Source organism: Duganella sp. Dugasp56 (assembly GCF_047304105.1).
Taxonomy (GTDB): Bacteria; Pseudomonadota; Gammaproteobacteria; order Burkholderiales; family Burkholderiaceae_D; genus Rugamonas; species Rugamonas hordei.
On sequence record NZ_JBGLYQ010000018.1, the window covers coordinates 1 to 115,343 of the forward strand.

Annotated in this window: 77 protein-coding genes, 2 tRNA genes and 2 pseudogenes (1 of these 81 running past the window's edge); 29 read left to right on the forward strand and 52 right to left on the reverse strand. The window is 65.6% G+C overall.

Going from position 1 to position 115,343, the window contains the following annotated elements; translation table 11 throughout:
* Positions 1-5,804, reverse strand: a 5,804-nt coding sequence (locus ACCD07_RS14175; protein ID WP_413447702.1) for a heme utilization protein, incomplete at its 3' end; no start/stop codon positions are given.
* A 443-nt stretch (positions 5,805-6,247) separates the two neighbouring features.
* A complete protein-coding gene (locus tag ACCD07_RS14180; RefSeq protein WP_413447703.1) occupies positions 6,248-15,445 on the reverse strand; it encodes a heme utilization protein in 9,198 nt (3,065 codons plus the stop codon).
* Positions 15,446-16,077: 632 nt separating this feature from the next.
* On the opposite strand from ACCD07_RS14180, the gene ACCD07_RS14185 reads away from it, so the two are divergent.
* Together ACCD07_RS14185 and ACCD07_RS14190 are read left to right on the forward strand one after the other, a co-directional pair.
* Entirely contained in the window at positions 16,078-16,797 is a 720-nt protein-coding gene (locus tag ACCD07_RS14185; RefSeq protein WP_176653457.1) for a class I SAM-dependent methyltransferase, read from the forward strand.
* Positions 16,797-17,747: a retroviral-like aspartic protease family protein gene (locus ACCD07_RS14190; RefSeq protein WP_413447704.1), complete on the forward strand. Its 951-nt coding sequence runs from the start codon at positions 16,797-16,799 to the stop codon at positions 17,745-17,747. Before ACCD07_RS14185 ends, ACCD07_RS14190 begins: the two co-directional genes overlap by 1 nt.
* Here the strand turns inward: ACCD07_RS14190 and ACCD07_RS14195 are convergent.
* Together ACCD07_RS14195 and ACCD07_RS14200 are read right to left on the reverse strand one after the other, a co-directional pair.
* A complete protein-coding gene (locus ACCD07_RS14195; RefSeq protein ID WP_353401443.1) occupies positions 17,720-18,115 on the reverse strand; it encodes a hypothetical protein in 396 nt (131 codons plus the stop codon). The genes ACCD07_RS14190 and ACCD07_RS14195 overlap by 28 nt on opposite strands.
* Positions 18,116-18,129: 14 nt before the next feature.
* A complete protein-coding gene (locus ACCD07_RS14200) occupies positions 18,130-19,104 on the reverse strand; it encodes a GlxA family transcriptional regulator (protein WP_413447705.1) in 975 nt (324 codons plus the stop codon).
* 80 nt (positions 19,105-19,184) lie between these two features.
* On the opposite strand from ACCD07_RS14200, the gene ACCD07_RS14205 reads away from it, so the two are divergent.
* On the forward strand, positions 19,185-19,787 hold the full coding sequence (locus ACCD07_RS14205; RefSeq protein WP_413447706.1) for a DJ-1/PfpI family protein: 603 nt from the start codon (positions 19,185-19,187) through the stop codon (positions 19,785-19,787).
* Positions 19,784-20,095, forward strand: coding sequence for a cupin (locus tag ACCD07_RS14210; RefSeq protein ID WP_413447707.1), 312 nt, complete (start codon positions 19,784-19,786; stop codon positions 20,093-20,095). The genes ACCD07_RS14205 and ACCD07_RS14210 overlap by 4 nt, the downstream gene beginning before the upstream one ends.
* Before the next feature lie 204 nt (positions 20,096-20,299).
* On the opposite strand, the gene ACCD07_RS14215 is transcribed toward ACCD07_RS14210, so the two are convergent.
* Entirely contained in the window at positions 20,300-21,583 is a 1,284-nt protein-coding gene (locus tag ACCD07_RS14215; protein WP_413447708.1) for a cytochrome-c peroxidase, read from the reverse strand.
* A 138-nt stretch (positions 21,584-21,721) separates the two neighbouring features.
* Here ACCD07_RS14215 and acpA point away from each other — a divergent pair, with 138 nt between their 5' ends.
* Positions 21,722-23,848 (forward strand): acid phosphatase, encoded by a 2,127-nt coding sequence (gene acpA, locus ACCD07_RS14220; RefSeq protein WP_413447709.1) that lies wholly within the window; start codon positions 21,722-21,724, stop codon positions 23,846-23,848.
* Positions 23,849-23,898: 50 nt separating this feature from the next.
* On the opposite strand, the gene ACCD07_RS14225 is transcribed toward acpA, so the two are convergent.
* Positions 23,899-25,299, reverse strand: a complete 1,401-nt coding sequence (locus ACCD07_RS14225; RefSeq protein ID WP_413447710.1) for a sensor histidine kinase — start codon at positions 25,297-25,299, stop codon at positions 23,899-23,901.
* Positions 25,292-25,936 (reverse strand): response regulator, encoded by a 645-nt coding sequence (locus tag ACCD07_RS14230; protein ID WP_413447711.1) that lies wholly within the window; start codon positions 25,934-25,936, stop codon positions 25,292-25,294. Before ACCD07_RS14230 ends, ACCD07_RS14225 begins: the two co-directional genes overlap by 8 nt.
* Positions 25,937-26,157: 221 nt before the next feature.
* On the opposite strand from ACCD07_RS14230, the gene ACCD07_RS14235 reads away from it, so the two are divergent.
* The 4 genes from ACCD07_RS14235 to ACCD07_RS14250 all read left to right on the forward strand — a co-directional run bounded on the left by ACCD07_RS14235 (position 26,158) and on the right by ACCD07_RS14250 (position 34,015).
* A complete protein-coding gene (locus ACCD07_RS14235; protein WP_413447712.1) occupies positions 26,158-29,007 on the forward strand; it encodes a TonB-dependent receptor in 2,850 nt (949 codons plus the stop codon).
* 72 nt (positions 29,008-29,079) lie between these two features.
* Positions 29,080-30,441, forward strand: coding sequence for an alpha-amylase family glycosyl hydrolase (locus tag ACCD07_RS14240; RefSeq protein WP_413447713.1), 1,362 nt, complete (start codon positions 29,080-29,082; stop codon positions 30,439-30,441).
* Complete coding sequence (locus tag ACCD07_RS14245; protein WP_413447714.1) at positions 30,442-31,944, forward strand: tryptophan halogenase family protein; 1,503 nt, start codon at positions 30,442-30,444, stop codon at positions 31,942-31,944.
* 13 nt (positions 31,945-31,957) lie between these two features.
* Positions 31,958-34,015, forward strand: coding sequence for a glycoside hydrolase family 97 protein (locus ACCD07_RS14250; protein ID WP_413447715.1), 2,058 nt, complete (start codon positions 31,958-31,960; stop codon positions 34,013-34,015).
* On the opposite strand, the gene ACCD07_RS14255 is transcribed toward ACCD07_RS14250, so the two are convergent.
* The 7 genes from ACCD07_RS14255 to ACCD07_RS14285 all read right to left on the reverse strand — a co-directional run bounded on the left by ACCD07_RS14255 (position 33,966) and on the right by ACCD07_RS14285 (position 43,653).
* Positions 33,966-37,112: an efflux RND transporter permease subunit gene (locus ACCD07_RS14255; RefSeq protein ID WP_413447716.1), complete on the reverse strand. Its 3,147-nt coding sequence runs from the start codon at positions 37,110-37,112 to the stop codon at positions 33,966-33,968. The two genes, ACCD07_RS14250 and ACCD07_RS14255, sit on opposite strands and share 50 nt — an antisense overlap.
* A 14-nt stretch (positions 37,113-37,126) precedes the next feature.
* Positions 37,127-38,290 carry an efflux RND transporter periplasmic adaptor subunit gene (locus ACCD07_RS14260; RefSeq protein ID WP_413447717.1) on the reverse strand — a complete coding sequence of 388 codons (1,164 nt, stop codon included), beginning with the start codon at positions 38,288-38,290 and terminating at the stop codon, positions 37,127-37,129.
* A complete protein-coding gene (locus tag ACCD07_RS14265; protein WP_413447718.1) occupies positions 38,283-39,503 on the reverse strand; it encodes a TolC family protein in 1,221 nt (406 codons plus the stop codon). The genes ACCD07_RS14260 and ACCD07_RS14265 overlap by 8 nt, the downstream gene beginning before the upstream one ends.
* Positions 39,504-39,575: 72 nt before the next feature.
* Positions 39,576-39,908, reverse strand: coding sequence for a hypothetical protein (locus ACCD07_RS14270; RefSeq protein WP_413447719.1), 333 nt, complete (start codon positions 39,906-39,908; stop codon positions 39,576-39,578).
* Between the two features lie 57 nt (positions 39,909-39,965).
* Positions 39,966-42,131 (reverse strand): molybdopterin cofactor-binding domain-containing protein, encoded by a 2,166-nt coding sequence (locus ACCD07_RS14275; RefSeq protein WP_413447720.1) that lies wholly within the window; start codon positions 42,129-42,131, stop codon positions 39,966-39,968.
* Between the two features lie 2 nt (positions 42,132-42,133).
* Positions 42,134-42,604, reverse strand: coding sequence for a (2Fe-2S)-binding protein (locus tag ACCD07_RS14280; protein ID WP_353401472.1), 471 nt, complete (start codon positions 42,602-42,604; stop codon positions 42,134-42,136).
* 137 nt (positions 42,605-42,741) lie between these two features.
* Positions 42,742-43,653 (reverse strand): MBL fold metallo-hydrolase, encoded by a 912-nt coding sequence (locus ACCD07_RS14285; RefSeq protein ID WP_413447721.1) that lies wholly within the window; start codon positions 43,651-43,653, stop codon positions 42,742-42,744.
* 84 nt (positions 43,654-43,737) lie between these two features.
* On the opposite strand from ACCD07_RS14285, the gene ACCD07_RS14290 reads away from it, so the two are divergent.
* Entirely contained in the window at positions 43,738-44,259 is a 522-nt protein-coding gene (locus ACCD07_RS14290; protein ID WP_413447722.1) for a DsbC family protein, read from the forward strand.
* Between the two features lie 22 nt (positions 44,260-44,281).
* On the opposite strand, the gene ACCD07_RS14295 is transcribed toward ACCD07_RS14290, so the two are convergent.
* From ACCD07_RS14295 to ACCD07_RS14325, 7 genes and pseudogenes are all read right to left on the reverse strand, one after another.
* Positions 44,282-45,025 (reverse strand): substrate-binding periplasmic protein, encoded by a 744-nt coding sequence (locus ACCD07_RS14295; protein WP_413447723.1) that lies wholly within the window; start codon positions 45,023-45,025, stop codon positions 44,282-44,284.
* Positions 45,026-45,208: 183 nt separating this feature from the next.
* Positions 45,209-47,053, reverse strand: a complete 1,845-nt coding sequence (locus tag ACCD07_RS14300) for a family 2A encapsulin nanocompartment cargo protein cysteine desulfurase (RefSeq protein ID WP_413447762.1) — start codon at positions 47,051-47,053, stop codon at positions 45,209-45,211.
* Positions 47,054-47,160: 107 nt separating this feature from the next.
* Entirely contained in the window at positions 47,161-48,093 is a 933-nt protein-coding gene (locus ACCD07_RS14305) for a family 2A encapsulin nanocompartment shell protein (protein ID WP_413447763.1), read from the reverse strand.
* Positions 48,094-48,157: 64 nt separating this feature from the next.
* Positions 48,158-48,432: pseudogene (locus ACCD07_RS14310) on the reverse strand (helix-turn-helix domain-containing protein).
* Positions 48,429-49,352, reverse strand: a complete 924-nt coding sequence (gene epsC / locus ACCD07_RS14315; protein WP_413447724.1) for a serine O-acetyltransferase EpsC — start codon at positions 49,350-49,352, stop codon at positions 48,429-48,431. The pseudogene ACCD07_RS14310 and the gene epsC overlap by 4 nt, the downstream one beginning before the upstream one ends.
* 2 nt (positions 49,353-49,354) lie before the next feature.
* Positions 49,355-49,822, reverse strand: coding sequence for a rhodanese-like domain-containing protein (locus ACCD07_RS14320; RefSeq protein WP_413447764.1), 468 nt, complete (start codon positions 49,820-49,822; stop codon positions 49,355-49,357).
* Positions 49,823-50,758: 936 nt separating this feature from the next.
* Positions 50,759-51,250: pseudogene (locus tag ACCD07_RS14325) on the reverse strand (T6SS phospholipase effector Tle1-like catalytic domain-containing protein); the annotation flags it as partial.
* Positions 51,251-51,339: 89 nt separating this feature from the next.
* On the opposite strand from ACCD07_RS14325, the gene ACCD07_RS14330 reads away from it, so the two are divergent.
* On the forward strand, positions 51,340-51,924 hold the full coding sequence (locus ACCD07_RS14330) for a hypothetical protein (protein WP_413447725.1): 585 nt from the start codon (positions 51,340-51,342) through the stop codon (positions 51,922-51,924).
* A gap of 20 nt (positions 51,925-51,944) precedes the next feature.
* Here ACCD07_RS14330 and ACCD07_RS14335 read toward each other — a convergent pair whose 3' ends face one another.
* Complete coding sequence (locus ACCD07_RS14335) at positions 51,945-52,748, reverse strand: hypothetical protein (protein ID WP_413447726.1); 804 nt, start codon at positions 52,746-52,748, stop codon at positions 51,945-51,947.
* An 82-nt stretch (positions 52,749-52,830) separates the two neighbouring features.
* Here ACCD07_RS14335 and ACCD07_RS14340 point away from each other — a divergent pair, with 82 nt between their 5' ends.
* The gene (locus ACCD07_RS14340; protein ID WP_176653434.1) at positions 52,831-53,379 is read left to right on the forward strand and encodes a lipocalin family protein; all 549 of its coding nucleotides are present in this window, start codon (positions 52,831-52,833) and stop codon (positions 53,377-53,379) included.
* Here ACCD07_RS14340 and ACCD07_RS14345 read toward each other — a convergent pair.
* Together ACCD07_RS14345 and ACCD07_RS14350 are read right to left on the reverse strand one after the other, a co-directional pair.
* On the reverse strand, positions 53,376-54,263 hold the full coding sequence (locus tag ACCD07_RS14345) for a LysR substrate-binding domain-containing protein (RefSeq protein WP_413447727.1): 888 nt from the start codon (positions 54,261-54,263) through the stop codon (positions 53,376-53,378). The genes ACCD07_RS14340 and ACCD07_RS14345 overlap by 4 nt on opposite strands.
* 64 nt (positions 54,264-54,327) lie before the next feature.
* Positions 54,328-55,347, reverse strand: a complete 1,020-nt coding sequence (locus tag ACCD07_RS14350) for a YeiH family protein (RefSeq protein ID WP_353401486.1) — start codon at positions 55,345-55,347, stop codon at positions 54,328-54,330.
* A 168-nt stretch (positions 55,348-55,515) separates the two neighbouring features.
* Here ACCD07_RS14350 and ACCD07_RS14355 point away from each other — a divergent pair, with 168 nt between their 5' ends.
* The gene (locus ACCD07_RS14355) at positions 55,516-56,355 is read left to right on the forward strand and encodes an arylamine N-acetyltransferase family protein (protein WP_413447728.1); all 840 of its coding nucleotides are present in this window, start codon (positions 55,516-55,518) and stop codon (positions 56,353-56,355) included.
* 37 nt (positions 56,356-56,392) lie between these two features.
* Here the strand turns inward: ACCD07_RS14355 and galA are convergent, their stop codons facing one another.
* Together galA and ssb are read right to left on the reverse strand one after the other, a co-directional pair.
* Positions 56,393-59,281, reverse strand: a complete 2,889-nt coding sequence (gene galA / locus ACCD07_RS14360; RefSeq protein WP_413447729.1) for a beta-galactosidase GalA — start codon at positions 59,279-59,281, stop codon at positions 56,393-56,395.
* 105 nt (positions 59,282-59,386) lie between these two features.
* Complete coding sequence (ssb, locus tag ACCD07_RS14365) at positions 59,387-59,887, reverse strand: single-stranded DNA-binding protein (RefSeq protein WP_176653429.1); 501 nt, start codon at positions 59,885-59,887, stop codon at positions 59,387-59,389.
* Between the two features lie 262 nt (positions 59,888-60,149).
* Here ssb and uvrA point away from each other — a divergent pair, with 262 nt between their 5' ends.
* Together uvrA and ACCD07_RS14375 are read left to right on the forward strand one after the other, a co-directional pair.
* A complete protein-coding gene (uvrA, locus tag ACCD07_RS14370) occupies positions 60,150-62,996 on the forward strand; it encodes an excinuclease ABC subunit UvrA (protein WP_413447730.1) in 2,847 nt (948 codons plus the stop codon).
* Between the two features lie 8 nt (positions 62,997-63,004).
* Positions 63,005-63,910: an AraC family transcriptional regulator gene (locus ACCD07_RS14375; protein WP_413447731.1), complete on the forward strand. Its 906-nt coding sequence runs from the start codon at positions 63,005-63,007 to the stop codon at positions 63,908-63,910.
* 3 nt (positions 63,911-63,913) lie between these two features.
* Here ACCD07_RS14375 and ACCD07_RS14380 read toward each other — a convergent pair whose 3' ends face one another.
* Complete coding sequence (locus ACCD07_RS14380) at positions 63,914-65,722, reverse strand: DUF885 domain-containing protein (protein WP_413447732.1); 1,809 nt, start codon at positions 65,720-65,722, stop codon at positions 63,914-63,916.
* 214 nt (positions 65,723-65,936) lie between these two features.
* Here ACCD07_RS14380 and ACCD07_RS14385 point away from each other — a divergent pair, with 214 nt between their 5' ends.
* On the forward strand, positions 65,937-67,370 hold the full coding sequence (locus ACCD07_RS14385; RefSeq protein ID WP_413447733.1) for an aldehyde dehydrogenase family protein: 1,434 nt from the start codon (positions 65,937-65,939) through the stop codon (positions 67,368-67,370).
* Here the strand turns inward: ACCD07_RS14385 and ACCD07_RS14390 are convergent.
* From ACCD07_RS14390 to ACCD07_RS14405, 4 genes are all read right to left on the reverse strand, one after another.
* On the reverse strand, positions 67,339-68,889 hold the full coding sequence (locus tag ACCD07_RS14390; protein ID WP_413447734.1) for a carboxylesterase/lipase family protein: 1,551 nt from the start codon (positions 68,887-68,889) through the stop codon (positions 67,339-67,341). The genes ACCD07_RS14385 and ACCD07_RS14390 overlap by 32 nt on opposite strands.
* Positions 68,890-68,973: 84 nt before the next feature.
* Positions 68,974-69,597, reverse strand: a complete 624-nt coding sequence (locus ACCD07_RS14395) for an HAD hydrolase-like protein (RefSeq protein ID WP_413447735.1) — start codon at positions 69,595-69,597, stop codon at positions 68,974-68,976.
* A gap of 193 nt (positions 69,598-69,790) precedes the next feature.
* Complete coding sequence (locus ACCD07_RS14400; protein WP_176653423.1) at positions 69,791-70,408, reverse strand: TetR/AcrR family transcriptional regulator; 618 nt, start codon at positions 70,406-70,408, stop codon at positions 69,791-69,793.
* 71 nt (positions 70,409-70,479) lie between these two features.
* Positions 70,480-72,345, reverse strand: a complete 1,866-nt coding sequence (locus ACCD07_RS14405; RefSeq protein WP_176653422.1) for a phosphoenolpyruvate carboxykinase (GTP) — start codon at positions 72,343-72,345, stop codon at positions 70,480-70,482.
* Between the two features lie 287 nt (positions 72,346-72,632).
* Between ACCD07_RS14405 and ACCD07_RS14410 the strand changes: the two genes are divergently transcribed.
* Entirely contained in the window at positions 72,633-73,628 is a 996-nt protein-coding gene (locus ACCD07_RS14410) for a D-2-hydroxyacid dehydrogenase family protein (protein ID WP_176653421.1), read from the forward strand.
* On the opposite strand, the gene ACCD07_RS14415 is transcribed toward ACCD07_RS14410, so the two are convergent.
* Positions 73,625-74,392, reverse strand: a complete 768-nt coding sequence (locus tag ACCD07_RS14415; RefSeq protein WP_176653420.1) for an L-asparaginase — start codon at positions 74,390-74,392, stop codon at positions 73,625-73,627. The two genes, ACCD07_RS14410 and ACCD07_RS14415, sit on opposite strands and share 4 nt — an antisense overlap.
* 129 nt (positions 74,393-74,521) lie before the next feature.
* Here ACCD07_RS14415 and ACCD07_RS14420 point away from each other — a divergent pair, with 129 nt between their 5' ends.
* The gene (locus ACCD07_RS14420; protein WP_176653419.1) at positions 74,522-75,007 is read left to right on the forward strand and encodes an asparaginase domain-containing protein; all 486 of its coding nucleotides are present in this window, start codon (positions 74,522-74,524) and stop codon (positions 75,005-75,007) included.
* An 18-nt stretch (positions 75,008-75,025) separates the two neighbouring features.
* Here the strand turns inward: ACCD07_RS14420 and ACCD07_RS14425 are convergent, their stop codons facing one another.
* The 4 genes from ACCD07_RS14425 to dinB all read right to left on the reverse strand — a co-directional run bounded on the left by ACCD07_RS14425 (position 75,026) and on the right by dinB (position 88,424).
* Positions 75,026-78,244 carry a hypothetical protein gene (locus tag ACCD07_RS14425; protein ID WP_413447736.1) on the reverse strand — a complete coding sequence of 1,073 codons (3,219 nt, stop codon included), beginning with the start codon at positions 78,242-78,244 and terminating at the stop codon, positions 75,026-75,028.
* Between the two features lie 118 nt (positions 78,245-78,362).
* Complete coding sequence (locus ACCD07_RS14430) at positions 78,363-86,120, reverse strand: hypothetical protein (RefSeq protein WP_413447737.1); 7,758 nt, start codon at positions 86,118-86,120, stop codon at positions 78,363-78,365.
* A 172-nt stretch (positions 86,121-86,292) separates the two neighbouring features.
* Positions 86,293-87,189, reverse strand: a complete 897-nt coding sequence (locus tag ACCD07_RS14435; protein ID WP_176653416.1) for a recombination-associated protein RdgC — start codon at positions 87,187-87,189, stop codon at positions 86,293-86,295.
* An 83-nt stretch (positions 87,190-87,272) separates the two neighbouring features.
* Entirely contained in the window at positions 87,273-88,424 is a 1,152-nt protein-coding gene (dinB, locus tag ACCD07_RS14440; protein WP_176653415.1) for a DNA polymerase IV, read from the reverse strand.
* Between the two features lie 115 nt (positions 88,425-88,539).
* Here dinB and ACCD07_RS14445 point away from each other — a divergent pair, with 115 nt between their 5' ends.
* On the forward strand, positions 88,540-89,364 hold the full coding sequence (locus ACCD07_RS14445; protein WP_413447738.1) for a substrate-binding periplasmic protein: 825 nt from the start codon (positions 88,540-88,542) through the stop codon (positions 89,362-89,364).
* On the opposite strand, the gene ACCD07_RS14450 is transcribed toward ACCD07_RS14445, so the two are convergent.
* Positions 89,361-90,671, reverse strand: coding sequence for an MFS transporter (locus ACCD07_RS14450; protein ID WP_413447739.1), 1,311 nt, complete (start codon positions 90,669-90,671; stop codon positions 89,361-89,363). The genes ACCD07_RS14445 and ACCD07_RS14450 overlap by 4 nt on opposite strands.
* A 141-nt stretch (positions 90,672-90,812) precedes the next feature.
* Here ACCD07_RS14450 and ACCD07_RS14455 point away from each other — a divergent pair.
* A tRNA-Val gene (locus ACCD07_RS14455) sits at positions 90,813-90,888 on the forward strand.
* Between the two features lie 22 nt (positions 90,889-90,910).
* Positions 90,911-90,987, forward strand: a tRNA-Asp gene (locus ACCD07_RS14460).
* Positions 90,988-91,037: 50 nt separating this feature from the next.
* Here the strand turns inward: ACCD07_RS14460 and ACCD07_RS14465 are convergent.
* Positions 91,038-92,087 carry a Fic family protein gene (locus ACCD07_RS14465; RefSeq protein WP_413447740.1) on the reverse strand — a complete coding sequence of 350 codons (1,050 nt, stop codon included), beginning with the start codon at positions 92,085-92,087 and terminating at the stop codon, positions 91,038-91,040.
* Between the two features lie 69 nt (positions 92,088-92,156).
* Here ACCD07_RS14465 and ACCD07_RS14470 point away from each other — a divergent pair, with 69 nt between their 5' ends.
* The 4 genes from ACCD07_RS14470 to ACCD07_RS14485 all read left to right on the forward strand — a co-directional run bounded on the left by ACCD07_RS14470 (position 92,157) and on the right by ACCD07_RS14485 (position 95,557).
* Positions 92,157-93,278, forward strand: coding sequence for a hypothetical protein (locus tag ACCD07_RS14470; RefSeq protein WP_413447741.1), 1,122 nt, complete (start codon positions 92,157-92,159; stop codon positions 93,276-93,278).
* Positions 93,269-93,886: an ATP-binding cassette domain-containing protein gene (locus ACCD07_RS14475; protein ID WP_413447742.1), complete on the forward strand. Its 618-nt coding sequence runs from the start codon at positions 93,269-93,271 to the stop codon at positions 93,884-93,886. Before ACCD07_RS14470 ends, ACCD07_RS14475 begins: the two co-directional genes overlap by 10 nt.
* A gap of 61 nt (positions 93,887-93,947) precedes the next feature.
* Entirely contained in the window at positions 93,948-94,430 is a 483-nt protein-coding gene (locus tag ACCD07_RS14480) for a cyclic nucleotide-binding domain-containing protein (protein ID WP_176653410.1), read from the forward strand.
* Entirely contained in the window at positions 94,427-95,557 is a 1,131-nt protein-coding gene (locus ACCD07_RS14485; protein WP_176653409.1) for an AI-2E family transporter, read from the forward strand. The genes ACCD07_RS14480 and ACCD07_RS14485 overlap by 4 nt, the downstream gene beginning before the upstream one ends.
* 41 nt (positions 95,558-95,598) lie before the next feature.
* Here the strand turns inward: ACCD07_RS14485 and ahpF are convergent, their stop codons facing one another.
* The 5 genes from ahpF to ACCD07_RS14510 all read right to left on the reverse strand — a co-directional run bounded on the left by ahpF (position 95,599) and on the right by ACCD07_RS14510 (position 104,840).
* Positions 95,599-97,197, reverse strand: a complete 1,599-nt coding sequence (gene ahpF / locus ACCD07_RS14490; protein ID WP_353401567.1) for an alkyl hydroperoxide reductase subunit F — start codon at positions 97,195-97,197, stop codon at positions 95,599-95,601.
* Positions 97,198-97,296: 99 nt separating this feature from the next.
* The gene (gene ahpC, locus ACCD07_RS14495) at positions 97,297-97,860 is read right to left on the reverse strand and encodes an alkyl hydroperoxide reductase subunit C (RefSeq protein WP_176653407.1); all 564 of its coding nucleotides are present in this window, start codon (positions 97,858-97,860) and stop codon (positions 97,297-97,299) included.
* Positions 97,861-98,022: 162 nt separating this feature from the next.
* Positions 98,023-100,836 carry an EAL domain-containing protein gene (locus ACCD07_RS14500; protein ID WP_413447743.1) on the reverse strand — a complete coding sequence of 938 codons (2,814 nt, stop codon included), beginning with the start codon at positions 100,834-100,836 and terminating at the stop codon, positions 98,023-98,025.
* 136 nt (positions 100,837-100,972) lie between these two features.
* The gene (locus tag ACCD07_RS14505; RefSeq protein ID WP_176653406.1) at positions 100,973-102,382 is read right to left on the reverse strand and encodes an Ig-like domain-containing protein; all 1,410 of its coding nucleotides are present in this window, start codon (positions 102,380-102,382) and stop codon (positions 100,973-100,975) included.
* Between the two features lie 187 nt (positions 102,383-102,569).
* A complete protein-coding gene (locus ACCD07_RS14510; protein ID WP_218087869.1) occupies positions 102,570-104,840 on the reverse strand; it encodes a YgiQ family radical SAM protein in 2,271 nt (756 codons plus the stop codon).
* A gap of 233 nt (positions 104,841-105,073) precedes the next feature.
* On the opposite strand from ACCD07_RS14510, the gene ACCD07_RS14515 reads away from it, so the two are divergent.
* Positions 105,074-105,583, forward strand: coding sequence for a DUF1269 domain-containing protein (locus ACCD07_RS14515; RefSeq protein ID WP_353401570.1), 510 nt, complete (start codon positions 105,074-105,076; stop codon positions 105,581-105,583).
* A gap of 45 nt (positions 105,584-105,628) precedes the next feature.
* Here the strand turns inward: ACCD07_RS14515 and ACCD07_RS14520 are convergent, their stop codons facing one another.
* The 4 genes from ACCD07_RS14520 to ACCD07_RS14535 form a co-directional block, all read right to left on the reverse strand.
* Positions 105,629-105,907, reverse strand: coding sequence for a DUF4404 family protein (locus ACCD07_RS14520; protein WP_176653404.1), 279 nt, complete (start codon positions 105,905-105,907; stop codon positions 105,629-105,631).
* A 9-nt stretch (positions 105,908-105,916) separates the two neighbouring features.
* Positions 105,917-106,126, reverse strand: coding sequence for a VF530 family DNA-binding protein (locus ACCD07_RS14525; RefSeq protein WP_176653403.1), 210 nt, complete (start codon positions 106,124-106,126; stop codon positions 105,917-105,919).
* A gap of 86 nt (positions 106,127-106,212) precedes the next feature.
* Positions 106,213-108,342 carry a M3 family metallopeptidase gene (locus ACCD07_RS14530; RefSeq protein ID WP_413447744.1) on the reverse strand — a complete coding sequence of 710 codons (2,130 nt, stop codon included), beginning with the start codon at positions 108,340-108,342 and terminating at the stop codon, positions 106,213-106,215.
* Between the two features lie 3 nt (positions 108,343-108,345).
* The gene (locus ACCD07_RS14535; protein WP_413447745.1) at positions 108,346-110,475 is read right to left on the reverse strand and encodes a M3 family metallopeptidase; all 2,130 of its coding nucleotides are present in this window, start codon (positions 110,473-110,475) and stop codon (positions 108,346-108,348) included.
* Positions 110,476-110,691: 216 nt separating this feature from the next.
* Between ACCD07_RS14535 and ACCD07_RS14540 the strand changes: the two genes are divergently transcribed.
* Positions 110,692-111,057 carry an MmcQ/YjbR family DNA-binding protein gene (locus tag ACCD07_RS14540; protein WP_353401576.1) on the forward strand — a complete coding sequence of 122 codons (366 nt, stop codon included), beginning with the start codon at positions 110,692-110,694 and terminating at the stop codon, positions 111,055-111,057.
* A 71-nt stretch (positions 111,058-111,128) separates the two neighbouring features.
* The gene (locus tag ACCD07_RS14545; RefSeq protein ID WP_176653400.1) at positions 111,129-111,440 is read left to right on the forward strand and encodes a hypothetical protein; all 312 of its coding nucleotides are present in this window, start codon (positions 111,129-111,131) and stop codon (positions 111,438-111,440) included.
* Positions 111,441-111,569: 129 nt separating this feature from the next.
* Here ACCD07_RS14545 and ACCD07_RS14550 read toward each other — a convergent pair whose 3' ends face one another.
* The 5 genes from ACCD07_RS14550 to ACCD07_RS14570 form a co-directional block, all read right to left on the reverse strand.
* Positions 111,570-112,127, reverse strand: coding sequence for a TMEM175 family protein (locus tag ACCD07_RS14550; protein ID WP_176653399.1), 558 nt, complete (start codon positions 112,125-112,127; stop codon positions 111,570-111,572).
* 308 nt (positions 112,128-112,435) lie between these two features.
* Positions 112,436-112,672, reverse strand: a complete 237-nt coding sequence (locus ACCD07_RS14555; RefSeq protein WP_413447746.1) for a type II toxin-antitoxin system Phd/YefM family antitoxin — start codon at positions 112,670-112,672, stop codon at positions 112,436-112,438.
* A gap of 93 nt (positions 112,673-112,765) precedes the next feature.
* The gene (locus ACCD07_RS14560; protein WP_176653397.1) at positions 112,766-113,212 is read right to left on the reverse strand and encodes an SRPBCC family protein; all 447 of its coding nucleotides are present in this window, start codon (positions 113,210-113,212) and stop codon (positions 112,766-112,768) included.
* Between the two features lie 96 nt (positions 113,213-113,308).
* A complete protein-coding gene (locus ACCD07_RS14565; protein ID WP_413447747.1) occupies positions 113,309-113,578 on the reverse strand; it encodes a hypothetical protein in 270 nt (89 codons plus the stop codon).
* 132 nt (positions 113,579-113,710) lie between these two features.
* Positions 113,711-113,947 carry a type II toxin-antitoxin system Phd/YefM family antitoxin gene (locus ACCD07_RS14570; RefSeq protein WP_176653395.1) on the reverse strand — a complete coding sequence of 79 codons (237 nt, stop codon included), beginning with the start codon at positions 113,945-113,947 and terminating at the stop codon, positions 113,711-113,713.
* Positions 113,948-114,098: 151 nt separating this feature from the next.
* On the opposite strand from ACCD07_RS14570, the gene ACCD07_RS14575 reads away from it, so the two are divergent.
* Positions 114,099-115,343, forward strand: the 5' portion of a protein-coding gene (locus tag ACCD07_RS14575) for a TonB family protein (protein ID WP_413447748.1). 390 nt of this gene lie beyond the right edge of the window; 1,245 of the gene's 1,635 nt are visible here — the first part of the coding sequence; the start codon lies at positions 114,099-114,101; its stop codon lies off the right edge, out of view.

Consider the following 115,343-nt stretch of genomic DNA (forward strand, 5'->3'; position numbering starts at 1 on the left):
CCCGAGGCCAGGTTGGCGGTGGTCATCGAGGCCACTTGCGCGGTGCTCAGCGCAACGATCTGGTCGGTGGTCAGCGCTGCGGTCTGCGCGGTGCTCAGCGCGGCGATGGCCGAGGTCTTCAACGCGCCGAGGTCGGCCGTTTCAATCGCGGCGATCGCGCCGGTGCTCAGGGCGGCCACCTGGCCGCTGGTCAGGCCGCCGATCTGGCTGCTGCTCAGGGCGACGATCTGGTCGGTGGTCAGGGCCTTGGCCTGGTTGGTGCTCAGGCCGGCGATCACGGACGATTTCAGCGCGCCGATGTCGGCCGTTTCAATCGCGGCGATATCGTTGGTGCTGAAGGCGCTCAGTTGTGCCGAGCTCAGGGCGCCGAACTGGTTCGACGTCAGCGCGACAACCTGGTCGGTGGTCAGGGCCGCGACGTTGGCGGTGGTGATGGCCGCCACTTGCGCGGTGGTCAGGTTCGACAGCTGGTCGGTGGTCAGGGCCGCCAGTTGCGCGGTTTTCAGCGAGGCGATGATCGAGGTTTTCAGACCCACGATGTCACCGGTCTCGATGGCGGCGATGTCCTGGGTCGACAGCGCACCGAATTGCGCGGTGCTCAGCGCGCCCAGCTGGTTCGAGCTCAGCGCCACGATCTGGTCGGTCGACAGACCCGAGGCCAGGTTGGCGGTGGTCATCGAGGCCACTTGCGCGGTGCTCAGCGCAACGATCTGGTCGGTGGTCAGCGCGGCGGTCTGCGCGGTGCTCAGCGCGGCGATGGCCGAGGTCTTCAACGCGCCGAGGTCGGCCGTTTCAATCGCGGCGATGGCGTCGGTGCCCAGGGCGGCCACCTGGCCGCTGGTCAGGCCGCCGATCTGGCTGCTGCTCAGGGCGACGATCTGGTCGGTGGTCAGCGCCTTGACCTGGCTGGTGCTCAGGCCGGCGATCACCGCCGATTTCAGCGCGCCGATGTCGGCCGTTTCAATCGCGGCGATATCGTTGGTGCTGAAGGCGCTCAGTTGTGCCGAGCTCAGGGCGCCGAACTGGTTCGACGACAACGCGACGACCTGGTCGGTGGTCAGGGCCGCGATGTTGGCGGTCGTGATCGAGGCGATCTGGCTGGTGGTCAGGTTCGACAGTTGATCGGTGGTCAGCGCCGCCAGTTGCGCGGTTTTCAGCGAGGCGATGATCGCGGTTTTCAGGCCCACGATGTCGGCCGTCTCGATGGCGGCGATGTCCTGGGTCGACAGCGCACCGAACTGCGCGGTGCTCAGCGCGCCCAGCTGGTTCGAGCTCAGCGCCACGATCTGGTCGGTCGACAGACCCGAGGCCAGGTTGGCGGTGGTCATCGAGGCCACTTGCGCGGTGCTCAGCGCGACGATCTGGTCGGTGGTCAGCGCGGCGGTCTGCGCGGTGCTCAGCGCGGCGATGGCCGAGGTCTTCAACGCGCCGAGGTCGGCCGTTTCAATCGCGGCGATGGCGGCGGTGCTCAGGGCGGCCACCTGGCCGCTGGTCAGGCCGCCGATCTGGCTGCTGCTCAGGGCGACGATCTGGTCGGTGGTCAGCGCCTTGACCTGGCTGGTGCTCAGGCCGGCGATCACCGCCGATTTCAGCGCGCCGATGTCGGCCGTTTCAATCGCGGCGATGTCGTTGGTGCTGAAGGCGCTCAGTTGTGCCGAGCTCAGGGCGCCGAACTGGTTCGACGACAGCGCGACGACCTGATCGGTGCTCAGTGCCGCGATGTTGGCGGTGGTGATGGCCGCCACTTGCGCGGTGGTCAGGTTCGACAGCTGGTCGGTGGTCAGGGCCGCCAGTTGCGCGGTCTTCAGCGAGGCGATGATCGCGGTTTTCAGGCCCACGATGTCGCCGGTTTCGATGGCGGCGATGTCCTGGGTCGACAGCGCACCGAATTGCGCGGTGCTCAGCGCGCCCAGCTGATTCGAGCTCAGCGCAACGATCTGGTCGGTCGACAGACCCGAGGCCAGGTTGGCGGTGGTCATCGATGCCACCTGCGCGGTGCTCAGCGCGACGATCTGGTCGGTGGTCAGCGCGGCGGTCTGCGCGGTGCTCAGCGCGGCGATGGCGGCCGTTTTGAGCGCGCCGACGTCGGCCGTTTCAATCGCGGCGATGGCGGCGGTGCTCAAGCCGGCAACTTGCGAGCTCGACAGCGCACTGATCTGGCTGCTGCTCAGGGCGACGATCTGGTCGGTGGTCAGGGCCTTGGTCTGGTTGCTGGTCAGGCCGGCGATGACGGCCGATTTCAGCGCGCCGATGTCGGCCGTTTCAATCGCGGCGATGTCGTTGGTGCTGAAGGCGCTCAGCTGCGCCGAGCTCAGGGCGCCGATCTGGTTGGACGTCAGGGCGACAACCTGGTCGGTGGTCAGCACGGCGATGTTGGCCGAGGTGATCGAGGCGATCTGGCTGGTGGTCAGGTTCGACAGCTGGTCGGTGGTCAGCGCCGCCAGTTGCGCGGTTTTCAGCGAGGCGATGATCGCGGTTTTCAGGCCCACGATGTCGGCCGTCTCGATGGCGGCGATGTCCTGGGTCGACAGCGCACCGAATTGCGCGGTGCTCAGCGCGCCCAGCTGGTTCGAGCTCAGCGCCACGATCTGGTCGGTCGACAGGCCCGAGGCCAGGTTGGCGGTGGTCATCGAGGCCACTTGCGCGGTGCTCAGCGCAACGATCTGGTCGGTGGTCAGCGCTGCGGTCTGCGCGGTGCTCATCGCGGCGACGGCGGCCGTTTTCAGTGCGCCAACGTCGGCCGTTTCAATCGCGGCGATGGCGGCGGTGCTCAGGCCGGCGACTTGGGCGCTGCTCAAGGCGCCGATCTGGGCGCTGCTCAGCGCCACCACCTGGTCGGTAGTCAGGGCATTGGTCTGGCTGGTGGTCAGGCCGGCGATGACGGCCGATTTCAGCGCGCCGATGTCGGCCGTTTCAATCGCGGCGATATCGTTGGTGCTGAAGGCGCTCAGCTGCGCCGAGCTCAGGGCGCCGAACTGGTTGGACGTCAGCGCGACAACCTGGTCGGTGCTCAGCGCCGCGATGTTGGCGGTGGTGATGGCGGCGATCTGGCTGGTGGTCAGGTTCGACAGCTGGTCGGTGGTCAGCGAGGCCAGCTGCGCGGTTTTCAGCGAGGCGATGATCGCGGTTTTCAGGCCGACGATGTTGGCGGTCGAGATGGCGGCCACGTCGCCGGTCGACAGCGCGTTGAATTGCGCGGTGCTCAGCGCGCCCAGCTGGTTCGAGCTCAGCGCCACCATCTGGTCGGTGGTCAGGCCGGCAGCCAGATCAGCGGTGGTGAAAGCCGAGACCTGCGCGGTGCTCAGCGCAACGATCTGGTCGGTGGTCAGCGCGGCGGTCTGCGCGGTGCTCAGCGCGGCGATGGCCGAGGTTTTCAGCGCGCCGACGTCGGCCGTTTCAATCGCGGCGATGGCGGCGGTGCTCAGGCCGGCAACTTGCGAGCTCGACAGCGCGCTGATCTGGCTGCTGCTCAGGGCGACGATCTGGTCGGTGGTCAGGGCCTTGGTCTGGTTGCTGGTCAGGCCGGCGATGACGGCCGATTTCAGCGCGCCGATGTCGGCCGTTTCAATCGCGGCGATGTCGTTGGTGCTGAAGGCGCTCAGTTGCGCCGAGCTCAGGGCGCCGATCTGGTTGGACGTCAGGGCGACAACCTGGTCGGTGGTCAGCACGGCGATGTTGGCCGAGGTGATCGAGGCGATCTGGCTGGTGGTCAGGTTCGACAGCTGGTCGGTGGTCAGGGCCGCCAGTTGCGCGGTTTTCAGCGAGGCGATGATCGCGGTTTTCAGGCCCACGATGTCGCCGGTTTCGATGGCGGCGATGTCCTGGGTCGACAGCGCACCGAATTGCGCGGTGCTCAGCGCGCCCAGCTGGTTCGAGCTCAGCGCCACGATCTGGTCGGTCGACAGACCCGAGGCCAGGTTGGCGGTGGTCATCGAGGCCACTTGTGCGGTGCTCAGCGCGACGATCTGGTCGGTGGTCAGCGCGGCGGTCTGCGCGGTGCTCAGCGCGGCGATGGCCGAGGTCTTCAACGCGCCGAGGTCGGCCGTTTCAATCGCGGCGATGGCGTCGGTGCCCAGCGCGGCGACCTGGCCGCTGGTCAGTGCGCCGACCTGGCTGCTGCTCAGGGCGACGATCTGGTCGGTGGTCAGGGCCTTGGTCTGGCTGCTGGTCAGCGCGGTGATGACGCCGGTTTTCAGTGCGGCCAGGTCGGCCGTTTCAATGGCGGCGATGTCGTTGGTGCTGAAGGCGCTCACCTGGGCCGAGCTCAGGGCGCCGAACTGGTTGGATGTCAGCGCGACAACCTGGTCGGTGCTCAGCGCCGCGATGTTGGCGGTGGTGATGGCGGCGACCTGGTTGGTGGTCAGGTTCGACAGTTGATCGGTGGTCAGCGCCGCCAGCTGCGCGGTCTTCAGCGAGGCGATGATCGCGGTTTTCAGGCCGACGATGTTGGCGGTGGAGATGGCGGCCACGTCGCCGGTCGTCAGTGCGCCGAATTGCGCGGTGCTCAGCACGCCCAGCTGGTTCGAGGTCAGGGCCACCATCTGGTCGGTGGTCAGGGCGGCAACGTTGGCGGTGGTGATGGCCGCCACTTGCGCGGTACCCAGTGCGCCGATCTGGTCGGTGGTCAGCGCGGCGGTCTGCGCGGTGCTCAGCGCGGCGATGGCGGCGCTCTTCAGCGAACCGATGTCGGCCGTTTCAATCGCGGCGATGGAGGCGGTACCCAGCGCGGCCACCTGGCCGGTGCTCAGCGCGCCGACCTGGCCGGCGCTCAGCGCCACTATCTGGTCGGTGGTCAGGGCCTTGGCCTGGGCGGTCGACAGGCCGGCGATGACGGCGGTCTTCAGCGCGGCCAGATCGGCCGTTTCAATCGCGGCGATGGCGTTGGTCGACAGCGCGCCGATTTGCTGCGACGTCAGCGCGGCAGCCTGGTTGGACGTCAGCGCGACGACCTGGTCGGTGCTCAGCGCGGTCATGCTGGCGGTGGTCAGCGCGGAAATCTGGGTGGTGGTCAGGTTCGACAGCTGGTCGGTGGTCAGGGCTGCCAGCTGCGACGACTTGATCGATGCGATCAGGCTGGTTTTCAGGGCGACCAGGTCGGCCGTTTCAATCGCGGCCACGGCACTGGTGCCCAGCGCGCCGAACTGGGCGGTGCTCAGCGTGCCCAGCTGGTTGGAATTCATGGCGACGATCTGGTCGGTGGTCAGGCCGGATGCCAGGTTGGCGGTGCTCAGCGACGCGACTTGCGCGGTCGACAGGCTGGCTACCTGGTCGGTGGTCAGCGCGGCCATCTGGCTGGTGCTGAGGCTGGCGATGACGACGGTTTTCAGCGCCAGCACATCGGCCGTTTCCATGGCCACGATGTCGTTGGTGCTCAAGCCTGCGACCTGGGCGCTGCTCAGCGCGTTGGCCTGGCTGGTGGTCAGCGCGACGACCTGGTCGGTGGTCAGCGCGGCCAGCTGGCCGGTCGACAGGCCGGCGATCGAACCCGATTTCAGTGCGGCGAAGTCGGCCGTTTCGAGGGCGGCAATGTAGGCGGTCGCCATGGCGTTGACCTGAGCCGAGCTCAGCACACCTACCTGATTGGAACTCAGCGCGACGATCTGGTCGGTCGTCAAGCCGTTCGACATTTGCTTGGTGGTCAGTGCGGCGATCTGGGTGGTGGTCAGCGCCACCGCCTGATCGGTCGTCAATGCCCGAGTCTGGTCTGAATTGAGCGCTACGATATCGCTGGTAGTGAGGGCAGCAATGGTTTGGGTCGACAGAGCTGCGATCTGGTCGGTACTCATGCTTGTTACGAGGCTCATTTCCATTCTCCTTGGGGCACTGCACAGTTCTATACAGACAGATGATGGAGCCGACAGGTCTCGCCCGCGGCTCCATCTGAATTGGGTGCTACTGGAATTTCTTTGCGTTTTACATGCGCGTGATCACGAAATCGCGCACTTTAGTTCTTAACGTCAATATCGAAGGCAACTTTAGGATACGCCAGCCATGATTTTGCCTCCGGTTAACATTTTAATAGCGAGGGAACAGCGCATAGTTTCATTCAATCACGGCCCAAAAACCGGCGGGCCACCGCCCTGAACGTACAAAGCGACCCTTTTTTGCGCTGCATTAAGCTTTTTTGTTTACTCAGTGCAATGCAAAAACCGGGCCATGATTTCTCAAAAACAACTTTTTTGGGACAAACGGCAGGGCCTGAGCCCTGCCGCGTGGCACTACATCCGGCTTGCGCCGGGGTACTACTTTACTTGCCGGGCGCCGCCAGGAAGCCGTGGCCGCCCTGCGACTGCAACGCTTTCAGACGCAGCGCGCTGTCGGTGGCCGCCTGGCTCTCGGCGCCGAGAACCGGCTTGCCGTTGGCGTCGAACTGCTTGAGCGCGTCGGCCAGCTGGGCCACGCTGCCGCCCACGCCGTTGCCCTGGACATCCAGCTTCGGCGCCGCGGCCGCCGGCGTGCTGCAGCCGGCGAAGGCCGACATCGCCTGCGCCAGGTTGCTGACGCTGCCGCTCAGGTTGCTGGCCGGCGTGGTGGCGAACCACACGTCGGCCGCCGCATGGGTGGCGCCGTCAGCCGTCTCGAAGGTCGAGGTCAGACCCAGGATGTTGCCGTTGTTGACTGCCCCGCCCACCTTGACGTCCAGGTTGAGCTTGGTGATGCCCAGGTCGGCCAGCGACTTCAGCTCGTCGGCCTGGCTGACGCCATCGGTGTTGCCGTCGACCCAGACACGCAGGTCGGCGAAGGCGCTGTCCTTGGCGTCGATGGTGCCGTCGCCGTTGGTGTCGAGTTCCGCCATCGCTTGGTAGCCGGTGGCCGCTTTCTGGCCGTTGGCCAGCGTGGTGCCGGAGCCGAACAGTTCGCTACCGTCGTTGATCACGCCGTCATGGTTGCGGTCCAGGGCCAGCAGGCCGTCGCCGCCGGCGGTCCAGCCGGTGTTGACTTTGTTGCCGTTGGCCAGCAGGTCGAACTGCACGCCCTTGCCCAGCGCCGTGGTTTGCACGCCGTCGCCGTTCAAGTCCAGCGCGACCGGGGTCAGGAACGACAGCGCCTGGGTCTGCGTGGTGGTCAGCGCATGGACCTGGTCGGTGGTCATCGCATGCAGTTGCGCCGAGGTCATCGCGTGCACCTGGTTGGTGGTGAGCGAGGCGATTTCAGCGGTGCGCAGCGTGACGAACTGTCTGGTGCTCAGCGCGGCGATCGCGGCGGTGCTCAGCGCGACCAGGTCGGCGGTGTCGAGGGCGGCCAGCGCCGCGGTCGACAGGCCGGCAGCCTGGGCGGTGGTCAGCGCGGCGACCTGGGTCGAGGTCAGCGCCACGCCCTGGCTGGAATTCAGCGCGCCCAGCTGGTTGGCGGTCAGCGCGCCGATTTCCTGGGTGGTGAAGGCAGCCAGCGCGGCGGTGGCCAGCGCGGCGAGATTGTTGGTCGACAGCGCGGCAACCTGGCTCACGCTCAGCGATGCGGCCTGGGCGGTGGTCAAGGCGGAGATCTGTGCAGTGCTCAGACCGCTGGCGAAGGCCGAGGTGGCCAGCGCGGCGACCTGGCCGGTCGACAGCGCTGCAACCTGTGCCGTGGCCAGACCGGCCAGCTGCGCAGTGCGCAGCGCGGCGACGTCGATCGTGCTCAGGCCCACCAGGTCGGCCGTCTCGATCGCGCCGATGCTGTTGGAGCTCAGGGCCACCACTTGTGCGGTGCCCAGCGAAGACAGTTGCGCCGAGGTCAGCGCGACGATCTGGCTGGTGGTCAGCGCGGCGATGCCGGCGGTGCTCAGCGCGGCCAGCGAGGCGGTGGCCAGCGTGTTGACCTGGGTGGTGGTCAGCGCGGCGACCTGCGCGGAACTCAAGACGGCGATGGCGGCCGTCTTGATGGCCGACAGATCGGCCGTTTCCAGCGCGGCTATCGAGTTGCTCGACAGTGCGGACACTTGCGCGGTGCTCAGCGCGGCCGCTTCGGCGGTGCTCAGTGCAACGATCTGGCTGGTCGTCAGCGCCTTGACCTGATTGGCGCTCAGCGCGGCAACCGCGTTGGTCGACAGTGCGGCAAGGTCGGCGGTTTCCAGCGCGGCGATGGCGTTGGTGCTCAGCGCGGCAACCTGCGCGGTGCCCAAGGTGCTCGCTTGCGCGGTGGTCAGCGCAACGATCTGGTTGGTGCTCAGACCGGAGACAGCGGCGGTGCTCAGCGCGGCGACCTGGTTGGTCGACAGCGCGGCGACTTGCGCCGTGGCCAGGCCCACCAGTTGCGCACTGCGCAGCGCGGCGACGTTGGCGGTGGTCAGGCCGACGATGTCGGCGGTTTCAATCGCGCCGATGGCGTTGCTCGACAGCGCGGCAACCTGCGCCGAGCTCATGCTGCTCAGTTGAGCCGAGGTCAGTGCGACGACCTGGTCGGTGGTCAGCGCGGCGACGCCGGCGGTGCTCAGCGCGGCCAGCGAAGCGGTGGCCAGGTTGTTGACCTGCGTGGTGGTCAGCGCGGCGACCTGGGCGGAGCTCAGGGCGGCGATGGCGGCCGTCTTGATGGCCGACAGATCGGCCGTTTCCAACGCGGCAACCGAGGCGGTGCTCAGCGCGGCAACTTGCGCGGTGCTCAGCGCGGCAGCTTCGGCCGTGGTCAGTGCGACGACCTGGCTGGTCGTCAGCGCCTTGACCTGATTGGCGCTCAGGGCGGCGATCGCGTCGGACTTCAGTGCTGCGAAGTCGGCCGTTTCCAGCGCGGCGATGGCGTTGGTGCTCAGGCCGGCCACTTGCGCGGTGCTCAGCGAGCTCGCTTGCGCGGTGGTCAGCGCCACGATCTGGTTGGTGGTCAGGCCGGACACGGCGGCGGTGCTCAGCGCGGCGATCTGGTTGGTCGACAGCGCGGCAACCTGTGCGGTCGCCAAGCCAGCCAGCTGCGCGCTGCGCAGCACGGCCACGTTGGCGGTGGTCAGGCCGACCAGATCCGCGGTTTCGATCGCGCCGATGGCGTTGCTGGTCAGAGCGTTGACTTGCACCGAACCCATGCTGCTCAGCTGAGCCGAGGTCAGCGCGACGACCTGGTTGGTGGTCAGCGCGGCGATGCCGGCGGTGCTCAGCGCGGCCAGTGAGGCGGTGGCCAGGTTGTTGATCTGCGTGGTGGTCAGCGCGGCAACCTGGGCGGAGCTCAGGGCACCGATGGCGGTGGTCTTGATGGCCGACAGGTCGGCCGTTTCCAGCGCGGCGACGGCGTCGCTCGACAGCGCGGCCACTTGCGCGGTGCTCAGCGCCGCCGCTTCGGCCGTGGTCAGCGCAACCACTTGATTCGTGGTCAGCGCCTTGACCTGATTGGCGCTCAGGGCGGCAATCGCATCGGACTTCAGTGCTGCGAAGTCGGCCGTTTCCAGCGCGGCGATGGCGTTGGTGCTCAGGCCGGCAACTTGTGCGGTGCTCAGCGAGCTCGCTTGCGCGGTGGTCAGTGCGACGATCTGGTTGGTGGTCAGGCCGAATACAGCAGCGGTGCTCAGCGCGGCGACCTGGTTGGTCGACAGCGCGGCGACCTGCGCCGTGGCCAGGCCAACCAGTTGCGCGCTGCGCAGCGCGGCGACGTTGGCGGTGGTCAGGCCGACCAGATCGGCGGTTTCAATCGCGCCGATGGCGTTGCTCGACAGCGCGGCGACTTGTGCCGAGCTCATGCTGCTCAGCTGGGCCGAGGTCAGCGCGACAACCTGGTTGGTGGTCAGCGCGGCGATGCCGGCGGTGCTCAGCGCGGCCAGCGAAGCGGTGGCCAGGTTGTTGACCTGCGCGGTGGTCAGCGCAGCAACCTGGGCGGAGCTCAGGGCGGCGATGGCGGCCGTCTTGATGGCCGACAGATCGGCCGTTTCCAGTGCGGCGACGGCGTCGCTCGACAGGGCCGCCACTTGCGCGGTGCTCAGCGCGGCCGCTTCGGCCGTGGTCAGTGCAACCACCTGATTCGTGGTCAGCGCCTTGACCTGATTGACGCTCAGGGCGGCGATCGCGTCCGATTTCAGTGCTGCGAAGTCGGCCGTTTCCAGCGCGGCGATGGCGTTGGTGCTCAGGCCGGCCACTTGCGCGGTGCTCAGCGAGCTTGCTTGCGCGGTGGTCAGCGCAACGATCTGGTTGGTGGTCAGGCCGGACACGGCGGCGGTGCTCAGCGCGGCGATCTGATTGGTCGACAGCGCGGCGACCTGCGCCGTGGCCAAGCCCACCAGCTGCGCGCTGCGCAGCGCGGCGACGTTGGCGGTGGTCAGGCCGACGATGTCGGCGGTTTCAATCGCGCCGATGGCGTTGCTCGACAGCGCGGCGACCTGCGCCGAGCTCATGCTGCTCAGCTGGGCCGAGGTCAGCGCGACGACCTGGTCGGTGGTCAGCGCGGCGATGCCGGCGGTGCTCAGCGCGGCCAGCGAAGCGGTGGCCAAGGTGTTGACTTGCGTCGTGCCCAGCGCGGCAACCTGGGCGGAACTCAGGGCGGCGATGGCGGCCGTCTTGATGGCCGACAGATCGGCCGTTTCCAGCGCGGCAACCGAGGCGGTGCTCAGCGCGGCCACTTGCGCGGTGCTCAGCGCGGCTGCTTCGGCCGTGGTCAGTGCAACGATCTGGCTGGTCGTCAGCGCTTTGACCTGATTGGCGCTCAGCGCGGCGATCGCATCGGACTTCAATGCTGCGAAGTCGGCCGTTTCCAGCGCGGCGATGGCGTTGGTGCTCAGGCCGGCCACTTGTGCGGTGCTCAGCGAGCTCGCTTGCGCGGTGGTCAGCGCGACGATCTGGTTGGTGGTCAGGCCGAACACGGCGGCGGTGCTCAGCGCGGCGATCTGGTTGGTCGACAGCGCGGCGACCTGCGCCGTGGCCAGCCCCACCAGTTGCGCACTGCGCAGCGCGGCGACGTTGGCGGTGGTCAGGCCGACGATGTCGGCGGTTTCAATCGCGCCGATGGCGTTGCTCGACAGCGCGGCGACTTGTGCCGAGCTCATGCTGCTCAGTTGGGCCGAGGTCAGTGCGACGACCTGGTCGGTGGTCAGCGCGGCGATGCCGGCGGTGTTCAGCGCGGCCAGCGAGGCGGTGGCCAAGGTGTTGACTTGCGTCGTGCCCAGCGCGGCGACCTGGGCGGAGCTCAGGGCGGCGATGGCGGCCGTCTTGATGGCCGACAGATCGGCCGTTTCCAACGCGGCAACCGAGGCGGTGCTCAGCGCGGCAACTTGCGCGGTGCTCAGCGCGGCCGCTTCGGTCGTGGTCAGTGCAACCACTTGATTCGTGGTCAGCGCCTTGACCTGATTGGCGCTCAGGGCGGCGATCGCGTCCGACTTCAGTGCTGCGAAGTCGGCGGTTTCCAGCGCGGCGATGGCGTTGGTGCTCAGACCAGCCACTTGTGCGGTGCTCAGCGAGCTCGCTTGCGCGGTGGTCAGCGCGACGATCTGGTTGGTGCTCAGGCCGGACACGGCGGCGGTGCTCAGCGCGGCGATCTGGTTGGTCGACAGCGCGGCGACCTGTGCGGTCGCCAGACCCACCAGCTGCGCACTGCGCAGCGCGGCGACGTTGGCGGTGGTCAGGCCGACGATGTCGGCGGTTTCAATCGCGCCGATGGCGTTGCTGGAGAAGGCGCCGATTTGCGCGGAACCCATGCTGCTCAGTTGAGCCGAGGTCAGTGCGACAACCTGGTCGGTGGTCAGCGCGGCGATGCCGGCGGTGCTCAGCGCGGCCAGCGAAGCGGTGGCCAAGGTGTTGACTTGCGTCGTGCCCAGCGCGGCAACCTGGGCGGAACTCAGGGCGGCGATGGCGGCCGTCTTGATGGCCGACAGATCGGCCGTTTCCAGCGCGGCAACCGAGGCGGTGCTCAGCGCGGCAACTTGCGCGGTGCTCAGCGCGGCCGCTTCGGCCGTGGTCAGTGCAACGATCTGGCTGGTCGTCAGCGCCTTGACCTGATTGGCGCTCAGCGCGGCGATCGCGTCCGACTTCAGTGCTGCGAAGTCGGCCGTTTCCAGCGCGGCGATGGCGTTGGTGCTCAGGCCGGCCACTTGTGCGGTGCTCAGCGAGCTCGCTTGCGCGGTGGTCAGCGCCACGATCTGGTTGGTGGTCAGGCCGAACACGGCGGCGGTGCTCAGCGCGGCGATCTGGTTGGTCGACAGCGCGGCGACCTGCGCCGTGGCCAGGCCCACCAGCTGCGCGCTGCGCAGCGCGGCGACGTTGGCGGTGGTCAGACCGACGATGTCGGCGGTTTCAATCGCACCGATGGCGTTGCTCGACAGCGCGGCGACCTGCGCCGAGCTCATGCTGCTCAGTTGGGCCGAGGTCAGCGCGACGACCTGGTCGGTGGTCAGCGCGGCGATGCCGGCGGTGCTCAGCGCGGCCAGCGAAGCGGTCGCCAGCGTGTTGACTTGTTTGGTGGTCAGCGCGGCGACCTGGGCGGAGCTCAGGGCGGCGATGGCGGCGGTCTTGATGGCGGACAGGTCGGCCGTTTCCAGCGCGGCGATGGCATTGGACGACAGCGCCGCCACCTGCGCGGTGCTCAGCGCGGCGGCCTCAGTCGTGGTCAGCGCGACGACTTGATCGGTCGTCAGCGCCTTGACCTGATTGGCGCTCAGGGCGGCGATCGCATCGGACTTCAATGCTGCGAAGTCGGCCGTTTCCAGCGCGGCGATGGCGTTGGTGCTCAGGCCGGCCACTTGTGCGGTGCTCAGCGAGCTCGCTTGCGCGGTGGTCAGCGCGACGATCTGGTTGGTGGTCAGGCCGAACACGGCGGCGGTGCTCAGCGCGGCGATCTGGTTGGTCGACAGCGCGGCAACCTGTGCGGTTGCCAGCCCCACCAGTTGCGCACTGCGCAGCGCGGCGACGTTGGCAGTGGTCAGGCCGACGATGTCGGCGGTTTCAATCGCGCCGATGGCGTTGCTCGACAGCGCGGCGACTTGTGCCGAGCTCATGCTGCTCAGTTGGGCCGAGGTCAGTGCGACAACCTGGTCGGTGGTCAGCGCGGCGATGCCGGCGGTGTTCAGCGCGGCCAGCGAAGCGGTGGCCAGCGTGTTGACTTGTTTGGTCGTCAGGGCCGCGACTTGGGCGGAGCTCAGGGCGGCGATGGCGGCCGTCTTGATGGCCGACAGATCGGCCGTTTCCAGCGCGGCGATGGCGTTGGACGACAGCGCTGCCACCTGCGCGGTGCTCAGCGCGGCGGCCTCAGTCGTGGTCAGCGCGACGACTTGGTCGGTCGTCAGCGCCTTGACCTGATTGGCGCTCAGGGCGGCAATCGCGTCGGACTTCAGTGCTGCGAAGTCGGCCGTTTCCAGCGCGGCGATGGCGTTGGTGCTCAGGCCGGCCACTTGCGCGGTGCTCAGCGAGCTCGCTTGCGCGGTCGTCAGCGCAACGATCTGGTTGGTGGTCAGGCCGGACACGGCGGCGGTGCTCAGCGCGGCGACCTGGTTGGTCGACAGTGCGGCGACTTGTGCCGTGGCCAGGCCCACCAGTTGCGAACTGCGCAGCGCGGCGACGTTGGCGGTGGTCAGGCCGACGATGTCGGCGGTTTCAATCGCGCCGATGGCGTTGCTCGACAGCGCGGCCACTTGGGCCGAGCTCATGCTGCTCAGTTGAGCCGAGGTCAGCGCGACAACCTGGTCGGTGGTCAGCGCGGCGATGCCGGCGGTGCTCAGCGCGGCCAGCGAAGCGGTGGCCAGCGTGTTGACTTGTTTGGTCGTCAGCGCGGCAATTTGAGCGGAACTCAGGACGGCGATGGCGGCGGTCTTGATGGCCGACAGGTCAGCCGTTTCCAGCGCGGCGATGGCGTTGCTCGACAACGCGGCCACTTGCGCGGTGCTCAGCGCGGCCGCTTCGGCCGTGGTCAGCGCGACCACTTGATCGGTGGTCAGGGCCTTGACCTGATTGGCGCTCAGCGCGGCAATGGCGTCGGATTTCAAGGCTGCGAAATCGGCCGTCTCCAACGCGGCGATGGCCTTGGTGCTCAGGCCGGCCACTTGCGCGGTGCTCAGCGAGCTCGCTTGCGCGGTGGTCAGCGCCACGATCTGGTCGGTGGTCAGGCCGGACACGGCGGCGGTGCTCAGCGCGGCGATCTGGTTGGTCGACAGCGCGGCGACCTGCGCCGTGGCCAGGCCCACCAGCTGCGCGCTGCGCAGCGCGGCGACGTTGGCGGTGGTCAGACCGACGATGTCGGCGGTTTCAATCGCACCGATGGCGTTGCTCGACAGCGCGGCGACTTGTGCCGAGCTCATGCTGCTCAGCTGGGCCGAGGTCAGCGCGACAACCTGGTTGGTGGTCAGCGCGGCGATGCCGGCGGTGCTCAGCGCGGCCAATGAAGCGGTGGCCAGCGTGTTGACTTGGGCGGTGGTCAGCGCGGCGACCTGGGCGCTGCTCAGGGCGGCGATGGCGGCCGTCTTGATGGCCGACAGGTCGGCCGTTTCCAGCGCGGCGACGGCATCGCTCGACAGCGCGGCCACTTGCGCGGTGCTCAGCGCGGCGGCTTCGGCCGTGGTCAGCGCGACCACTTGATTCGTGGTCAGCGCCTTGACTTGCGCGGCGCTCAGCGCGGCAATCGCGTCGGATTTCAAGGCTGCGAAGTCGGCCGTTTCCAGCGCGGCGATGGCCTTGGTGCTCAGGCCGGCCACTTGCGCGGTGCTCAGCGAGCTCGCTTGGGCGGTGGTCAGCGCGACCACTTGGTCGGTGCTCAGGCCGGCAATGGCGGCGGCGCTCAACGCGGCGATCTGGTTGGTCGACAGCGCGGCAACTTGCGCGGTGGCCAGGCCGACCAGCTGCGAGGTGCGCAGGGCGGCGATGTCGTTGGTGCTCAGGCCGGCGAGGTCGGCGGTTTCAATCGCGCCGAGGGCCTTGCTCGACAGCGCGACCACTTGCGTGGTGCTCATGGCGGCGATTTCCGCCGAGGTCAGCGCGACGGCCTGGTCGCTGCTCAGCGCGGCGATGCCGGCGGTGCTCAGCGCGGCCACCGAAGCGGTGCCCATCGTATTGACTTGCGCCGTGGTCAGCGCGGCCACCTGGGCGCTGGTCAGCACGGCGATGGAGGCGGTCTTGATCGCGGCCAGGTCGGCGGTTTCCAGGGCGCCGATGGCGTTGGTGCTCAGCGCGGCGACCTGGGTCGAGCTCAGTTGCGCGGCCTGGTTGCTGGTCAGGGCGACCACTTGGTCGGTCGTCAGCGCCTTGACCTGGTTGGCGGTGATGCCGCCGATAGTGGCCGTGGCCAGCGCGGCGACGTCGTTGGTGGTCAGCGCGGCGATGGCGGAGGTTTGCAGCGCGGCGATCTGGGTCGAGGTCAGCGCGTTGGCCTGCTTGGTCGTCAGGAAGGCGATCTGGGTGGAGTTCAGGCCTCCGGCAATCTGGGCAGTCGTGAAGGCGGGAATTTGCGCAGTAGTGAACGCGGCCAGCTGGTCAGAATTGAACGCTGCAATGTCGGCAGTTGCCAGTGTGATGATCTGGGCTGTGCTGAAACTGGCAATCTGCTCAGTGGTAAAACTGGTCGCGAAACTCATACTATTTCTCCTGGAGGTACTTCTCTGGCTGCTCAGAAAGCAACTCGAGCGATCAGCTTTTGTCTGATGCTCGAGCCCTGTAGTGGATTTGTTACTTTTTTAACAAAATTTTTATGGTGCTGTCGGAAAAAACTACTCCGTACTGTATATAACGACGGAATTTGGACTTTCATTAAGTAAACTTTTCTTTTGGCCATTAAGTTGCGGGCCAACCAAGCTCGAACCAGATGAACGCCTCTTCCAGCAGGATTCCAAGGGCCGATTATATCTGAGTAGATTTCCCAAAAGAATTTATTTCAACCGCTGTCTCTCTCTCGCAACCTGCTATAGGAGAATGTTTATTTATTAAAAAAGTTACCTAAAAAAACAGTTCACCAGGAAACTTTCATGTCGATAGTGCCATTTTCCCAGCAGAAAAATATATCCATACGGACATTTTGCCCTTGCCGTGTGACAAGCAGATGACTGAACAGAGGGGTTAAGCAATGTCAATTTGATATATCCGGTGCATAATCCGGAACTCGCCTGCACAGCTAAGGCGGGGAAAACCGGTTCACCCACCTACGGAGACTTTCAAAATGAAACTGTTGCCTAGAAGCCGCACCCTTGGATTACTTTGCCTGAGCAGCACCATGGCCCTGTTACTGGCCGCCGGCCACGCCGGTGCCGCCGGCCAAGCGCCGCTGGCCGCCGCCGCCGTGGCCGATGCCGGCCGCCCGGACGCCGACAAGGCGCGCGACGCCGACCGCAAGCCGGCCGAGATGCTGGCCTTCGCCAAGGTCCAGCCGGGCCAGGTCGTGGTCGATTACTTTGCCGGCCGCGGCTACTTCACCCGCCTGTTCAGCACGGCGGTCGGCCCGAAGGGTTCGGTGTACGCGATCGCGCCGCAGGTGCTGGTGGACCGCCTGAAGGGCAAGCCGCTGCCGCCGCCCGTGTCGGCCGAACCGGGCCGCGCCAACGTGCATGAAGCGATCAGCGCCGCCTCGCTCAACGTGCCGGTCAAGGCCGACCTGGTGTGGACCTCGCAGAACTACCACGACATCCACATCTGGAGCGGCGCCGCCGGCACGGCCGAGCTGAACAAGGCCGTGTTCGAGGCGCTGAAACCGGGCGGCTACTATATAGTGCTGGACCATTCGGCCCAGCCCGGCCTGGACGACGCCGGCATGGCCAAGCTGCACCGCATCGACGAGGCGCTGGTCAAGAAGGAAGTGCTGGCCGCCGGCTTCGTGCTGGACGCCGAATCGCAGGTGCTGCGCAACCCGGCCGACGACCGCTCGGCCCAGGTGTTTGAAACCGGCATCCGCGCCCACACCGACCAGTTCATCCTGCGCTTCCGCAAGCCGAACTGATGATGGCCCCCATCCTGCAACGCATGCTGGGGGCCGGCATGTTGCTGGCCGCCGCCCAGGCCCACGCAGATTGCCGCTTTACCGAACTGGCCGCGCTCGACCTGAATATCTACGAGGCGGCCGGCACGCCCTTCATCGATGGCCAGATCAACGGCAAGACGGTGCACATGCTGATCGACACCGGCGCCCACAAAACGCAGCTGACGCGCGCCGAGATGGACCGCCAGCAGCAGCCGCTGACCCGCACGCTGAACCGCGTGCGCGGCATCGGCGGCGACACGGCGCAGTTCGCGGCGCAGCCGGAGGAAGTGATCATCGGCCCGGCGCGCGTGGCCAGAACCTGGTTCCCGGTGGTCGATGGCCTCGACTACCCCGGCTACGGCGGCCTGGTCGGCGCCGACTATCTGCTGCAGGCCGACCTGGAAATCGCGCTGGCCGGCAAGCAGCTCAAGTTCTTCCGCAACGACGGCTGCGGCGGCGACAGGTCGCTGGCCTACTGGGACACGCAGGCGCTGGACGTGCCGCTGGAGCTGGCAGACAAGCACTCCGCCGCCTATGTGCAGGTCCAACTCAACGGCCGCAAGATCCGCGCGCTGATCGATACCGGCGCCGCCCATTCGCTGGTCGACCTGCAGACGGCGGACAAACTGGGCATCAAGCCGGGCGGCGCCGGCGTGAGCGAAGGCGGCGCGGTGACCGGCATCAGCGGCAAGGACACGCCCAAGTGGAACGCCACCTTCGACAGCTTCACGATCGGCGAAGAAAACATCGGCAAGCCGCGCCTGGCCATCGCCGACGTCAACAACCTGCAGCAGTTCGGCGTCAAGAACATCGAGATGATACTGGGCCGCGATTTCCTGCGCGCCCACCGCGTGCTGATCTCGACCAGCCAGGAACGCTTCTACTACAGCTACCTGGGCGGTCAGGTCTTCTCGACGACTTCCCGGTAGCGCCACACCAGCACGGCGGCGGTGGCCGCCAGCAGCGCCAGGGCCACCATGTTGACGATGAACACGCCGCCGTGGAAGCGCATCACCAGGCCGATGCTGACGCCGGCCTTGACCGCGAAGTGCCAGCCGCCGTCGAAGGGATAGTAGCTGAACAGCTGCAGCGCGTAATACGCCACGCCGGCCCACAGGCCCAGCTTCCAGCGCTTGAGCGACAGCACGGCGCCGAGGAAGCCCAGCATCGCCGCGCTGTACAGCAGCGGCAGCGCCGACGCCTCCTGCGACTCGCCCAGCAGGCCGAGGCTGACACCGAGCGCCAGCGCGCTGTTGAGCAGCAGCACGCGCGCCACCCATTTTTCAAATTCCCGCATTCGATCTTCCCGATTCAGCCAAAGCGCGCCTGGTATTCGCTGGGCACCACGCCCAGCTGCGCGGCAAACGCGCGCCGCAGATTGTACTCGCTGCCGAAGCCGCTCTGGCTGGCCGCGCGCTTGACCGTCATGCCGGGCCGCTCCAGCAAGCCGCACGCCGCCTCCATGCGCAAGCGCAGCAGCAGCTGCGCCGGCGAGACGCCAGCCTCGCGCTGCAGCCGGCGGTGCAGCGTGCGCACCGACAGCGCGAACGCCGCCGCCATCTGCTCGACGTCGATCTGCCGCTTCAGGCGCGGACGCAGCCAGCCGGTCAGCTGGCCGTGCAAGCCTTGCGGATCGGCCTGCGCCAGCAGCTCGGAGCTGAACTGGCGCTGGCCGCCGGGCCGCTTGTAGAACACCACCAACCGCTTGGCCGTGCCCAGCGCGGCGGCGCGGCCGCGATCCTCCTCCACCAGGCTCAGTGCCAGGTCCATGCCGGCGGCGATGCCGGCCGACGTGTAGACCGGCCCGTCCTTGATGTAGATGGCGTCGTCCTGCACCTCGATGGCCGGATATTGCGCCTGCAGCCGGGCCGCGTCGAGCCAATGGGTGACGGCGCGGCGGCCGTCCAGCAGGCCGGCCCGCGCCAGCACAAAGGCGCCGGTGCACACCGAGCAGCAGCGCGCTACCTCGCCGGCGGCGCGCCGCACCCAGCTTATCGTGGCCGGCGCCAGCACGGTGCCGGCGCCATCGAGGCCGCGGCAGCCGGCGACGATCAGGGTGGCGCCGGCCAGGCTGCGGCGCGGCAGCGGCTCTGTCAGTAAGCTGACGCCGGAAGACGACGCCACCGGCCCGCCGCCCGGCGCGGTCATGCGGATGCGATAGGGCTCCGGCTGACCGGCGTCGCGCGCCTCGTCGTTCGCGGTGGAGAACACTTGCGCGGGGCCGGTGGCGTCCAGCAGCAGGAAGCCGGGGAACACCAGCAGCCAGATGTCGATAGGTTTGGTCATGTGGCAGATATTCCACCATCGATGTCATTTATGTCAATGCGTTTGGCGGCAAGATGGTCTCATCGACAAAGGAGATCCACATGACACGCACTATAGGCATTTATGTCTTCAACGACCTTGAAGTACTCGATTTCGCCGGACCGTACGAAGTGTTCACCTGTGCCACGCGCGTGGCCGCCAAGCTGGCGCCGGGCACCCAGGCGCCGTTCCGCGTGCGCACCATCGGCCAGCGCTCCGCCATGCTGCGCGCGCGCGCCGGCCTCGCCGTGCAGCCCGAATCTGATTTCGACAGCGCCGGCAGGATCGACGTGCTGATCGTCCCCGGCGGCGTGGTGACGGCGGAGCAGGCCAAACCCGAAGTCATCGCATGGATCGCCGGCATGGCGCGCGACTGCGAACTGGTGGCCTCGGTCTGCACCGGCGCCTTCCTGCTGGCGCAGGCGGGGCTGCTGGACGGCCAGCAAGCCACCACGCATTGGGAAGATATCGACGAGCTGCGCGCCGCCTTCCCGCGCGTGGAAATCCCGGCCGGCCGCCGCTGGATAGACAACGGCCGCATCGTCACCTCCGGCGGCATCTCGGCCGGCATGGACATGTCGCTGCACCTGGTCGAACGGCTGGCTGGCCGCGAACTGGCCGCGCGCACCGCGCTGCAGATGGAATACGACTGGAACAAAGCATGAAGATAGTACGCAGCAGGGACTACACCGCCGATCGAGCCTGGGGCGCCACCCCGATCGCCGCGATGCGGGATGCCACTGTGCGCCTGCACTGGACCGACCAGCCCTACGGCTGGCACGTCAACGACGGTGAAGAGGTGTTTGCCGTGATGGATGGCGAAGTGGACATGCACTACCGCGTGGACGGCATCGAGCACGTCGTCCACCTGCGAGCGGGCGACATTTTCCACGCCGGCGAAGGCGACGCCCATTCGGCGCATCCGCGCGGCACGGCGCGCATCCTGGTCATTGAGCGCGCCGGCAGCGTGTGAATCAGCCCAGCTCCGGGGTCAGATCCTAATGCCGTTAAGTTAAGGCGATATCGCTCATCGTCATTCCCGCGAAAGCGGGAATCCATGCAGCGAGTCCGGGGCAAACTCAGTATGGGTTCCCGCTTTCGCGGGAACGACGCGCCTTAACTTAACGGCATTAGGGTCAGATCCGACATTCGGACACGAGCTGGACGCTAAGCCGCTCTACTGCTGGGTCCGTGTCCGATTGTCGGATCTGACCCCGGAGTAGCCGTCGGTCAGCGTTTTGAGGAAAACCACCACGTCGGCGATCTCCTTGTCGGTCAGCGCCGGCTTGCTGCCGGGCTTGCCGCCGAACGGGGCTTCGACGTTGACGTTGTCGTCCATGCCGCGCGGCTGGTCGTCGAACTTGTGGATGCTGCCGTCCGGATTGCGCGGATACCACTTCTGCGGCACCGTGTCGCGCTGCACGTAGAAGCGCACCACCTGCTCCAGGCTGTCGAAGCTGCCGTTGTGGAAGTAGACCTTGCGCAGGGCCACGTTGCGCAGCGACGGCGTCTTGAAGCGGCCGCAGTATTCGGGATGGTCGCGCAGGTCGGTGCGGTCCGGGCCGCACAGGCCGAGGTCGAAATACTTCGGATCGGCGTTGACCGCCAGCTTGCCGTTGCGCGGCACGCCGAGGTTGACCAGCCCGTAATCGGTGAACTGCGGGAAGGCGCCGCCCTGCGAGATGCGGCTGATGTGGCAGGATGCGCAATTGCCCTTGGCCTCGTCGTTGAACAAGGCCAGCCCGCGCGCTTCCTGCGGCGTCAGCGTGACCTGCTTGCGCAGGAAGGCGTCGTACTTGCTGGTGTACGGATAGAAGTCCGCCGGGCTTTCCTGGAACACTTCCAGCGCCATCAAGGCCGCGCGCATCGCCGCGTCGTCGTGGTCGAAGATGTCGTCGCCGAAGGTCTTGCGGAACTGCGCCGCCAGCGGACCGTTGCGCAGTTTGGCCACCACCGCCGCATCGTCCTTGTTGCCCATCTCGCGCGGTGACAGCAGCGGACCGCGCGCCTGTTCGTGTGCCGAACCGGCGCGGCCGTCCCAATCGTAGCCGCCGGTAGGACCTGCGTCGGTGCTGTCGTCGCCATCGTCGTCGTGATAGTGCTCGGTGAAAGGCGGCACCGTCTGCAGGTACTTCAGCGACGGCGCGGCGCGCGTGCCCTGCGTGGCGCCATCGCCGCCACCCAGTTGCGCCGACAGCCGGTTGGCCGGGCTGTAGCCGTTGTCCGGGTTGTGGCAGCTGGCGCAGCTGATGCGGCCGGATGCCGACAGCGTCGGTTCGTGGAACATCGCACGGCCCATCGCCGTCAACTCCGGCACCGGTGGCTGGCGTTTCATCGGCGCGTAGGCGGCGGCCGGCTTGACGGCCGGTTTGGCGACAGGAGCGGACACGGACGCGGGCGGCGTCTCGCCATGGCAGGCGCTCAGCAGCGCGGCGATCAGGGCAATATAAATCTGTTTCATGCCGCAAGCCTAGCAACATGAAATGACCGCTGGATGACACAAAGCCAAAGATACAAAACGATACACATCATTTCATCGTCCTGAAATATTTGATGCCTAGCATGACCCGCTTTGACACCCCACCCACAAGGCAAGAAGATGAAACTCAATCCGATGCGGCCCCTCCCCCTCATGCTCATGTCGATCGGCCTGGGCGCCGGCCTGATCGCCTGCGGCAGCTCGTCCGACGGCGTCCCGACGCTGAGCGGCCAGGTGGTCGGCAGCTACTATGAAAACGCCGTGGTCTGCCTGGAAAGCACCAGCGCCAAGCTGACCTGCGACAGCGGCTCCTCGTCCGTGCGCACCGGCGCCGACGGCAAGTTCGCCATCACCGGCGCCAGCACCGGCGCGCTGCTGGTCACCGTCGGCACCGACGCCATCCGCCACGACGCCGTCGGCGACGCCGGCACCAAGGTCACGCAGAAACTGGTGTTGCGCGCGCCGAACGGCCACACCGGCTTTGTCGACGCCATCACCACCGAACTGGTCGCCATGATGGACGCCAACGGCGGCGACTTCGCCGCCGCCAGCAGCAAGCTGGCCGCCAAGCTGGGCGTGTCCGAAGCGAACCTGGTGGCCGATATCAACGCCGTCAGCGGCGACGACCAGGCCAAGCTGAAGGCCGAGAACGCCAGCGTCACCAACGTCATCGCCGCCGCCAGCACGCTGAGCGCGCCGGCCGACATCGCCGCCACGCTGACCTCCGGCCTGGCGCTGAACAACATCAAGAACATCGTCGTCATCTACGCCGAGAACCGCGGCTTCGACAACCTGTACGGCCTGTTCCCTGGCGCCAACGGCGTGCCGGGCGTGAACCCGACCTCGACCAGCGCCTACGTGGCGCAGAAGGACTTCGACGGCAGCGCGCTGCCGGTGCTGCCGCCGACCTGGGGCGGCATGGCCGCCGCCGGCCAGAGCGTGGTGATCACGCAGGCGCAATCGGCCAACCTGCCGAACAAGCCGTTCCAGATCGACGACGCCAACAGCCCGCTGTACATGGCGCAATCGGTCATCACGCGCGACCTGGTGCACCGCTTCTACAACAACCAGATGCAGATCAACGGCGGCGCCAACGACAAGTTCGCGGCCTACTCCGACGCCGGCGGCCTCACCATGGGCTACTACGACGGCAGCAAGATGAAGATGTGGGACATCGCCAAGCAATACGCGCTGGCCGACAACCTGTACATCGGCGCCTTCGGCGGCTCCTTCCTGACCCACCAGTACCTGATCTGCGCCTGCGCGCCGCAATACCCGAACGCCGACACCTCGGTGGCCAAGGGCTCAATCGCCAAGATCGACGTCGACTCCAACGGCAACTTCGTGCGCCTGACGCCGGCCGCCAACGCCCCGGCCAGCGTGTTGAACGGCGCACCGGCCTACGCCAACGACGGCGCCATCACGCCGGCCGACTCGACCGGCATGTTCTACGCGGTCAATACCATGCAGCCGCCGTTCCAGCCAAGCAGCAACAGCTTCGCCGCCGACGACAGCACCCACCTGTACGCGGACACCAGCAAGTCCAACACGCTGCCGCCGCAGACGCAGAAGAACATCGGCGACCTGTTGACCGGCAAGAACGTCGACTGGGCCTGGTACGCCGGCGCCTGGAAGGACACGACGGCCGCCACCACCGGCACCACGCGCGGCGCGATCACCAATCCGCCCAACTTCCAGTTCCACCACCAGCCGTTCAACTACTTCGCCAACATGGATCCGGTGAAGAACGCGGCCTACCGCGCGGCGCACCTGAAGGATTACGACACCCAGTTCGTGGCGGATGTGACCAACGGCACCTTGCCGCCGGTGGCGTTCTACAAGCCGCAGGGTAACCTGAACCAGCACGCCGGCTACGCTTCGGTGGCCGACGGCGATGCGCACATCGCCGACGTCATCGCCAAGCTGAAAAAGAGCCCGCAGTGGAAGAACATGCTGGTGATCGTCACCTACGACGAAAACGGCGGCTTCTACGACCACGCCAGCCCACCGAAGGGCGACAAGTGGGGTCCGGGCACCCGCGTGCCGACGATCATCGTGTCGCCGTACGTGAAGAAGGGCGTCGACCATACGCAATATGACTCGGCCTCGATCCTGCGCGCCATCACCCGCCGCTTCGGCCTGCCGGTACTGGACGGCCTGGTCACGCGCGACAAGGCGCTGGCCGCCAACGGCGCCAAGCCGATGGGCGACTTCAGCGCCGCCCTGGCGCTGACTCCGCAAGAGTAAAACCCGGGGTCAGGTCCTCCTTTTCTACACGGCCTCGACTGTAGCTGCCGCTACGCTCCAGCTCGTGTAGAAATGGGGGACCTGACCCCGGATTCGAAGTCGACGGTGACGGTGAGTCCTTTGCCGTCATCGCCGGCGGCGAGCGTGATGGTGCCTTCGTTGCGCTCCGCCGCCCGCTCGGCGATCGCCAGTCCAAGGCCGCTGCCGGATTGCTCCTGTCCCGGCACGCGGTAGAAACGTTCAAACACTTTCCGATGCAGGGCCTGCGCAATGCCTGGCCCCTGGTCGGCGATGGTCAGGCGGTAGCCCTGCTCCAGCGCCGCCAGCCGCACATGGATCTTGCCCGACTCCGGCGAATACTTGATCGCGTTGCTGATCAAATTGTCCAGCAGCGCCGCCATGCTCTCGACATGCATCGCCATGGCGCACGACGCTTCCGACTGAAACTCGATATCGATGCCGCGCTGCACAGCCAGCGGCGCCGCCGACGCCAGCCGGCTGCGCACGAAGCCGCACAAATCCGTCTGCGGCAGGGGCTCGGCGCCCGGCTCGGCGCGCGCCCGTTCGAACGCGAGCAACTGGTGCACCATGTGCGTGGCCCGCGCTACGCCGTCGCGCAAGCCCTGGCCCGCTTCGGCGCTGCGCTCCGGGCTCTCGGCCGCGCTGCGGCTCAGCAGCAGATGGGCGTTGATCTGGATCGCCGCCAGCGGCGTCTTCAACTCGTGCGCGGCGTCGGTCAGGAATTCGTGTTCACGCTCGATGCGCTGGCTCAGCCGCGTCATCAGCCGGTTGATCGCCATCACCAGCGGCGACAGCTCGCGGTAGTCGGAATCCGGCAGCGCCGTCAAGTCCGACACCGAACGCGCCTCGATCTCGTCGGCGATCGAGCGCAAGGGCCTGAGTCCAATACCGACGATCAGCCATGCCGGCAGCAGCAGCAAGGGCAGGCTGAAGATCGTCGACGACAGCAGGAAGCTGACGCCGGAAAAACTCAGCATCCATTCATCGTCCACCTCATGGCTGCGCTCGACCACCAGCCCATGCGTCGCATCGCGCTCGACGGCGCTGACCCAGGCGTTGGCGTGGCGGGCAGCGGCACTGCCTGGCGCCGGCAGCACCTCAGGCAGATCCGGCAGCGAGTTGTAGAGCAGTGCGCCGTCCTTCCACACCTTCAGCCGCACGCGCGAGTGGTAATCCAGCTCGCGGAACATCTCCTTGCGCACCGACTCCAGCATGGCCGCCGCGCGCCGCATGCGCTCCGGCTGGTCGGCGATCTCCATCAGATGCAGCAACAGCTCGCGCGTGTGCGCGGCGTTCTCGCTGGCGGTGCGGTTGCGCTGCGTGGCCTTGGCCTCGAACGCCACATAGGTGAACCCGGCCAGCGCCACCAGCGCAATCACGCCGGAAAAACCCAGCATCAATCGCCGGAACAGCGACGACTGCTTATCCACGCTGCACCATATAGCCGACGCCGCGCACCGTGCGGATCACGCGGTCGCCGACCTTCTTGCGCAGATTGGAGATGTGCACATCCAGCGTCTGCCCCACGCTGTACGGCAAGCCCTGTTCCAGCTCGGCGCGCGTCAACACGCGGCCGGACTGCTTCATCAAGGTCAGCAGCAGCGCGAACTCGGTGCGCGACAACGACACCGCCGCGCCGGCGCGCGTGACCAGCATGCGGCTCTCGTCGAGCACCAACTCGCCCAAGGTCCACAGCGATTCGCCGCCGTCGACGTTGCCGTTCGCGCGGCGCACGATGGCGCGCAACCGTACCAGCAGCTCGGGAATCTCGAACGGTTTGATCAGGTAATCGTCGGCGCCGGTGTTGAAGCCGTTGAGCCGGTCCTCCAGGCTGTCGCGCGCCGTCATGATCAGCACCGGCAGCGACAGGCCCTGCGCCCGCATGTCGCGCAGCAGCGCGTTGCCGTCGCCGTCGGGCAGGCCGAGGTCGAGCAGCACGGCGTCGAACGGCTCGGACTGCAGCCGGGCGATCGCGCCCTCCGCCATCCGCACCCAGATTACCGCGTGTCCCTCGTCCTGGAACACCGACAGCAGCGCCCGGCCTATGGCCAGGTCGTCTTCGATCATTAATATTTTCATGCTGAAAGTGTAGCGCGCTTTGTAGCTAAATTACGTGCAGCGTAGACAAAACACCACATCAGGCCCCGACAAGGCAATGCGCGACAAATCAGGCACTTGGCGGCCAATCTTCAGGCTTCCTTTATTTTCCGGACAGCGCGTGATTGACCCTATTTTCCTTCCGCTACAACATCCGTCCTGCAACCACAATAATTTTTAGGGACACTTTTATGACCACCAAAACAGTACAGGGGCGCTTCCGGCTGCACCCGATGGCGGCGGCCTGCGCCTTGATGATGTTCGGCCTGGCCCATGCGCAGCAGGCCGACACCACCTCCGACGACGCCAAGGCCAAGGCGGAAGCGAAGAAGAAGACCGACGCCGAGATGACCGTCGTCACCGTGGCCGGCATCCGCCGCGGCATCGAGGAAGCGATCTCGATCAAGAAAAACTCCAGCTCCATCGTCGAGGCGATTTCCGCCGAGGACATCGGCAAGCTGCCCGATAACACCGTGGCCGAGTCGATCTCGCGCCTGAGCGGCGTGACCACGCAGCGCAACAAGGTCAATGGCAAGGCCACCGACGTCAGCGTGCGCGGCCTGTCGCCGAGCTTCAACGGCTCGCTGCTGAACGGCCGCGAGCAGGCGTCCACCAGCGATGCCCGCAGCCCGGAATTCGACCTGTTCCCGTCCGAGCTGACCGGCTCCGTGCTGGTGTACAAGACCCCGGACGCCAGCCTGATGGGCCAGGGCCTGGCCTCGACCATCGACCTGCGCACCCTGCGTCCGCTGGACTTCGGCAAGCGCGTGCTGGCCGCCAGCGCGAAAAAGGAACGCATCGGCGTCGATTCCGGCTCGGACCTGGGCTCTGGCCACCGCGCCACCCTCACCTATGTCGACCAGTTCGCCAACCGCACCATCGGCCTGTCGCTGGGCCTGACCAAGTTCAAGGAAGACAATGGCGGCGAACTGAAATTCGACAGCTGGGGCGGCTGGGCGCCGACATTGGACTACAACGGCGCGCAGGTGGCGGTGCCGGGCGGCTTCCTGGCCGAGACCTCGCGCCGCAAGAGCGACCGCGATGGCGCCTCGCTGACCTTGCAGTACAAGCCTAACCAGAACTTCAAATCCACCGTCGACGTGTTTTATTCGCGCGGCGACGAAAGCACCAAGAAGACCGGCATTGAAGGCGCGGTGGCCTTCGGCACCGGCCCCTACGATCCGAACGGCGTGCTGACCAACGCCGTGGTCTCGAACGGCATCGCCAGCAGCGGCACCATCAGCAACTACAAGGCCGATGTCCGCAACCACCTGTATTCGAACGAGGACAGGCTGGCGTCCTTCGGCTGGAACAATGAGCTGAAGCTGGACGACAAGTGGCGCGTAGAGACCGATCTGTCGCACTCGCACGGCGTGAAGAACATCTCGAACTACGAAACCACGGCCGGCCAGCCGGGCAACACGCCGGCCAGCCAGCTCGGTTCGATCTCGTTCAGCGGCTTCAACGGCACCAACTTCGCCGACGTCAAATACAAGACCAGCCTCGATTACTCGGACCGCAAGGTCGCGCTTCTGACCGACGTGGACGGCTGGGGCGGCGGACCGAACTCGCCGCAGGCCGGCTACGTCAGCCTGCCGAACATCGACGACACCGTCAACAGCGTGCGCCTGACCGCGCACCGCGAGCTGGAATGGGGTCCGCTGGCGTCGGCCACCTTCGGCATCAACTACACCAAGCGCGACAAGTCGCGCACCGGCCAGGAAGGCCGCCTGTCGATCAAGGGCGGCGACGGCTACGCCAGCGCAGCCATGCCGGGCACCGATGTGGCGCCGGCCGGCGCCTCGGGCCTGATGGTCGCGTCCTTCGACCCGACCGGCACGCTGGGCACCATCTATGACCTGAACCGCTGGGTCGACGCCACCGTGCTGTCACGCGACTGGTCGGTCGGCGAGAAGGTGGCCACCGCGTATGCGATGGCGGACCTGGACGGCACGCTGATGTCGCTGCCGTACACCGGTAACTTCGGCCTGCAGGTGGTCAACACCAAGCAGCAGGCCTCGGGCAACCAGGTGGATCTGGCGCGCTGCACCGGCATCACCTTCGACACCTGTCCGTACAGCGTGCGCACCGGTGGCGCCAGCTACACCAACGTCCTGCCGAGCATGAACGTGGCGTTCGACCTTGGCAGCGAACAGAAGCTGCGCCTTGGCGCCGGCAAGCAGATCTCGCGCGCCAACCTGGACAACATGAAGGCCAGTCTGGACTTCGCGGTGCAGAACGCCACCTCGGTGGCGCCGGCGCTGACCGGCTTTGCCGGCAATCCGGAGTTGAAGCCCTACCAGGCGCGCTCGCTGGACCTGTCGTACGAGAAGTACTTCGGCAAGAAGGGTTACATCAGCGTGGCGAGCTTCTTCAAGAAGCTGGACAACTACATCATCAACGCGCCGGAGCTGTTCGACTTCAAGCCCTACACCAGCGCCAATACGCCGTTGCCGACGACCGGCCCGTACGCGGGTTCGACCATGGGCTTCCTGACCAAGCCGCAGAACGGCTCGGGCGGCAATATGCACGGCTATGAAATGGCGGTCAACGTGCCGTTCTCGCTGGTCACGCCGTGGCTGGAAGGCTTCGGCGTGGCCGCCAACTACTCGTTCACCGACAGCTCGGTGAAGCTGCCGACCAGCGGCTTCGTCTCGCCGCAGAACGGCCCGGTGTTCAAGGACAGCGTGTCGGAGATCGGCTTGCCGGGCCTGTCGAAGAACGTCAGCAGCCTGCGGCTCTACTACGAAAACAACGGCGTGCAGCTGGCATGGGCGGCGCATCGCCGCTCCAGCTTCGTCGGCCAGATCCTCGACTATCGCAGCGATTCGCAGTTCACCTTCATCAAGGGCGAAACCATCGTCGACCTGCAAGCCTCGTACGAGTTCCAGAGTGGTTGGTTGAAGGGCGTATCGGTCTTCCTGCAGGGCCATAACTGGACCAACACGCCGTTCCGCGAGTACACGTCCGATCCGAACCTGATCACCAACACGGTGGTCTACGGCCGGACCTACACGGCAGGCGTCAACGTCAAGTTCTAAGCTCCGTTTTGCGCCGGATTCCGATCCCTCACCGGAATCCGGCTTTTTTTGCTTCATCTACCGGCATCACCAATGACCAAATTCCTCATGGCCCTGCTGTTGGCCACCGTCGGCATCGCCCACGCAGCCGATCCGTATCAACCCAAGCCCTACGTCCACTTCCAGCACGCGGAATGGACCAAGAACGCCAGCATCTACCAGATCAACACCCGCCAGTTCACACCGCAAGGCACCTTCCGCGCTGCGGAACAGCAGCTGCCGCGCCTGAAGGAGCTGGGCGTCGATATCCTGTGGCTGATGCCCATCCACCCGATCGGCCAGGCCAAGCGCAAGGGCGCGCTGGGCAGCCCGTACGCGGTGCGCGACTACATGGCCGTCAATCCAGAATTCGGCACGCTGGACGACTTCAGGCACTTCGTCACCGCCGCCCACGGCCTCGGCCTGCACGTGATCCTCGACTGGGTCGGCAACCACACCTCGTGGGACAACGTGCTGCGCACCAGCCATCCCGAATGGTACGAGAAGGACTACAAAGGCAACGCCCATCCAACGCCGTGGTACGACTGGGACGACATCATCGACCTCGATTACACCCAGCCCGGCCTGCGCCGCTACATGACCCAGGCAATGACCTATTGGGTGCGCGAAGCCGGTGTGGACGGCTACCGCGCAGACGCCGCCGGCCTGATACCGCAGGACTTCTGGGACAACGCCAGCCGTGAGCTGCGCGCCATCAAGCCGGTGTTCATGCTGGCCGAATGGGAAAGCCGCGACATGCACGCCTACGCCTTCGACGCCAGCTACGCCTGGAGCTGGTGGGACGGCCTGCGCGCCGTCGCCGAGGGCAAGGCCGACGCCACCTCGCTGTACACCTACTATGCATGGAACCAGAAGTTCTATCCGAAGCAGGCCTACCGCATGCTGTACACCACCAATCACGACAAGAACGCATGGGACGGCACCGAGTTCGAGATCTTCGGTCCGGCGGTGGATGCGGCCATCGTGTTTTCCTTCGTCAGCGAAGGCATGCCGATGATCTACAACGGGCAGGAGGCCGGCAACCACAAGCGGCTGGCCTTCTTCGAGCGGGATGCGATACAGTGGCAGCCATCGCCTTACGAAGCGCTGTACAAAAACCTGCTGTCGCTGAAAAAGCGCAACACGGCCCTGTGGAACGGAGAATGGGGCGCGACCATGCTGCAGGTGCCGAACGACGCGCCCAAGCAGGTGTTCAGCTTTGTGCGGCAGAATGCGAAGGACAAGGTATTCGCGGTGTTTAACCTGAGTGGCAAGGTAGTGCAGGCCGGATTTAGCGGCGACCTGCACGCCGGCGCTTACCGCGATTTCGGCACCGGGGAGACGGTGCGCGTGGACAGCGGCAGCCGCTTCGACATGGCGCCGTGGAGCTACAGGATACTAATAAAGGCGGAGTAAATGGAGAACGTCAAAAACGTGGTGATCGTCGGTGGCGGCACCGCCGGCTGGATGTCGGCGGCGGCGTTGTCGCGGGTGCTGGGCGAAAAGGTGAAGATCACACTGATCGAGTCGGACGAGATTTCGACGGTCGGTGTCGGCGAATCGACGATCCCGATGATCAAGTTGTTCAACACCGTGCTGGGCATCGACGAAGATGAGTTCATGCGCGAGACCAGGGCCACGTTCAAACTGGGCATCGAGTTCCGCGACTGGGGCCGGATAGGCGACAGCTACATGCACGGCTTCGGCATCTTCGGCCAGGACCTGGCGACGCTGCCGTTCTACCAGTACTGGCTGCGCATGCACCAGGCGGGCAAGGCGCCGGACATCGAACGGTATTCGATCAACCGCATGGCGGCCAAGGCCAACAAGTTCATGCGCGCCGACCGCTCGCACGGCAATTCGCCGCTGGGCGACATCGTCCACGCCTTCCACATCGATGCCGGTCTGTATGCGCGCTATCTGCGCAAGTACAGCGAGGCCAAGGGCGTGCGCCGCATCGAGGGCAAGGTGGTTGACACGCTGATGCGCGCCTCGGACGGGCATGTGGACGCGGTGCGCATGGAAAGCGGCGAATTGATCGGCGGCGAACTGTTCATCGACTGCTCCGGCTTCCGCGGCCTGCTGATCGAACAGGCGCTGCATACGGGCTTCGAGGACTGGACGCACTGGCTGCCCTGCGACCGCGCCTACGCGGTGCCGTGCGAGCTGGCATCCACCGAGCTGGCGCCTTACACCCGCGCCACCGCGCGGCCGGCGGGTTGGCAATGGCGTATCGGCCTGCAGCACCGCACCGGCAATGGCCATGTCTTCTCGAGCCGGCACATGAGCGACGACGAGGCGGCCGGCATCCTGATGGCCAACCTGGACGGGCGTCCGCTGGCCGATCCCAAGCTGCTGCGTTTCACCACCGGCAAGCGCAAGCAGGTGTGGAACAAGAACGTGGTGGCGGTGGGCCTGTCGTCCGGCTTCATGGAGCCGCTGGAATCGACCAGCATCCATCTGATCCAGTCGACGATTGCGAAGCTGATCACTTTCTTCCCGGACAAAGGCTTCCAGGCCGCCGACATCGCCGAGTTCAATCGGCAGTGCGACTTCGAGGTCGAGCGCATCCGCGATTTCCTGATCCTGCACTACCACGCCACGGAGCGCGACGACACGCCGTTCTGGGACTACTGCCGCACCATGGATATCCCGGACACCTTGCGCGCCAAGATGGAGCTGTATCGCTCGCGCGGGCGCATCGTCCGCATCGACAACGAGCTGTTCGCCGAAGTGGGCTGGCTGCAGGTGCTACACGGCCAGGGCATCAAGGCCGACGGCTACCATCCGCTGGCCGACCTGCTGGAAGAAAAAGAAGTAGCCGAGTACCTGGACAATATCGCCTCCGTCATCGGGCTATGCGTCAACCAGATGCCGTCGCAAGCCGCCTACATCGCGGCGCACTGCGCATCGTCATAACAAGGAACAGCAAGTGCATACAACTCCCGTCAAAATCCGCTGGATCTCCGCCTGCAGCATGATGCTGGGCGTGTACGCCAGCACCGGCAGCGCGCTGGCCGACGACATACTGGCGACCGTGTCGTCGCCGGACAAGGTGCTGAGCGTGGCCGTTCAGCTGGGCGGCGACGGCCGCCTGGCGTACGAGGTGCAGCGGCATGGCAAGCAACTGATCGCGCCGTCGCGGCTGGGTTTCCTGCTGGCCAATGCCCCGGAGCTCGACGGCGGTTTCTCGCTCGACAAGCAGGCCGTCACCGAGCATGACGACACATGGGAACAACCATGGGGCGAGCGCCGCTACGTGCGCAATCACTACAAGGAGCTGCGGCTGGAACTGGTGCAGAAGGCGCAGCAGAACCGCCGCATGGCGCTGGTGTTCCGCGTGTTCGACGACGGCGTCGGCTTCCGCTACGAGATTCCGGACCAGCCGCAGTTGAAGGAAACGAAGATCGCCGATGAGCTGACCGAGTTCATCGTCGCGGCGCCGGCCACCGCGTGGTGGCAGCAGGCCGGCGAGATGGCGGCGCTGGAATACGCGATCCGCAAGACGCCGCTGAGCGAAGTCGGCATGGCCAATACGCCGATGACGATACGCACCAGGGACGGCACGCACATCGCCTTCCACGAGGCGGCGCTGGTCGACTATGCGTCGATGTGGCTGCGCAAGGTGGACGGCCAGAAGCTGCGCGCGCACCTGACGCCATCGGCCATCGGCGCGCCGGTCGAGCGGCAGGGCGCTTTCACGACGCCATGGCGCACCATGCAGATCGCCGACAACGCGGCGGGGCTGTATATGTCGGACCTGATCCTGAACCTGAATGAACCGAACAAGCTGGGGGATGTATCGTGGGTGCGCCCGTCGAAATTCGTCGGCGTGTGGTGGGAAATGCACCTTGAGAAAAGCACCTGGGGGTCGGGCGCGAAGCACGGCGCCACCACGGAAAACACCAAGCGCTACATCGACTTCGCCGCGAAGAACGGATTCCGCGGCGTGCTGGTGGAAGGCTGGAACATCGGTTGGGACGGCAAATGGTACGGCGACGGCTCGGAATTCAGCTTCACGCAATCGTATCCGGACTTCGACCTTGCCGCCACCAGCGCCTACGCCATCAAAAAGGGCGTGCGCCTGATCGGACACCACGAAACCGGCGGCAACGTGGCGCGCTACGAAGACCAGATGGATGCCGCCTACCAGCTGTATGCGAAGCATGGCGTGGACAGCATCAAGTCCGGCTACGTGACCGATGCCGGCACGGCGCAGTTCCACAGCGCCGGCGGCGGCACGCACTATGGCTACACCGATTCCCAGGAAGGCTCGCGGCACTACCTGAAGGCGGTAACGGAGGCGGCGCGCTACAAGCTGGCGATCGACACGCATGAACCGATCAAGGATACGGGCCTGCGCCGCACCTATCCGAACTGGATCTCGCGCGAAGGTGCGCGCGGCATGGAGTACAACGCCTGGGGCAATCCGATCAACAGCGTCGATCATGAAGTGAACCTGGTCTTCACGCGCATGCTGAGCGGGCCGATGGACTACACGCCGGGCATATTGAGCCTGGAAGGCGTGAAGGGCAAGCCGATCAACTCGACGCAGGCCAAGCAGCTGGCCAGTTTCGTGGTGATCTACTCGCCGGTGGTGATGGCGGCGGACCTGATCGAGAACTATGAGAAGTATCCCGGTCCGTTCAAGTTCATCAAGGACGTGCCGACCGACTGGACCGACACGCGCGTGATCCACGGCAGCATGGGCGAATACGCGACCATCGCCCGCAAAGACCGCCACTCCGACAACTGGTACGTCGGCTCGGTGACGGACGGCGAGGCGCGCACGCTGTCGCTGCCGCTGGACTTCCTCGACGCCGGCAAGCGCTACACCGCCGAAATCTACCGCGACGGCGACCAGGCCGACTACCGCACCAGCCACCGCTTCGACATCGTCATCGAGAAGAAGATCGTCACAGCGAAGACTGCGCTTCAACTCAAACTGGCTCCCGGCGGCGGCCAGGCCATCCGCTTGACGCCCATGTAAGATGGGCCAGGCGGTAGAGCAAGGGGAGCACCAGCAGCGTCAGTGCGGTGGAGGAGAGGATGCCGCCGATGACCACCGTCGCCAGCGGGCGCTGGACTTCGGCGCCCGTGCCGGTGGCGATGGCCATCGGTATGAACCCCAGCGACGCGACCAGGGCTGTCATCAGTACCGGTCGCAGGCGGCCCAGCGAGCCTTCGCGGATCGCCTGCTCCACCGTGCGCCCTTCCTCGCGCAGGCTGCGGATGAAGGAGATCAGTACCAGCCCGTTCAACACCGCCACGCCCGACAGCGCGATAAAGCCCACCGCTGCCGATATCGATAGCGGGATGCCCCGCAACGCCAGCGCGGCGATGCCCCCCGTCAGCGCGAACGGTATGCCGCTGAACACCAGCAGGCCGTCTTTCAGATTGCCGAACATCGCGAACAGCAGCACCATCACCAGCAGCAGCGCCGCCGGCACCACGATCTGCAAGCGCCGCGACGCAGATTGCAGCTGCTCGAACTGTCCGCCCCAACTGGTCCAGTAACCCGCCGGCACCGCCACCTGGCGCAGCCGTTCCTCCGCCTCCGCAACGAAGGAACCGATATCCCGCCCGCGCACATTGGCGCTGATGACGACTCGCCGCTTGCCGTCCTCCCGGCTGACCTGGTTCGGTCCCGGTGCGATACTGAACGTCGCCACTTCGCCCAGCGGGATGAAATGCGTGACGCCGTCTCCTTTCGGCAGCGGTACCGGCAGCCGTCGTACTACATCCAGGTCGCTGCGCAGCGCATCCGGCAGCCGCACCACGATGTCGAAGCGCCGGTCGCCCTCGAACATCGTGCCCGCCTCGGTGCCGCCTATGGCCGTGGCGATGGTCTGCTGGACGTCGCCCACGTTCAGGCCATAGCGCGCGGTCTTGCCGCGGTCTATTTCCACGGTCAGCACCGGCAGGCCGCTGGTCTGCTCTACCTTGACCTCGGCCGCGCCGTCCACCTTGCCCAGAGTGGTGGCGATGCGCGCGGCGGCTTCGTTCAGTACCGCCATGTCGTCGCCGAACAGCTTGACCGCGACGTCGCTGCGCACGCCGGATATCAGCTCGTTGAAGCGCAGCTGTATCGGCTGCGAGAATTCGAAGGCGTTGCCCGGAATTTGAGCGGCGGCGTTCTGGATCGCCGCCAGCAGTTCATCGCGGGATTTCTTCGGCGCCGGCCATTGCGATTCCGGCTTCAGCATGATGTAGCCGTCGGAGACGTTGGGCGGCATCGGATCGGAAGCGATTTCCGCCGTGCCGGTGCGCGCGAAGATACGCTCGATCTCGGGAAACTTCTGCTTCAGCGTCAGTTCGACCTGCTTTTGCATCTCCACCGATTGCGTCAGGCTGGTGCCGGGTATGCGCAATGCCTGGATCGCAAAGTCTCCTTCGTTCAGGCTCGGAACGAATTCGCTGCCCATGCGTGTGGCCAGCAGCACCGACAACAGCACCGCGATGCCGGAGAACGCCAGCACCACCGGCGTATTGGCCAGCACGCACTCCAGCACCCCGGCATACCACGCGGACAGCTTGCGGTGCTCCTTCTCGACCACGCTGTCGCCGATGAAGAGCGCGACGGCGGCGGGAATAAATGTGATCGACAGCAGCATCGCCCCCAGCAGCGCCATCACCACGGTCAGCGCCATCGGATGGAACATGCGCCCTTCGACGCCGGTCAGCGCGAAGATCGGCAGGTAGACCACCATGATGATCAACTGCCCGAACAGCAGCGGGCGTCGTGCTTCGCGCGCGGCGGCGAAGACCTCGCCAAAGCGCTCGGTGCGCGTCAGGCTCCTGCCGTGGCGAGCCTGCGCGTGGGCGAGCCGCCGCACGCAGTTCTCGACGATGACCACCGCGCCGTCGACGATGATGCCGAAGTCCAGTGCACCGAGGCTGAGCAGGTTGGCGCTGACCTTGAAGGAGACCATGCCGGTTAAAGTGAACAGCATCGCCAGCGGGATCACCATCGCCGTGATGAGCGCCGCGCGGATGTTGCCGAGGAAGACAAACAGCACGGCGATCACCAGCACCGCGCCTTCGAGCAGATTCTTCTTCACGGTGGCGATGGCCTTATCGACCAGCGTGGTGCGGTCGTACACGGTCACCGCCTGCACGCCGGCAGGCAGGCTGCGGTTGATGTCGGCCATCTTGCGGTCCACCGCCTGCGAAACGGCACGGCTGTTCTGGCCGATGAGCATGAAGACCGTTCCCAGCACCACTTCGCGCCCGTTCTCCGTCGCGGCGCCGGTGCGCAGCTCGCGGCCGATGTCGACGTCGGCCACGTCGCGCACGTGCACCGGCACGCCGTCGACGTTGGTGAGGATGATATTGCGGATATCGTCCAGCGATTTGACCTGGCCTGGTGCGCGCACCAGCAGCTGCTCGCCGCGCTTTTCGATGTAGCCGGCGCTGGCGTTGCCGTTGTTGCGGTCGAGCGCCGTCACCACGTCCTGCAGGGTCAGCCCGTAGGATGCGAGGCGCTGCGGATTCGGCGCCACCTGGTACTCCTTCGCGAATCCTCCGATGGAGTTAATCTCCGTCACGCCGGCCACGTTGCGCAGTTGGGGCTTGATGATCCAGTCCTGGATCTCGCGCAGGTCGGTCGGCGTGTAGGGCGTGCCATCGGCCTTCCTCGCCCCCGGCTTGGCCTCCACCGTCCACAGGTAGATTTCGCCCAGCCCCGTGGATACAGGTCCCATGGCCGGCGTTACACCGGCGGGCAATTGCGCGCGCGCTTCCTGTATGCGTTCGCTGACCATCTGCCTGGCGAAGAAGATGTCGGTGCCGTCCTTGAAGATGACGGTGATCTGCGATAGCCCATAACGCGACAGCGAACGCGTTTGCTCCAGCTTCGGCAGGCCGGACATCAACGTTTCGATCGGATAGGTCACGCGCTGTTCGGTCTCCAGCGGCGAGTAGCCCGGCGCCGCGGTGTTGATCTGCACCTGCACGTTGGTGATGTCGGGCACGGCGTCGATCGGCAGTTTTTGATAACTGTAGAGGCCGACCGCCGCCATCGCGGCGACAAGCAGCAATACCAGCCAGCGCTGGTCGATGGCGAATCTTATAATTCGTTCAAACATGGTGTGCTCCCGTCTCAGTGCGCATGCTCGGCGCTGTCCTTGCCCAGTTCCGCCTTGAGCACGAAGCTGCCGGCGGAGGCGTACTGCGCACCGGCCTGCAGGCCTTGCAGCACCTCGGTCAGCTTGCCGTCGCTGCGGCCGACGACCACCGGCTGCGCACGGAAGCCGTCCGCCACCTTGACGAACACCACGGGCTTGTCTTCCACCGTCTGGATAGCCTCGGTGGACACAACGACGGCGGCATCGGCCTGCCCGGACAGCACCTCGACGTTGACGAACAGGCCAGGCCGCCACGAGCGGTCGGGATTGGCCAGCGCCACGCGCGCCTTGGCGGTACGGGTCTGCTCGCCCAGCAGGGAGCCGACATAAGTGATCTTGCCGCTGGCCTGCGCCTCGAAGGCCGACGCCTTTACCATCACCGTCTCGCCAACGCGAACGCGGTTCAAGTCCTTCGGCGGCACGGCCAACTCGGCCCACACCGACGACAAGTCGGAGATTGTGAAGACGTTGGCGTCTTCCTTGACCGCTTCGCCCAGCGCCAGATGCTTTTCCATTACCACTCCGTCGAACGGCGCCCGTAGTTCCAGGCGGTTCAAGTTTCCGCTTGCGTCGGCGGCCGCACCAGTACCAAGTGCATCTATCTTCTGGCGCGCGTTGCGTACCGCGATTTCGGCTTCATGCATGGCCTGTTTGGCTTGCAGGTAGTCCTGCTCGGCGGAGATCTTGTCCTGCCACAGCCGCTGTTCGCGCTCGAACGTGGTGCTGGCCAGCGCCAGCCGCCGTTGCGCCGACAGCAGTTCGCTGCGCTGTTCGGACAAGCCGCTGCTGGCGATCACCGCCAGTACCTGCCCTTGCTTCACGTTCTGTCCCAGCTCGGCATGCACGCTGGTGACGACGCCCGCCAGCTTGGGTACGACATGCGCGGTACGGTCTTCGTTGAAACGGATCTCGCCCGGCAGCGTGATGGCCACTTTGATCGCCGCAGGCGCGGCCACGGCCAGCGTCACGCCGGCGGCCTTGAGCTGCGCGTCGCTCAGTGCGATCATCTCCTCCTTCTCAGGGTCGCCATGCTCCACCTCCTCGCGTCCGGCCGGGCGCTTAGGCATCATGATCCACGCGGCCAACAACAGGCCGATGAGCGCCATGACGGCGATGATGATTTTCTGCTTTTTATTCATGTTCTTCTCCGAGAATGCGGCTGATGGCGGCCATCGCGCGGTGCGCGTCCGCCAGCGCGTTCAGGTATTGGGATTTCGCCTGCAGCAAGGTGCGCTGGGCGTCGAGGACGTCGAGGAAGCCGAATTTTCCGTATTCGAAGCCGGTGCTGGCCGCGTCATACGCGCTTTGAGCGCCCGGCAGGATGTCGCCGCGCAGCGCCAACGCTTGCTGACGGGCGACGTCGAAATCCTCATATGCCTGCGACAGCTCGGTATCCAGCCGCAGCGTGGCTGCCTCCAGCTCATCGCGCGCCTTGTCGACGCGGCGCGCCGACTCCAGCACGTTGCCCTGGTTGCGGTCAAAGAATGGCAAGGGAACGGAAAGGCCGAACACCGCCTGCGTGCGACCCAGTTCCTCCGAGCGTTTGCTGCCGACGTTGAACGTCAGGTCGGGCGTGCGCCTGGTCACCTCGACTTGCGCCAACGCCTGGCGCCGCGCCAGCTCCGAGCGCGCCAACGCCATCGCCGGCGAACGCTCCAGCCGCTGCCGCAACGTCGCCTGGTCCGGCAGCGACGGCAGCACGTCGATGACGCCGTCGGCTCGCTCGAAACGCGGCGCCGGATTGCCCCACATCGCGGCGAGCCGCTTGCGTGCGCCGGCCAGCGTGCCGCGCGCGCGCATCAGCTCCAGCTGCACGCTGGATGCCGCCACCCGGGCACGCGTTTCCTCCACCGGCGATACCTTTCCAGCCACCACGCGCCGGCCCGTTGCGGCGGCGGCGCGTTGCGCCAGATCGCCGGCTTCCTGCGCCAGCCGCACGTGCTCCTGCGCGGCCATCACGGAAAAATACGCATCGATCGCGTCGGCGCGTACGGCCGCATGCCGCAGCGCCAGCTCGGCCGATGCGCTGTCGCGCCCGCGCTGCGCCGCCGTCACGCGGGCTGCACGCTTACCGCCCAGTTCCAGCGGCTGGCTCAGTTGAAGCGTGGTTTCGCGCGTGTCGCGCCGCGTATCGGTACGCTCGAGCGATAAGGTGGGATTGGGCGGCAGGCCGGCCTGCCGCACCGTTCCGTCGGCCGCCTGCAGCTCATGGCGCGCGGCCGACAGTTCGGCATTGGCGCCGACGACCAGCGCCAGCGCCGCGCGCAGCGTCAGCGGTGCGGACGGCTCGACTTCGGCCCGCGCACAGGCAGGCCATGCCGCTAGCCATAGCGGCAAAAGATATTTGTACATCGAATTCTCCAGACAATAGGAAAGGAATTCGACGAGACTTGAACAGGAAAGGTAGTTGCAGGCCTCGCCGCGCTAGGCGACGAGCAGCCAATTGGGCCGCTGGGGCCCTTCGGAGATATGAGACAGGTAACGCCGCGCGGCAGTCGGGGCATGGCCGATGGCCTCGACGGCGACGTCAACGCCGCCGCCGGCCGGGACCGAAGCCTGCACCGCGTGATGACAGACTTCGCAGTCGGAATGCACCTTGACCGGTTTGCTCTTGTCGGCACCATCGTCGGACTGCGCCTGGTGCTGGTGTCCATGATGGCCAAAGTGCGTGACCGTGGCCGGCTCGTGCTGGCAATAGACGGCCGCCATCGACCAGGCGTGCTGGATGGGCAGAATGGTCAGCAGCAGGATGAGCAAGAGCTTTTTCACCGCTCCATTGTATCAGCCTGCCGCCAACGCAGCTGCACGACTACACTACGCCTTCTTCAGCAGATCCGGATTGATCGGCATCTCGCGCACGCGCTGGCCGGTCGCGGCAAACACCGCGTTGGTCAGCGCGGCGCCGACGCCGGCGGTGCCCGGTTCGCCGATACCGCCCGGCGCCTCGCCGCTCTTGACGATTTCCACCTCGATCTTCGGCGCCTCGGCCATGCGCAGGATGCGGTAGTCGTGGAAATTACTCTGCTCCACGCGGCCGTCCTTGACCGTGATGGCGCCGAACAGCGCCGCCGTCAGGCCGTAGTTGATGCCGCTCTGGACCTGCGCGGCGACGGTGTCCGGATTGACCACCTGGCCGCAGTCGACCGCGCACACCACGCGCTTGACCGTGACGTCGCCGGCGTCGTTGACGCTAACGTCGACCACCTGCGCCATGTAGGTGCCCCAGGCGCGCATCAGCGCGATGCCGCGTCCGGAACGGGCCGGCAGCTTCTCGCCCCAGCCGGCCTTCTGCGCCGCGATCTTCAGCACATTGGCCGCGCGCGGCTCCTTGCCCAGCAACGACAGGCGATAGGCCAGCGGATCCTGGCCGGTCTTGAGCGCCAGTTCGTCCATGAAGCTCTCCAGCACCGTCATGTTGCGGGTCGGGCCGACGCCGCGCCAGAACGCCGTCGGCACCGGGCCGTCCTCCTGCGTGTACTCGCTGCGCATGTTCGGGATATCGTAGGAGAAGATGTCCGAGCCCTCGACGTTGTCGATGTCGAGGCCGTCCTTCAACCAGCCCGGCGCGAACGCGGCCAGGTTGGAAGGGCCGGCGATCTTGTGCGAGAACGCCACCGGCTTGCCGCCGGCGTCCAGCGAGGCCGATACCGAGTGCGCATACAGGCCGCGGAACAGGCCGTGCTGGATGTCTTCCTCGCGGCTCCACACCAGCTTGACCGGGCCCTTGACCTGTTTGGCGACCAGCGCGGCCTGCACCACGTAGTCGGTGTACAGGCGGCGTCCGAAGCCGCCGCCGATCAGGTGATTGTGCAGCGTGACTTTTTCCGGCGCCAGGCCCAGCGCCTTGGCCGCGTCGTCGCGCGCGCGGGCCGGCACCTGCGAGCCGGTCCAGATCTCGGCTGTGCCGTCGGCCTTGACGTGAACCGTGCAGTTCATCGGCTCCATCGTCGCGTGGGCCAGCATCGGGTTGACGTACACCGCTTCGACGCGGTTGCCGTCAGCGGCGATGGCCTTCAGCGCGTCGCCGTCGTTGCGGGCGACCTTGCCCGGCTTCTTCAGCGCGTCGAGCATGATCTGGCGCACGTCGCCGGTGGCCAGCTTGGCGTAGCGGCCTTCGTCCCACACGATGTCCAGCGCGGCCAGCGCCTGCTTGGCGTACCAGTAGTTGTCGGCCACCACGGCCACCGCGTTATCGAGCTTGACGACGGCGCGCACGCCGCGCATCTTGCGCGCCTTGGCGTCGTTGACGGATTTGAGCTTGCCGCCGATGACGGGACTAGCCGCCACCACGGCCACCTTCATGCCCGGCACTTGCGCGTCGATGCCGTATTGCGCCGTGCCGTCGGTCTTGCCCTTGGCGTCGAGGCGCTTCAGCGGCTTGCCGATCAGTTTGAAATCCTTGGGCTCCTTCAGCGCGATCTTGGCCGGCGGCTGCAGCTTGCCGGCCGCCGCCACCAGCTTGCCGTACTTGATGCGGCGGCCGCTGGCCGCGTGCACCACTTCGCCGTGCTCGGCGCGGCAGCTGTCCGGCGCCACCTTCCATTCGTCGGCGGCGGCCTGGATCAGCACCATGCGCGCGGCGGCGCCGGTCTGGCGCATCGGTTCATACATGGTGCGCATCGACAGCGAGCCGCCGGTGAACTGGTCGCCGAACGGCGCGCCGTAGATCTTGGCGTCCGGCGGCGCGTGGCGCAGCAGGATCTTGTCCATGTCCACTTCCAGTTCCTCGGCGATCAGCATCGGAATCGAGGTGTAGGTGCCCTGGCCCATTTCCACCTTGGGCATGGTCAGCGTGATGGAGTCGTCGGCGCCGATGGCGATGAAGGCGTTCAGGTCGGCCGGGGCCATGCCAGGCGCCTTGGCGGCGGCGGCGAGCGCCTCGCCGGGCAGGGTCCAGAAGCCGACCATCAGGCTGCCGCCCGCCGCGGCGGCCACTTTCAGGAAACCGCGGCGGCCGAAGGAGTTGTCGGGTGCGTTCATGCTCAGGCTCCTTTCAGCAGCGGCGATTTGGCGGCATCCTTGATCGCCTCGCGGATGCGGGGATAGGTGCCGCAGCGGCAGATGTTGCCGGACATGGCGTCGTCGATGTCGGCGTCGCTCGGCTTCTTATTCTTGTGCAGCAGCGCGGCGGCCGACATGATCTGGCCGGACTGGCAGTAACCGCATTGCACCACCTCGGCCGCCAGCCATGCCTGCTGCGTGGCCTTGCCGGCCGGCGTGGCGCCTATGCCTTCGATGGTGGTGATCTTCTTGCCGGCGACCGCCGACACCGGCAGCACACAGGAGCGGGTCGCCTCGCCGTCCACATGCACGGTGCAGGCGCCGCACAGCGCCATGCCGCAGCCGAACTTGGTGCCGGTCATGTGCGCTTCGTCGCGCAGCACCCACAGCAGGGGCATGTCGCCCGGCACATCGAATTCCCGCGTTTTTCCATTGATTTGCAACTTGACCATGAGGCGCTCCTTATCAGACTGCACAGTTCGCCCATTGTGGGCATTACGTGCACTATAGCCAAAAATGTCGGCTTGTTAATACTAGCCGTTGGGGATACTCAAACAACCAACAGTTGTAAATCGGCAAGCGGCGACGGTCACCCCTGCGCCTTGGCGGTGGCGGCGGCGCTCCACAGCGAGCCGGGATTGGCGCGCTCCGGATACAGCTCCAGCATGCGGTCGTACAGCTCGCGCGCGCTGCCGGTGGCGTCGTTCAGGCGGATGAAGTCCTGCAGGTACTGGCGGGTTTCAGTCACGCAGCGCGGATCGTCGCCGTTGCCCGGCAGCTTGTGGCCGGCCACCACCGCCGACGGCTGCAGCGCGGCGATCCGGTCGAGCGCCGCCAGCCAGGACTGGCGGTTTTGCCGCGTCGATTCGTTGAGGAAGGGATGGATGCCGTTGTAGACCGCGTCGCCCGCCACCACCAGGCCGATCGCCGGCACGTGCAGCACGGTGGTGTCGTCGGTGTCGGTATGGCCGACCTCGACCACCCGCAGCGTCTGCCCCTCGAGCTCGATGCGGTCGCCGCTCAGCGGCGCGGCGGCGGCCAGCACCTCCGGGATCTGGTTGGGGAACAGCTTGCGCCAGCGGGCGTCCAGCTGGGCCGGCACTATCTGCTGGCGCATGCGCTCGACCACCGCCGGCGTCGCCAGCCCCTGGGCCTGCGGGAAGCGCCGCAACAGCATTGCCAGGCCGAAGAAATGGTCGGCGTGCGCGTGGGTGGCGTAGATGGCCTTCAGGTTCTTGCCGGTCGCGGCGATCTGGTCGGCCAGCTTGTTGGTCTGCTCGATGGTGAGGAAGGTGTCGATCAGCACGGCGTCGCGCTCGCCGTAAATCAGCGTGGCCGAGTTGGCCACCCACATCAGCGACTCCTTGCCCGGCGGGATGTCGCGGGTCAGGCCCGGGCGGGTGGCGGTAAATACCTGGTAGCGCAGCGGCGCGGCCAGGGCGGCGCCCGGCAGCGCGGGCAGGATGGCTGCGGCCAGTTTCAGCAGGTCACGACGGCGCATGGAATTCCCCTTATTGATTGCGAATACAATCAATAAAGTATGCGGCAAGCCCCATGTACTGTCAACAAGGCTTTATCATGGCTGATGGATACGATTTTCAACTACCTGGCGGCAGCCTGGCTGGCCCTGGCGGCCGCGGCGCCGGCCCAGGCCCAGCAGATGGCGGCGCCGGCCCGCATCGACTTCGCCAGCCTGCCGCTGCAACGCGCCATCAAGGTAGTGCACGGCAACGGCGCGCGCCGGCTGGCCGTGTTCTCCGATCCCGATTGTCCCTATTGCCAGCTGCTCGAGCGCGACACATTGGAGCGGCTCGACAACGTCACCATCTACACCTTCCTGTTCCCGCTGGCGCGGCACGGCGACGCGGCGCGCAAGTCGCAGCTGATCTGGTGTGCGCCGGACCCGGCGCTGGCCTGGCAGGAATGGATGCGCTACCGCAAGCTGCCGGCCGCGCGCGCCTGCGTGCCGCCGCTGCGGGCCAACCTGACGCTGGCCAACAAGCTGGGCATCCGCGTGACGCCGACTTTGATACTGCCGCAGGGGGAGGCGGTGCTGGGCGCCATCGACGCCGAGACGCTGGAAGGCAAGCTCGGCGAGTCGCCCTGACGCCGGCTGTGTGCCTGACTAATTAATTGCCGGACGCGCCGTACTTGCGCAGGATGCGGGCCACCGTGCCGTCCGCGCGCATGGCTTCCATTTCGGCGCGCCATCTGCGGCCGTCCTCCTCGCTGAAGTCCATCGATCCCGCCAGCCACACCTCGCCGCTGCGGAACATGGCGCTGAAGTCGTATTCGCTTTCCTTGTTGCCGTCCAGGGTGGCGGCATAGCGGTGGATGTCCTCGCCGCCGTAGGTGGCGTCGGCGATGCCTTTCTTTACCATGCGCATGCACTCCCTGACGGTCGAGCATTCGGACACCTCGAGGAAGCCGGCGTCCACCAGCGCGCGCTTGTGCGGTGAGCCGCGCAGCACCACCAGCCGCTTGTGCGCCAGCGCCTGCGGATCGTGCACATCGACGCCGCCGTGCGCGCCGACAAAGATAAAGCGCTGGCGGTAGAGCCTGACCATCCAGCGGTATTGCGGCTCGCGCTCGGGCGTGCGGGTCAGCGGCAACACCAGCATGCGCGGCAGATGCTTGACCATCGTCAGCGCGCGCTGCCATGGATAAAACTCCACGGTGACCGGCGTATCCAGCCGCCGCAACAGCTCCTGCGTCATTTCGACCAGCGAGCCGGGACCGGCCTCGGACTGCGACATCGCATACGGCGGCAGCTCGGCCACCGCCAGCCGCAGCGGTGACGGCTCGGCGGCCGGCAGCAGGCCCGGCAGCAAGGCCAGCGGCGCGGCCAGCAGACAGCAGCGCCTCCATCTCATGAACCCGTGCGTTATCCGGCGGACACGCAGCGTTTGCAGCAGCGTCTCCGCCTGGCTTACTTCGTCCCGGGTTTCAGATGCCGGCATCGTTACCTCCGCAGCGATCAGTCGCTGCGGAGCAGTATCCCACGAAGTAGTTGCAGTTGAACAGGCCGCGCGGCACCTGTTGCAAATCGGCAGCGGTTAGCCCTTGCGCCGCTGCGACGCCAGTCTGCTGACGACGGCGACCAGGCGGTCGATTTCATCGAAGGTGTTGTAGAACGCCAGCGATGGCCGCACCGTCGTTTCCACGCCGAAGCGGCGCAGGATAGGCTGGGCGCAGTGGTGGCCGGTGCGCACGGCGATACCCTCTTCATTGAGCGCGTGGCCGACTTCCTCGGTGCTGTAGCCGTCCAGCACGAAGGACATGACGCTGGCCTTGTCGGCTGCGGTGCCGATCAGCCGCACGCCCTTGATCGCCGCCAGCTGCCGCGTGCCGTAGACCAGCAGGTCGTGCTCGTAGCGGGCGATGTTTTCGATGCCGATCTTGTTGACGTAGTCGATGGCGGCGCCCAGTCCGACCGCGTCGGCGATGTTGCCGGTGCCCGCTTCGAACTTGTTGGGTATCGGCTGGAACACGGTCTTTTCAAACGTCACGTCAGCGATCATGTTGCCGCCGCCCTGCCACGGCGGCATGTCCTCCAGCACTTCGCGCTTGCCCCAGACCACGCCGATGCCGGTCGGGCCGAACACTTTGTGGCCGGAGAACACGAAGAAGTCGGCGCCCAGGTCCTGCACGTCGACGCGCATGTGCGACACCGACTGGGCGCCGTCGACCAGCGCCCTGGCGCCGGCGCGGTGCGCCAGTTCGACGATTTCCTTCACCGGCGTCACCGTGCCGAGCGCGTTGGACACCTGCGTGACCGCGACGATTTTGGTGCGGTCGTTGAGCAGCTTGCGATATTCGTCGAGCAGCACTTGGCCGCTGTCGTCGACCGGGATCACGCGCAGCTTCGCGCCCTTGGCGGCGGCCAGTTGCTGCCAGGGAACGATGTTCGCATGGTGCTCAAGGTTGGAAACGATGATTTCGTCGCCCTCGCCGACATGCTGCGCGCCCCAGCTCTTGGCCACCAGGTTGATCGCTTCGGTGGTGCCGCGCACGAAGATGACTTCGTTGACCTCCGGCGCGTTGAGGAAACGGCGCACGCGCTCGCGCGCCCCCTCGTAGGCGTCGGTGGCGCGCGCCGCCAGCTCGTGCGCGGCGCGGTGGATGTTCGAATTCTCGTGCTCGTAGAAATAGCTGATGCGGTCGATCACCGACTGCGGCTTGTGCGTGGTGGCGGCGTTGTCGAACCAGACCAGCTGGCGGCCGTTGACGCGCTCCTGCAGGATCGGAAAATCACGCCGCACGGCGTGCACATCGAACGGCGGATGGCGGTCGCCGCCGGCCAGCGGCACGGTCGCGTGCGGCGCCGGCTTGGCGGGCGTGACGTAGCCGCTGGGCAGCACCACCGAATCGACGAAATAGTACTGCGGCGGCGATGGCTGCGCCCCTGCGGCGGGCAACCCGGCAGAGGTCGGAGCGCTCAGTCCGCTCTGCTGCGGCGGCGACGGGAACAAATCCGTCCGCGGCCCGGCCGGCTCCGCCGCCGCCGGCACGCCCACGTCATTGAGGAAGTAATACGGCGACGCGCCCGCCTGCGGCCGTCCCGCATCCAGCGATTCCGGCACGCCGAGCAAGGCGCCGCCGCTGCGCGGTTCGTAGGCCGGCACCGCGCCCAGCACCTTGTCGGGCACGCCGTTGCCGGCTTGCGCGGCCGGCAGCAGGGCCGGCGCGCGATTGCCCAGCGACAGCACCTGCGTCGGCGAAGCCGGCAGCACATTGGTGCCGGGAATTTGCCCCTGCGGAATCGGCGTGCCGGGCACGCCGGGACCGAAGCCTGCCGGGCTCACCAGCGGCGAGCCGGGCGGTGCGATATTGCCGGGCGCCTGCGCGCCATGCGGCGCGAACGACTGTCCGGGCAGCGCGGAAAACAGCTCGGTCGCCAGGCGCGCAAGCACGGCCGGATCGAACGGCGCGCCCGACGGTTCCGGAACGCCGGCCGGCACGCTGGCCGGCTGGGAAGTGGGGGGCGAAAGTAGGCTCACGTTGCGGCTTATTTGTAGGTATCTGGATAGTCGTGGTACTTGCCGATCTCAACGTCGTCGAGCACGGCCAGCGCGTCGCTGGTCAGCACGGCGAGCGAGCAATACAGCGAGATCAGGTACGACGAAATCGCATGGTTGTTGATGCCCATGAAGCGCACCGACAGGCCGGGACTTTGCTCGCCCGGCAGACCCGGCTGGAACAGGCCGACCACGCCCTGGCGCTTGTCGCCCACGCGCAGCAGCAGGATCTTGCTCTTGCCGTCGGCGACAGGCACCTTGTCCGACGGGATCAGCGGGATGCCGCGCCAGGTGATGAACTGCGAGCCGAACAGGCTGATGGTCGGCGGCGGCGTGCCGCGGCGGGTCGCCTCGCGGCCGAAGGCGGCGATCGCCAGCGGATGGGTGAGGAAGAACGCCGGCTCCTTCCAGACCTTGGTCAGCAGCTCGTCGAGGTCGTCCGGCGTCGGCGCGCCGGTCAACGGGAAGATGCGCTGCTCGTCGGTGACTTGCGCCAGCAGGCCGTAGTCCGGATTGTTGATCAGTTCGCTTTCCTGGTTTTCCTTGATGGTCTCGATGGTCAGGCGCAGCTGTTCCTTGATCTGGTCGTGCGGGCTGCTGTACAGGTCGGAGACGCGGGTGTGCACGTCGAGGATGGTCGAGACGGCGTTGAGGAAATACTCGCGCGGATTTTCCTCGTAGTCGACGTAGGTGCGCGGCAGCTGGTTTTCTTCCTCGCGGGCGGTGCAGGTGACCTTGATCGCTTCCGGATTCTTGACCTTGTTGAGGCGATAGATGCCCGCTTCCACCGGCACCCATTGCAGCAAATGCGTCAGCCAGCGGGGGCTGATGGTCTCCAGCTGGGGAGCGGTTTTGGTTGCGTTCGCAAGTTGCCTTGCCGCGTTATCGCCCAACGCTGTAGTACCGCCAACTGTTGCCGACATCATGACTCCAATTCAATAAGTTAAGGAAAAGACCCGCCCAGTGTGCGGCCTGCGCCGCCAGGGCTCAACATGCTATCGCCATCAACCGGCCGCCTCGACCCAGGTCCGGCTGCCGAGCGACTCTCCATGCGTCAGCAGGGCCGACGGCGCCAGCTTGAGCGCGGCGGCCAGTTTCTCCACCGTCGCCAGCGACACGATGACGCTGCCGCGCTCGATCTCGCCAACGTAGGAGCGGTTCAGGTCGGAGTGCTCGGCCAGCCGTTCCTGCGACCAGCCCCTGGCCTCGCGCAGCTGCCGCACGCCGAGGCCGAAGCCCTGCACCAATGCGCTGCCGCTCATGCGGCACCTATGCCGTTGGCGAACGCGCCCACCCGCGACTCCGCCTGGGCGATGCGGCCGCCGGCCGGCACGTCATGCGTCAGCCACACGTTGCCGCCGATGACGGCGCCCTTGCCCAGCGTGATGCGGCCGAGGATGGTGGCGCCGGCGTAGATGACCACGTCGTCCTCCACCACCGGGTGGCGCGGCAGGCCTTTTTGCAGGTTGCCGTCGGCATCGGTCGGGAAGCGCTTGGCGCCCAGGGTCACGGCCTGGTACACGCGGACCCGTTCGCCGATGACCGCCGTCTCGCCGATGACGACGCCGGTGCCGTGGTCGATGAAGAAGCCGGCGCCGATCTGCGCGCCGGGATGGATGTCGATGCCGGTCGCGCCGTGGGCCAGCTCGGCCACGATGCGCGCCAGCAGCGGCAGGCCCAGCTTGTACAACTGGTGTCCCAGCCGATAGTGGATCATCGCCAGCACGCCGGGATAGCACAGCAATACCTCATCGACGCTGCGCGCCGCCGGATCGCCCTGGTAGGCCGCCAGCACGTCGCTGTCGAGCAGGATGCGGATGTCCGGCAGCGCAGCTGCGAAGGTGCGCACCACGGCCAGCGCCTCGTCGTCGATATCGCGCTCGTCTTCGCCGCGCAGCGCGGCGTTGTATTTCAATTCGCGCCGCACCTGCTTCAGCAGCCCATGCAGGGCGGCGTCGAGCGCGTGCGCGACGTGGAAGTTCTCGCTTTCCTGGCGCAGGTCGGGCGGCCCCAGGCGCATCGGAAACAGCACGCCCTTGAGGCTGTCGACGATGCCGGCCAGCGCGTTGCGCGACGGGAATTCCCGTCCGCCGGGTTCGCTGGTGCGGCTTTGCGCGCGGCGCCAGTTGTGCCGCGTCTCGTGCAGCGACTGCACGATGGTGGTGATGTCGAAAGTGGCCATGGCTAGTCCTGGACCCAGGGCAGGCCATGGAAGCGCCAGCCGTCCGCCTTGCCGCGCTGCTGCCGGGCGTCGATTTCGCCTTCGAAGCCCTCCAGCACGTTGAAGACGTTGCTGAAGCCGGCCTTGGTTGCCGCCTCGGCCGCCAGCGCGGAGCGCTTGCCGCTGCGGCACAGCAGCAGCGCGACCGCGTCCTTGCCGCCGATCTTGCTTTCCAGTTCGCGCACGAAGCGCGGATTGCGCGTCAGCGCGGTGCCGGTGGCCCAGGGCACGTGCAGGCTGTCGGGAATGTGGCCGACAAATTTGCGTTCTTCCGCCGTGCGGACGTCGACCAGCAGCACGCGCCGCGTGGAAAACAGCTGCCAGGCGACAGCCGGGGGCACGCCGCCGGCAAACGGCAGCCCGGCGGACTCGGCCTCGGCTTTGACCGATTCCAGCTCGGCGGGCAAGGTAGGTAGAGCGTCAACTAACATAAGGGACCTCGGTAATTGTCTAACGGTGCGGACTCGAATATACGATCCGTCGAAATTAAACAGAACGAATAAAAACAAGTTCGCAAAGTCGAAAAACAAATAAGGGAGGTGTGCGGCAGCGAACAGCAACGGCAATGCCGGAACCAGCAGGCTGTCGCTGGCCAGCCAGGCCAGCGACGCCAGGTTTTCCGCCACGTCGCTGAGAACAGTGAAGCACGGCAGCCAGCCCAGTCCCCACAGCAGGAACCGGCGCCAGCCCAGGCCATTGGAAGCCACGCGCACCAGCTCGAACAGGCGCACGCCGGCAAACCCCAGCAGCCACGCATAACACGCGATCAAGCCGAAATCCCACACGATGGCCCAGGCCGCGTAGGCGTGGTTGACTTGCGCGGAGGCCGCCGCTCCCGCCATCAGCAGTTGGCGCTGCCACGCATCGAAGCCGAGGCCGCCCCGCACCCAGAGCGGCCAGTCCGCCAGTTGCGGCAACACAGGCAAGTGGCCCGTCATCGCGGCCAGGCCATAGATGCTGGCCAGCCCATACATCAGCAATGTCAGCGCGACGAACAGCAGCAATTGCGGCAGGACGTGCCACGGCCGCCAGCGCTCCAGGGGCTGCCTCAGCGGCATCAGGTCGCGCTCCTGCGGCCGGTACGATACGAACGTCCCGCCGCGCTCATACTCATCCATGGATTGCTGCTCTTCCAGCAGCAATTTGCGGTTGCGCACGAGCAGTTCGCCCACGCCCCACCAAGGGGAGGCCAGCGGTTCGCTGTGCATCAGCGCCGGTTCGGTCGACACCACCATGGCGTATGCCAGCTCGGCGGCGTCGAGGCGCAGATTGCATTGCACCGCTTCGGCCAGCATCCAGCGGAACGCATCGTCGGCGAGGCCCGCCGCATCCTGGCCGTCCACGCCTTTTGATAGCCGCCGGGTCTTCTTGCCCTTTTCGGGCGGGCGGTCGTCCGCGCGGGAGAAATAGGTGTAGACCAGCAGATCGAGCAAATCCAGGTTGTGCGCACGCACCAGGCCGAAAAGGTTCACCATGCCCGCCACGGCGCGCACGGTAAATGCCCCGCGCGAAAAGCCGAACAGGAAGATTTCGTCGCCGTCGCGGTATTCCTGCACCAGGAATTTATAGGCGTTCGCGATGTTTTCGTAGATGCCCCGCCCCGACGCCAGCCCTTCGATGCGCGTCAGCGTCCTCCGCAAAGCCTGTCCCACGCCCACGCTCGGCAAGGTGTCGGCCACGCCGACGCCCGGGTCGTAGTACAGCTTCTGATCGTGCGTCGCCGGCGTCAGTATGTTGAGCAGCTTGACGACGTTGGTGTCGTTGACCCCGGCGGTCAAGGTGTTGTTGGTACCGTCGCAGCAAACGATCAACTGCCGCGCGCGCTTCTGGTTTGCGTAATCCATGGCCGCCCCGCTCATCCCCGCACCTGTAAATTTGACCGGCGGGCAGTCCGAAAGTGCGCGCGCCTTTACAATAGGGTTCCGTTCATCCGCCTGCGCCGACACCGATGCCCGACCACGACAGCACCACGCAACGCGAGTTCTTCGACAAGCTGCACGACAAGATCGATGCCTATACGATGGAAGTTGACCGCTTCCATGACGACGCCAGCCACTTCTCGCGCCGCGTCGCCGAATGCGATCGCCTGGTACGGCTGGCCCAGACCAGCCTGACACAGATCGATGTCAAGGTGGCCGAAGCGGTCCAGATCGAATCGCGGGCGGCCACCATCGCCGGCGCCGCCGGCCGTGAAGCCGGCCGCGTGGCGGCGGAGGCGGCAGGCCAAGCGGTCGATCAGCTGATGCAAACCGTTGCGGGCCTGACCGCCGACGCCGACCGGGTGCGACTGGCGCTCCACCGCAGCGTCGGAAAAACCGGTCTGTGGATCGCGTTCTACGTCGTCTGCACGCTGGGGTTGTGCGTGCTGACCGCCTGCGCCACCTACTGGATCGCGCAAAAGAACGCCGTGACGCCGGAGATCGCCCACTACGCCGAACTGGGCAAGATGCACGAGAGCTTGCTGAACAAGGCCAGCGAACGGGAAGTGAAAACCATCAACGCCATCCTGGCCCGGCCCGCCAAACAGAAATAGGCCGCTCGGCCGGGGCGGCCTCAGCGCGACATGCCGGGGTCGCGCGACGGCGTTGGCCGATGCTCGGGCGCATCCCTATGCATGGCACGCGACTGCTCATGCTCGCGCAAATACTGCGGATCGTAATGGATCGTCAGTTTCATCAGGTGGGTGAAATTGTCGAACCGCAGCGACTGGAAAGGCTGCGGCGCGCCCGGCACATACACCGTGACCACGCCCTGGAAGCCCGCCAGCCCGCTGGCCCCATCCGTGCCGACCAGCTCGTACAACTCGGTCAGATAGCGCTTGAAGCGCTGGATATTGCTGCCGGTCGTGCGGCGCTCGATGAAGGCATCGATGAATTCGGCGGCGCGCCACTCGCGCGCCACCGCCTTCGGCAACCCGCGCCCCAGCACGGCGCCAACCTTGGCGACATAGCGCGCCACGACGATTTCTTCCATGGTCTGCCGCCCCAGTCCGGGCAGGTCGAGCTGGACCGGCCGGCCCCAAGCGGCATGGTGTATCGTTTGCGCACGCGCCAACCGGGCGCTGTCGGCGGCACAGGAATCGAGCAGCCGCAGCCGCTGCCCCTTCGTGCCCTCGGTCTTCAAGCGCTCCTCGCTGGCCTTGAACTCGATCAGCGCAAACTGGCCGCGGGCGGCGAACAGGTAGTCGGCCAGCGCCTGGTCCTGTCCGCACAACGCGCTGCCGACCACATACGGGTGATGCGCGCCGGCCTCGTGCGACGAACGCACCCTGGCGTCTATCATTTTGGAAAACTCGACGATCAGCGCCTGCTCCATGTCGCGGAACAGGGCGGCGTCTGCTTTGTGTGTTGTGCTCATGGGTTTAGCATACCGGATCCTCGCGTCCGGCGGCTGGGACGCGCTTGCACTACCATGTGGTTTTCCGCCGCAGAGGTATGCCATGCAAAAATTGTTGATCGCCGCCATGTTCTCGCTTGCCAGCCTGCACGCGCCGGCTGCCGAAACGCCGCTGGTCACCATCGCCGCGCTGGACGTGCCGCGCTACATGGGCACCTGGTACGAAATCGCGAAGTTTCCGAATTGGTTCCAGCGCAAGTGCGTCGCCGCCACCACCGCCAACTACACGCTGCAGAAAGACGGCAAGGTGGCGGTGCTGAACCGCTGCCAGACCGCCGGCGGCGAAATGATACAGGCCACGGCCGAGGCACGCCAGGTCGGCGGCACGACCTCGCCTAAACTGCAGGTGCGCTTCGCGCCTGCCTGGCTGTCGTTGCTGCCGATGGTGTGGGCCGACTACTGGGTGCTCGACATCGATGAGGACTACCAGCTGGCCGCCGTCGGCGAACCGCGCCGCGAATATCTGTGGATCCTGTCGCGCACGCCGTCCGTGACGCCGCAAGCCTACGAGGCGCTGGTCGACCGGCTGACGCGCCAGGGCTTCGATACCAGCCAGCTGGTCAAGACGCCCGCCATCAAGACCACGCCCTAGGGAGCGATCTCGCCGAGCAGCTGCTCCAGCGCCAGTGCGGCGCGGCTCTTGGACCGCTGACGGTGATGCAGCAAGGAAAACGGCCGGGGTGGCAGCGCGAAATGCGCCGCGCGCAGCAGGCCCGCCTGCAGGTCGGAGGCGACCACCAGCTCCGACACCACCGCCGCGTACGGGCCGGCCATGACGGCCGAGCGCACAGCCTCGTTGGATGGCAGCGCCAGCACGACGTCGAGCTTGGCTGCATCGATGCCCATGCCGCGCAGCCGCGTCTCGAACGCCGAACGCGTGCCCGACCCCTGCTCGCGCATGATCCATTGCGTCGCCAGCAGCGCCTGCGCGCTGATCGGCTTGCCGTCGGCCCATGGGTGGGCGGGGCCGACCACCGCCACGATGCGGTCCTCGGCGATCGCGCTGACGCTCAGCTCGATTTCGTCGATGCTGTCTTCGACGAAGCCCAGGTCGGCCCGCCCCTCCAGCACCGCCTGCGCGACGCTGCGGGTATTGCCGACGGTGAGGCTCAACTCTATTTGCGGGTAGCGCTGGCGGAAACGCAACAGGCGCGGCGGCAGCCAGTAGTTGGCCAGCGTCTGGCTGGCATGCAGCGTCAGCGCGCCGCGCTTCAGGCCGGCCAGTTCGGCCAGCGTCAGCTCGGCGTTGCGCGCGGCGCCCAGCGTGGCGCGCGCTTCGATCAGAAACAAGCGCCCCGCCTCGTTGACTTCGATGCCGCGGCCGATGCGGTTGAACAGCGGTGTGCCGTAGCGCTCTTCCAGCGCGCGGATCGAAGCGCTGACGGCGGACGGCGTCAGCGCCAGCGCGTCGGCCGCCTGCGTCAGGTGCGCGCGTTCGGCCACCGCGATGAAGATGCGCAGCTGCTCCAGCGTCATGGCGCGTCCTTCAGCTGCTGCTCCAGCAACACTGCGGCGCGATGGTTATCGGTGGTTTGCATGGTCAGGCGATGCCCAGTAATTTAATCAACGCGATGCTGATTGCCGACAGCGCCAGCAACGACAGCACAACCACCATGGTAACCCGGCCGCCGGCCCGCAGCACAGCGCGGGCATCGACGCCCAGTCCGAGCGCGGCCATCGACATGATGGTCAGCACATCGGCCGCGTGGTGCGCCGGCGGCAGCAGCATGGCAGGAATCAGGCTCAGCGAACGCAGCGCCATCAGCAGCAGGAAGCCGACGATGAACCACGGCAGCAGATGCGACAGCTGCGGCGCGGTCCGTTGCTGCCGCTGCCGGGGCCCCCACAGCGACAGCGACAGCACGACCGGCCCCAGCATCAGCACCCGCACCAGCTTGACCAGGGTACCGATGTGGGCGCTGGTCAGCGAGACGGCATTGGTGGCGGCCAGCACCTGTGGCACGGCGTACACGGTCAGCCCGGCAAACACGCCGTACTGGACCGCCGACAGCGACAGCAGCGGCATCGCCAGCGGCAACGTCAGCACGACGATCACACCCAGCACGGCGGTAAACGAGATCGACGCGGCCACGTCCTGGCCGTCGGCGTCGATGACGGGCGCGACGGCGGCGATGGCGGAATTGCCGCAAATGGAATTGCCGCAGGCGATCAGGATGGCCATCTTGGCCGGCAAGCCGCTCAGGCGGCCGATCGCGTAGCTGCAGGCGATGGCCAGCACGACCACGGCGGCGATGCCGGCGATCAGCATCCAGCCTTTTTCCAGGATGGCGGCGGCGCTGACGGACGCGCCCAGCAGCATGACGGCGATCTCCAGCAGCGTCTTGGCGCCTGCGTGGATGCCGGCGTCGTAACGGCTGTGCAGGCGGCAGAAGGTGCGCAGTGCGCTGCCCAGCAGGATGGCCAGTACCAGGCTTTCCAGCCAGGCCCGGCCGAACAGCCAAGCTTCCAGTCGTTCCAGCCCCAGCGCGGCGGCAGTTACCGCGCCGCATAGCAGCAACCCAGGCACCAGGGCCCGCAACACCGTGTTCGATATACGCATTTCATTCTTCCTTATTACCTTTTCTAATAAGGGAAGTATGGGATCGTCAATCCATGCAGTCTATTGATATGTTTTTGACGAATCGTTCATATAAATCGAACAATCGCGACGAGGCACGGCGCTGGTATGATAGTGATCCTTTCGCTAACATTCAAAGTAGGCGGGACCATGGAACTACTGGACGCATATTGCGCGCGCATAGGCTATACCGGTCCGCGCGCGCCCACCTTGGAGACGCTGCGCGCCCTGCACCAGCTGCACCCGGCCGCCATTCCTTTCGAAGCCATCGACGTGCTGCTGGACCGGCCGGTGCTGCTGGCGCCGGAAGCGGTGGACGCCAAGCTGATCCATGCCGGGCGCGGCGGCTATTGCTTCGAGCAGAACAGCCTGTTCCAGCGGGTGCTCAGCGCACTGGGCTTCCAGGTGGAGCCCTTGATCGCCCAGGTGCGATGGATGGCGGGCGCCGAAGCCTTGCACCGGCCGCGCACGCACATGGTGCTGCGCGTGACGATCGACGGCCAGCCCTGGCTGTGCGACGTGGGCTTCGGCAGCAGCGTGCTGACCTCGCCCATCCGCTTCGACCTGCAGACGCCGCAGTCCACGCCGCACGAGCAGTTCCGCCTGACGCCCCAGGGCAACGAGCATCTGCTGGAACTGGTGCTGGGCGACGACTGGATGCCGGTCTACCTGATCGCCCCGTCGCCATGCCGCGACGGCGACTATGAGATGGCCAACTATTACACGTCGACCTACCCGCAATCGCACTTCCGCCGCGACCTGATCGTGGCGCGCACCACGCCCGAGGCGCGCCACGCACTGCTGCGCAACCGCCTGACGATACGCCGCGCGGACGGCGGCAGCGAACGCCGCTTCCTGTCGGCCGACGAAATCGAACTGGCGCTGGCCGAAGTGTTCCGTCTGCCGGTGGCGCCGGACTGGCGCCCCGTGATCGAACGCGCGGCGGCTGCGGTGTGGGATGAACATCATGGCGCCGGATCGGCCTCGTAGTCCGCCGCGCCTACCAGCCGCGCATTCCTTCTTGCCGCTAGCGCAACTGGAACCGGACCGTCGACGCGGACAAGCCGTTCGACCTCGCCACCAAGGCTGCCTCTCCGGCTTCGCCGGTCGATTGCACGATCACTTGCGCCCAGCCGTTGAACACGCGCCGACGCCATGGCGCGGCTGGCGAGATGACCCGCAACACGCCCCATTTGCTGGTCCCCGCGGATCGGTCGAGCATCCCCTGGACGCCGCCTTCCGGCGTTGCCACCACATAAGCCAGGCTGTTTTCCTGCTTCAACTGCGCCGCCTCCAGTGCGACCATCAGCCCCCCCTCGACCTGCGTCGCGCTGACCGCGCGACCATTCACATACACCGCTTGATCGGCCCCCAGCTGGTCGATGAACAAGGCGGCGCGATCGTTCGGCGCCATTGCGGGGCCGGCGAATTGGCCGCGCAGCACCACATGGCTGGTCGCCGCCGGTTGGTTTTCCGGCGCCAACCAGACACCCGGGTCGCGCCAACCCGAGGTATCCACCGTCTCGGCATGCGCCGCTGGATGATCCGGGCCGTCGACAGCAAGAGTGCGCCAGCCAGAAAGAGGATGGAACGCATGCCGGTCGGCCGGATGGTCCGGCTCGTGCGAACTTGGATCGCCATTGCCAACACCGATGATGCGAATCGGGCCGGATGCTTCGAAATCGATCTGGTCGCCGGCCGTCGGCACAATCCTTCCTGCCGCATCGGCAACATTCACCCACACCACCGCGATATCGGTTCCGTCAGCCTTCAGGGCAGCCTTGTCGGCGCTGAGCAAGATTCGCGATACCGTGCCGGTGGTGGTGACCTCGTCCCTAGCCACTGACTTGCCGCTGCGATATGCCGTCGCCGTCACTTTTCCCGCTTTATACGGCACCGTCCACTCCAGATGCCCATCCTTGGGCAGCGCCTTGAGGCCAAGAGAGCGCCCGTTCAGGAACAACTCGACCGCTTCGGCATTGCTGTACACGTGCACCTTGATCGGCTGGCCTTCCCTCCCATCCCAATTCCAATGCGGCAGGATATGCACCATAGGTTCACGCGTCCACACGGACTTGAGGTAATACGCCGTATCCTTGAATACGCCGGTCGTGTCCACCATGCCAAACTGCGACGAGATGGCGGGCCAGCCGAAGGGGGTGGTCTCGCCGCGATAGTCAAAACCAGTCCAGACGAACATCCCGGCCATCCAGTCACGCGCCTGTACGCGGTGCCAGCCTTCTTCGATACTGAGACTGTTGCCCGGCCTGCCTTGGCGATCATATGCGTTCAGGTGGGAGCGTGTCGGTTCATCGAAGTAGACGCCGCGCGTGGCGAAGGTGGAGCCCTCCTCCGACATCAACGCCGGCTTGGCGGGATGATCGCGATGAAACTGATCGACATCGTGCTGGGCGCCATAGTTAAAGCCGATGACGTCCGCGCCCAGCGACACGCCCTTGCCCGATCCGCTGGTTGCCACCATCGTACGCCGCGTCGGATCCAGGCGTTCGACCTGCTCGTGCATCTCGCGCGCCAGGTGGGCGCCCAGCGCGTTCCATTCCAGCGCCCATTCCTCGTTGCCCACCGACCAGATGATGACGCTCGGATGGTTGCGGTCGCGCCGAATCTGCCGTTCGAGCTGTCCGCGTATTTCCGGCGCCGTGCCCATCATGCGGTGCTCATCGATGACCAGCATGCCCAGCCGGTCCGCCTCGTCCAGCAATTCCGGTGTCGGCGGGTGGTGCGAGGCGCGGTAGGCATTCACGCCAAACGACTTGAGCTGCTTCAGACGCCAGGTCTGCAAACCGTCCGGCAGGGCGACGCCGACGCCGGCGTGATCCTGGTGATTGTTGGTGCCCTGCAGTTTGAGCGGTTTGCCATTCAGGAAAAAGCCCTGATTCTGATCGAACACCACCGTGCGGATACCGAAACGGGTGTCATAACTGTCAACGACCTTGTTCTCTTGCAGCAGGCTGGTTTTCAGCGTATACAGGCTCGGATCGTCGAGCGACCACAGGCGCGGATTGGGCACGGTCAGCGATGAACTGAATTCGCCATCGCGCGCGGTCCCCACACTCAGGCTGGCCTGCTCCGTCTGCGCCACCAGCCTGCCATCGGGCGCGAATACCTGTTGGCGCAGCGTAAACGATTGCGCGCTTTTGCCGTCGTTGGCCACCACAACGTCCATCCCGACGCGCGCCAACTCGCCTTCCACCTTCGGTTTGACGAACGTCCCCCACTGTGCAATGTGCAGCGGCGCCGTCTTGGTCAACCAGACATGGCGATAGATGCCGGCGCCTTCATAGAACCAGCCTTCCTCCATCGTGGCATCAGCGCGTACCGCGATGATGTTGGCGCCGCCGAAATTCAGGTAATCAGTGATGTCGTAGCGAAAACCCGAATAGCCGCTGGGTTCGGTGCCTATGTAGTGGCCGTTAACCCAGACCACACTGTTGCGATAGACACCATCGAATTCCAGCGCAATGCGGCGGCCTCTGTCTGCAGCCGGAATATGCAAGACCTTGCGATACCAGCCAACGCTGTTTTCCGGGAAGTTGCGGCCGATGGCGAGCGAGCCGTGGTTGGCGTCCGCGCGCGCGTCAAACGGCAGTTCCACCGCCCAGTCGTGCGGTAGATCCACCTTGCGCCATGCGCTATCGCTGAAGTCGGCGCTGGCCGGACCGTCGCCATAGCCTGCCTTGGCGAAGAAAAAAGGACGCGTGCCATAGCGAAAGTCCTTTTGCGCATCGTACGCGTGGCCGTAAGCGAAGCGCCAGTCCTTGTCGATGTTGATGCGTTCGCGGCCGACATCGGCCCGCGCCGCGGTCAATGGCAATGACTCGGTCGCAGCGCCGGTGACGCATGCGCCGCATGCAAGAATGATGGCGATTAGTGCACTGCCCCGTCGACTACGCATTCGGTCTCCTTAATTTTTTCGGACGCAGATTTATTCGCCCTGCAAAAAACCCCATAACTTCAAAGAGTTATGGGGTTTTGTTTACTTCTCTACAGCAGGTACGCCTTAGAACGGAATATCGTCATCCATGTCCGAGAAGTTCGGTGCCGGTTTCGGCGCCGGGCGTGGTGCCGGGGCGGCCATTTGCGGACGCGGTGCCGGTGCCTGGCGCTGTTGTGGCGGGGCTTCGTAGCCGCCGCCGTCGTCCATGCCGCCGTCGCCGCCCATGCCCTGGCGGCCACCCAGCATTTGCATCTGCTCGGCGATGATGTCGGTCGCGTATTTCTCGACGCCGTCCTTGTCGGTGTACTTGCGGGTCTGCAGGCGGCCTTCGACGTAGACCGACGAGCCTTTTTTCAGGTACTGGCCGACGATTTCAGCCAGGCGGCCGAAGAACGAAATACGGTGCCATTCGGTGAGCTCTTTCTGCTCGCCGGTGTTGCGGTCCTTCGATTTGTAGGATGTCGCCACAGCAATGTTGGCGATCGCGTCACCGCTAGGCATGTAGCGAATTTCCGGATCGCGACCCAGATTGCCGACGATGATGACTTTGTTGACTGATGCCATGTATAAAACTCCTGAGTAACGGCGGCCGCACGGGCGGGCTGTTTAACAAATGCTAAACGACGATTATAGTCGAACGACACGCGAGGGCTATCATTTTCGGCATCCGTCCCCATCTGCCGAGGTCGGCGTGAAGTTGAAACGTCGCAAGAAAATACTGGTATTATATACAGTGTCAAGCCACCCGAATGCGATCCAGCTCAAGGTCGGCGCAAGTAATCAAACCCGGCTATAGTTACGGGTTGACTCTAAAGGCCAAATATCCATGGAACAGATCCGCATCCGCGGCGCACGCACGCACAACCTCAAAAACATCAATCTCGACCTGCCGCGCAACAAGCTGATCGTGATTACCGGCCTGTCCGGCTCCGGTAAGTCATCGCTCGCTTTCGACACGCTGTACGCCGAGGGCCAGCGCCGCTATGTGGAATCCCTGTCGGCCTATGCCCGCCAGTTCCTGCAACTGATGGAAAAGCCGGACGTCGACCTGATCGAAGGCCTGTCGCCGGCGATCTCGATCGAGCAGAAAGCCACCTCGCACAACCCGCGTTCGACCGTCGGCACCGTGACCGAGATCCACGACTACCTGCGCCTGCTGTACGCGCGCGTCGGCACGCCTTACTGCATCAACCACCCGGACAACGCGCTGGCCGCGCAGACCGTCTCGCAGATGGTCGACGCCGTGCTGTCCATGCCGGAAGCGACCAAGCTGATGATCCTGGCGCCGGTGGTGGCCAACCGCAAGGGCGAGCACTCCGACCTGTTCGAGCAGATGCAGGCCCAGGGCTTCATCCGCTTCCGCGTGCAGAGCGGCACGCACGACGCCAAGATCTACGAAGTGGACGACCTGCCCAAGCTGAAGAAAACCGAGAAGCACACCATCGACGTCGTCATCGACCGCGTCAAGGTCAGCGCCGATATCAAGCAGCGCCTGGCCGAGAGCTTCGAGACCGCGCTGCGCCTGGCCGACGGCCGCGCCGTGGCGCTGGAAATGGACAGCGGCGCCGAACACGTCTACTCCAGCAAGTTCGCCTGCAACGAGTGCGGTTATTCGCTGCAGGAGCTGGAGCCGCGCCTGTTCTCGTTCAATAACCCGATGGGCGCCTGCCCGGAATGCGACGGCCTCGGTCACATCGAGTTCTTCGATCCGAAGCGCATCGTCGCCTTCCCCAATCTGTCGCTGGCGTCCGGCGCGGTGAAAGGGTGGGACCGCCGCAACCAGTTCTACTTCCAGATGCTGTCCAACCTGGCGGCCTTCTACGGGTTCGACCTGGACCTGCCGTTCGAGCAGTTGCCGAAGACGGCGCAGGAAGTGATCCTGCACGGCTCGGGCAAGACGCAGATCCCGTTCAGCTACGTCAATGAGCGCGGCCGCACCGTCGTCAAGGAGCACACGTTCGAAGGCGTGGTGACCAACCTGTCGCGCCGCTACCGCGAGACCGATTCGATGGCCGTCAAGGAGGAACTGGCGAAGTTCATCAACGAGAAGAAGTGCCCGTCGTGCGACGGCGCGCGCCTGCGCGTGGAAGCGCGCTATGTCAAGGTCGGCACCGGCAAGCAGGAAAAGGCGATCTATGAGATCGCCGAGAAACCGCTGCGCGACACGCTGACCTTCTTCGAGCAGCTGAAACTGAAGGGCGCGAAGAAGGAGATCGCCGACCGCGTGGTCAAGGAGATCATCTCGCGCCTGCAGTTCCTCAACAACGTCGGCCTCGACTACCTGTCGCTCGACCGCAGCGCCGATACGCTGTCCGGCGGCGAGGCGCAGCGCATCCGCCTGGCCTCGCAGATCGGCTCCGGCCTGACCGGCGTGATGTACGTGCTCGATGAACCGTCGATCGGCCTGCACCAGCGCGACAACGACCGCCTGATCGAAACGCTGAAGCACCTGCGCGACATCGGCAACAGCGTGCTGGTGGTGGAGCACGACGAGGATGCGATCCGCACCGCCGACTACATCGTCGACATGGGCAAGGGCGCCGGCGTGCACGGCGGCGACATCATCGCCCAGGGCACGCTGGCCGACATCCTGAAGAACAAGCAGTCGCTGACGGCCCAGTACCTGAAAGGCACGCTGAAGATCGCCGTGCCGAAGAAGCGCCACGTGGCCGATCCGGACAAGCAGCTGGTGATCACCGGCGCCACCGGCAACAACCTGAAGAAGGTCAACCTGAACCTGCCGGTCGGCCTGATGACCTGCGTGACCGGCGTGTCCGGCTCCGGCAAATCGTCGCTGATCAACGACACGCTGTATCCGGCGCTGTCGCGCCACCTGTACGGTTCGCAGACCGAACCGTCGCCGCACGACTCGATCAGCGGCCTGGAACACTTCGACAAGGTCATCTCCGTCGACCAGGCGCCGATCGGCCGCACGCCGCGCTCGAACCCCGCCACCTACACCGGCCTGTTCACGCCGATCCGCGACCTGTTCGCGACGGTGCCGACGGCCAAGGAACGCGGCTACAGCGCCGGGCGCTTCTCGTTCAATGTCAAGGGCGGCCGCTGCGAAGCCTGCCAGGGCGACGGCGTGATCAAGGTCGAGATGCACTTCCTGCCGGACGTCTACGTGCCGTGCGACGTCTGCCACGGCAAGCGCTACAACCGCGAAACGCTGGAAGTGCACTACAAGGGCAAGAACATCACCGAGATCCTCGACATGACGGTGGAGGACGCGCACGAGTTCTTCAAGCCGGTGCCGCTGATCGCCCGCAAGCTGCATACGCTGCTGGACGTGGGCCTGGGCTACATCAAGCTTGGCCAGAGCGCGACCACCTTGTCGGGCGGCGAGGCGCAGCGCGTCAAGCTGTCGCTGGAGCTGTCCAAGCGCGACACCGGCCGCACGCTGTACATCCTGGACGAGCCGACCACCGGCCTGCACTTCCACGATATCGACCTGCTGCTGAAGGTGATCCACCGCCTGCGCGACCAGGGCAACACGCTGGTCATCATCGAGCACAATCTGGACGTCATCAAGACGGCCGACTGGATCGTGGACCTGGGACCGGAAGGCGGCGCGGGCGGCGGCAAGATCATCGCCGCCGGCACGCCGGAAGACGTGGCGGCCAATCCGGCCAGCGTCACCGGCAAATATCTGCAGCCTCTATTGAAGTAAATCTCATCGTGAAACGGGATATCCCGCCGTCGCCCCTCGATCATATGATCGCCATCGTGCAGCAGCATGTGCGGCACGACGACAGGGTGGCGACGGCGATCCCGTTCCTGGCGCTGTACCATTCCTCGCAGCCGACGTCCGTCACGCGCGGCGTGCTCAAGCCGTCGTGCTGCATGATCCTGCAGGGCAGCAAGCGCGTGCACCTGCCGGACGACGTGCTCGATTACGGTCCGGGCGAATACCTGGTGGTGTCGGTGGACATGCCGGCCGCCGGCCATGTCGTCAACGCCACGCCGGACCAGCCCTACCTGTTGCTGAACATCGAACTCGATCCATCGGAAATGGCAGCCGTCGTGATGGAAGCGAAGATCGATATCGAATCGCCGCAGCCGGTGCGCGGCGCCTTCGTCGGCAAGTCCGATCCTGAATTGCAGGAAGCCTTGTACAAGCTGGTGCGCTTGCTCGATGCGCCGCCGCAGGAAGCGACGTTCCTGGCGGTGGGCGTGAAGCGGGAAATCATCTATCGCATGCTGACCGGCGCAGGCGGCCGCCAGCTGTACCAGAACATCGTGCTCGACCAGCAGGACCGCGGCATCAGCAAGGCCATCGCCTGGCTGAAGGATCATTTCGACCAGCCGGTCAAGGTCGAGGATCTGGCGCAGGCCACCAACATGAGCGTCTCCAGCCTGCATCACCGCTTCAAGGCGGTGACGACGATGGGGCCGATGCAGTATCAGAAGCAGCTGCGCCTGCAGCATGCGCGTGCGCTACTGCTGGGCGGCGACGTCGACGCCGGTACCGCCGCGTACAAGGTAGGCTACGAAAGCCAGTCCCAGTTCAGCCGCGAGTACCGGCGCCTGTTCGGCGCGCCGCCGATGCAAGATATGAAAAAGCTGCGATCGGCGGCGGTGTAGCGATTACTGCGCGGCGGTTCGGGTCTGCTTCAGCTTCTCCGCGCTGACCCATTCCTTGATGTGCGTTTCCAGCACATCCATCGGCAGCGCGCCGGCGCCCAGCACCTGGTCGTGGAAGCTGCGGATATCGAAGCCGGAGCCCAGCTCTTTACGAGCGTAGTCGCGCAGTTCGAGGATCTTCAGCTGGCCGATCTTGTAGCCCAGCGCCTGGCCCGGCCACACGATGTAGCGGTCGGTCTCGCTCTGCACTTCCACTTCCTCGATGCCCGAGTGGTCGTGGAAGAAGTCCACCACCTGCTGGCGGTTCCATTTCTTGTAATGCAGGCCGGTGTCGACCACCAGGCGGATCGCGCGCAGCATCTCATCCTGCAGATGGCCGTAGTAGCTGTATGGATCCTTGTAGAAGCCCAGCTCCTCGCCCAGACGCTCCGAGTACAGCGCCCAGCCTTCGGCATAGGCGGTGTAGTTGCCCTGCTGGCGGAAGGTCGGCAGTCCTTCGATTTCCTGTGCGATGGTCAGCTGCATGTGGTGGCCCGGCACGCCTTCGTGCAGCGCGGTGGTTTCGATGTCGATGGTGGAGCGATGTGCGAAGTCGCCGGTGTTGACCATCACGCGGCCGGCGCGCTTGCCGTCCGGCGAACCTGGCATGTAGGCGGCGGCGGACGCACCCTTCTCGCGGAATTCCTCGACCGGCTTGATTTCCACTTTACCCTTAGGCAGCACGCCGAACTGTTGCGACAGCTGCGTGTACATCTGGTCCGTATATTTCTGGTACAGGTCGATGATTTCCTGACGCGATTTAGGATGCAGCTCGGGCTTGGCGGCCACCGCCTTGTTGAAGCTCTTCAGGTCCTTGTAGCCCAGCTTCTGCGCCGTTTCCAGCATCTGCGATTCGATGCGCTTGACTTCGGACAGGCCCAGTTGATGGATCTCTTCCGGGGTCATGTCGGTCGTGGTCGACGACTTGGCCTTGTACGCATAACGCGCCGCGCCGTCCGGCAGCGACCACATGCCGACGTCCTTGCGGCCGTGCGGCAGGTACTTGGTCTTGGTGTAAACGGCCAGCTTTTTATACGCCGGGATTACATCCTTCTGCACCGTCGCCAGCACCGCCTTGCTCAGGCGCGCCTTGTCGGCGTCCGAGAACTCTTTCGGGAATTTCTTCAGCGGCTCGGCGAAGGGCGAATCGGCCGGCTTCATCGCCGCCACGTCCTCGCACTGCTTGACGATTTTCGGGATCAGGAACTGCGGCGGCATCAGGTGGTCGTGCACGCCTTTCTCCATCTGCACGCGGGTCTCGTCGAACAGCTTCGGCAGCGCGTGCAGGCGCGTGATGTAGTCCTCGTAGTCCTTCACCGTCTCGAACGGCAGCGCGGAGATGAGCATCGGCGTATCGATGTGGATGCCGGAGTTTTGCGCCAGCGGCATCTCCCAATCCTTGAAGCGCGCGCCGTCGACGTTCTGGCGCAGCTGGCGCACCATCAGTTCGCGGTTCAGTTGTTCCTGCAGCGGGAAGCCGGTGGTGTCGAGCGCCTCGAAGCGCTTGAGGAAGTCGCCGCTGACCTTGATGTCGGCATCGATGCCCGCCTGCGAGAAGTCCGACCATTTGTCGTTGTAGCGCTTGTCGCCCAGCAGCGACGCCCATTCGGGGCTGGAGCGCATCGTGTATTCCCACTGTTCCTTGATCAGGTTGTTCAGCGCCGCGCGACGGCTCTCCAGGTCGGGAGCCGCGCTGTCGGCATGGGCCACACCCAGGATCAGGGAGAACAACAGGGCGCTGGCGACGCCGATGCGGGTGGTTGCAGTTGTCATGTCTATAGGCCTATCGAAAAAATGGTGAGCTTGCACTGTAAGCCGGCGCCCATCGCGGCGCTCACGGATTGAGACGAAATGTTGAAATACAGGCATGGACTGCATTTTTCCGGGATCGGCAGAATCAGGCAAACATGCGGCAGGAATCGGACTGACGCGCGCGGCGGCGAATTTCTAGAATGGCGCCATCTCATCAGACAACCGGAGTTTTCTCATGCGCAACATCGATCAGATTTACATCAACGGCCAGTTCGTCACGCCGCACGGCACGGAACTGGCGGACCTCGTCAACCCAACCACCGGCCAGCTCGCCGGCCAGGTGCGGCTGGGCGACGTGGAAGACACCCGCCGCGCGGTGGCCGCCGCCAGGGCCGCGTTCCCCGCGTTCTCGCGCACCAGCAAGGAACAGCGCGGCGCCTGGCTGCAACGCCTGCACGACGCGGTGCTGGCGCGCGCCGACGAATCGGCCGCCGCGCTGATGGAGGAATACGGCGGCACCTCGGCCAGCAGCATCGGCCGCTCGCGCTATACCGCCAACATGTTCCTCGACGTGAAGAAGGTGATGGACGATCACGCGTTCGTCAAGACGGTGGGCAAATCCAAGGTGGTGCTGGAGCCGGTCGGCGTGGTCGCCATTATCACGCCGTGGAATTCCAGCGCCTGGTTCGTCGCCAACAAGGTGGCGACGGCCATCGCGGCCGGCTGCACGGTGGTGGTCAAGCCGAGCGAGTTGAGCGCCGTGCAAAACCAGATCCTCACCGAGTGCATCCACGCGGCGGGCCTGCCGCCTGGCGTGGTCAACATCGTCAATGGTCGCGGCGACGTGGTCGGCGCGGAACTGAGCGTGCATCCGGACATCAACAAGATTTCGTTCACCGGCTCCACCGCGGTCGGCAAGACCATCGCCCGCGCGGCGGTCGACACCATGAAGCGGGTGACGCTGGAACTGGGCGGCAAGGGAGCCAACGTGCTGCTGGACGACGCCGATTTCGACAAGGCCGTGCCGGCCGCGATCATGGCCTGCTTCATGAACAACGGCCAGGCCTGCATCGCCGGCTCGCGGCTGCTGGTGCCGGAGCACAGGCTGCAGCAGGTCAAGCAACTGGCGAAGGCGGCGGCCGAAGCGGTCAAGGTCGGCGATCCGCGCGATCCGTCGGTGGCGCTGGGACCTATCGTCACGCGCAAGCAGTACGACCGCGTGCAGCACTACATCAACGCCGGCATTGCCGAAGGAGCCGAGCTGCTGACGGGCGGACCGGGCAAGCCGGAAGGGCTGGAGGCGGGCTACTTCGTCAAGCCGACGGTGTTTGCCGGCGTGACGCCCGCCATGACGATCGCGAAGGAAGAAATCTTCGGGCCGGTGCTGTCCATCCTGAGCTACCGGACGGAGGAAGAAGCGATCGCCATCGCCAACGACACGCCTTACGGCCTGCAGGCCTATGTCAGCTCGACCGACCTGGCCCGCGCCAATCGCGTGGCGGACCAGCTGATCGCCGGCCGCGTCCACATCAATGGCGTGCATGACGATCTGATCGCGCCGTTCGGCGGCTTCAAGCAATCGGGCATAGGCCGCGAGTTCGGGCCGTACGGGCTGGAGGCGTATCTGGAGCCGAAGGCTATTCTCGGCGCAGCGGCCCAGTATCGCTAAATGCCGGCAGCGGATTTGCCTTGAGCTGGGCTTCGCCGCCGATGCGCAGTACGGACGCCGCGGTGCCATCGTATGCCGGCCAGGCCGGCAAGCCTTTTCCGTTCGGGCTACCCGTGCGCGCGAAGTTGACCCAGGTGTCGGCAAGCCTGCTTGCAAGCTGACGGTCCGCAGTGGTCCAGGCACGCCGGTCCAGGTGGAGATTGTCGAACACGTACTGGATCTCGGCGCCATGACCCGCTCCGCAGCCATAGCCGCAGGGATTCTCCGGCTGCGCAGGCTGGTGGGCAAAGAAGTAGACATACGGTTTGGCTCGCCCGTACTTCGCCTGCAGGCCTGCCCAATGCGCCATGCGCCAGCCCCACCAGTCGTTGGTCAGCTGAACGAGGGAGGCCTTGGCCTGGACATCCGTTGCGCCGGGATAGGCGGCCAGCACGGCATCGGATGGCGCATGGCCGAGCAGCTTGGCCACCAGCTCGCGGTGCCTGGCGGCCGTGAAATCGCTGGTGCCCAGGATCTCCGGCGCCAGGTCCTTGCCTTCTTCGGCGTTCCATCCGACCAGCAGGGGCACATCATTCTGGCGGTGATTACGATAGGTCGAGGTCAGGTCTTCGCGCAGCAGGCGGCCGTCGACTATCGTGCGCGGCGACCAGGTCGCCTTTTGCAAGGCTTCGACGCTCAGCGCGTGCAGGGCGGCCAGATGTTCCGCCCCCATCGCTTTGCCGGCAGCCAGCCCATCCGCTTCGGCGGTCTTGCGGTCGAACTGGCTGTTTTCCTTGGCGTTGATCGGCATGGCGTCGTTGCCGCTCTCGGCGATGGCGCGCTGGAACAGGCCCTTGGCCAGCGGCGATGCGACCAGGATCGCGACGGATTCGCCGCCGGACGACTCGCCCACTATCGTCACGCGGTCCGGGTCGCCGCCAAAGGCCGCGATGTTGTTCTTCACCCAGCGCAGCGCCGCGATCTGGTCCAGCATGCCCTGGTTTCCGGAAGCCTTGTCCGGCGACTCGGCCGTGAGCTCCGGGTGGGCAAAGAAACCGAATATGCCGAGGCGGTAGTTCAGCGTGACGACGACGGCTCCGCGCTGCGCCAGGTTGGCGCCGTTGTACAAGGGCTGCGCGGCGGTGCCGCCGTAATAGCCGCCACCATGTATCCAGACGATCACCGGCAGGCGCTTCGCTTTTTCAGGCGCCCAGACATTGAGATACAGGCAGTCTTCGCTTTTGGGATTCGTGATCCACGGCGCGGTCTGGGCGCAGGCCGCGGCGTAGCTGCCCGCTTCCTTTACGCCTTGCCACGGCACGACGGCTTGCGGCGCCCGCCAACGGAGATTGCCGACAGGCGGCGCCGCGAAGGGGACGCCCAGATAGCTGTTCAGCGTACCGGCGCGCAAGCCGGCGATTTCGCCGCCCGTCACTTTCACGGGGCTGGTCAGCTGGTCAGGTTGCGCCATCGCTGGCGACAGCAATACCGACAGCGCGCAGGCTGCCATGAACTTGGGCGAAAAACTCGACATCATCATTCCAGACGCTAAATCGGCGAAGGGAAATAGTACTAGCCGGAAGTATCCGGAAGAGTGCGAATTTCGTCAGCTGCCATTACGAAATTAACCAAGCCGGGCCAGTTCGGCGACTTGCCGGAATACCTGCGCCGGCTGCTCGGCGATCAGCGCTTCGACATGGTTGAAGCCCCACGCCACCGCGCCGAAATCGATACCGGCTTCGGCGGAGACTCGGGCGTCGCGGATTTCGTCGCCGATCAGCATCGTCTGCTCGCGCGCGACGCCGGCGGCGGCCAGCACCTTGCGGATCTTAGGCAGCTTGCCGAACAGCGAGGCGCCGCATTCAAAGCGGGTGAACAGCGCGGCCAGCTCCGGACCCAGCACCGCGACCACATTGCTGCGCGAGTTGGAGCTGACGATGGCCAGCATCAGACCTTGCGCCTTCAGCGCGCGCAACACGTCCGCCATGCCGTCGAACAGGTGGATGTCGGCAAGGCTGCGTCCCATGGCGGAACGCATAAAGGTGGCGATGGCCGGCACCTTCCACCACGGGATCTCGTGGATCGCCATCACCTGCCGCGCGTCGAGGTTGCGCAACTCCTGCTGGCGGCTGCGGTCCAAGCGCCTGAAGCCATACTTGTCGGCGGCCTGGTCGAACACGTTGACGAAGACCGGCAGTGTGTCGGCAAGTGTTCCGTCGAAATCAAACATGATGAGCTTGCGGTTCAAACGATCCTCAGTACAGTACAAAATCCTCGTTACAGCTTGGCAGCGAGCGCAGGATACACCACAAACGGCTGGTCGCCACGAAGTACAGTCCGACGGGTATCAGCAAGAGTAAAGCGGCCATGATGCGCTCCTTATTTTCGCACATGTGTGCGAAACTGGTTGAAAGAAAACCGCAGACGGACTGCGGCCAGTGTTATTCCATGTCGTTGAAGCTTTTGTAGGTCGAGATCAGGCGGCTGAAGGCGCGCTGCATGTGGCGGTGGGCCTGATCGTCATGCAGGAAACGGGTATCGTGGATCAGCCCCACGATCAGGCTGTAGATTTCGTAGACCAGCTGGCCGGCGTCGGTATCCGGGCGCAGGTGGCCGAGTTCCACCGCCTGCAGGATGGTCTTGCGCAGCGAGGCGCGCCAGGCCACGGCGCCTTGCTGCAGGCGGTCGCGCAGCGGGCCGGTCTGGTCGTCGAACTCGAAGGCGCCGGCGCTGTACAGGCAGGAGTTGCGCAGTCCCTCGTCACAGGCGCGCTGCGACCAGGCGCCGACCATCGCCATCAGGCGCGGCAGGCCCTTGGGCTGTTGCAAGGCGGGCATGAACACTTCCTGGGCGAAGCGGCGGTCGTATTCATCGAGCACGGCGGCCTGCAGGCTTTCCAGCGAGCCCACGCGGGAGAACACGCCGCTCTTGCTGATGCCGGTGCGCTTGGCCAGCTCGCCGAGCGACAGCTTGCCGATGCCATCCACCGCCGCCATGTCCAGGGCGGCGTCGATGATGGTGGCGTAAGTCGCCTCGCTTTTTGCAGTCAGGGTATCCATACCCCAACTTTAGCACACCCGTGCGAAATTACAAGCAAAAAAAACCGGGATCGACCGACCCCGGTTTTGAATTAGCGCGCCAGGCGCTTTTCCAGTTCGGCTTTGACGGCCGTCAGTTCGGCCGGCAGGTGGTAGGCCAGCTTGGCGAACAGTTCTTCGTGCAGCTTCAGCTCTTCACGCCATGCATCCTTGTCGATCGAGGTGATCGTCTCGAACTCTTCCGGCGAGAACGGAATGCCGTCCCACTTCAGGTCGCCGAAGCGCGGCGTGGTGCCGAAGATGTTTTCGATGCCGCCGGCCTTGCCTTCGATGCGCTCCAGCATCCACTTCAGCACGCGCATGTTGTCGCCGAAACCAGGCCAGACGAAATGGCCCTGCTCGTCGGTGCGGAACCAGTTGACGCAGTAGATCTTCGGCAGCGCGGCGGCGTTGGCCTTGCCCAGCTTCTCGCCCATGTTGAGCCAGTGCTGGAAGTAGTCGCTCATGTTGTAGCCGATGAACGGCAGCATCGCGAACGGGTCGCGGCGCACGACGCCCATCTGGCCGGCGGCTGCTGCGGTGGTTTCGGAACCCATGGTCGCGGCCATGTACACGCCTTCGACCCAGTTGCGCGCCTCGGTCACCAGCGGCACCGTGGTCGAACGGCGGCCGCCGAAGATGAAGGCCGAGATCGGCACGCCGGCCGGGTCGTCCCAGGCCGGATCGATCACCGGATTCTGCGTGGCGGCCACGGTGAAGCGGGCGTTCGGGTGCGCGGCCTTGGTGCCGGATGCCGGCGTCCAGTCCTTGCCCTGCCAGTCGATCAGGTGCGCCGGCGCTTCCTTGGTCAGGCCTTCCCACCAGATGTCGCCGTCGTCGGTCAGCGCGACGTTGGTGAAGATGGTGTCCGAACCCAGCGACGCCATGCAGTTCGAGTTGGTGCGGGTGTTGGTGCCCGGCGCCACGCCGAAGTAGCCGGCTTCCGGATTGATCGCGTACAGGCGGCCGTCGGCGCCCGGCTTGATCCAGGCGATGTCGTCGCCGATGGTGGTGACTTTCCAGCCGTCGAAGCTTGCCGGCGGGATCAGCATCGCGAAGTTGGTCTTGCCGCAGGCCGAAGGGAAGGCCGCCGCGACGTAGTGCTTCTTGCCTTCAGGCGATTCCACGCCGAGGATCAGCATGTGTTCGGCCAGCCAGCCGGCGCCGTCGGCCTGGGCGGCTTGATGGCCCATGTTGGAGGCGATGCGCAGCGCGAAGCACTTCTTGCCCAGCAGCGCGTTGCCGCCGTAGCCCGAACCGTAGGACCAGATTTCACGGGTCTCGGGGAAGTGCACGATGTATTTGGTGGCGTTGCACGGCCAGGCGACATCCTTCTGGCCGTTGACCAGCGGCGCGCCGACGGTGTGCACGCACGGCACGAACTCGCCGTCGGTGCCCAGCACGTCATACACGGCCTTGCCCATGCGGGTCATGATGCGCATGTTGACGGCGACGTAAGGCGAATCGGACAGCTCGACGCCGATGTGGGCGATCGGCGAACCCAGCGGGCCCATCGAGAACGGCACCACGTACATCGTGCGGCCGATCATGCAACCGTCGAACAGCGGGTTCAGCGTGGCGCGCATTTCCGACGGCGCCATCCAGTTGTTGGTCGGGCCGGCTTCTTCCTTGGTGGCCGAGCAGATGAAGGTGCGGTCTTCGACGCGCGCGACGTCGGTCGGGTCGGAGCAGGCCAGGTAGGAATTCGGACGCAGTTCCTGGTTCAGCTTTTTCATGGTGCCGGCGGCAACCATTTCAGCGCACAGGCGGTCGTACTCTTCCTGCGATCCGTCGCACCAGTAGATGCGGTCCGGTTTGGTCAGGGAAGCGATTTCCGCCACCCAATTGATCAGCTTTTGCTGTTTGATGTAAGCTGGGACGTTCAATGCTGCAACGCCACCCATGACGGGTTGATTCATAGTACCTCCAATGCCAATTAAAATTCTGCTCTGCATGCGGCAGGATCGTCGTCAGCTTTTGGCTTCGCTCAGATGCCCATTCGTAATGGGTCGGCGGGGTCACGGCGGTCTTGCGCGGGCCCGGATTGGTATCGACAGGCCCTCATTTTTGAGGCGATTGTACACCCGTCAATAGGGGTTCCATACAAAAATGTAGGAGAATTGGTTGAGTAAAGTAGTAAGCTATTCGGCTTCTTTTCGAACGCGTTATTTCCCTACGAAATCATTGATAAGATCGGCTAACTTCCATGAAAATCGCGATTCTTGACGATTACCAGAATGCAACTGCGGACCTCAAATGTTTCGATTTGCTGCGTCCATATGAGGTAAAAGTGTTCAGCAATACCACCAAGGGATTGGGCCAGCTGGCGATCCGGCTGGCCCCGTTCGACGCGGTGGTATTGATACGCGAACGCACCGCGCTGAACCGGGCGCTGCTGGCCAAACTGCCGAACCTGAAACTGATTTCTCAGACCGGCAAGCTGGCCGGCCATGTCGATGTCGCCGCGGCCACCGAGCTGGGCATCGCGATCGCCGAAGGGGTCGGCTCGCCGACCGCGCCGGCGGAACTGACGTGGGCGCTGATCATGGCGGCGGCGCGCAAGATCGTGCCGTACGCCAGCAATCTGAAGGATGGGTTGTGGCAGACGGCGTCCATCAACCCGCAGCTGAACGGGCTGGGCGTGGTGCTCAAGGGCCGCACGCTGGGCATCTGGGGCTACGGCAAGATCGGCCAGATCATCGCCGGCTACGGCCGCGCGTTCGGCATGCAGGTGATCGTCTGGGGCAGCCAGTCCAGCCGCGACAAGGCGCTGGCCGACGGCCATGCGGCGGCCGAATCGCGCGAGGCGCTGTTCGAGCAGTCCGACGTGCTGAGCCTGCACCTGCGTCTGCATCCGGATACGCGCGGCATCGTCACCGCCGAGGACCTGGCGCGCATGAAGCCGAGCGCGCTGTTCGTCAACACCAGCCGCGCCGAGCTGGTCCAGCCGGATGCGCTGGAGCAGGCCCTGCCCAAGGGCCGTCCCGGCTACGCCGCGCTGGACGTGTTCCCGTCGGAACCGCTGGCCGCCGATTCGCCGCTGCTGCGCATGCCGACCGTGCTGGCCACGCCGCACCTCGGTTACGTGGAAAAGGATAGCTACGAGCTGTATTTCCGGCACGCGTTCCAGAACATCGTCGATTTTGCCGCCGGCACCTGCGACAAGATCAATAATCCGGAGTACAAGGCCAACGCGCGCTAGTCGGTCTGTTCGGGAATTTCCGGCAGGCCGGTCAGGTTGATGCGTGGCTCCGGCATCACGTGGACCTTGCTCCACAGTCCGGCCCAGCCGGGCGGCCAGGCGATGTCCGGGCCGGCGTACGGCGGCAAGGTGGCGCGCACCGGGATCACCGGCACCGGCGGCATCTCGGTCAGCGGACCGCCGTCGGGACGCGCCATGTCCAGGCTGTACATATAGCCGGGCAGCAGCGCATCGCACACGCCGGCGAACCAGGCGGTGTGGTCTTCGTCCCGGCCCAGCGCCTGCGCCAGCCCTTGCGGATCGAATTTGGCCAGCGCGTGGATCAGCTCCTCGGTGGTGGCGCCCGGGGAATCGCCCCAGCCCATCACCGGATTGACGTTGTAGTCGGCGCCCGAGCCGTACCAGCCTTCGCGCCAGGGGCGCTGCATCCAGTCGCGCTGGCCGGCGAACAAATGCCAGCGCCAGTGCAGGCCGGACGGCTTGGGCCAGGAATACAGGTACAGCCGCTGGTAGCCGGCCCGGTGCAGCTCGCGCACCAGCGCCATCAGCCGGGCATGGGGCATGCGGTCGGGCGGCGCGCGGCGGAACAGAATGGCCTCGCCGTCGGCGAACTGCACCTCGTCGGTGGACAGGTTCAAGTCCAGTGTCCTCGCCTCGCTGCCGAAACGGGCCGAAATCCAGCCGGTCAGCAGATTGACCGACGTGATGACGCCGTAGCCGCGATGGCGATGAAAGATGACGGTTCCGGGAGCGAGCGCTTTCATGGTATCGAAACGAACAAAGAAACCAGTGTAGACATAGTATGCCCAACTTTCCAGCCCTTGGAGCGACTCTTTTGCGTTGGCGGTTTGGGTTATGATGCGCATCATTAATCCATCCTGAGCACCGAAATCATGACTCTGCGCATCCTCGCCACCGGCGGCACCTTCGACAAACACTACAACGAACTGAACGGAACCCTGGGCTTCGCCGACAGTCACGTGCCGGCGCTGCTGGCCCGTTGCCGCCTGACGGTGGATGTGGCGCTGGAGCAATTGCCGCTGATGGATTCGCTGGACATGGTCGACGCCGACCGCGAGCGCATCCTGGCGTCGTGCCGGGCGGCCGGCGAGAAAGCCATCGTCATCATCCACGGCACCGACACCATGCCGCAAACGGCCGCCGTGCTGGGCCCGGCCAACCTGGGCCAGACCATCGTGCTGACCGGCGCCATGATTCCCTACGAGATCGCCAATTCGGACGCGATGTTCAACCTCGGCTTTGCCTGCGGTGTCGCGCAAATCCTGCCGCCCGGCGTGTATGTGGCGATGAACGGCAAGATCTTCGCGTGGGATAACGTGCAGAAAAACAAAGCGGCCGGAGTGTTCCAGCCGCTCTGATTGCCCCACTCCGATTGCCTATTTGCGCGGCGCGGCCAGCAAGTCCTTCGCTTCGGGCAACAGGGTAGCCAATTGCAAGCCGTCGGGTGCCGCCAGCATGCCGGCGCCCTCGGACAACGGTCCCTGCATCGCCAGCGGCGATCTCGCCGCGGCGCCCGGCTGCTCGACGTTGAAGGCGGCCAGCGCCTGCACCATGCCGCCCACCTTCTCCCGCATCGAATTGCCACCCTCCGCCATCAGCGCGCCGTGCGGCAGCTTGGCAGCCGCCAGCGCGGCCAGTTGCGCCGTGCTCAGGCCGGCCGTCTGCGCGGTCGTGAACACCACCGCCTGCGCCGTCGTCAGCGCGCCGAACTGCGCGGTCGACAAGGCCGCCAGCTGCGCGCTGCCCAAGGCCAGCAAATCGCGCGTCTCGATCGCCGCCAGGTCGTCCGATCCCAGCGCCGCCAGCAGCGACTTGCTCAGGGCGCCGACCTGGCTCGACGTCAGCGCCACGATCTGATCCGTCCTCAGCACGTCGCCGCCGGTCAGGTGCGCGGTCGGCAGGGCGGCGATCTGGCGCACCGTCAACGCCGCGATCTGCGCCGTGCCGAACGCTTGCAGCTGCTCCGGCATCAGTTGCGCGATGGTCGCCGACGTCAGCCCGCCGACCGCGGCCGTGCCCAGCGCGGCCAGTCCATCGCTGTTCAAGCCACGTAACTGCGCCGCCACCAGCGAGGCCGCCTGCGCCGCGTTCAGCGCGGCGACCTGCGCGGTCGACAAGGCCGCCAGTTGCGCCGAACCCAGGCTGGCCACCACCTGCGTCGACAACGCCGCCATCTGGCCGCTGCCGATGGCCGCCACCTCGTCCGCCGACAAGGCCTGGTATTGCCTCGAAGTGAGCGCGGCGAACTGCGCGGCCGTCAACGCGGAGAACTGCTCCAGGCTCATGGCGGCGATGCTGGCGGTGGACAGCACGCCGACCTGCCGCGCCGCCAGCGCCGCGATCTGCTGCGTGCCCAACGCCGCCAGCGCGGTGCTGGACAAGCCGGCGATCACCGCCGTGTTCAGCGCCGCCAGATCGGCGGTCTCCATGCTCGCCACCACGCCGGCCGACAGCGCGCCGAACTGCGTGCTGCTCAACGCCGCGCTCTGCGCGCCGCTCAGCGCGTTGATCTGGTCACTGCCCATCGCTTGCAACTGGTCGGTGCGCAGGCCGGCGATGGCCGCTGCCTTCAGGGCGGCGATTTCCGCCGTCTGCATCTGCGCCAGCACGTCGCTGGCCAGCGCGGCGATGTGCTGGCTGCCCAGCCCGGACGCCTGCGCCGTGGTCAGTCCCAGGATCTGGTCGCTGCCCAGCACCGCCAACTGCGCGGTGCGCAGACCGGCGATGGCAGCGCCGCTCAGCGCGGCAAAGTCCCGCAACTCCATCCCGGCGATGACATCGGTCGACAAGGCGGCCAGCTGGGCGCCGCTCAGCGCGGCGGCTTGCGCCGTGGTCAGCGCGATGGCCTGTTCCACCGTCATGCCGGCCAGCGCGGCGGTGCGGATCTGCGCGATCTGGCCCGGCGTCAGCAAGCCGATCTGATGGTCGGCGCCACCCAGCACGGCAAACTGCGCCGAGCTCAAGCCGGCCAATGCCCCGGCCGGCAGCGCCGCCAGCCCGGCGGCCGAAATGGCGGCCAGGTTGGCCGTCGACAGTCCGGTAAATTGCGCCGGATTCAACCTGGCCAATTGCGCCGTGCTGAGCGCCTGGAACTGGTCCGTGCTCAACGCGTTCAGGCTGGCCGAGCCCAGCGCCAGCAGCTGGCGCGGCACCAGTGCGGCGATATGGTCGGCATCCAGCAGCGCCAGCAGGCGCGGCGCCAGGCCCGCCACCGCGGCGGCGCTGAGCGCGGCCAGGTCGGCCGTCTCCATCGCCGCGAAGGCGTCGTCGCTCAGCGCATTCATCTGGCGGCTGTTCAGTGCCGCCGCCTGCGCCGTGCCCAGCGCGGCGAACTGTCCGGCGCTCAGGGCGGCGATCTGCTGGGTCTTCAGTCCGCCGATGGCGGAGGTCTTGAGCGCCGCCAGGTCGCCGCCGTCGAGCATGGCGATCGCCTGCGTCGTCAGCATGCCCAGCTGGGAGGCGTTCAGCGCCGCCGCCTGGAGGCTGGTCAGCGCGGCGGCCTGCTGCGCCGTCAGGCCGGCCAGTGCCGCCGTGCCCAATGCCGCCACCTGCGCCGTGCTGAACAGGCCGAAATCGCCGTCGCCGTTGGCGCCCAGCGCCGCCAGTTGCGCCGAAGTCAGCGTCGCCATCACCGCCACCCGCAGCGCCGGCAATGCCGTCGCGTCAAGCGCGGCGATGTCGTCGGTGCTTAGCGCCGCGAACTGGCGCGGCGTCAGCGCGGCCAATTGGGCGCTGCTGAACGCATGCAGCTGTTCGCCGTCCAGCGCCTGCAGTTGCGCGGTGGTCAGCGCGGCGATCGCGCCGGTGCTCAGCGCGCGCAGGCGCTCGCCATCCAGCGCGTGGATCTGGGCGCTGCGCAGCGCGCCGATTTGCTTGCTGTGTATCGCCGCCAGCTGGTCGAGGCTGAGCGCCAGCAACTGCTCCACGGCCAGCGCGCCCATCTGGTGCGAACCGAGCGCCGCGATGTCGCGCGTTTCGATGGCCAGCAGTTCGGTCGCGCTCAGTTGCGTCAGCAGGGCCGTGCCCAGCGCCGCCATCTGCCTGGTGGAGAAGGCGGCGATCTGGTCGGTGCGAAAGATGCTCCCGCCCTCCTCGCCGCCATGGTGCCTCGGCAGCGCGGCGACCTGCCCCAGGCCCAGCGCGGCGATCTGCGCGGTGCCCAGCGCAAGCACCTGCTCCGCGCCGAGCCCGGCAATCATCGCCACCGGCAGCACCGCGACTTGCCCGGTCCGCAACGCCGCCAGCGTATCGGGCTGCAAGCCCGTCACGCCGCGCGCCGACAGCAGCGCCGCCTGCCCTACCGTCAGCGCCGCCGCCTGCTGCGGCGTCAGCGCGGCCATGAAGGCGGTGCTGGCCGACGCCTGGTTCAGCGAGTAGGCGCGCAGCGCTGCGATATCGTCCGACTGCAGCGCGGCGACGCCATCGGCCCGCAGTGCGCCCAGCTGGGCGCCGTTGAGCGTGTTGGCCTGCGCGGTCGTCATCGCGGCAATACAATCGGCCGACAGGCGGGCGATGTCGGCCGTGGTCAGGCTGGCGATCAGGCGGGTGCCGCCGGCGGCGAACTGGGCCGGGGTCAGGTTGCTGTCGAAGCTCATCTTGTTTCCCTTTAGGTGGTTTGGTGACCACTGCTAGCAGAGGGAAAAAGAAACATTTCGGAAAAAATAATGACGAAAAAAAGCCCGCCGTGGCGGGCTTTCCTGACCGGCGCCTGGCTTACTTCGGCGCCGCCAGCAACGCGTGGCTGGATGCGGCCTGCAAGGCTTTCAGGCGCAATGCCTCGCGGTCCGACTGCCCGGCCGACGCCGGCTGCCCGGCATCGCGGAACTGCTGCAGCACATCGGCCATGCGCGCGGCTTGGGCCGCCAGCACGCCCGGCTCGCCGCCGTCGAAGTTCAGGCCGCCGCGTGGCGCCTCCGCGGTGTCGCTGGCGAAGGCCGACAGCGCCTGCGCCATGCCGCTCACCTGCGCGCTCATGCCCTGCTTGAACCAGACGTCGGCCGCCGTATGCTGTCCGCCGTCTGCCGTGGTGTAGCTCGAGGTCAGGCCGATGATGTTGCCGTGGTCCACACTGCCGTCCGCCTGCACATCCAGGTTCAGGCTGGTGATGCGCAACTCGGCCAGCGTCTTCAGTTCGCCGGCCTGGCTGACGCCGTCCGCGTTGGCGTCGACCCACACGCGCAAATCGCCAAAGCCGCCATCCAGCGCGCTGACCTTGCCGTCGTGGTTGCTGTCCAGCGCCGCCAGCGCTTCGTAGCCGTTGCCGGCGCTCGCGCCGCCGGCCAGTTTGGTGGCCGAGCCGAACAGTTCGCTGCCGTCGTTGATGACACCGTCGCCGTTGCGGTCCAGCGCCAGCAAGCCGTCGCCGGGTCCCACCCAGCCGGTGGCGCGCTGCTGGCCATTGGCGGCCAAGTCGAAGCGCACGCCGGCGTCCAGCCCCAGCGTTTGCACGCCGTTGCCGTCGAGGTCGAGCACCAGCGGCGTGACGAACGGCATGGCGTTCAGCTGCGCGGTGCTGAAGGCGGCTTTTTGCGCCGAGCTCAGACCGTTGTACTGGGCGCTCGACATCGCATGCGTCTGCGTCGTGGTCAGCGCCGACAACTGCGCCGGCAGCATGCCCTGCATCTGCGTCGGCGACAGGGCGACGATCTGGCGCGTGACCAGGCCTGCAATGTCGCGCGTTTCAATCGCCGCCAGGTTGGCAACGGTCAGGTCGGCGATCACCGAGGTGGCCAGCGCGCCCAGCTGGGCCGACGACAGCGCCGCCACCTGCGCCGCCGTGAACTGGTCGCTGCTGCTGGCGTTCGGCAGCATGGCCGCCATCTGCGCCACGCTCAGCGCGGCGATCTGCGCCGTGCTGAGCGCCAGCAACTGGTCGTCGTGCAACGCGCGGATCACGCCGGTGTTCAGCGCGGCGATGTCGGCCGTGTCGATGGCGGCCATATCCGACGCCTGGATCTGCGACATTGCCGCCGAGCCGAGCGCGGCAAACTGTGTCGCAGTCAATGCACGCAGCTGGGCCGTCGTCATGTTGGCCAACAGGCTGCCGGCGGTTGCGTTCAGCTTCAGCGGATTGATCGCGGCCACGTTGGCGGTGCTGAGCGCCGCCACTTGCGTCCCGCTCAGGGTGTCCAACTGGGTGCTGCTCAGCGCCGCCATCTGCGCGGTGCCCAGCGCGGCCAACTGGTTCGATGTCAGCGCCAGTATCTGCTGGGTCTGGAGGCCGGCGATGGTCGCCGTTTTCAACGCGGCCACATCGGCCGTTTCCAGCGCCGCCACCACCGTCAGTTGCAGCGCGCCCAGCTGGGCGCTGGTCAGTGTCGCGGCCTGGGCCGTGGTAAGGGCCACCGCCTGCGTCGCGCTCAGCCCGGCCAGGGCGCTGGTGCGCAGCGCGGCGATCTGCGCCGTGCTCAGCGCCGAGATCAGCTCGGCATTGCTGCCCAGCGGATCCGATCCCAGCACCGACAGCTGCGCCGAGCTCAGTCCCGCCAGCGCCGTCGTGCTGAGCGCGCCGAGGTTGGCGGTGCTGATGGCGGCCACGTCGCCGGTCGACAAAACCGCCAGTTGCTGCGAGCTCAGCGCGTGCACCTGCGCCGAACTGAAGCCGTTGATCTGCTGCGTGTTCAGCGCGGTCAGCTGCGCGCTCTTCAGCGTCGCCACCTGGGCCGTGGTCAGGCCGACCAGTTGCGACAGCGTCAATCCGCCAAACGAGGCCGAGGCCATGCCGCCCAGCGCGCCGGTACCGAGCACCGCGATGTCGCCGGCCGCGAGGCCCGCCAACGCGTCGCTGGTCAGCGCACCGACCTGCACGCTGTTCAGTGCGGCGATCTGGGCGGTATTCATCGCCGAGACCTGGGCGCTGCTCAGCACCGCCACTTGCTGACTCTGCAGCGCGGTGATCTGGCGCGTGTTCAGCGCGTTGAGCTGCGATCCGCTCAGGCTGACAAACAGCGAGGCGGCGAGGCCGGCGACGGCCTGCTGGCTCAACGCGGCCAGGTTGGCGGTCGACAGGCCGACGATGGTCTGGCTGGCCAGCGCGCCGATTTGCAGACTGCTGAGCGCGCCGAACTGCGCCGTCGTCAGCGCACCCAGCTGGAGGCCGTTCAGCGCCGCCACCTGGTTGTTGTTCAGGGCCGCGATCGCGGCGGTCTTCAGGGCGGCCACGTCGGCCGCTTCCAGCGCGGCGATGTCGTTGGTGGACAATGCCGCCACCTGTGCGCTGCTCAGCGCGCCCGCCTGCGCGGTGCTGAGAGCGACGATCTGGCGCGTGCTCAGCCCGGCCAGCGCGGCGGTGCGCAGCGCGGCGATCTGCGCCGTCGTCAGTTGGTCGATATGGCTGGCGCCGCCGGCGTCCGTGCCCAGCACGGCCAGCTGGTCCGAACTCAGCGCTGCGATCGCCGCCGTCTTCAGCGCGGCCAGGTTGGCGGTGTCGAGCGCGGCGAGCGCGGCGACGCTCAGATTGTCCAGCTGCTGCGAACCAAGCGCGGCCACTTGCGCGCTGGTCAACGTGCGGATCTGCGCGCTACCCAGGGAATTGAGCTGCAAGCTGTTGAGCCCGGCAATCTGGCGCGTGCCGAACGCCGCCGTCTGCGCCGTGTTCAGGGCAGTCATCTGCGCGGTGTCCAGCGCGGCCACGGCCGCCGTCGACAACGCAGCCATGACGGCCGTCTGCAGGCCGCTGATCGAACTGGCCGCCAGTCCGATCGTCTGCCGGCTGCCCAGCGCCGCCACCTGCGCGGTCGTCAATGCCGCCACCTGCTGCGAGGTCATCAGGCTGGTCTGCTGCGAGCTGAGCGCAGCGATCGCGCTGGTGCGCAGGGCACCGATGTCCTGCGATTCGAACATGAAGATCTGCAACCATTGCAGCGAGGCCACCTGGGTGCTGCCCAAGGCGGCCGCCTGCGCGGTCGTCAGCGCCTTGATTTGCGGCGTATCCATTCCCTGCAGCGCGTTGGTGCTCAACGCGGCGATCTGGGCGGTGCTCAATGAGGCGAACTGCCCGCTGCGGCCGTCGGCACCCAGCGCGGCCAACTGGTCCGAATTCAGCGCCGCAATCGCCGCCGTGCTCAGACCCGGCAGCGCGCGGCTGTCCAGCGCGGCCACGTCGTCGGTCGACAGGCCGCGGATTTGCCTGGAACCCAAGCCGCCCAGCTGCGCCGAACTGAAGGCGAGGATTTGCTGGGTGCCCATGGCGGCGATCTGGTCGCTGCCGAGCGCGGCCAGTTGCTGCGATCTCAGGCCGGCCAGCTGCTCCGCCGTCAGCCGCGATATGGTGGACGTCGGCAGCGCGCTGATCGCGCTGGTCGACAGCGCCGCCAGGTTGGCGGTCGACAGCCCCAGCAGCGTATCGCTGGACAGAGCGCCCAGCTGGCGACTGCTCAGCGACGCCAGTTGCCCGCTGGTCAAGGCGCCCAGCTGTACGCTGGTCAGCGACGCGATCTGGTCGGTGGACAGGCCGGCGATGGCGGCCGTGCGCAGCGCCGCCATATCGACCGCTTCCAGCGCGGCGATATCGGTGGTCGACAGCGCCGCCAGCTGCGCGCTGCCCAGCGCGGCCGCCTGGGCCGTGGTCAGCGCGACGATTTGCCGGGTACTCAAACCGGCCAGCGCGGCAGTGCGCAGCGAGGCGATTTGGGCGGTGGTCAAGTTGCCGATGAAGCTGGCGCCGCTGCCGGCCGGGTCGTTGCCCAGCACCGCCATCTGCGCCGAATCGAGGGCCGCCAGCGCAGTGGTCCTCAGCGCGCTCAGCACGCCCGTTTGCAGCGCGGCCAGATCGGCCAGCGACAGGTTGTCGATCTGCTGCGAACCGAGGGCACCGACCTGAAGCGACGTCAACGCATTGACCTGGCTGGTGCTCAGGCCGTTGAGCTGGTCGCTGTTCAGCGTGGCGACCTGGCGCGTGCTGAGCGCGGCGATCTGCGCCAGGCTCAGGCCGCTAAGCAGGCTGACCGGCATGGCGGCGATCACAGCCGTACTCAGGCTGCCGACATCGGCCGGCTGCAGGCCGGCGATGGCCGACGATTTCAGCGCCAGCACCTGGCTGCTGTTGAGCGCGGCCACCTGGACGCTGGTCAGCGCCGTCACCTGGGCGGCGTTGAACGCGGCCACCTGCGATGTGCTCAGTCCGGCCAGCGCGTTGCTGCGGATCGCGGCCAGGTCAGCCGTTTCCAGCGCGGCGATATCGTCGCTTGACAAAGCGATCAGTTGGGCGCTGGTCAGCGCCGCCGCCTGGGCGGTATTCAGGGCCGCCACCTGGGTGGTGGTCAGGCCAGCCAGCGCGGTGCTGCGCAGGGCCGCAATCTGCAGCGTGCTCATCTCGCCGATCTGGTTGCCGGACGAGCCGCCGCCGAGTCCGCTCAACTGATCCGAGCGCAGCGCGGCGATGGCCGAGGTGTTCAGGGCCTTCAACGCGGCGACGCTGAAGGCGGCGATATCGGCCGACGAGAGGCCTGCCACGTTGCGTGAGCTCAGGCCCGGCATTTGCAGTGCCACCATGCTGGCGACTTGGGCGGTGCTGAGCGCGGCCAGCTGGTCGCTGCCGAGGACCGCAACCTGCTGCGAGCTGAGACTGGAAATCTGGGTGCCGGTCAGCGGCGCGATCTGCGCGCTGGTCAGCGCGGCGGCATAGACGGTACCCAGCGCAGCCAGGTTGGCGGTGGCGAAGCCGGCCACGGCCGCCGTCGGCAGCGCGGCCAGCTGCGCGGCATTCAGCGCCTGGAATTGCGCGATCGTCATCACGGACAACTGCGCGCTGCCCAGCGCGGCAAGCTGGCTGGTGGTCAGTCCGTGGATCGCCGCAGTGGCGAGGGCGGCGAAGTCCAGCGGGTCCAGCGCACCGACCGCTTGCGCGCCCAGCGCCTGCACTTGCGCGCTGCCCAACGCGGCGACCTGGGTGGCAGTCAGCGCCACCGCCTCGGCGGTGGTCAGCCCGGTCAGCGCGGCGGTGCGTAATGCGGCGATCTGGGCGGTGTTCAGGGTCTGCACCTGGCCCGTGCCCAGCACGGCCAACTGGTCCGAATTGAGACCAACAATGGCGGCGGTGCGCAACCCGGGCAGGCTGGTGGCGTTGAGGGCGGCCACATCGGCCGTCGACAGGTTGGCCAGCTGCAGCGAACTGAGCGCGCCCAGTTGCGCCGACGTCAGGCTGCGGACTTGCGCGCTGCTCAGCGCGTTCAGTTGCGCGCTCGACAGGGCGGCGATCTGGCGCGTGCCCAGGCCGGCGATCTGCGTCGTATCCAGGTCGGCGAAAGCGGCGCTGCCCAGCGCGGCGATGGCGCCGGTGTTGAGCACGGCCAGGTCCTCGGCCTCCAGGCCGGCAAGGCCGGCGGAGCTGAGCGCAACAAACTGCCTGCTGCTCAGCGCGGCGATCTGGGCGGTGGTGAACGCCCGCACTTGCGCGCTGCTCAGCGCGCCAATTTGCGAGGTCAGCAGGTTGCCGACGACATTGGTGCGCAAGGCCGCCACGTCGGCCGTTTCCAGCGCCGCCAGTTGCGCCGACGACAAGGCGTTCAGCTGGGCGCTGGTCAGCGTGCTGGCCTGCGCCGTGCTCAGCGCGGCGATCTGGGCGGTGCCCAGGCCGGCCAGCGCGGTGCTGCGCAGCGCCAGCACCTGGGCCGTGCTCAATTGGGCGAACAGGCTGCCGTCGTCCCGTCCCAGCTCAGTGGCCTGGGACGACGTCAACGCCGCAATGGCGCCGGTGCTCAGCGCCTTCAGCGCGGCGCTGCCCAGCGCGGCGAGATCGCCGGTCGACAGGCCGGCCACCTGGGCGGTGCCGAAGGCGCCGATTTGCGCGCTGGTCAGCGACTGCACCTGCAGACTGGTCAGCGCCGCGACCTGCGCGCTGGTCATGGCGGCGAAGTGGCGCGTGCCGAGGCTGCCCAGCTGCGTGCTGCCCAGCGACGACAACAGCGCCGTTCCCAGCGCCGCAACGGCGGCCGGGCTCAATGCCGCGAGGTCGGCGCCCGGCAGGCCGGCGATCGATGCGGTGGACAAGGCAGCCACCTGCCTGCTGCTCAGCGCGGCGAATTCGGCGGTGGTGAGGGCGCCCAGCTGGCTGCTGCTCAGCGCCGCCATTTGCTGCGTGGTCAATCCGGTGATGGCGGCGGTTTTCAGCGCGGCCAGGTCAGCCGTTTCCACCGCGGCCAGTTGCGCCAGCGACAAGCTGCTCAGTTGCGCGCTGCTGAGCGCGGAAGCCTGCAGCGTCGACAGCGCCACCACCTGGTCGGTCGTCATGCCGGCCAGCGCCGCGGTCTTCACCGCGGCCAACTGGGCCGTGCCCAGCAGACTGATCTGATTGGTGGCGCCGGCGCCCAGCTGGGCGAACTGGTCGGACGTCAGCGCGCCAACGGCGGCCGTGCTCAGCGCCTTGATGCCGGCACTACTCAGCGCGGCCACGTCGGCGGTCGACAGGCCCAGCACCTGGCGCGAACCGAAGGCGCCGATCTGCAGTGAATTGAGGGCATGGACCTGGGCCGTGCCCAGCGCGGCGACCTGGTCGCTGCTGAGGACGATGATATGGCGCGTGCCGAAGCCGGCCAGTTGTGCCGTGCTCAGCCCGGCCATCAGCGCGGTGCCCAGCACCGGCACGGCCAGCGGATTGAGGACGGCCAGGTCGGCGCTCGGCAGGCCGGCGATGCTGGCGCTGGACATGGCGCCGATCTGGGCGCTGCTCAGCGCGGCGAATTCGCCGGTGGTCAGCGCACCCAGCTGGGTGCTGCCCAGCACCGCGATATTGCGGGTCGACAGCGCGGCCAGGGCCACGGTTTTCAGCGCGGCGAGATCGGCCGTTTCCATGGCCGCGATGGCGGCGGTGGTCAGCGCGCTCAGTTGCACGCCCGTCAGCGCCGCAGCCTGGGCGGTGCTCAGCGCCACGGCCTGGTCCGTGCTGAGCGCACCCAGCTGCGCCGTGCTCAGCGCGGCGACCTGCTGCGTGGTCAGCGCGGCGATGCCGCGGCTGCCGATGGCGGTCAGGTCGTCGGACGACAATGCGGCCAACTGGCGCGTGGCCAGCGACGCCAGTTGCCTGGTCGTCATCAGCGCCACCTGACCGGTCGACAGGCTGGCGAGATTGGCAGTGTTCAGCGCCGCCAGGTCGGCCGTCTCGAAGGCTGCGATGGCATCGGTGCTCAGTTGGGTAAATGCCTGGGTGCCCAGCGCGGCCACCTGCGCGGTGGTCAGCGCGGCGATCTGGCTGCTGGTCAGTGCACCCATCAGGCCGGAGGGCAATGCGCCGGCGGCGTTCAGCACGGCCGGCTTGAGCGCGGCGAAATCCTGCGTGGTCAGCACCGCGACATTGCTGGTAGCCAGGTAGGCCAGCTGCTGGCTGCTGAAAGTGGCAAGGTGATCGGTGCGCAGCGCCGGCACTTGCAGCGAATTCAGCGCGACGATGTCCTCGGTCGTCCACGCCAGAACGTCTTGTATGGTGAGATCGTTGGCGAGCTGCTGCGTGGTAAGCAGGGGGACGAACGTAGACATCGCGAGTTCCTATTTTGATAACACTAATCACTATAGCAGAATTCGCCTTAATTTCTACATGGCAACGAAATTATTTTCGGGTTTTATGTCCAAAATTACATGAAAAAAGCCGCAAAATCAAAGACTTTGCGGCATTCTTAACCAACAAGCAACGGCTGAGTTGGTATCTTGATCAGGCTTTCGCTTCGCCGCCCAGCGCCTCGACCACGTCGGCCATCAGCTTGGCCAGTTCCCCCGTCATCAGCATGAAATCGCCGTCGAAACGCTCTTCATCGTTCTTGGTGCTCGATTCCTTTTCGCTGATCACGTCCAGCGCCTTGACGCCCTTGATCGCCAGCGACTCGGTCAGCACGAAGGAGATCTTGCTGTCCCAGGTCATCGCCAGGCGCGTGCACTGCTTGCCGGCGGCGATATGGCGGCGCACTTCGTCCGCTTCCAGCGTGTGGCGCACATAGCGCACCGCCGCCTTGCTCTCGCCGGTGGCGCGCAGCTCGGTGTCCATGTCGACCGTGAAGCCGGACGGCGCATCGTCGGCCTGCAGCCACTCGGTCATCACGCCGACCGGAGAGCGCTGCACGCGCAGGCTCTCCAGCGGCAGCTTGTCGACCGCCTTGAGCAGCAGCTTGATCACTTCGTCGGCCTTGGCCGGGCTGGCGGCGTCGACCACCAGCCAGCCGTTGACCGGATCGATCCAGGTCCAGACGTTGCTGCGGATCGAGAACGCGCGCGGCAACAGTTCGTCGGCGACGCGCTCCTTGAGTTCCTTCATGGCTTTCTTGCCCGGCGCAAAACCTTGCGCCTCTTCCATTTCGGCGGCGCGGGCCTTGGCGACCTGGTTGATGACGGTGTTCGGCAACAGTTTCTTCTCGGTGCCCAGCAGGATCAGCATCTGCTGGTTGACCACGTGCACCAGGCCGCCGTTAGGGCGCGGCGTGTCCCATCCCTGGCGCAGCAATTCATTGCTGGTGGCTGGCACGAAGGAGTGAGGAGCGAGCGCGGCTTCCAATTGTTCCGGGGTAAAGGCCCAAGGGGCCGGCAGACGGTAAATCTGAAGATTCTTGAACCACATGAGTATTTAGCCTTGTTTCAGTAATGCCAGGGGAGCGCCATTTTACACGCTGATGGCAGCGCCGGACCGATTGTGTTGCGCCGCTAGGCGAACAATTCGCCTTGCCGGGGGGCTGGCGCCTGCGGGCCGGCGCCGGGCGGCTCCAGCGTGCTGGCGCGCACGCCCAGCAGGCGCAGCTTGCGTTGCAGCGGCACCCGCTTCAGGCATTCGCGCGCGGCCTGCAGGATGGCCGCGCCGTCGGCCACCGGCTGCGGCAAGGTGACGTTGCGGCTGACGATCTGGAAATCGTCGAAGCGCAGCTTGATGCTGATGGTGCGGCTGACGTAGCCTTTGCGCTTGAGATCGTCCGCCAGGCGGTCGCACAGCTTGGTCAGGATGGATGACAGGGCGTCGCGGTCCTGGCGCGCGTGCAGGTCGCGCTCGAAAGTGGTCTCGCGGCTGATCGACTTGCTTTCGGAGCTGGTGGAAATTTCGCGGTGGTCGACGCCGCGCGCGGCCTGCGCCAGCCAGGCCGCGTAATGGGCGCCGAAATGGTCCTGCAGCAGGCCGGCGTCGGCCTCGGCCAGCTGGCCGATGGTGGCGATGCCCAGCGCCGCCAGCTTCTCGGTGGCCTTGGGGCCGATGCCGTTGATCTTGCGCACGCCCAGCGGCCAGATGCGGGCCGGGATATCGTCGTAGCCGAGAACGGTCAGGCCGTTGGGCTTGTCCAGGTCGGAGCAGATCTTCGACAGCAGCTTGTTGGGGGTCACGCCGATCGAGCAGGTCAGGCCGGTGGCGTCGCGCACGGCCTGCTTGATGCGCTGCGCCAGCTCGCGCGTTTCGCCTTCGACGCGGGTCAGGTCGATATAGATTTCATCGATGCCGCGGTCCTCGAAATCGGGCGCGATGGCGGCCACGGCGTTTTTGAACAGCCGCGAATAATGGCGGTAGGCGTCGAAATTGACCGGCAGCAGGATCGCGTCCGGCGCCAGCTTGGCCGCCTTCATCATGCCCATGGCCGAGCCGACGCCCAGCGCGCGCGCCTCGTAGGTGGCCGTGGTGATCACGCCACGGCCGACGTAGTCGCGCAGCCGGGCGAAGCGGCGGCTGCCGTCGGCCTGCGGCACCGGCTGGGCATCGCGGCCGCCGCCGATGACCACCGGCAAGCCGCGCAGCTCCGGATAGGTGAGCAACTCGACGGAGGCGTAAAACGCGTCCATGTCGAGGTGGGCGATGCGCCGAGGATCTTCTACCATGTGCCGAAATATCACTGTGAATGCATACAGTATCCACGGAAACATATCGCACCGCAAGTGGGCACGCCGTCCGCGGCCGATGTTACACTGGAGTAAATAAGCGCCCGTCACCGCCATGTACAGACACTTCGGACTCCCGCTGCTGTTCTTGTTCGCGCCCCTGGCCGCCGCCACGCCGGCGGCTTGTCCCGAGGCGCGCATCGGCATCAGCGACCTCGGCTATACCTCGTTCCGCAATGGCGAGGGCTACGGCGGCATCGCCGTCGATCTGGTCGGCGAGATCGAGCGCCGCACCGGCTGCCCCTTCCGCGTCGTCTGGTACCCGCACAGCCGGCTGTTCGCGCAATTTCTCAGCGACCAGCTGCAGGTGACCGGCGCCGCCCTGCATACTGCCGAGCGCGACCGCCACGGCGTCTGGATACCCTACGCCTATTCCCAGTTCGAGCTGCTGCTGACCAATCAGAGCGGCGGCCCGTTCCACAGCCTGGCCGACTTCGTCGACAACAGCAGCGCGCGCCTGAACGTCAGCCGCGGCATCTCCTATCCGCCCAGGCTGCTCGCGCAGATGGACCGCCTGGCCAAGCTGGGGCGGCTGGAATACGTCAACGATTACGCCGTGGCGTTCCGCAAGATCCAGGCCGGCCGTGCCGACGGCATCCTGGCGCCGCGCACCATCCACCTGCTGCACCAGCGCCAGTTTCACATGGTCGGCGCGATGACCGCGGCCACGCTGGAGGAATCGCCGCGCTCGGTGATCGGGCTGTACGTGTCCACCACGCTGGTCGGCGCGCCGACGCGGCAGCGCTACATCGACGCCATCCGCGCGATGGTGGTCGACGGCACCGTGCAAAGCCTGTATGCGCGCTATCTCGGCGACGAGGTCGCCCGCGAGATCTTCAGCGGCGGCGTCGGCGGCATCCTCGATCTGATGCCTCGTTAGAGCGGTCGGCGCGCGGCCGCCAGCACCAGCACGGCGCCGGCCACCAGGCTGGCCGCCAGCAGGTAGATGCCGCTGGCCGTGCTGCCGGTCGCGTCCTTGATGGCGCCGACCAGGTAGGGGCTGGCGAAGCCGGCCAGGTTGCCGACCGAATTGATCAGCGCGATGCCGGCCGCCGCCGCCGCGCCGCCCAGCATGGCGGTCGGCAGGCTCCAGAAGATCGGGAAGGTGGTCAGGATGCCGGCCGTGGCGACGCTGAGCGCGGCCATCGCGACGACGGTGTTGTCGGCATACAAGGTGGCGCCGACCAGGCCCAGCGCGCCGGCCAGCGCGGCGGCGGCCGCATGCCAGCGCCGTTCGCCGCTGCGGTCCGAGTGGCGCGCGGCCAGCACCATGACCACGGCCGCGATGCCGTAGGGGACCGCCGTCAGCAGGCCGATATCGAACACGTCCTTGACGCCGCTGTTCTTGACCAGCTGCGGCAGCCAGAAGCTGACGCCGTACAAGCCCATGACGAACAGGAAGTACACCAGCGCCAGCAGCCATACCGTGCCGTTGCCGAACACCTGCGCCAGCGGCATGTGCCGCTGCGCCTTGCCGTCGTCGGCGATGGCGCGCTCCAGCAGCCGCTTGTCGTCCTCGCCCAGCCAGCTGGCGGAGCGGATGCCGTCGTCCAGATAGAACAGGGTCCAGATGCCGATCAGCACCGACGGCAAGCCCTCCAGCAGGAACAGCCATTGCCAGCCGCTCAGTCCGTAGCGGCCGGCGAACGCCGTCATGATCCAGCCCGACAGCGGCCCGCCGACCACGCCGGCCACCGCCACGCCGCTCATGAACAGCGCCACCATGCGCGCGCGGCGATGCGCCGGATACCAGTAGGTCAGGTACAGGATGATGCCGGGGAAGAAGCCCGCCTCGGCGGCGCCGAGCAGGAAGCGCAGCAGGTAGAACGTGGCCACGCTGTTGGCGAACATCAGCGCCGACGAGATCAGGCCCCAGCTGATCATGATGCGGGCGATCCAGATGCGCGCGCCGGTGCGCGTCATCAGCAGGTTGGACGGCACCTCGAACAGGAAGTAGCCGATGAAGAAGATGCCGGCGCCGAGGCCGTAGACGGTGTCGCTGAAGCGCAGGTCGGCCAGCATCTGCAGCTTGGCGAAGCCGACGTTGACGCGGTCCAGGTAGGCGGCCACGTAGCACAGGAACAGGAAGGGCATCAGCCGCCAGCTGACGCGGCGGTACAGGGCATCGAGGTGGTCGCTGCGGTGCATGTCGAGGGTTTCCTTGTTGTGGTTCGTCGCGGCGCCCATGGTGACACCGCCGGGCCGGCTTGCGCAGTCATTTTTCAAATTATTTACAAAAACCCTTGCGGAATCGGCAAACCAGCTTGTAGAATACGGCCTCGTTCAGCAGTTGCAACACAGTAGTGATGAAACGCTGATATGTTTTCTGGGTGCTTAGCTCAGTTGGTAGAGCGGCGCCCTTACAAGGCGTAGGTCGGGAGTTCGACCCTCTCAGCACCCACCAAGGAAAACAGACAAACGAATTTGGAGCGGTAGTTCAGTTGGTTAGAATACCGGCCTGTCACGCCGGGGGTCGCGGGTTCGAGTCCCGTCCGCTCCGCCAAATTCCTTTAAGGGCCCGATTCGTCGGGCCCTTAATCATTTCCGCTCCCGTTATTTCAATTCATACCAGGTACCGCGTCCGCTGCCGCGCTGGACCAATTGGCCGCGCTCGACCAGGTTTCGAAAATGCGGCTTCAAGGTGTTGCGATTACCCGCAGTGAGGCGGACCGCATCGGCCATCGTCACCCGTCCATGCTCGCGGACGAACTCCACTATCTGCAACGACAAGCCGGGTAATGCCGCCAGCACTATATGTTCCCGCTCTATCTTCTTCTCCAGCCGGCGTACTTGTTCGGCAAGAGAGCGCAGGAAGAACAACAGCCATGGCTGCCAATCTGGCGCATTACTGCGGATCGTGGCTTGGGTCTGCCTCAGGGCCACGTAATAGGCTTCCTTATTTGCTTCGATGACGCTTTCCAGCGAACTGTAGGGAACATAGGCATAGCCGGAGCGCAGCAGCAGCAAACTAGTCATTATGCGGCTGAGCCTCCCGTTACCATCTTGAAATGGATGGATCTCCAGGAAGACCACGGCGAAGATAGCGATCACCAGCAGAGGATGAAGTTTCGTACGACGCAACTCTTGCGCGGTCCATTCCACCAGTTCCCGCATCAGGCGCGGCGTGTCGAACGGTGTGGCCGTCTCGAACACAATGCCCAACTGCCTACCGTCCGCATCGAAAGCAGCCACGCTGTTGGCGCTGGTCTTGTACTCACCCCGATGCCGCTCATCCTTTTCGCTATAACGCAACAGCATCAGGTGCAACTGCTTGATGTGATTCTCGTTGACCAGCATGTCCTGCCAGGAGTGGAACACCACATCCATAAGCTCGGCATAGCCCGCCACCTCCTGCTCGTCGCGCGTGGCAAAGGACTTGATGTCGAGGTTGGACAGCAATTGCGCCACCTCGCGGTCAGATAGCCGGCTGCCTTCGATGCGGGTGGATGAGCCTATGCTCTCGATGGTGGCGACACGGCGCAGCGCGGATAGACGGTCTGGCGCAAGCCTGCCCAAAGCGCGCCAGGCGCCCTTGAATTCGTCGATCCGGGCAATCAGATTCAGGATCTCCGGCGTAATGTGCAGAGTATCTGTGCGCAGCATGTAACCGATAATACACCCATTTACACCCAATTAAGTCCTGGCTAATCTTGTGAGTGTTATCCTTCCCACATGATTGCTTTCCCTCCCTATCTGCGTTTCCGCACCCGCATGGCGCATCATGCGCTGGTGCGGTTCGCGGCCAGCCTGCAAAGTTCGCTTGAGTACATCCTGCTCGGTTTCGCGCCGGTGATGATCGGCTTGATCGCCTGTGTCGCGCTGCCGGGATTGTTTGCGGCGACGCAGCCATGGCCGCAGGCGCTGGGCCTGTTCGCCGGGCAGACGCTGCTGGCCAGCGCGCCGGTGTGGCTGCTGCGCAAGCGCCTGCTGCCGGCCGACGTGCTGCTGTGGAGCCGGCCGCTGCCGATTCCGCCGCGCGCGCAGTGGGGCGCCAACGCGGCGGTGGCCGGCATGCTGGTCGGCCCCTTGTCGCTGGCCTATGCCGTGTCCACCGCGATCTGGCTGTACCAGTGGCCGGACTGGCTGCGGCCGGTGGCGCCGCGGGCGCTGCTGCTGACCATCGCCTCGCTGCTGCTGGCCTGGATCATCTCGACGCTGACCTTGGCCTGGCGCGCCCGCCTGCCGGCCGCGCGCAAGCCCGGCCCGGCGCGGCCCGTGCCGACTGCCTATCTGCCGCGCCGCCGCGGCGCCACCGCGGCCTCGGCCGCGCTCTATCACTGGCGCCAGCTGTTCTGGCTGCCGTTCTGGCGCGCGGAGAATGTGATCGGCATGCAGCAGACCGTGCTGCTGCTGACCTCCCTGCTCAGCATCGGCGTCTGGCTATGGCATCCGCCCGTCGTGCCGCCGGCGCTGTGGGGCCTGTGCGCGGCGCTGACGCTGATGCTGCTGACCGACCGCGGCGACAAGGCGGTGGCCGAACAAATCCTGCTGCTGCGCCCGGTCGCCGGCGCCTGGCCGATCAATGCGGAACGGCTGTTCCGCCGCGCCATGCTGTTCGCGCTGCTGCCCGGCCTGTGCGTGCTGGCCTGGTTCGCGCTGCTGACGCTGGGCCACGCCGGCCGCGCAACCAGCGCCGGCTACAGCACCACCGTCGCCACCGTCTGGCTGTGCTTTGCCGCCAGCGCGCAAATCGCCGTGGTCTCGCTGCGGCGCCTGAGCGTGCGCGGCCGCGTCGGCCTGGTCATCGGCGCCATCGTCATCCTCACCGCCATCGGAAGCGAATTATGGAATTGAAACCCGTGCTCAGCATGGAAAAACTGAGCTTCGAATACACCAGCCATCCGCTGTTCCGCCAGTTCGACCTGCGCCTGGGCGCCGGCATCACCTGGCTGCGCGGCGAAAACGGCGCCGGCAAGACCACGCTGCTGAAACTGGCCGGCGGCGCGCTGACGCCGCATGCCGGCACCATCACGCTGGACCAGCTGGAGATCCGCGCCCAGCCGCTGGCCTACCGGCTGCAGTGCTACTACTGCGGCGGCGACACGCCGCAGCTGCCGTGGCTGACCTTGCGCGAGATGCTGGACCTGCATCTGTCGCTCTATCCCAACACCGACCCGGCGCCGCTGAACGCCGAACTGCGCGCCTTCCACCTGCTGCACGCGCTGGACCAGCCGGTCACCACGCTGTCGCTGGGCCAGCACAAGAAGATGCAGCTGTCGCTGGCGCTGGCCTTGCCGGTGCGGCTGCTGCTGATCGACGAGCCCTTCAACGGCCTCGACGCCGACGCCATGGCCTACCTGCGCGGGCAGCTGGCGGCGCCGGGGCGCCTGGCCCGCCAGTGCATCCTGCTGACCAGCCACCTGGACCCGGCGTTGCCGCTGGCCGCTACCGTGCAACTTTAAGTTATCATGGGAACGATAAAAGCTGAGCCGGCCCGGCCCACGTTCCCTGCACGGAGTTCCCTTGATCTTTGGTTTCCTCAAATCGCCCGAGTTGTCGCCGCGTTTGCTGCGCCTGAAGGAATCGGCGCTGTTCGCCACGCTGACGCCGCTTGAACTGAAGATCGTCGACGGCCTGATGCACGAACGCCGCTACCTGGCCGACGAAATCATCTTCGACGAGGGCGAGGAAGGGCAGGCGCTGTACCTGGTGATGTCCGGCCGGGTGATCATCAGCCGCCAGTTCGGCGCCACGCGCGAAGTGGTGACCGAACTGTCGCCCGGCGCCTTCTTCGGCGACCTGGCATTGCTGGACAACTCGCCGCGCAACGCCCAGACCCGCGCGCTGGACAACTGCGAGCTGGCGGTCTTCTTCCGCGCCGACTTCATGGGCCTGATGGAGACCGACGCCGTCATCGGCTACAAGATCGCGCTGGCCCTGGCGCGCCACATCGGCAGCCGGCTGCGCGACTGGATGACCGGCAAGCCGCAGGTCGAGGCCTTATGAACCTGTTGCCCACCCAGCAGCGCGCCGGCCCGGTGGTGTGGAGCGGCATCATCGCCGCCACCTGCGTGCTGCTGTTCCTGCTGCAGCAGATGCTGTTCCTGGCGATTCCCTTCCTGCTGGGCATCGTGCTGTACTACATCCTGCAGCCGCCGATGCAGCGCCTGATCCGCATGGGCGTCAGCCACAATGCCGCCACGCTGATCGTCGGCGGCGTGTTCGTGCTGCTGCTGGTGAGCGCGATCCTGGTGGCGGTGTTCTGGGACTTCGGCCCGTCCTCCGACCCGTGGCAGGAAATGCTGGGCAAATACATGACCGGCGGCCTCGAGTTCGTGCGCCACACGATGCTGGCGCTCGAGCGGCAATTCCCCATCCTCAAGGAGATCAAGCTGGCCCGGACGGTCAACAGCCGCGTCAGCGCGTTCACCGGCAGCTTCGTGCAGAAGCACCTGACCGATATCCTGGTGTCGGTGGCGGCCTGGCTGCCGTCGCTGCTGCTGGCGCCGTTCCTGACCTTCTTCTTCCTGCGCGACGGCCTGCGCTTCAAGAAGTTCCTCGCGCGCGCGGTGCCGAACGCCTTCTTTGAAAGAACGCTGTGCCTGCTGCACGAGGTCGACCAGACCGCGCACCGCTATTTCCAGGGCCTGATCAAGCTGACCATCCTCGACACCGCCGTGCTGGCGCTGGGCCTGTGGGCGATCGGCGTGTCGTCGCCGCTGGTGCTGGGGCTGATCGCGGCGATGCTGGCGTGGGTGCCGTACGTCGGCTCCATCGTCGGCTGCGTGCTGGTGGTGATGGTGGCCTCGACCGACGCGCCGTCCGATCCGTCGGTGGCCTACCTGGCCATTTGCGTGTTCATCCTGGTGCGGCTGCTGGACGATTTCGTGTTCATGCCGCTGACCCTGGGCCGCAGCCTGCACATCCATCCGCTGATCACCGTGCTGATGATCTTCATCGGCGGCTCGGTGGCCGGCGTGGCCGGGCTGATGCTGGTGCTGCCGCTGCTGGGCGTGGTGATGGTGATCGGCGAAACCATCGGCAAGCTGATCACCGACGCGCGCCTGCGCGCGCGCCACCGCAACGCCATGGCCCTGCGCGCCAAGCAGGCCAGCGCCGACCTCGTCATATAAAAAAGGGCCGCTGAGAGCGGCCCTTTTCGCACTGCCGGCGCTTACGCCGTCATCGCCTGCTGCTGGGCCGACTCGGCCACCACTTCCTCGTCGTCCGAGCGGATCAGGTGATCGAAGGCCGACAGCGCCGCCTTGGCACCGTCGCCGGTGGCGATGATGATCTGCTTGAACGGCACCGTGGTGACGTCGCCGGCGGCAAACACGCCCGGCACCGAGGTCTGGCCGCGCGCGTCGACTTCGATCTCGCCGTGGCGCGACAGGGCCACCGTGCCTTTCAGCCATTCGGTGTTGGGCACCAGGCCGATCTGCACGAACACGCCTTCCAGCTCGACCTTGTGCGACACGCCGCTGTTGCGGTCAGTGTAGCTCAGGCCGTTGACGATCTTGCCGTCGCCGTGGATCTCGGTGGTTTGCGCCGAAGTGATCACGGTGACATTCTTCAGGCTGTGCAGCTTGCGTTGCAGCACCGCGTCGGCGCGCAGTTCCGCGCCGAACTCGATCAGCGTCACATGCTTGACCAGGCCGGCCAGGTCGATCGCCGCCTCGACGCCGGAATTGCCGCCGCCAATCACCGACACGCGCTTGCCCTTGAACAGCGGGCCGTCGCAGTGCGGGCAGTAGGCGACACCGTGGTTGCGGTATTCCTTCTCGCCCGGCACGTTGATTTCGCGCCAGCGGGCGCCGGTGGCCACAATCACCGACTTGGCCTTGAGCACGGCGCCGGAAGCGGTCTGTACCTCGACCAGCTTACCGACCGGCACCAGCTTGCTGGCGCGCTGCGTGTTCATGATGTCGACGTCGTATTCCTTGACGTGCTGCTCCAGCGCGATCGCGAATTTCGGGCCGTCGGTTTCCTTGACCGAGATGAAGTTCTCGATCGCCAGGGTATCCAGCACCTGGCCGCCGAAACGCTCGGCCAGCACGCCGGTCTTGATGCCCTTGCGGGCGGCGTAGATGGCCGCGGCCGCGCCGGCGGGGCCGCCGCCGACGATCAGCACGTCGAACACGTCTTTCTTGCTCAGCTCGGCCGCCTGGCGCACGCCGGCGTTGGTGTCGAGCTTGGCGAGGATTTCCTCGACGTTGGTGCGGCCCTGGCCGAAGTGCTCGCCGTTCAGGAACATCATCGGCACGGCCATGATCTGGCGCTCCTCGACTTCTTTCGGGAACACGCCGCCGTCGATGGTGGTGACCTTGATGCGCGGGTTAATCACCGACATCGCGTTGAGCGCCTGCACAACTTCCGGGCAGTTGTGGCAGGTCAGCGAGATGAAGGTTTCGAAGCTGTAATCGCCTTCCAGGTTGCGGATCTGCTCGATCACGGCGTCGTCGAATTTGATGGTGTGGCCGCCGACCTGCAGCAGCGCCAGCACCAGCGAAGTGAATTCATGGCCCATCGGCACGCCGGCGAAACGCACGCCGATGTCGGTGCCTGGGCGGTTGATGCTGAACGACGGTTTGCGTTCGGCGTCGTCGGCGCGCTTGACCAGCGTGATCTTGTCGCTCAACAGGACGATTTCCTGGAGCAGTTCTTCCATCTCGCGGGCTTTGGCGCTGTCATCGAGAGAGGCGACAATCTCAATCGGCTGTACCACTTTTTCCAGGTAAGCCTTCAACTGGGTTTTGAGAGTTGCGTCTAACATGATTTTTTCCTTTTCTACAAATATTTAGGCGTATGCCGGGCCGGACGCCCGGACCGGCATCGCGGTAACTACTTGTGTGCTGCAGTCTTGTTCAAAGACTTAGATCTTGCCGACCAGGTCCAGCGATGGGGTCAGGGTAGCTGCGCCCTCGGTCCATTTAGCTGGGCAAACTTCGCCTGGGTGCGATGCCACGTACAGCGCTGCCTTGACCTTGCGCAGCAGTTCGGAAGCGTCGCGGCCGATGCCGTTGTCATGCACTTCCAGCACTTTGATCTTGCCTTCTGGATTGATGACGAAGGTGCCACGGTAGGCCAGGCCTTCTTCTTCGATCATCACTTCGAAGTTGCGCGACAGGGTGCCGGTTGGGTCGCCGATCAGCGGATAGTTCACTTTCTTGATCGCGTCCGAGGTGTCGTGCCATGCTTTGTGGGCGAAGTGGGTGTCGGTCGATACGCCGTACACGTCCACGCCCAGCTTGGCGAATTCAGGCTGGTGATCGGCCAGGTCTTCCAGTTCGGTCGGGCACACGAAGGTGAAGTCGGCTGGGTAGAACATCAAGACGGACCACTTGCCCTTCAGGGACTCGTCGCTCACGTCGATGAACTTGCCGTTTGCGTATGCGGTTGCCTTGAATGGTTTGATTTGGGTATTGATCAGAGACATTGTGGTTTCCTCGTTGGGTTGTGAATCATTGAGACGCCAGTGTAAGGCGTTTTGACTCATTTGCGAAATTGATTGTCCCAATAGTTTCAATACGTTTTAACTATTGATAGCGCAAAGAGATAGCTATTATCTCCGTTCCGGGCGAAAAAAGAGGGATGCTGCTCAGTTGAGCGGCGGCTGGGCCCTCAGCAGCGCGTCGAATTGCTCGGCGGGCATGGGGCGGGCGAACAGGTAGCCCTGGCCGTAGTCGCAGCCGGCGGCGGCCAGCAGGTCGCGCTGTTCCGGCGTTTCCACCCCTTCGGCGATCACCCGCAGGCCCAGCTTGTGGGCCATGACGATGATCGCGTCCGACAGGGCCATGTCGCTGGAATCGGGCGCCAGGTTGCGGGTGAAGCTGCGGTCGATCTTCAGGTAGTCGATGTCGAACTTCTTCAGGTAGGACAGCGACGAGTAGCCGGTGCCGAAATCGTCCAGCGCCACCTGGATGCCGGCGTCGCGCAGCTGCAGCAGCTTGTTGCTGACCGCCGTGTTGGCGTCCAGCAGCAAGCCTTCGGTGATCTCCACCACCACCGACTGTCCCGGCAGGTCCAGCGTGCGCAGGTGCTGCAGCCAGGCGTCGTAGGAACCGTTCTCGCGCTGGAACTCCAGCGGCGACTGGTTGACGCTGACCTGGAACGCCGGATGGTGCTCCTGCCGCCAGCGCTTGACCCACAGCACCGATTCGCGGAACACCCATTCGCCGATGTCGATGATCAGGCCGCTGGCCTCGGCCAGCGGAATGAATTCCAGCGGACTGACGACGCCGCGCTGCGGGTGGTTCCAGCGTATCAGCGCCTCGGCCTTGTGGATGCGGCCGGTCCTCAGGTGCACGATGGGCTGGAAATACAGTTCGAACTGCTTGCCCTTGAGCGCGCCGCGCAGGTCGTTGGTCAGGCGCATGCGGTTCAGCGCGGCCACCTGCAAGGTCGGCGTGAAATAGCTGAAGCGGTTGCGGCCGGCGCCCTTGGCCACGTACATGGCCTGGTCGGCGTGCTTGAGCAGGTCGTCGATGTCGAGCGCGTCGTCCGGGTACAGCGTGATGCCGATGCTGGCCGAGACGAAGGCCTGCTCCTGGCCCAGCTCGAACGGCTGCAGCAGGCTGTCGATGATGTTCTGCGCGATGGTCTCGACCCGCTCGCCGCCATCGTGGCCCAGCTCCGACAGGATCACCGTGAACTCGTCGCCGCCCAGCCGCGCCACCGTGTCCGACTTGCGCACGCAGGCGCTGATGCGGCGCGCCGCGTCGACCAGCAGGATGTCGCCCTGGTGGTGGCCCAGCGTGTCGTTGACTTCCTTGAAGTGGTCGAGGTCGATGAACAGGATGGCGATGCGCGACTTGTCGCGCTGGCTCTTGAGCATGTCGTGCGCCAGCCGGTCGTGGAACATGCGGCGGTTCGGCAGCTGCGTCAAGGTGTCGAAATTGGCCTGTTGCCAGATCAGCGTCTCGCTCTGCTTCTTGGCCGTCACGTCCTCGATCATGCACAGGTGGTGCGGATGGCTGCCCTGCTCGGTCTCGATGGCGGTGATCGACACTTCGATCCAGGTCATGCCGCCGTCCGGACGGAACAGCCGGCTGGTGACCTTGAAGTTGTCGATCTGCTGCGCCGTCAGCAGCGCCATCTGCGCCTTGACCTGGCCCACGTCCTCCGGGTGGCCCACCTCCAGCCATTTCATCGCGCTCAGCTCCTGCTGCGAGCGGCCGACGATTTCCTGGTAGCGCGGGTTGATGTCGCGGTATTCATAGGTGATCGAATCGATCAGCGCGATGCCCAGCGGCGACGCCTCGAACATGGTGCGGAAACGCTGCTCGCCCTTGCGGATCGCCTCCAGCGCGCGCTTGCGTTCGCGCGCCAGCAGGCTGAAGTGGATCGCCGCGCCCAGCACCAGCAGCAGCGCGGCCACGCCCAGCACGCGGTACAGCCACAGCAGGCTGGTGCGGCCGTTGTCGAGGTTGTACATGAAGCCGTCGAAATTGGCCTGCCGGGGCAGCAGGCCCAGCCCGGCGTACACGTCGGCGATGTGGCGCCAGCGCTCCGGGTTCATGTAGCCGATCTCCACCAGCACCGGCTGCACCAGCGGCACCATCTGGCGCGCCTCGTACAGCAGGTGCTGGCGGTCGTTGCGGCGCGAATACTTGGTGAGGATCAGGTCGGCCGCCTCCTCCTGGTGGCTCATCGCCCATTGCCAGCCGCGCATGCTGGCGGCGCGGAAGGCGCGCGCCCGTGCCGGATGGTTGGCGATCTCGTGCTCGCTGGTGAACAGGTTGTCGCCGTAGAAATCGATGCCCACCGCGCGCGGACTGTAGATATCGTAGGGGAAGCCGACGCGGTCGAAGATGTCCGGCTCGTTGGTGGTGAAGACCGCCATCGCATCGACCTTGCCGCTGACCAGGTCGTCCGGATTGAAACTGGGCTCGACGCGCTGGTAGCTGGTGGGCGGCACGCCTTCCTTGAGCAGGTAGGCCAGCAGTTCGTCGGCGCTGCTCAATTCGTCGGTCAGCGATCCCACCATCGCGCGCTTGCCGATCAGGCGGCGGATGTCGGGCTCGGCGGCGGTCTGGCGCATCGCCAGCGCGTACGGCGAATGCTGGAAGATGACGCCCAGCACCACCACCGGCTTGCCGGCCAGCCGCGCCAGCAGCAGGCCGCTGCTGCCGACGCCGTACTCGGCCTTGCCGGCGATGACGTCGCGCTCCGGCTGGTTGCCGTCGCTGCCTTCGAGGATGCGCACGTCCAGCCCCGCCTCGCGGTAATAGCCCTGCTCCAGCGCGGCGTAGTAGCCGGCGAACTGGAACTGGTGCGCGTGCTTGAGCTGCAAGGTGACTTTTTCCTGCGCGCCGGCGACGCCGGCCACGCCCAGCAGCAGCGCCAGCCATACCGCGCCGCCACGGCGCGGGGCCGGAGTGATCAAAGCGAAGGCAACATCGCGTAATCGCACCGAGGGTCCCGAGGGAAATGAACTGGATATAGTGTAGCTGTTTCAGCCCGGAAATCGTGACTCTCCGCCATCGGCCACGCGCAAAAAGCAACGGACGGCCAGGCTTGCGCCTGCCGTCCGCCGTATGGGTCCCGGGCTAGTTGGGGATGCTGACCGGGACCGGCTGCTGGGCGTTGCCGCCGTTGCCCAGCTGGCCCTCGGCATTGCGGCCCCAGCCCCACAGCGAGTTGTCCGAGCGCAGGCCGAAGCTGTGCGCGGCGCCAGAGCTGACCGAGATCCAGGTGGTCGCCGTACCGATCTGCACCGGCGTCGGGGTGTCCGGGCCGCCGTTGCCGAGCTGGCTTTCGGCATTGCTGCCCCAGCCCCACAGCTGGCCGTCGCGGGTCACCGCCATGGTGTGCGCGGTGCCGGCAGAGACCACCGCCCAGTTGTTGGCGACGCCGATCTGCACCGGCGCCGACACATTGGCCGAACCGTTGTTGCCGAGCTGGCCGCTGGCGTTGTTGCCCCAGGCGTAGAGGGAGCCGTCGGCGCGGATCGCCACCGAATGCAGGCTGCCGGCCGACACCGACGACCAGGTCGATGAACCGAGCTTGGCCGGCGCCGAGATATCCACCAGGCCGCCGTTGCCGACCTGGCCGCTGCCGTTGCCGCCCCAGCCGTACAGATTCTGCGTGTCCTTCTGGATGCCCAGCGAATGGGTGTCGCCGGCGGCTACCGTTTGCCACAGCGTGGTGCCGATCTTGGTCGGCACCAGCCGGTCGATGGTGGTGGTGTCGCCCAGCTGGCCGTTGAAGTTGCGGCCCCAGGCGTACAGCGCGCCGCTGGTCTTGATCGCGAACGCGTGGCCCTTGCCGGCGGCGACGAAGGCCCAGTCGGTGTCCTTGCCGATCTTGGCCGGCGTGGCGTGGTCGACCGTGGTGCCGTCGCCCAGGCGGCCGTTCTGGTTGAAGCCCCACGACCAGATGGTGCCGTCGGTGCGCAGCGCCACGACGAACTGCTCGCCCACCGCCACCTGCTTCCAGATCGTGCTGCCGCCGGATACCAGCACCGGCGTGTTGCGGTCCAGGCTGGTGCTGTCGCCCAGCTGGCCGCGGATGTTCGAGCCCCAGCTGTACAGGTTGCCGTCGGCCTTGCGGGCGATGGTCTGCAGGCCGCCGGCCACGACGTTGGTCCACGGCGCGATCACGCTCAGCGTGACGCTGCCGGAGATGCCGTCCTGGGTCGCGGTGAAGGTGTCGCTGCCGACCGCCTTGGCGGTCACCACGCCGCTGGAGAAGATGCTCGCCACCGCGCCCGTGCCCTTGAAGGTCCAGACCACGCCGCTGGCCGTGTTCAGCGCCTTGGTGCTGTTGTCCGAATAGGTGCCGGTGGCCGTCAGCGTCTGGCTGGTGCCGATCGGCATGGTCGAGTTGGCCGCCGTGACGGTGATGGATTTCAACACCGGCACCGACGGCGTCGAGGAACCGCCGCCACCGCCGCCGCAGGCCGCCAGCACGGCGAACAGGGGAGCCAGCAACAGGGACGAGAATTTAAAATTTTTCATGATCTTCCAGTTCACAGAATGAGGTCTGCGGAGCAATCAGTGTAGCCACAAGCGGACTGCGCACATCGCCGGAGCAGGACTGAATTATCCATGCAATTGCGTCGATGGGGGTATTTAACAACATTTCTTTAGGGGAAAAAGCGAAAAAAAAAAGCAGCGAGGATGAAGACCGCTGCTTTTTTTCATGCTACTTGCGTCCGCGCGGTGGCGGCGCGGGGCCGCGGGCCGGCTTCTTGACCTTGATGGTGTCGAGGATGGACGCGCGCGGCTTGGTGTCGAGCGACTGGCGCGCCGTCAGCGAGCCGGTCAGCGCATTGGCGCGCGGACCGCGTTGCTGCGGCTGGGCCGAGGCCACGATGCCGGACTTGGCGCCCTTGGCCGCCGGCGCCGGGCCGGACGGCGTGCGGCGGCTCGGGTCGGACAGGCCGCCTTCGCCGGCGGTCCAGCTCGGGATCAGGTGCTTGTCGCCGTTGCCGATCAGGTCGCCGCGGCCCATGGCCACCAGCGCCTCGCGCAGGATCGGCCAGTTCTCCGGATCCTGATAGCGCAGGAAAGCCTTGTGCGTGCGGCGGATCTTGCCGCTGCGCGCGGTTTCGACGTTTTCCGAATCCTCGGTCACCTTGTGCAAGGGGTTCTTGCGCGTGTGGTACATGGTGGTGGCCATCGCCATCGGCGTCGGCATGAAGGTCTGCACCTGGTCCAGCTTGAAGTTGTTCTTCTTCAGCCACAGCGCCAGGTTCAGCATGTCGAGGTCGGTCGTGCCCGGGTGGGCGGCGATGAAGTACGGGATCAGGTACTGCTTCTTGCCCGCCTCCAGCGAGAAGCGGTCGAACATTTCCTTGAACTCGTCGTAGGCGCCGATGCCCGGCTTCATCATCTTCGACAGCGTGTTCTCTTCGGTGTGCTCGGGCGCGATCTTCAGCAGGCCGCCGACGTGGTGGGTCACCAGTTCCTTCACATACTCCGGCGAACGCACGGCGATGTCGTAGCGCAGGCCCGACGAAATCAGGATCTTCTTCACGCCGGGGATGGCGCGCGCCTTGCGGTACAGCGAGATCAGCTTGCTGTGGTCGGTGCCCAGGTTGACGCAGATCGACGGGTACACGCACGACAGGCGGCGGCACGACTGCTCGATCTTCGGATCCTTGCAGGCCAGCCGGTACATATTGGCGGTCGGGCCGCCGAGGTCGGAAATGGTGCCGGTGAAGCCCTTGGTCTTGTCGCGGATGTGCTCGATCTCGCGCAGGATCGACGGCTCGGAACGGCTCTGGATGATGCGGCCCTCGTGCTCGGTGATCGAGCAGAAGGTGCAACCGCCGAAGCAGCCGCGCATGATGTTGACCGAGAAACGTATCATTTCCCAGGCCGGGATGCGGGCCTTGCCGTACGACGGGTGCGGCGCGCGGGCGTAGTTCATGTCGTAGACGCCGTCCATCTCGTCCATGCGCAGCGGCAGCGGCGGCGGATTGAGCCAGACGTCGCGCTCGCCGTGCGCCTGCACCATGGCGCGGGCGTTGCCGGGATTCGATTCCAGGTGGAACACGCGCGAGGCGTGGGCGTACATCACCGGATCGGTGCTGACGGTTTCATACGAGGGCAGGCGCACCACGGTCTTGTCGTGCTTTTCCCTGGCCATGGCCTGGCGTTCTTCGCGGCTCATGATGCGGATGGTCTTGACCACCTCGACCGGCTTGGGCTCGACCATGCCTTCGTTGACCTCGGCCTCGGCGCCGCCGTTGCTGGTGGCGCAGGACGAGGAATTGGCCTGCACCATCATGTACGGGTCCGGATGGGTGTCGATCTTGCCCGGCACGTCGACCCGGGTGCTGTTGTGCACGCCCCAGTCCTCGCCCGGCAACCAGCCGGCCGGCACCATGAAGGCGGTGCCGCGCAGGTCGCGGATGGACTTGATGTCCTCGCCGGCGGCCATGCGGTGGGTCAGGTCGACCAGCGCGCGCTCGGCGTTGCCGAAGATCAGCAGGTCGGCCTTGGAATCGGTCAGCACCGAGCGGCGTACCTTGTCCGACCAATAGTCGTAGTGGGCGATGCGGCGCAGCGAGGCCTCGATCGAGCCGATGACGACCGGCGTGCCGGGGTAGGCTTCGCGCACGCGCTGGGCGTAGACGGTGACGGCGCGGTCGGGACGCTTGTTCGGCTCGCCGTTGGCGGTGTAGGCGTCGTCGGAGCGGATCTTGCGGTCGGCCGTGTAGCGGTTGACCATCGAGTCCATGTTGCCGGCGGTGATGCCGTAGTACAGGCGCGGCTTGCCGAGCGCGCGGAAGGCGTCGGCCGAATGCCAGTCCGGCTGGCTGATGATGCCGACGCGAAAGCCTTGCGCCTCCAGCAGGCGGCCGACCAGCGCCATGCCGAAGCTCGGATGGTCGATGTAGGCGTCGCCGGTGACGAGGATGACATCGCACTCGTCCCAGCCGAGCGCGTCCATCTCGGCGCGGGACATCGGCAGGAAAGGCGCCACGGCAGCGCGGGCAGACCGCTTGGGGACGGTCGCAAATAAGTTGGCAGGGGAGTTCATATCGGACAGCATTGTACCGGAAATGCCTCCGCTCCGCTCATGACTATAGGAAAATTTCTTTAGTATTCAAACACTTGAGTGACAATGATGGTAAATCTACATTGCTTTACCCGGCAGCTTTGCTATAACGAATAGATCACCACCGCAGGGAGACCATCATGCGACGCCGACTTTATTTCATGCTGCCCAACATCCAAAGCGCCCGTTCCATGCTGGACGAGTTGCTGCTGGCCCGGATCGAAATCGGCCACATGCGCTTCATGGCCAGGGATGCGCTGCCCGACGACATGCCGGACGTCAGCTTCGTGCAAAAGACCGATCTGGTGCACGGCGCCCAGCTGGGGGTGGTGATCGGCGCGATAGTCGGTCTCGGCGCGGGGGTGTTCCTGACCATGTTCCCGGTCGACGGCATGACCTTGCGCACGGCGGCCATCCTGCTGGTGACCCTGGGCGGGGCGCTGTTCGGCGGCTGGGCTTCCGGCATGAACGCGGCGGCCGTGCCGAACACGCGGCTGCGCCAGTTTGCCGACCGCATCGCGCAGGGCCAGGTACTGTTGATCGTGGACGTGCCGGTGCGGCGCGTTGAAGAAATCGAAGAGATGATCGCCAAGCGTCATCCCGAAATCAGCTTTGGCGGTATGGAACCGCCGATGCTGGCGTTTCCGTAACGCCGGCTGCCCGGGGACTTAGGTTCCCCGGGTCCTTCCTCCGCTTTAAATCCCCATGCTAGACAGGATATTGCCCAGCTCGCGCAGGGCCGGCTCCAGTTGCGGATGCTGTGCCGCGAACTTGGCGGAGATTTCCTGGGTGCGTTCGGCCAGGCCGTAGGTGGTGCTCGGGCCCGGTTCGGCTTCGGCCGCGCGCCGCTCCAGCAGCAGCTTGATGTCGCCGTCCAGCTGCGTCAGCAAATCCTTCAACTCGTCGTCGATCGGACCGGCGCTGGCCAGGTTGCTGCGCAGGGAGCTCAGTGATTCCTTCAGATTGCTGTCCATATTAGTCCCCTAGTCGGTAAATTTCGTGGCCACGTAAAGTTCTTCGACCCTGGCTCTGGCCCACGGTGTCTTGCGCAAGAATTTCAGGCTGGACTTGATGCTGGGATCGCTGATGAAACAATTGATGTCGATCCGCTGGCCCAGCTGGTCCCAACCGTAATGCGCGTGCAAACGGGTGACGATGGCTTCCAGCGTTACGCCGTGCAGTTCGTTGCTCATGTGTTCTATCTTACTCATAAAAAAAGATGCCGGACTCGATTCTTACACAAATCGAGTCCGGCATCTTGTTCGTTGCTCAACCTTGCTTACTTCTCAGTCAGGCCGCGGCGCTCCAGCAGCGGCTCGATGGTGGCATCGCGGCCGCGGAACTTGCGGTACATGTCCATCGCATCCATGGTGCCGCCGCGCGACAGCAGCATCTTGCGGAACCAGTCGCCGTTCTTGCGCAGCATGCCGCCGTGCTCGTTAAACCAGTTGACGGTATCCGCGTCGAGCTTTTCCGACCACAGGTAGCCGTAGTAGCCGGCCGAGTAGCCACCCGAGAAGACATGCGAGAAGTAGGTCGTGCGGTAGCGCGGCGGCACCGGCGCGTAGTCGACGCCGGCCGCCTTCAGCGATGCCGCCTCGAAGCCCAGCAGGTCGGTCGGGATCTGGGACGCGCCCAGCTGGTGCCATTTCTGGTCCAGCATGGAGGCGGCCAGGTACTCGGTGGTGCGGAAGCCCTCGTTGAATTTCTTCGACGCGATCACCTTGTCCAGCAGCTCCTGCGGCATGGCCGCGCCGGTCTGGTAGTGTTTGGCGTAATTGGCCAGCACTTCAGGCCACACCGACCACATCTCGTTGACCTGCGACGGGAACTCGACGAAATCGCGCGGCACGCGGGTGCCGGAGAAGCGCGGATAGTTCACGTTGGAGAACATGCCGTGCAGCGCATGACCGAACTCGTGGAAGGCGGTGCGCAGCTCGTCGTAGGTCAGCAGCGTCGGCTCGCCGGCGTTCGGCTTCGGAATGTTCAGGTGGTTGGCGATGATCGGATGCGTGCCCATCAGCTTGGACTGCGACACGTAGGCATTCATCCAGGCGCCGCCGCGCTTGTTGCTGCGGGCGTAGTAGTCGCCGATGAAGATGGCCAGCTGCTTGCCGTCGGCATCGAACACGTCCCACACGCGCACGTCCGGATCGTAGACCGGCAAGTCCTTGCGTTCCTTGAACGTCAGGCCGTAGACCTTGTTGGCGGCGAAGAAGACGCCGTTGGTCAGCACGTTGTTCAGTTCGAAGTAGGGCTTGAGCTGGTTCTGGTCGAAATTGAAGCGCTCGGCGCGCACCTTGTCGCTGTAGAACGACCAGTCCTGGGCGGCCAACTGGAAGCCGCCGTTTTCCTTGTCGATCACCTGCTGGATCTCGGCGCCTTCCTTCTTCGCGTTGGCGACGGCCGGGCGGGCGAACTCGGACAGCATCTTGTTGACCGCTTCCGGCGTTTGCGCGGTCTGGTCTTCCAGCGAGTAGGCGGCGAAGTTGGGGTAGCCCAGCAGCGCCGCTTTTTCCGCGCGCAGCCTGGCCAGCTTCAGCACGACGTCCGTGTTGTCGAACTTGCCGCCGTGGCTGCCGCGCGCCAGCGAGGCGGCCATCAGGCGTTCGCGCACGGCGCGGTTGGTCAGCACCGCCAGGTTGGCCTGGCCGGTGGTGTTGACGACGGGGATGGCGAACTTGCCTTCCAGGCCGCGCGTCTTGGCGACGGCGGCGGCGGCGTCGATCGCCTTGTCCGACATGCCGGCCAGCTCTTCGCGGGTGTCGACGATCAGCGCCGATGCATTGGCTTCTTCCAGAACGTTCTGCGCGAAGCTGGTCTGCAGCTTGGCCAGCTCGCCGTTCATCGCCTTCAGTTTTTCCTTGTCGGCGTCGGACAGCCTGGCGCCGGCGCGCACGAAGTCGGTGTTGTAGCGCTGCAGCAGGTATTTCGACTCGGCGTCCAGATGCAGCTTGTCGCGCTTGTCGTACAGCGACTTGATGCGCGCATACAGCTTGGCGTTGAGGCGGATCGCGTCGCTGTGCGCCGACAGCTTGGGCGACAGCTCGCGCTCCAGCGCCTTGAACGTGTCGTTGGTGTTGGCGCCGGACAGGCTGAAGAACACGGTCGACACGCGCGACAGCAGCTGGCCGGACTTTTCCAGCGCGACGATGGTGTTGTCGAAGGTGGCCGGTTTCGGATTGTTGGCGATGGCCTCGATCTCGGCGGCGTTGATGCGCATGCCTTCGGCGAAGGCCGGCGCGTAGTCTTCGTTCTTGATCTTGTCGAACTGCGGATAGCCCCACTGCAGCGGGCTGACCGTGGCGAACGGATTACTGGCCGGCAGCATCGATGCCGGTTCGGCCGCGTACGCGCTGCCGCAGACGGCCGCCACGGCGGTCGCGATGAAGATATTGGTCTGGTTCATGGATTATTTCCCGGTCAGGCCGCGGCGTTCCAGCAGCGGTTCGATGACGGCGTCGCGGCCGCGGAAGTTGCGGAACAGGTTCATGGCGTCATCGGTGCCGCCGCGCGACAGCAGCTTGGCGCGGAACCAGTCGCCGTTTTCACGCTTCAGGCCGCCTTTTTCCTTGAACCATTCGACGGTGTCGGCGTCCAGTTTTTCCGACCACAGGTAGGCGTAGTAGCCGGCCGAGTAACCGCCGGAGAAGCTGTGCGAGAAATAGGTGGTGCGGTAGCGCGGCGGCACCGGCGCGAAATCGACGCCCATGTCCTTCAGCGATTGCGCTTCAAAGCCCAGCACGTCGGTCGGGATCTGCGCCGGCGTCAGCTGGTGCCAGCGCTGGTCCAGCAGCGAGGCCGACAGGTACTCGGTGGTCAGGAAGCCCTGGTTGAATTTCTTGGTGGCGATGACCTTGTCCAGCAACTCCTTCGGCATCGGCGCGCCGGTCTTGTAGTGCTTGGCGTAGTTGGCCAGCACTTCCGGCCACACGGCCCACATCTCGTTGACCTGCGATGGATACTCGACGAAGTCGCGCGGCACGTTGGTGCCGGAGAAGCGCGGGTACTTCACGTTCGAGAACATGCCGTGCAGCGCATGGCCGAACTCGTGGAAGGCGGTCTTCACTTCGTCGTAGGTCAGCAAGGTCGGCTCGCCTGCGGGCGGCTTGGGAATGTTGAGGTGGTTGGCCACCACCGAATGCGTACCCAGCAGCGACGATTGCGAGATGTACTCGTTCATCCATGCGCCGCCCTGCTTGTTGCTGCGGGCGTACATGTCGGCCAGGAAGATCGCCAGCTGCTTGCCGTCGGCGTCGAACACGTCGAACACGCGCACGTCCGGGTTGTACACCGGCAGGTCCTTGCGCTCCTTGAACGACAGGCCGTACAGCTTGCCGGCGGCGTAGAACACACCATTGGTCAGCACGTTGTTCAGTTCAAAGTAGGGCTTGAGCTGGTTCTCGTCCAGCGAGAAGCGCTGCGCGCGCACCTTGTCGGTGTAGAAGGCCCAGTCGGCCGCATCGATCTGGAAGCCGCCTTTTTCCGCATCGACCACCGCTTGCAGGTCGGCCGCTTCTTTCCTGGCGTTGTTGACGGCCGGCTTGGCCAGCTCGCTCAGCAGCTTGTTGACGGCGGCGGTGTCGTGCGCGGTCTGGTCTTCCAGCGAGTAGGCGGCGAAGTTGGCGTAGCCCAGCAACGCGGCTTTCTCGGCGCGCGCCTTGGCGATCTTCAGCACCACGTCGCGGTTGTCGAATTCACCGCCATGGCTGCCGCGCGCCAGCGACAGGGCCATCAGCTTTTCGCGCACGGCGCGGTCGGTCAGCACGGCCAGCGGCGGCTGGCCGCTGGTGTTGACCACGGCGACCAGGAACTTGCCGTCCATGCCCTTGGCTTTGGCGGCTGCCGCGGCGGCGTCGATGGCGGCGTCGCTCATGCCGGCCAGTTCGGCGCGGGTGTCGACCACCAGCGCCGAAGCGTTGGTTTCCTTCAGCACGTTCTGGGTGAAGGTGGTTTGCAGCGTGGCGATGGTGCCGTTGATGGCTTTCAGTTTTTCCTTGTCGGCGGCCGACAGCTTGGCGCCGGCGCGGACGAAATCGGTGTGATAGCGTTCCAGCAGGTGCTTGGACTCGGCGTCGAGCTTGAGCGTGTCGCGCTTGTCGTACAGCGACTGGACGCGGGCAAACAGCTTGGCGTTGAGGAAGATCGTGTCGTTGTGGGCAGCCAGCTTCGGCGACATTTCGCTGTCGATGGCGTCCAGCTTGTCGTTGGTGTTGGCGCCTTGCAGGTTGCTGAAGGTGGTTTGCACGCGGGTCAGCAGCGCGCCGGATTTTTCCATCGCGACGATGGTGTTGTCGAAGGTGGCAGGCTTCTTGTTGTTGGCGATGGCGTCGATTTCCTTCAGCTGGATGCGCATGCCCTCGGCGAAGGCCGGCAGGAAGTGCTCGTCCTTGATTTTGTCAAACGCCGGGTAGTGGAACGGCAGCGTGCTGGCGGCGGCCAGCGGATTGCCGGCCAGCGAGGCGGCCGGCGCCGCGAGTACAGTCTGGGAAAACGCCAGGCCGAGAGCGGCCGCGATGACTAGCATTTGAGGACGGGACATGGTTGCATCTTTCAATAAACGCCAAGGAAAAATGCTGACGCGGCGAAGCGCAGCATGGAAGCGCAAGATCATATCAGGGTGATATGGCGGTAGTCACTGGCAAAAAATGCTGCACTGCACTTGATCGGAAAGCAAGACGGTTTTCCGAAGAAAGCTCTGTATTGTTAGTAATTTTACAGCTATGCTGACGTCCCGACGCAACAATCGACCGTAGAAATGAATACCCAACAACTGAAACGCCATTGCCTGCAATTTCCCGGCGCCGTGGAGACGCTGCATGGCGAGCCGTCGAACATCCTGGTCTACAAGGTCGAGGACAAGACCTTCGCGTATTTCAAGACCAGCGAGCCGGAGCGATGGCGTTTCAGCGTGCGCGTCACGCCGGACCGCTTCCTGGAGCTGACCGACATGCCGGGCGTGAAGCCGGCCCGCTACATGGGCCGCTTTCACTGGGTGACCATCGTCGACGTCAGCCAGTTCCCGGCCGACTACCTGGCCGAACTGGTGGCCGGCTCGTACCGCCGCGCGGTGGAGTCGCTGAGCAAGGCCAAACAGAAAGCGCTGGGCGGGACTTCGGCGTAGGATTATGAGGCGCGTCAAAGAGGCTAAATAACGCGCGACGTAGAGTACATGGATTGTCAGGAGGAAATCTGATGAACGCGATCAATCACGAGGAACTGGAAAAGCTCAGGCCACAAATTCTCGCCGCACTGGAAGATCCCAACTATCTTGCCAGGACCATCCAAGACCTTGCAGAAGCGATAGGAATCGACGAACGTACCTTCGTGCGGACCATGAAATCCGATCCGGAACTTCGAGGTAAATTGAAGCTATACCCCGGCAGGTCGGAAAACGGGGAATTGCTACTCACCACGCGAGCTAAATTCTACAAAACCGCACCTTGGCGCGCACAATTTCTCGATATGTTCGCCAACGACCGCGCGTCCCTGGATGATGTGGTCTGAAACGGCGCCATATCTCGAGACGTTGCGCACGTCCGTCCTTCTGATTGTCATCGCCTCGTTCGGCGGGCTGGTGCTATTTGGGCTAAAGATATCCGTCCGAGGCCAGTCGAACTACGAACAAGCGCTAAATTAACGCCGTTCAAATCGACGGTCGGGGATGAACCAGATCGCGGCAACCACAACGTAGATCGCGAAGCCCGCCATCGGTTGCACGCACGACACCGCGATGCCTGCCGCGTACAGCAATGTGGAGAGCTTGCCCTTGCGATCCTTGCCCAGCGCGACCTTCACCGCCTCGTTGTTCGACGCCAGGCACCTTGCCAGAACAAGGTAGGCGACGCTGGACATCAACAACACAAAGCCATAGCAGGCCAGCGGCACGGCGGCGAAATGATTCTCGCCCATCCAGCCCGTGACGAACGGCACCAGCGACAGCCAGAACAGCAGATGCAGATTGCCCCACAGCGCACCACCGGTGACCTGGCCGACGGTGTGGATCAGGTGATGGTGGTTGTTCCAGTAAATGCCAACGTAGACAAAGCTTAGCACGTAGCTGAGGAACACCGGCCACAAAGGCTGCAGCGCCGCCCAGTCCGCTCCATGCGGCACCTTCAGCTCCAGCACCATGATGGTGATGATGATGGCGATGACGCCATCGCTGAATGCCTCAAGCCTACCCTTGCCCATGTTTACTCCTCCGTGGAAATGTAGGCCAGCATAACGACGCTGCCGGTTCAATTCAAGTGTGGATGCATCGCCTGTCAGCGCAGGGCCGATTTGACGTCCCGATTGACCAGCCTCCTAGCTGCGCAAAAGCTGGCATCGAAGGCCGAAATGCGAGGCAGCCTTAGACATGTTTCGATCGAAGGTCTACAGTTCGGCTTGATATTCCTGGCCCAGCGCCAAATGCAGTGCGTCGCCGGCGCGAAGGCCGGTCTGCCATCCATCCAACATATGCGCCGCCATACGATGGTCGTTGTCATCGACATACCGCATCAGAAGCGGTCCGAATCGCGCATTTTGCGTATGAATTCGGCTGCCGGCTCGCCCAAATAACGAATGCCTGCCCGGTGTTCGGCCAAGCTTGGAACATGCTGGCACGGCGGATAGCTTTTTACGATCTTGGCGACCGCTTTTCCACGCTTGGTGATCGTCACCTGCTCACCGCCTTCCACCAACTCGATCAGCTTGCTTAGCTGCGCTTTCGCTTCGGCCAAAGAAAACGTGTGCATGGGAACCTCATTACTATCTGGATGGTCATGAGATCGTAGCACCACGTCCTCGCAAGCATCAGGAAAGCCGCGCAGCTGACTCGGCGAAAAGTATCATTCGCGAATCTCGGCTTCGACCAGTTGGCCCAGCAAAACCAGAGACTCCTGCCAGCCCAAATAGCACATCTCCGCAGGAATGACCTCCGGTATGCCCTCCTGCACAACCTTCAGCTCGACGCCGCAGAACACTGCCCGCAGCGTCACCGTCGTCTGCATCGTGCCCGGCAGGTTCGGGTCGTCGAATACGGCGGTGTAACGTAGGCGCTCATTCGGCACCAGTTCCAGATATTCGCCGCCGAAGGAGTGGCCGCCGCCGGTAGTGAAGTTGGTGAACGACATCCGATAGCTGCCGCCGACCTTCGCATCCATTTGATGCACCTTGCCGGTGAAGCCATTTGGCGGCAGCCATTTGGCCATGGCGTCGGCGTCCAGGAAGGCGCGGTACACACGCTCCGGCGTAGATTTGAGAACGCGGTGCAGTTGAACAGTATTCGTCGTCATGATTAATCTCCTGAAAAGTAGAGGACCACCCTCTGTATGCTACGACGAACGAGGACAGTAAAAATCGACACTTAACGTCAGCATATCTTTGCCCATCTAGAGCAGGTTGACGGAAATTCCTAGAATATTACCTGCGAGGGCCATGCCATGATCCAGCGTGAACACTGTTGCGCCATGACCTGCAGCGATGGCAAGGTGTAACGCGTAACCAGCGCGCAGCGCCGTTTGCCAGCTGCTAAGCAGTAACGCGGCATTGCGATGGTCGGCATCAAGCACCGCAAGACGGCGAAATTGCGGCGATACCACCCGCATGTAGACATCGATGACATCCTTCGCCTGCGCATCAGTCAACTGCTTTGTGCGCAACTTTACTCCCAGAGCAGATAGCAATTCGAGCTCGGACCAACTGCTGATGGCCAGATGCTCCCCCTACACTCAGCATGAAGGCTTTCTCTGGTGTCAGATAGGCGATCAGGACGCTGGTGTCCACGTATCGCATCAGTAGCGATCGGTATCCCGGAGCCGCCGGATAAAATCGCCCGCCGACTCATCCTGATGGGGAAGGCGCGCCCTTAATTCATCGAGGGTAGGAAATTGCTGCGGAACAGACTTGCTCGCCACGATTTGAGCCACCGGACGGCCGCGCTTGGTGATCGTGACTTCTCCACCCGCCTCCACAAGAGCAATCAGGCGGCTCAATTGGGCTTTGGCCTCGGCTAAGGTAACGGTTTCCATGGTTTCCCTGCTGACTATCTTGATGACCACTTCAGGATATCACGCCTTGCCGCTCGCCCAGAACACCGACAACCTGTCTTGGCCGTAATAGACAAATAAATAATTTCACCCTATTCTACTGTTTTCAAATTTGAAACATTAAGGATACGCCATGCCCCGTTCCACGACTCCTTTGCGGCTGCTGGCCGCCGCGCTGGGCATTTCCGCATCGTTCGGCCTGAGTGCCGCCGGAGTCGAGCGCACGGCGGCCGTCGCCGATTTCGCCACCTGCGCCAAGCCCGAGTGGCCCAAGGAAGCGCTGCGCAAGGAACAGACCGGCACGGTGACGCTGGCCTTCCTGATCGACGCCGACGGTTCCGTTGGCGATTCCAAGGTCACCAGGTCCAGCGGCTTCCCCTTGCTCGACGAGGCGGCGATAAACGGCCTGCGCCGCTGCCATTTCAAGCCGGGAACCATCGACGGCCGCGCCGCCAGCGCCTGGATGCAGATGCAATATGTCTGGACCATCGAAGGCCCGGCCAAGGTGAAGGTCAATCAGCAGGAGGTGGACCAGTACCGCGCCACCGCGCTGGCCGGCGATCCGGAGGCGCTGTACCTGCTGGCCAAAGCCTACAGCAATGGCGCCCCCAACCAGGCGGTCAGCCTGGCCACGTTCCGCGTGACGCTGGACGAGGGCCTGGCGCAGGCCCAGTTTGAACTGGCCCACCGCCTGTCGACCGGCACCAATGCGCCGCAGGACCACAACGAAGCGGCGGTCTGGGTGCGGAAAGCCGCCGAGGGCGGCCTCTCCGCCGCGCAGTTGAAACTGGGGTCGCTGCACGAATCGGGCACCGGCGTGCCGCGCGACTACGCGATGGCGATGGACTGGTACAGCAAGGCTGCGGCCCAAGGCAACCACGCGGCGGAAAACAATCTCGGCGTCTTGTACGGCAACGGCCGCGGCGTCAAGCAGGACTACGCCGAAGCGGCCGGCTGGTACCGCAAGGCGGCGGAAGGCGGCAATACCTGGGGGCAAGCCAACCTGGGCCGCTATTACCTGTACGGCTATGGCGTGGCGCAGGACACTCAGCAGGCGCAACTGTGGCTGCAGCGCGCGTCGGACAAGCACAACGCCGCCGCCGACGGCGACCTGGCCATGATGTACCTGACCGGGCGCGGCGTGCCGATCAACGACGAGGAAGGCATCAAGCACCTGCGTCGCGCGGCGCAGGGCGGCGACGTGCCGTCGCAGATCCGCCTTGGCCTGGCGCTGACGCATGGCGTGCGCGTCGCCGCCGATCCGGTCGAAGGCGTGTCCTGGCAACGCGTGGCGGCCGAGCATGGCAACGCCATGGGGCAGAACAACCTGGGCTATGCCTACGAAACCGGCAGCGGCGTGGCGCAGGACTATGCCAGC

What these genes read in the sequence shown, in the direction of transcription:
- ahpF (WP_353401567.1), bottom strand. Translation starts at nt 97,197, where the DNA reads ATGTTAGACGCAACTCTCAAAACCCAGTTGAAGGCTTACCTGGAAAAA.
- ACCD07_RS14535 (WP_413447745.1), bottom strand. Translation starts at nt 110,475, where the DNA reads ATGTCCCGTCCTCAAATGCTAGTCATCGCGGCCGCTCTCGGCCTGGCG.
- ACCD07_RS14525 (WP_176653403.1), bottom strand. Translation starts at nt 106,126, where the DNA reads ATGAGCAACGAACTGCACGGCGTAACGCTGGAAGCCATCGTCACCCGT.
- ACCD07_RS14555 (WP_413447746.1), bottom strand. Translation starts at nt 112,672, where the DNA reads ATGCACACGTTTTCTTTGGCCGAAGCGAAAGCGCAGCTAAGCAAGCTG.
- ACCD07_RS14240 (WP_413447713.1), top strand. Translation starts at nt 29,080, where the DNA reads ATGACCAAATTCCTCATGGCCCTGCTGTTGGCCACCGTCGGCATCGCC.
- ACCD07_RS14520 (WP_176653404.1), bottom strand. Translation starts at nt 105,907, where the DNA reads ATGGACAGCAATCTGAAGGAATCACTGAGCTCCCTGCGCAGCAACCTG.
- ACCD07_RS14485 (WP_176653409.1), top strand. Translation starts at nt 94,427, where the DNA reads ATGAACCTGTTGCCCACCCAGCAGCGCGCCGGCCCGGTGGTGTGGAGC.
- ACCD07_RS14410 (WP_176653421.1), top strand. Translation starts at nt 72,633, where the DNA reads ATGAAAATCGCGATTCTTGACGATTACCAGAATGCAACTGCGGACCTC.
- ACCD07_RS14335 (WP_413447726.1), bottom strand. Translation starts at nt 52,748, where the DNA reads ATGAGCACAACACACAAAGCAGACGCCGCCCTGTTCCGCGACATGGAG.
- ACCD07_RS14260 (WP_413447717.1), bottom strand. Translation starts at nt 38,290, where the DNA reads ATGAATAAAAAGCAGAAAATCATCATCGCCGTCATGGCGCTCATCGGC.
- ACCD07_RS14230 (WP_413447711.1), bottom strand. Translation starts at nt 25,936, where the DNA reads ATGATCGAAGACGACCTGGCCATAGGCCGGGCGCTGCTGTCGGTGTTC.
- ACCD07_RS14515 (WP_353401570.1), top strand. Translation starts at nt 105,074, where the DNA reads ATGCGACGCCGACTTTATTTCATGCTGCCCAACATCCAAAGCGCCCGT.
- ACCD07_RS14330 (WP_413447725.1), top strand. Translation starts at nt 51,340, where the DNA reads ATGCCCGACCACGACAGCACCACGCAACGCGAGTTCTTCGACAAGCTG.
- ACCD07_RS14450 (WP_413447739.1), bottom strand. Translation starts at nt 90,671, where the DNA reads ATGGGCGCCGCGACGAACCACAACAAGGAAACCCTCGACATGCACCGC.
- ACCD07_RS14205 (WP_413447706.1), top strand. Translation starts at nt 19,185, where the DNA reads ATGACACGCACTATAGGCATTTATGTCTTCAACGACCTTGAAGTACTC.
- ACCD07_RS14530 (WP_413447744.1), bottom strand. Translation starts at nt 108,342, where the DNA reads ATGAACCAGACCAATATCTTCATCGCGACCGCCGTGGCGGCCGTCTGC.
- ACCD07_RS14245 (WP_413447714.1), top strand. Translation starts at nt 30,442, where the DNA reads ATGGAGAACGTCAAAAACGTGGTGATCGTCGGTGGCGGCACCGCCGGC.
- ACCD07_RS14545 (WP_176653400.1), top strand. Translation starts at nt 111,129, where the DNA reads ATGAACGCGATCAATCACGAGGAACTGGAAAAGCTCAGGCCACAAATT.
- uvrA (WP_413447730.1), top strand. Translation starts at nt 60,150, where the DNA reads ATGGAACAGATCCGCATCCGCGGCGCACGCACGCACAACCTCAAAAAC.
- ACCD07_RS14210 (WP_413447707.1), top strand. Translation starts at nt 19,784, where the DNA reads ATGAAGATAGTACGCAGCAGGGACTACACCGCCGATCGAGCCTGGGGC.
- ACCD07_RS14275 (WP_413447720.1), bottom strand. Translation starts at nt 42,131, where the DNA reads ATGAACGCACCCGACAACTCCTTCGGCCGCCGCGGTTTCCTGAAAGTG.
- ACCD07_RS14445 (WP_413447738.1), top strand. Translation starts at nt 88,540, where the DNA reads ATGTACAGACACTTCGGACTCCCGCTGCTGTTCTTGTTCGCGCCCCTG.
- ACCD07_RS14505 (WP_176653406.1), bottom strand. Translation starts at nt 102,382, where the DNA reads ATGAAAAATTTTAAATTCTCGTCCCTGTTGCTGGCTCCCCTGTTCGCC.
- ACCD07_RS14435 (WP_176653416.1), bottom strand. Translation starts at nt 87,189, where the DNA reads ATGTGGTTCAAGAATCTTCAGATTTACCGTCTGCCGGCCCCTTGGGCC.
- ACCD07_RS14380 (WP_413447732.1), bottom strand. Translation starts at nt 65,722, where the DNA reads ATGACAACTGCAACCACCCGCATCGGCGTCGCCAGCGCCCTGTTGTTC.
- dinB (WP_176653415.1), bottom strand. Translation starts at nt 88,424, where the DNA reads ATGGTAGAAGATCCTCGGCGCATCGCCCACCTCGACATGGACGCGTTT.
- ahpC (WP_176653407.1), bottom strand. Translation starts at nt 97,860, where the DNA reads ATGTCTCTGATCAATACCCAAATCAAACCATTCAAGGCAACCGCATAC.
- ACCD07_RS14255 (WP_413447716.1), bottom strand. Translation starts at nt 37,112, where the DNA reads ATGTTTGAACGAATTATAAGATTCGCCATCGACCAGCGCTGGCTGGTA.
- ACCD07_RS14195 (WP_353401443.1), bottom strand. Translation starts at nt 18,115, where the DNA reads ATGCGGGAATTTGAAAAATGGGTGGCGCGCGTGCTGCTGCTCAACAGC.
- acpA (WP_413447709.1), top strand. Translation starts at nt 21,722, where the DNA reads ATGAAACTCAATCCGATGCGGCCCCTCCCCCTCATGCTCATGTCGATC.
- ACCD07_RS14185 (WP_176653457.1), top strand. Translation starts at nt 16,078, where the DNA reads ATGGCCCTGTTACTGGCCGCCGGCCACGCCGGTGCCGCCGGCCAAGCG.
- ACCD07_RS14265 (WP_413447718.1), bottom strand. Translation starts at nt 39,503, where the DNA reads ATGTACAAATATCTTTTGCCGCTATGGCTAGCGGCATGGCCTGCCTGT.
- ACCD07_RS14400 (WP_176653423.1), bottom strand. Translation starts at nt 70,408, where the DNA reads ATGGATACCCTGACTGCAAAAAGCGAGGCGACTTACGCCACCATCATC.
- ACCD07_RS14425 (WP_413447736.1), bottom strand. Translation starts at nt 78,244, where the DNA reads ATGAGCTTCGACAGCAACCTGACCCCGGCCCAGTTCGCCGCCGGCGGC.
- ACCD07_RS14320 (WP_413447764.1), bottom strand. Translation starts at nt 49,822, where the DNA reads ATGTTAGTTGACGCTCTACCTACCTTGCCCGCCGAGCTGGAATCGGTC.
- ACCD07_RS14405 (WP_176653422.1), bottom strand. Translation starts at nt 72,345, where the DNA reads ATGAATCAACCCGTCATGGGTGGCGTTGCAGCATTGAACGTCCCAGCT.
- ACCD07_RS14200 (WP_413447705.1), bottom strand. Translation starts at nt 19,104, where the DNA reads ATGACCAAACCTATCGACATCTGGCTGCTGGTGTTCCCCGGCTTCCTG.
- galA (WP_413447729.1), bottom strand. Translation starts at nt 59,281, where the DNA reads ATGCGTAGTCGACGGGGCAGTGCACTAATCGCCATCATTCTTGCATGC.
- ACCD07_RS14475 (WP_413447742.1), top strand. Translation starts at nt 93,269, where the DNA reads ATGGAATTGAAACCCGTGCTCAGCATGGAAAAACTGAGCTTCGAATAC.
- ACCD07_RS14305 (WP_413447763.1), bottom strand. Translation starts at nt 48,093, where the DNA reads ATGTCGGCAACAGTTGGCGGTACTACAGCGTTGGGCGATAACGCGGCA.
- ACCD07_RS14190 (WP_413447704.1), top strand. Translation starts at nt 16,797, where the DNA reads ATGATGGCCCCCATCCTGCAACGCATGCTGGGGGCCGGCATGTTGCTG.
- ACCD07_RS14235 (WP_413447712.1), top strand. Translation starts at nt 26,158, where the DNA reads ATGACCACCAAAACAGTACAGGGGCGCTTCCGGCTGCACCCGATGGCG.
- ACCD07_RS14570 (WP_176653395.1), bottom strand. Translation starts at nt 113,947, where the DNA reads ATGGAAACCGTTACCTTAGCCGAGGCCAAAGCCCAATTGAGCCGCCTG.
- ACCD07_RS14385 (WP_413447733.1), top strand. Translation starts at nt 65,937, where the DNA reads ATGCGCAACATCGATCAGATTTACATCAACGGCCAGTTCGTCACGCCG.
- ACCD07_RS14355 (WP_413447728.1), top strand. Translation starts at nt 55,516, where the DNA reads ATGGAACTACTGGACGCATATTGCGCGCGCATAGGCTATACCGGTCCG.
- ACCD07_RS14465 (WP_413447740.1), bottom strand. Translation starts at nt 92,087, where the DNA reads ATGCTGCGCACAGATACTCTGCACATTACGCCGGAGATCCTGAATCTG.
- ACCD07_RS14420 (WP_176653419.1), top strand. Translation starts at nt 74,522, where the DNA reads ATGACTCTGCGCATCCTCGCCACCGGCGGCACCTTCGACAAACACTAC.
- ACCD07_RS14560 (WP_176653397.1), bottom strand. Translation starts at nt 113,212, where the DNA reads ATGACGACGAATACTGTTCAACTGCACCGCGTTCTCAAATCTACGCCG.
- ACCD07_RS14390 (WP_413447734.1), bottom strand. Translation starts at nt 68,889, where the DNA reads ATGATGATGTCGAGTTTTTCGCCCAAGTTCATGGCAGCCTGCGCGCTG.
- ACCD07_RS14340 (WP_176653434.1), top strand. Translation starts at nt 52,831, where the DNA reads ATGCAAAAATTGTTGATCGCCGCCATGTTCTCGCTTGCCAGCCTGCAC.
- ssb (WP_176653429.1), bottom strand. Translation starts at nt 59,887, where the DNA reads ATGGCATCAGTCAACAAAGTCATCATCGTCGGCAATCTGGGTCGCGAT.
- ACCD07_RS14280 (WP_353401472.1), bottom strand. Translation starts at nt 42,604, where the DNA reads ATGGTCAAGTTGCAAATCAATGGAAAAACGCGGGAATTCGATGTGCCG.
- ACCD07_RS14295 (WP_413447723.1), bottom strand. Translation starts at nt 45,025, where the DNA reads ATGAGATGGAGGCGCTGCTGTCTGCTGGCCGCGCCGCTGGCCTTGCTG.
- ACCD07_RS14180 (WP_413447703.1), bottom strand. Translation starts at nt 15,445, where the DNA reads ATGAGTTTCGCGACCAGTTTTACCACTGAGCAGATTGCCAGTTTCAGC.
- ACCD07_RS14470 (WP_413447741.1), top strand. Translation starts at nt 92,157, where the DNA reads ATGATTGCTTTCCCTCCCTATCTGCGTTTCCGCACCCGCATGGCGCAT.
- ACCD07_RS14285 (WP_413447721.1), bottom strand. Translation starts at nt 43,653, where the DNA reads ATGCGCCGTCGTGACCTGCTGAAACTGGCCGCAGCCATCCTGCCCGCG.
- ACCD07_RS14540 (WP_353401576.1), top strand. Translation starts at nt 110,692, where the DNA reads ATGAATACCCAACAACTGAAACGCCATTGCCTGCAATTTCCCGGCGCC.
- ACCD07_RS14215 (WP_413447708.1), bottom strand. Translation starts at nt 21,583, where the DNA reads ATGAAACAGATTTATATTGCCCTGATCGCCGCGCTGCTGAGCGCCTGC.
- ACCD07_RS14430 (WP_413447737.1), bottom strand. Translation starts at nt 86,120, where the DNA reads ATGTCTACGTTCGTCCCCCTGCTTACCACGCAGCAGCTCGCCAACGAT.
- epsC (WP_413447724.1), bottom strand. Translation starts at nt 49,352, where the DNA reads ATGGCCACTTTCGACATCACCACCATCGTGCAGTCGCTGCACGAGACG.
- ACCD07_RS14550 (WP_176653399.1), bottom strand. Translation starts at nt 112,127, where the DNA reads ATGGGCAAGGGTAGGCTTGAGGCATTCAGCGATGGCGTCATCGCCATC.
- ACCD07_RS14350 (WP_353401486.1), bottom strand. Translation starts at nt 55,347, where the DNA reads ATGCGTATATCGAACACGGTGTTGCGGGCCCTGGTGCCTGGGTTGCTG.
- ACCD07_RS14510 (WP_218087869.1), bottom strand. Translation starts at nt 104,840, where the DNA reads ATGTCCCGCGCCGAGATGGACGCGCTCGGCTGGGACGAGTGCGATGTC.
- ACCD07_RS14345 (WP_413447727.1), bottom strand. Translation starts at nt 54,263, where the DNA reads ATGACGCTGGAGCAGCTGCGCATCTTCATCGCGGTGGCCGAACGCGCG.
- ACCD07_RS14290 (WP_413447722.1), top strand. Translation starts at nt 43,738, where the DNA reads ATGGATACGATTTTCAACTACCTGGCGGCAGCCTGGCTGGCCCTGGCG.
- ACCD07_RS14415 (WP_176653420.1), bottom strand. Translation starts at nt 74,392, where the DNA reads ATGAAAGCGCTCGCTCCCGGAACCGTCATCTTTCATCGCCATCGCGGC.